Source organism: Chromobacterium sp. Rain0013, assembly GCF_015291765.1.
Taxonomy (GTDB): Bacteria; Pseudomonadota; Gammaproteobacteria; order Burkholderiales; family Chromobacteriaceae; genus Chromobacterium; species Chromobacterium haemolyticum.
Genome location: NZ_CP031514.1, coordinates 902,232 through 1,014,528 on the forward strand (window position 1 = coordinate 902,232; position 112,297 = coordinate 1,014,528).

Sequence of the window (112,297 nt, forward strand, 5' to 3'; positions counted from 1 at the left end):
TCGCCCACGGTGATGGGCATGATGAAGTGGCGGAAGCCGTCGTCGCTGTCGTACTCCGCCGGCTGACCGCTTTTGATCGCCGTCTTGGCCGTGGCCGGCAGGCCGGCGTCCGCCTTGCCGTTCAACGCCGGATCGCGGCCGGCCAGTTGAACGCCGCTGTTGGAATACAAGCTCATGAAGCCGCTCTGGTAAGGCTTGACCTTGGCCGCCAGCTCCTGCAAATGACCAAGCGCGATATCGCAACCGGCCACGCCCAGCACCTTGCCGTTGACCAGAAGGGGAAAGGAAATGGTGCCCATCAGGATCTTGATGTCCGGGTCCACGTAAGGCTCGGTCAACATCGGCTTGCCGGTCTTGCGCGGCTCGGTGTAGTAGGCGCTGTCGTCCACCCCCTCGCCGCCCCACACCACGTCTATCTTGCCGCTCTTGCGATACCAGTAGACGCCGCTGCGCCCGGTCTTGTCGTTATGCTCCTTGCCGGCCAGCTCCGCATCGCGGCCGTCCAGCGCGTTGGGCTCCCAGATGGCCCAGTAGCCGACCGCGTCCGGGTTATTGGGCAATTGGCCCTTCACGATGTCGGATAGCAGTTGGCGGGCGTTGGGCGGCAGATTGTGTTTGACCGCCACTGCGGATTCGGCCACGACCTGGGCCGAATCGTAAGTCTTGCCCAGCAAGCGCTGCACCTGGCCGGCCTCGCTTTCGGCCAGCAGCTTGGCGTTGTCCAGCACCGCTTTCTCCGCGTTTTGATAACTCGCGTAGATATTGACGCCGGCCAGCACGCAAAAACCGATCAGGATCAGCAGGCCGGAACTGGCCAGAATCTTGCCCTTGATGGTGGTGATCATGGTTGTCCCCATCGCTTCATATGTGTTCTTCCCCAAAAGCCATTGCGAGCGGACGCCGGCTCCCGGCCCGGTTATTATGGTGTGGGCCCGCCGGCGGCGTCGGTTTCCAACGGCATACCGCCTTTGTATTAAATAGCTTCCGCGGGGTAAAGGGAAATTTTGTAATCGGCGGGCCGCAGCCTGGCGCGCCGCGACGATATGGGGAGAGTTGAACAGTGCCGACGGAAGCACACGCCCGCCCGGAACGCGCGGAGCGTCAGGCGGAGGCTCCGCGGAGGCTAGCCCTGGCGCGGCTGGAACAAGTGGAGGCGCAGCACGGCGTGCGCATCCTTTACGCGGCCGAAGGCGGCAGCCGCTGCTGGGGCTACAACGCGCCGGACAGCGATTACGACGTGCGCTTCGTCTACCTGCAAGCGGCGGAGTGGTACGAGGCCGGCGGCCAGCGCGACGTGATCGAACTGCCGCTGGCCGACGGCTTGGACATCAGCGGCTGGGAGCTGCGCAAGGCGTTGCGGCTGACTCTGGGCGGCAACGCCGCGTTGCTGGAGTGGCTGGCCTCGCCGCAGGTCTACCGCCAGCACCCGGCGGCTTGTCGGCTTTTGCGAAATCTGGGCCAAGAGCATTTCGCCGGCGATGCCGCCTACTGGCATTATCTGTCGGCGGCGCGCAAGAACTATCGCGGCCGCAAGCGCGAACAGCAACTGCGGCTGAAAAAATACTTGTACGTGCTGCGGCCGCTGCTGGCGGCGCAATGGCTGCTGCGCTGGCGCAGCATGCCGCCGCTGCGGCTGGGAGAACTGGCCGACCAGACTTTGGATGACACCCGGTTGCGTGACGAGTTGGCCGGTTTGTTGGCTTTGAAGTCCGCCGGCGGCGCGCCCGAGTACGGCCCGGCCACGCCGGGCCTGCACGATTATATTGAGCGGGAAATGAGGGCTTACGAAGCCGCGGCGCGACCGAACCGCCACAGCGACTGGGCGCGGGCGGACGCTTTACTGGAGCAAGTACGTTTGGCTTGCGGCGCTTGAATCGGCATAGGCCTTGGCTTTCGGCGCCGTGTCTCCGACGCGCAGCAGACTTTGAATAGGTTCTAAAGGCCGTGATGGGGGGCCGCGTCAGACTGCGGCCCGCCCTACAAAAGAGAGTGGAGTGGATAGTCCCCCATGCGCCTGCCAAATGGCTAATTAGATCAGCAGACGCCAATCCCGTGTGCGGCAACGTGGCGATTGTTGCCGAGCGGGTGGAGGGAGGCAAGGTTTGCGCCGCATTTGGCGGTGGTGGATGATTTTTCCTTGCCATTCAATTGTTTCCCTCACCTGCTTTAAAAGCCCTGTGGCGGGCCCTGCGGCATCATAGGCCCATGACCCGCATATCCGACATCTCCTCCTTGCACTGGCAGCCGGCCTTGCAGGCCCGCGATCAGGCATCCCCCGCTGACATCGTCGAGAACCTCGACGACATCCATCAGGCCTTGCGCATCATCCTGGGCACGCCCAAGGGCAGCGATCCGCTGCGGCCGGAGTTTGGCAGCGATTTGTTCCGTTACCTGGACTACCCGGTAGACCGCGCCCGGCCGCATGTGGTGCGCGAGGCGGTGGAGGCGATTAGCCACCCCTTGTACGGCGAACCGCGCGTCGCCGTGGCGCGGGTGCTCTACAGCGTAGGCGGCAACGGCGACGCGCGGCTCACCGTGCAGTGGCGTCTGGCCGACGGCGTGATCCGCGAAACGGAGCTGCGGCTATGAGCGGGACGGCGCCCAATATCCTGGCCAATGACGAGCGTTTCGGCCACCTGGCACAACTCACTACCCGTTTGGGCGACGCCGATTTGAGCACGCTGCTGGTCTACCTGGTGGATCAGGTGGATGCCGGCTGGCTGCCGGCGCTGGCCGAGCAGTTCCACGTCGCCGGCGACGAAGGCTGGCGGCTGAGCCAGGGTGAGCGCCAGCAGCGCGAGCTGATCAAGCAGTCCATCCATCTGCACCGCAGCAAGGGCACGCGCTGGTCTTTGCAGCAGGTGCTGGCCACGCTGGCGCTGTCTGGTCAGATCAGCGAATGGTTCGAATACGCCGGAAAACCTTATCACTTCAAGATCCGGATCGATCTGGCCGCGCGCGGCATCGACGCCGCCACGCTAACGGCGCTGGAGGCGATGATCAACGAATACAAGAACGCCCGCTCAGTGCTGGAACGGCTGGCACTGGTGCTGAGCAACCGCAGCGCTGTGCCAATGTTGGCGCTGGCCACTCAGGTGGGCGAACTGGCCACAGTTTATCCGTTTCAGCCCGAATCACTTCAACAGCGCGCCAGTTTGAACGCGGCGCTGGCGCATGCCAGCGTGGAGACGGTCACGCTTTATCCCGCAGCATGAGCCCCTTAGAACCTTTCCCAGGAGCAATCGATGGCCAATGAGTTTTTCACGCTTCTCACCGCCAGCGGCAAGGCCAAGCTGGCGGCGGCGCAAGCAAACGGCGCGCCGCTGCAGATCAGCCAGATGGCGGTGGGCGACGGCGACAACGGCGGGTATTACACGCCCAGCGAGAGCCAGACCGCGCTCAAACATGAAACCTGGCGCGGCGCGCTCAACCACTTGGCGGTGGATCCGAACAACCCCAACTGGGTGGTGGCGGAAGCGGTGTTGCCGGATACCGTGGGCGGCTTTTACATCCGCGAGGTGGGTCTGTTCGATAGCCGCGGCGATCTGATCGCCATCGGCAAATTCCCGGAGAGCTACAAGCCGCTGCTGGCGGCCGGTTCCAACAAGCAGCTTTATGTCCGGATGATTCTGGAAGTGTCCAACACCGCGGCGGTGACGCTGCTGGTGGACCCCAGCGTGGTATTGGCGACGCGCTCTGCGGTGGATCAGCGCATCGCAGAGGAGCTGGCGAAGCGGGATGCCAAGCCGCGTGATTTCCACCCTCTGCAAACCTTTCCGACTCAGGCCTACCGACGCAATGTGCTGATCAATGGAGGTTTCGACGTGTGGCAGCGCGGTGCCAGTCAGACAGTGGGCGGTTATGGCTCGGTGGACCGTTGGCTTCTGGATTTGGGCGGCGGCCCGCTTTGCGGCGCGACCTTGTCGCGGATGGCGGCCAGTATCGCCGAGACCGAAACCTTGGGAGCGACGACGAACTTCATGCGTCTGACGCTGAGCAAGCCGCCGGCCAGCAAGGCCAACGAGTACTGCCAGGTGTGTCAGCCGGTGGAAAACCTGCGGCGTTTCACCGGCAAGCGTATGACGCTGAGCTTCTGGGCCAAGGCGGATCAGCCGCGCAAGATGGTGGCCTATGTTGAACAGTGGTTGAAGAGGCCGCCAGCCGCATCCGACAAGATCAGGGCGCTGGAGGCAAGCCCGGTGGAGTTGACGACCCGTTGGCAACGCTTTGTCTTCTCTTTTTCCTCTCCTAGCTTGCAGGGGCGCGAACCGGGGAACGAGGCCTCTCTGGCAGTTTTTCTTGGTGTGTCGTACAGCGATGCCTACCCGGCCCTGAATGCGATGACCGGCGCGCAAACCGGCATTTTCGATATTGCCCAGGTGCAGTTGGAGGAGAGCCCAGTGGCGACGCCGTTCGAATACCGCGGCTTTGGCGAGGAGTTGACTTTGTGTCAGCGGTATTTTGAGAAAAGCTATCCGTTAAATGACTTTCCCGCTAAAAACTATGGGGCCGATTCCGCTTTCGCGCCGGCTATCTTTAGCAAGATGTTTCATTTGAATGTCGGCAATTTGGGTGACAAGCAAATTAATATGACTATCCCGTTTATGGTAGAGAAACGGATTGAGCCGGCTATTGTGATTTATGACGGTTTAGGTGCGGTTGATAGAATGACTACGAGTAATGGAAATGGCGTGATTCCGGCGGTTAAGTCCAGTTCTACCAGGTTTGTAAATGTGATTCCCCCAGTTAGTCCAAGTATTAATTGGATTGCCTGTCATTGGGTGGCGGATGCTGAGGTTTAATTAATCGATAGGGGGGGTGAAAGTGAATGCCATGTATCGTTTAACCAAACAGTCGGATGGAGTGATTCGAGTTGTCGATGGGGCCTATATCCCTAAAGGTCACCGCTGGTGGGATGAGTATGAACTCTGGCTGCAGCAAGGCAATCAACCGACACCGCAATTTTCACTGGCGGAGTTGCAAGAACAGTTGCTGCGAGAGATTGATGCCGCTGCAGATACCACCCGCAGCGTAACCTTGGGCAGTGAGCCTAACCTAGCCGAATACCAGCGCGCCGCCGCCGAGGCGCAGGCGTTCAAGGACGCCGGCTACAAGGGCGAGGCGCCGCCGGCGGTGCGTTCCTGGGCCGAGGCCAAGGGCTGGGACGGCCAGCAGGCGGCGGACAGCATTCTGGCCAAGGCGGCGGCCTGCGAACAGGCGTTGTACGCAATCCGCGACGCGCGACTGAAGGGCAAGGAAGCGGTGCGTCAGGCCTCGGACGAGATGGCAGCGCGCACGGCTACCGACGAGGCGGTGTCCCAACTGCGGCAACTGGCTGCGGGCGACTTTGCCGCCGCTGCGCCGGAGGCCGAAGCCGGCCGCGCCGGCGGTCTGTTCAAGTTCTTTTCCAAACGGCTTTAAAAGCCGGCCGGCGGCATGATGGCGGATCATGTCGTCATCCGCTTTCTCTTCTGCGCCCCGCGACGGCCGCGCCAGGCCGCCGCGCTCCATTCAAGGACGTTCTCCCATGACCCCAGACTTGCCCAAGTTCATCGATGACGACCCGCATCTCGTCACCGCCGAGCTGATCGACGCCTACCAGAAAATGAGCGGCAAGACGCTCTACCCCGGCCAGGTGGAGCGTTTGCTGATTGATCTGATCGCCTATCGCGAAAGCGTGGTTCGAGCCGCCTTCAACGATGCCGGCCGCCAAAACCTGGTGGCTTTTGCCCGCGCGCCGATGCTGGACTACTTGGGCGAGCTGGTCGGCGTCAGCCGGCTGGCGGCCCAGCACGCGCGCTGTACGGTGCGCATTGCTTTCGCCCAGCCGCTGGCGCTGGCGCAGGTGATCCCGGCGCAGACCCTGGTGGCCGGCGGCGGCGTGCAGTTCCAGACCCTGGCCAGCCAGATCGCGCCGGCAGGCAGCACCAGTATTGACCTGCCTGTCAGCGCGACGGAGGCGGGGGCCGCGGGCAATGGCTTCGTGCCGGGCCAGATCAACACTTTGGTGGATGAACTGGAGGTGGACGCCAGCGTGGTCAATATCGATACCAGCGCCGGCGGCGCCGACGCCGAGGACGACGAGCGCTTGCGCGCGCGCATCCGACTGGCGCCGGAGTCCTTCAGCGTGGCCGGCAGCGCCGCCTCCTATCGCCACCACGCGTTGCGCGCGCATCAGGACATCGCCGATGTGGCGGTGATCAGCGCCAGTCTGCAACAGCAGAACGGCGAACTGAAAAGCGCCAACCAAGTGCCGCCCGGCGTGGTGCGCTTGTACCCGCTGACCAAGACCGGCATGCCGCCGGACAGCCTGCTCAGCGTGGTGGCCGCCGCGTGCAGCGCAGACCGGGTGCGGCCGCTGACGGATCTGGTGGAGGTGCTGGCGCCGGAGGATTACGGCTACCGGGTACGCGCGCGGCTGACGCCGTATCGCGATGTCGATCCTAAAACCGTGCAGCAGCAGGCGCAGGCGGCTGTCGGCGCCTTCGTGCAGGCGCAGGCGGAGCGGCTGGGCCGCGACATCGTGCCGTCGCAGCTGATCGCTACCCTATCGGTGCCCGGCGTTTACCAAGTGACCCTGCTGGAGCCGGCCGCCACCCAAGTGGTGCCGCCGCAGGGCTGGTCGCACTGTACCGACATCCAACTGGAAATGACGGGAGGCCAGGATGGCTGATGTGACCCCTAATCTGCTGGCGCGCGACGCGCGTTTCGGTCCGCTGGCCCGGCTGAGCGAACGGCTGGGCGATATCGATCCAGGCGGCCTGTTGGTTTATCTAGTGGACGCGGCCAAGCCGGAGCTGCTGCCCCTGCTCGCCGAGCAATTCCATATTGACGGCGACGAAGGTTGGCTGCTGACCCAGAGCGAACAGCAACGCCGAGATCTGATCAAGCAGAGCATAGAACTGCATCGCCACAAGGGCACGCCCTGGGCATTGCGCGAAGTGTTCCGCATCCTCGGCGTGACGGTGGAACTGGAGGAGTGGTGGCAGCGTCAGCCGCCGGCCGCGCCCTACACCTTCGAGCTGACCGCTTGGGCGAACGACAATTTGCTGCCCGGCCAGGCCTTGCTCAACCCCGATCTCTATCGCCGCTTGCGGCGCATGGTGGAACTGGCCAAGCCGGCGCGCAGCACCTACCGCTTCAAATTGGGCGCGCGTTTCAACGGCCGCTTGGGCTTGGCATCGGCCGCTCAGGCGCGTGCGTTGATCCGCCGTAGCGCCGAAGCCGCGCCGATGCGGCTGGCGCCACAGCAGCCGCTGGTCCTTTCATCCGCCGCGCAAATTTATAGCGTGGTTCACGTCACCATGGAGGCATCGTTGTGAGCACCCCCTTAGCACCTCTTATCACCGCGGCCGGCCTGGCCGCAATCTGGCGCGCCAGCAATGACGGCGTGTCCGCGCAGATCACCCACATCGCCTTGGGCGACGGTGCTTACGCGCCGACGCAGGGCCAGACCGCCTTGCGCAGCGAACAGGCGCGCTACCCCATCGCCGGTGGTGAACGGCTGGGCAATACCCAGATCCACCTGACCGCCATCGCCGACGACGTCAAGGCGTTCTGGGTGCGCGAGATCGGTTTCATCCTGGCGGACGGCACCTTGCTGGCGGTCTGGTCCGACCCGAAGGCGGCGCTGGCCTACAAGGCCGCCGATGTGCAACTGCTGCTGGCCTATGACCTGGCCTTGAACGCGTTGCCGCCGGACAGCGTCACCATCCAGTCCAGCGGCGCCGGCCTCAATCTGAGCCTGGCCAGCGAACTGGCGGAACTGGCGGCGGCCCAGATCGGCGAAGCCAACCGCGGCTTGGGGCGAGATGAGCGCATCCGCGCGCAGGAAGGGCGTTTGCAGGCGCTGGAGCCGCAAGTAGCCACCTTGCAAAACCGCAGCCAAGCGCTGGAACAGGAGCATGCCGCCGATAAACGCTCCGGCCTGGAGCTGGCCACCGCCAATGCCGCGGCCATCGTCAGCATGCAGCATTTGTTCGTCAAACAACGTCTGGGCGCTTGAGCGCAGGGGCTGCGTCGCAGCCCCATTTCCCCTGGCCGACATGGCCGTCCCCGCAGTCACTCCTGTATTTCCCGCGCCGCTTCCGGCACTTCCCCATTTCTATGTGTTTCCGTTTCCAGGCTGAGGCCTGGGGACGCCTTGCTTTGAATGGCCGTCAAGGCCATGTATCGCGGTAAGACCTTAAGGAGAGTGTTATGAGTTTGGAGAGCAATATCGCCGAGTTGGTGAAGTCTGCCAATGGTTTGACCGATGCCGTTCATGGAAAGATCGGTGAAATCGACCAGAGTGTGACTAAGAAAATAAACGAATTGGAGACATGGCGTATCAGCGCCCAAGGTGGCTATCCCGCATTCAATCTGCTTAATAACGCCCGCTTGGATAAACTGAATGAAGATGGAACCCCTAAAGGGTTTTCTATATGGAACTCGGAGTGTACGGTCCAGTTATCCGTTATCGAGGAAAGTAAAAGCGTGTGGTGGCAGGTGCCAGGTCGGGTATTACGAATTGTGTGTGAGCCCAAGCCCGAGGCAGCACGCCCCTATTTCAGTCTTTGGCCTGGTGAGAGGGGGGCAATGCCGAGCAATGCACAGCCTATCAAAGCGACCAGAGGCTTCGAATATCGGGTGGTATCGTTGGCCGGTGGGGCGGAGGCATATTGTGGTTGGGAGTCGGGCAGAACGGAGCTTGATTTGACTCAAAAAGACTGGACGCCAGTGCGGTTGACCACGCAAGGTATGCAAACCACAGTGCTGTTTTCGGCATATTTTTTAAATAAACCTATAAATTCTCGCCTAGTGATTGAACTGCGGAATATTTTTGTCAATTTGGGTGATGCTGGGTTTTATAGCTTGGGTTTAAGTGATCTGACAGACTTAACGAACTAAGGAGCAAGCCATGTTGATCGCAACGGAAATGAAATCAGGAATGGAACTGCATGCAGACAGCTACACGCAAACCAATGTCGAAGCATTTGCGGCTTCATTCCAAGATGGGCCAATAGAGATCGAACTATCGGATGCTGCCAGGTCGGAGTGTGCCAGAGTACAGTGTGCGGCTCATATTGAGAAGTATTATCCGATCTTCAAACAGTTGAATTTGCTGCGTGATGGCGATGATGAAGAAAAAAAACAGATGAGTGCATTCATCAATGCCTGCCAAGCATGGAGCAATCAGGCATCTGGTACTCGCGCCGAGTTGGAAAAAATCAAGCCATGATATTAAGCCAGGCGTGCCTGGCACGGCATGCCGAGCTAAGTAAATGGCTTGGCTAAGTCAGAATGAACCGCGCTTCCACATCATGGAGCGCGGTTTTCGATTTTTTTGCTAAAGCGGTTTAAAAGCCCTTGCTTTCCATAACTGACACAATGTCTCCATGTCAGCGCTGAAGCCGTTCACGCCGGAAGGGCGGTGAACGAACACATGGTTGAATTTAATTCAATCCACTCTGTGATGAACCATTGGAGAGCATGATGAGCTTGGAAAGCAATATCGCGGAACTGGTAAAAGCGTCGAACGCGCTGACCGGCACAGTAAACGGAAAGATTGCCGATATCGACCGACGCGTCGACGTCAAGATTCAGCAAATGGAGGACTGGCGCAAGGAAAACACCCCGGAACGCCGCATCGTCATCGATTTCACCATCGGCGGCAGCAAGGATTTCTTCTACCCGGTATGGTGGCGCTTGCGCTCCGCAGGGGAGGATGGTACGCATCAAGTGTCCATTGTCCGAAATTATGCGTGGAACGGTGCGGAGAATGAGCGGCCACTGAACGTGAGCACCGTGCATCAGGCTGGATTATTGCTGGAAATGGAAGGAAGCGATGTAGCTTGGGGCGGGGATGCCAAGTTCCTCGAAGTCAAGCGCTTCAGCGAAACGTATAATCCGACGGTATCGCATGTTTCCCATGCGATGTATTGCAAGCAATATCGGATAGATGTGAATAAGCCTCCGTATAACGGCATTGCCGATGGCACTTTTGCTGGGTGCAATATGGTGCTCAGTGGTGCATATCTACGTGGTGGTGGTTTGAATTATCGCGTGATTTCCAATCTGCCGCTGGATTTCGGTTTTCATGATGGGAAAGGGGAGGAGAGGGAATTGGGGCGTTATGAGCATGTCAACACCTTCTGGTTGGCCAGCCCGATTGCACTGACCAACCGCGTCGCGCCGCCGCAGACCCTGAACGCCTTTGTCGATGTGCCGACCGCTTAACTCCAGGAGACTCCGATGCTGATGATTGCCAAACTGCCTAACGGCATGATTAATGTTCCCGCCGACCAACTGACCGAACTGGGTATCGACACGACTACTGCGGGTCGTTTGATTCGCGAAGCTAAGCTGGCGCTATTGCGCGCAGAGCGCGACCGCCTGCTGGCGGCGTCCGACAAAACCCAGTTGCCGGACGCGCCGTACAGCGCCGAGCAACGCTCGGCCTGGCAGGCCTATCGCAAACAACTGCGGGATATGCCTGAGTCGGTGGCAGACCTTGACCATGTGTCGTGGCCCGCCCTCCCGGCCTGATTCCACCCGTCGTTAACCAATAAAAAACCCCGCCAAGGCGGGGTTTGTCGTTTGCTGCCGCGGATCAAGACTTGGCCGGTGTTTCCCAGCCGCCGCCCAGCGCCTTGTACAGGCCCACCACCGCGTTGAGTTGGTCCAGCTTGGCGCTGACCAGGCCCAGTTCCGCCTGAAAGCTGTTGCGTTGCGCGTCCAGCACGTCCAGATAGCTGGCGTAGCCGTTGTCGTAACGCAGGTTCGCCAGACGCAGCGATTTGTTCAAGGCCTGGAACTGCGTGGTCTGCGCCGCCTGGATGTCGCGCGCCGCGCTGTAGCCGGACAAGGCGTCCAGCGCGTCCTTGAACGCGCTCTGCACCGTCTTCTGGTATTGCGCCAGCGCCTGCTTCTGCCGCGCATTGGCCGCGTCCACCGCGTAGCCGGTCTGGCCGAAATTGAACACCGGCGCCGCCAGGTTGCCGACGAAGCTCCAGGTCCGCGTCGGTCCGGTGAACAGCGTGTCCAGCGACAGGCTTTGCGAACCCAGCGCTCCGCTCAGGCTGATGCTGGGGAAGTAAGCCGCGCGCGCCACGCCGATGCGGGCGTTGGCGGCGATCAATTGCTGCTCGCTGGCGGCGATGTCCGGCCGACGCTCCAGCAAGCTGGAGGACAGGCCCGCCGGCACTTCCGGCGGCGCGGACAGCGCATCCAGGCTTTGGCCGCGCTGGATGCCGCCGGCCACCAGCTGCTTGGGCGAGTAGCCGAGCAGCACGCCCAGCGCGCTTTCGGTCTGCGCCAGCGCGCTGGCGATCTGCGGCACCTTGGCGCGGGCGGAAGCCGCTTCGGCCTCGGCCTGCTGCTGGTCCAGCTCGGAGATCAAACCGCCCTTGAAACGCTTGGTTTGCAGCTTCAGCGATTCCTCGCGGCTTTGCAGCGTACGCTTGGCAATGTCCAGCTGGGCGTCGTAGGCGCGAAGCTGGAAATAGGTCTGCGCGGTTTGCGCGGCGATCGCTAGCTTCGAACTGTCGCGGGCGAAGCGGCTGGCGGCGAAGTCCGCGCGCGCCGCCTCGTTGCCGCGGCGCAGCTTGCCCCACAGGTCCAGTTCCCAGGACGCGGTGAGGTTGGCGTTGCGCACGTCGCTGACCAGCGGCGCGCCCGGCGTGGTTGTCGCCGTGGAGGTGCGGCCGCGCTGATAGCCGGCGTTGGCGTTCAACGCCGGCAGCAACTGGGCGCGGGCGATGCCGGCCTGGGCCGCGGCTTCGTCGACGCGGGCGGCTGCGGCGGCCAGGTCCTGGTTATGCTCCAGGGCCTCTGCGATCAGCTGGTCCAGCACCGGATCGTTGAACTGTTTCCACCAGTCCATGGCGATGGCCGGACTCTGGGCCTGGGCGCTGTCCGGCAGCTCCAGTTTGGGGCGGCTGTAGTCGGGGCCGACCGCGCAAGCGGTCAGCGCCAGCGCCACCAATGAGGGAATCAGGGCGCGTTTAAGCATCGGCCTTGTCTCCTGCCTCGGCCGCGGGCTGAGGCTGTTTCGGTTTGCTGAACTTCATGATGAGCATGAAGAACATCGGGATGAAGAAGGTGGCGATGAAGGTGGCGGCCAACATGCCGCCCACCACGCCGGTGCCGATCGAGTGGCGGCTGGCGGAGCCGGCGCCGCTGGAGATGGCCAGAGGCATACAACCCAGCACGAAGGCCAGCGAAGTCATCACGATTGGACGGAAACGCAGCTTGGCGGCGGCGATGGCGGCGTCTACCACGCTCAGTCCTTCTTCTTCCATTTGCTGGACGGCGAACTCCACGATCAGGATCGCGTTCTTGGCCGATAGGCCGATCAGCGTCACCAGCGCCACTTGGAAGTAGACGTCGTTGGCGAGACCGCGCAGCCAGTTGGCCATCAGCGCGCCGAACATGGCGAAGGGCACAGCCATCAGCACGCTGATAGGCAGGCTCCAGCGCTCATACTGCGCCGCCAGGATCAGGAACACCATGATCATGCCGAAGCCGAACACCACGGCGGACGAGCCGCTGGTGGATTTTTCCTGGAAGGCGGAACCGGTCCACGCCAGGGTGTAGCCGTCCGGCAGGGTTTCCTTGGCCACGGCCTCCAGCACGTTCAGAGCCTCGCCGGAACTGAAACCTGGCGCGGGGCCGCCCACCAGCTTGGCCGCCGGGAAGATGTTGAAGCGTTCCAAGCTTTCCGGGCCGGTGGTGTGCTTGATGGTGACCAGCGCCGTCAGCGGGATCATATTGCCGTCCTGCGAACGCACGTAGATGTTGCGCAGGTCTTCAACCCGGGTGCGGAAGTCCGCCTCCGATTGCAGCTGCACGCGGAAGGTGCGGCCGAATTTGTTGAAGTCGTTGACGTACAGTGCGCCGAAGGTGCTCTGCATGGTGTCGAACACGGTGTTGACCGGCACGCCCAGAGACTTGGCCTTGGCCCGGTCCAGCTTGACGTAGATCTGCGGCACGCTGGCGGAGAAGGTGGTTTGCACCCCTTTCAGCTCCGGACGTTTGGCGGCCGCTGCCACCAGTTTCTTGGTGACCTCGCCCAGTTCCACGGAACTGGCGCCGCCGCGGCTTTGCACATAGGCCTCGAAACCGCCGGTGTTGGACATGCCGGAGATCGGCGGCGGGTTGAAGGCCAACACGATGCCGTCGGTAATGCCCATCATGCCTTTGGCGAAGGTGTCGCCCACCACCGCCTGCGACGACAGGTTGGGCGCTTTGCGCTCACCCCACGGCTTCAGGGTGATGAAGGACACGCCGGCGTTGGTCTTGTTGCCGCCGGTGAGGATGTCGAAGCCGGCGAAGCTCATCACGTCCTTGACCGCCGGGTTCTTGCTGGTCATTGCGTCCAGCTTGGTCATGGTGGCCGAGGTGCGCTGCATCGACGCGCCATCCGGGAGGAAGGCGGCGGCGATGATGTAGCCCTGATCCTCGTCCGGCGCCAGGCTGGACGGGATCATGCGGAACAGGCCAACGCAGATGGCGATCAGGCCGGCGAACAGCAGGATGCCCACCGCGCTGCGCTTGATCAGGAACACCACGCCGCGGGAATAACCCTGGGTCAGGCGGTCGAACCAGTTGTTGAACCAGACGAAGAAGCGGGCCGGATGCTGATGGCCTTCTTTCAACAGCAGCGCGCACAGCGCCGGGGTCAGGGTTAGGGCCACCAGGCCGGAAATCGACACCGACACCGCGATGGTGATGGCGAACTGTTTGTACATCTGGCCTGCGATGCCGCCGAGGAAGGCGACCGGGATGAATACCGAGCACAGCACCAATACGATGGCCACCAGCGCGCCGGATACCTCATCCATCGCCTTGAAGCTGGCTTGCAGCGGCGACAGTTTTTCCTGCGTCATCAGACGTTCGACGTTTTCCAGCACCACGATGGCGTCGTCCACCACGATGCCGATGGCCAGTACCAGGCCGAACAGCGTCAGGGTATTGATGGTGAAGCCGAAGGCGTACATGCCGGCGAAAGTGCCGATGATGGAGACGGGCACCGCCAGGCAGGGAATCAAGGTTGCGCGCCAGTTCTGCAAGAACAGGAACACCACCAGGAATACCAGCACCATGGCTTCGGCCAGTGTGGAGTACACCTCCTTGATCGACACTTCCACGAACTTGGTGGTGTCGTAGGGGATGGCGTAGTTCAGACCTTTGGGGAAGCTCACAGCCAGCTTCTGCATGGTCTGTTCCACGGCTTGCGCGGTAGCCAACTGGTTGGCGCCCGGCGCCAGGAAGATGCCGATCGGGATGGTGGGCCGGCCGTTGTGCGTGCCGGTGAAGTCATAGGACAAGGCGCCCAATTCCACGCGCGCCACGTCCTTCAGCCGCACGGCGGAACCATCCGAGTTGGAGCGCAAGATGATGTTCTCGAACTCTTCCGGCTCGGACAGGCGGCCCTGGGTGGTCACGGTGTAGGTGAAGTCTTGCTTGCCTTTGACCGGCTCTGCGCCCACCTTGCCGGCGGCGAACTGCGCGTTCTGCTCGCGGATGGCGGCGGCCACGTCGCTGGGCGTCAGCTTGAGCTGGGCCAGGCGATCGGGTTTCAGCCAGACGCGCATCGAGTAGTCCTGGCCGGCGAAGTTGATCACGTCGCCCACGCCCGGAACCCGCTTCAGCTCGTCCACCACGTTCAACAGCGCATAGTTGCTGATGAACAGGGTGTCGTAGGTCTTGTCCGGAGAGAACAGCGAAATCACCTGCAGGAAGGCCGAGGATTTCTTGGTCACGTTGACGCCCTGCCGGCGCACTTCTTCCGGCAGTTGCGACAGCACCGATTGCACGCGGTTGTTGACGTTGATGGTGGCCTGGTCGGCGTCGGTGCCGATCTTGAAGGTCACGCTCAACGACAGCTTGCCGCTAGAGGAACTGGTGGACTGCACGTAGAGCATGTCGTCCACGCCGTTGATCGCCTGTTCCAGCGGCGAAGCGACGGTGTTGGCGATCACCTCGGCGGAGGCGCCCGGGTAGCTCGCGCTCACCGAGATCATCGGCGGCACGATTTCCGGGTACTGCTCAATGGGCAATGCCTTGAGGGCGGCCAAGCCGGCCAGTGTGATCACGATGGAGATCACGCTGGCGAAGATGGGCCGCCTGATGAAAAAGGCGGAAAACATGGATGGTTACCCCTTTGCCTTATTGTTTGGGCGCGGCGGCGGGCGCGCTGGCGTCGGCCTTGAACGGATGCGGTTTCACGTCCGCGCCCGGGCGCAGTTTGATGATGTTGTCCACCACCACCTTGTCGCCGGCTTTCAGGCCGCTTTCCACCAGCACGTTGAGGCCCACATCCTGGGACACGGTGATGGGGCGCGGCTGTACCTTGTTGTCGGCGCCGACGACCCACACCATCTTGCCCTGCTGCGAGGTCAGCACCGCGCGCTGCGGCACGGCGATGGCGTTGCTGCGCTTGGCGCCTTGCAGGATCACGCGCACGAACTGGCCGGGCAGGATGCCGCCGTCCGGATTGGCGAAAGTGGCGCGCGAGCGGATGGTGCCGGTGCTGGCGTCAACCAAGCTGTCGGTAAAGTTCAAGCGGCCGCTTTTGCCATAGGTGGAGCCGTCGGTCAGCTTCAGCTGCACGTTGAAGTGGCCGTTGGCGGCCAGCTTCAATTGGCCGGAATCCTGCATCTTGCGCAGATTCATCATGTCGTTGTCGGACATGCTGAAGTTGACGTAGATCGGGTCCAGCTGGGACACCTTGGTCAGCAGGCTGCCGTCGGCGGTGGTGGACACCAGGCTGCCTTCGGAGCGGGTTTCCTGGCTGGTCATGCCGGAAATCGGCGCGGTGACGCGGGCGTAGCCAAGATTGATCTTGGCCTGCTGCACCTGAGCCTGGGCGGCTGCGACGGACGCCTTGGCGGCCTCGTAAGCGCTGACCGCGTCATCGCGGTCCTTCTGGCTGACTGCGTTCTCCTTGAACAGCGGGGTGATGCGGTCGTAATCCTGTTTGGTGCGCACCAACTGAGCCTGTTGCACTTGCAGATTGCCCTGGGCTTGGTCCAGCGCCGCCTTCAACGGCTCCGGATCAATCTGGAACAGCAAGTCGCCTTGTTTCACCGGCTTGCCTTCGGTGTAGGCGCGCTTGAGCAGAATGCCGCCCACACGGGCGCGTACTTCCACTTCGCGCGAACCGGCGGCCTGGCCGACGAATTCGAAAGAGACGGGCACATCGCTAGGCGCGATCTCGAGCACGCCCACCGGCATCGGCGGCATGGCGCCGGCATGCTTGTCGTTTTTTTGACCGCAGGCCATCAGGCTGGCGGCCAAGGCAGTGAGCAACAGCCATTGCCCGCCTTTCTGGGCGAAGGTGTTTCCTTGCATCTTCATGGGATGTCCTCAGGAATGTGGAGATATGAGTGTTATAAGTAAAAGGTACTGCAATTTTTCTTTGATAGTGGAAATTGATCGATATTGGATCGCGACATTTTACATACATGCGTGTACGTATGTAAAATGCTTCCAGCGACGCATTGTGTTATGGTGCGGGCTTCCGACAGACTCCTTGATCAGCGATACGTTCAACATGGCACGCAAAACCCGGGAAGAAGCCGAACAAACGCGGCATTTGCTGCTGGATACGGCGGAGCAGCTCTTTAGCGAGAAGGGTGTCTCCAAAACGACACTGGCCGACATCGCCAGCGCGGCAGGATTGACGCGCGGCGCTGTGTATTGGCATTTCCAGAACAAGCTGGACTTGTACCGGGCAATGCTGGACAGGATGAGCGGACAGTTTGATGACATCTGTGAGCACTTGTTGAGAACGGCACACTCGAGTCCGGCACTGGCCTTGTGGAACCATAGCCACCGGCTGCTGACCATGATTGGGGATAACCCACAGGTTCGTCGTATTTTACTCATTCTGTTTATGCGGAGCGAGCATGTCGGCGAACTGGCCCCCATTCACGACGAGTGTGTTGCGCATATGCAAGAAACCCGCGAGCAGTTGACCCTGGTGGTGCAAATGGCGGTGGATGCCGGCCAGACCTTGCCGTACGTGAATCCGGAAACGGTGGCCGAGGTGTTGCAATCGATGCACCACGGCCTGATCAACCGTTGGCTGGCGGACGGCAGCCAGACCAATTTGGGCGAGAATGCCACGCAACTGTTGCAGTATGTCTATCGCGGCATTTTCTTGCCGGAAGTGATGGAAGAACTCTCCCCTCAAACGTAGCCCAGCGCTATAATTGACCTTTTTTGTCAAACCATTAGCGTCGTTGGCGGCTTACGCCGCGCGGCGTTGTCGGTGTTACCTCTCTCATGCCCCAGGCTATTGAAATTCAGGCGGTGAGCAAGCGCTATGGCCAGCTGCAGGCGCTGGACCAGGTGGGCTTCACCGTCGCCCCCGGCGAATTCTTCGCCCTGCTCGGTCCCAACGGCGCCGGCAAGACCACGTTGATTTCCGCGATGGCCGGCTTGTCGCGGCCGGACAGCGGTTCCATCCGCATCATGGGGCACGATGTGGTCGGCGATTTCCGCGCCGCGCGCAAGGCGCTTGGCGTGGTGCCGCAGGAACTGGTGTTCGATCCCTTCTTGTCGGTGCGCGAAACATTGCGTTTTCAGTCCGGCTACTTCGGCTTGGGCCGCAACGACGACTGGATAGACGAACTGCTGTTCAAGCTGGGCCTGGCGGACAAGGCGCACAGCAATATGCGCGCGCTGTCCGGCGGCATGAAGCGCCGGGTGATGGTGGCCCAGGCCTTGGTGCACCGCCCGCCGGTCATTGTGCTGGACGAACCCACCGCCGGCGTGGACGTTGAACTGCGCCAGAGCCTGTGGGTGTTTGTGCAGGAACTGAACCGCGCCGGCCACACTATCGTGCTGACCACCCATTACTTGGAAGAAGCCGAGGCTTTGTGCTCGCGCATCGCCATGTTGAAGAAAGGCCGGCTGGTGGCGCTGGAGAGCAAAGACAAGCTGCTGGCGCACAGCGCGCGTCGCGAAGTGGCGCTGCTGTTGTCCGGCGAGTTGCCGACGGCGCTGTTGCCTCTGAAGCTGCGCGACGAAGACCGCCGCGTGGTGTTGCAGCTGGAGCATCTGGGCCAGCTGGAGTCCGTGCTGGCCGCGCTGCGCGAAGCGGCGGTGGAAGTGCGCGAACTGAACGTGGTGGAAACGGATCTGGAAAGCGTGTTCGTCAAGATGATGAATGGAGGGCCGCAGCCATGACCGGCTTCATGACCCTCTTCAAAAAAGAACTGGTTCGCTTCTGGAAAGTGGCGTTCCAGACCGTGGCTGCGCCGGTGTTGACCGCGCTGATGTATCAGTTGATCTTCGCCCATGTGCTGTCGCGCCATGTCGAGGCTTACCCTGGCATCAGCTACACCGCCTTTCTGATTCCGGGCCTGGCGATGATGTCGATGGCGCAAAACGCCTTCGCCAACAGCTCCAGCAGTCTGATCCAGTCCAAGATCACCGGCAATATTGTGTTCCTGCTGCTGCCGCCGCTGACCGCGGTGGAGTTTTTCGGCGCCTATCTGCTGGCCTCCGTCGTGCGTGGCCTGGCCGTGGGCGCCGGGGTCTTGCTGATCACCGGTTGGTTCGGCCTGCCGCTGCCGGCACAGCCGTTGTGGGCCTTGGTCTTCGCTGTGCTGGGCTGCGGCGTGCTGGGCGCGCTGGGCATCCTGGCCGGCATCTGGGCGGAAAAATTCGATCAGCTGGCCGCTTTCCAGAACTTTCTGATCATGCCGCTGACTTTCCTATCGGGCGTGTTCTATTCGATCAACAGCCTGCCTCCGTTCTGGTACGCCGCGTCTCATCTGAACCCGGTGTTCTACATGATAGACGGCTTCCGCTACGGCTTCTTCGGCCAGGCCGACGTCAGCCCCTGGCTATCGGCCGGGGTGGTGGGCGGCAGCTTCGCCGTCTTGTCGGGCCTGACGCTATGGCTGATCAAATCTGGCTATAAACTGCGCCATTAAGGCGTATCCACGGGATTTCTCATGATTACTCCGCAACAAGTCAAAGAATACATCGAGGCCGGTTTGGCCTGTACCCACCTGGAAGTGGAGGGCGACGGCCACCACTTCTACGCCACCATCGTGTCGGCGGCTTTCGAGGGCAAGCGCCTGATCGATCGCCACCGCCTGGTCAAGGAGGTGATCGCCACCCGCCTGGCCAGCAATGAAATTCACGCTCTGTCCATCGTCAAGGCCGCCACGCCGGACGAATGGCAAAAACTGCAAGGCTGATCCGTCATGGATAAACTGAAAATCATCGGCAACGGTCCGCTTAACGGCGAGATCCGCGTTTCCGGCGCCAAGAACGCCGCCCTGCCCATCCTGTGCGCCAGCCTGCTGACCGGCGACACCATGCGTTTCACCAATGTGCCGATGTTGCGCGATATCGCCACCACCCAGAAGCTGTTGCAGGGAATGGGGGTGCGGGTGATGACCGATAATGTGCACGAGATGGAAATCACCGCCGGTCATCTGGACAGCCTGGTGGCGCCGTACGATCTGGTGAAGACCATGCGCGCGTCCATTTTGGTGCTGGGCCCGACGCTGGCGCGCTTCGGCGAGGCCACGGTGTCCCTGCCGGGCGGCTGCGCCATTGGCAGCCGGCCGGTGGACCAGCACATCAAGGGCCTGGTGGCGATGGGCGCCGAGGTCAGCATCGAGCACGGCTACGTCAAGGCCAAGGCCCGCCGCCTGCGCGGCGCCCGCATCATCATGGACATGGTGACCGTGGGCGGTACCGAGAACCTGCTGATGGCGGCGACGCTGGCCGAAGGCACCACGGTGCTGGAAAACGCCGCGCGCGAGCCGGAAGTGACCGACCTGGCCAACTGTCTGGTGGCGATGGGCGCCAAGATCAGCGGCATCGGCACCGACCGGCTGGTGATCGAGGGCGTGGAGCGTTTGCACGGCGCAGATTACGCGGTGATGCCGGACCGGATCGAGGCGGGCACCTTCCTGGTGGCCGGCGCGATGACGCGCGGCCACATTGTGCTGCGCAACGCCGCGCCCAAGAGCATGGAAGCGGTGCTGGACAAGCTGGCGGAAACCGGCGCGGTGGTGGAGTGCGGCGACGACTGGATCTCGCTGGACATGAAGCGCCGTCCGCAGGCGGTGAACTTCCGCACCTTGCCTTACCCGGCTTTCCCCACCGACATGCAGGCGCAGTTGATGACGCTGAATTGCGTGGCCGAGGGCGCAGGCGTGGTGACCGAAACCATTTTCGAGAACCGCTTCATGCACGTGCCGGAGCTGAACCGCATGGGCGCCAACATTGAGGTGGAAGGCAATACCGCCATCATCAAAGGCGTGGAGAAGCTGTCCGGCGCCACGGTGATGGCCACGGATCTGCGCGCGTCGGCCAGCCTGGTGATCGCCGGCCTGGTGGCCGAGGGCGAAACCATTGTTGACCGCATCTACCACCTGGATCGCGGCTACGAGTACATCGAGAAGAAGCTGGGTGCGGTAGGCGCGCTGATCGAACGCATCAGCTAAGCGCCTGTTTACGATCTGCTGCGCGTCGTCGAGCGTTGCACGGTGAGTACGCCTTTGAAATGCTCATGTACCGTATGTACATTCCGCCTTCTCAGCCGTTTTCGCCTTGCTCCGCTCTAACTCGCGGGATCGTAGACAGGCTCTAAGCGATAAGCTTGCTTTTGCAATGAAAAACGCCACGGCTGGAGCCGTGGCGTTTTGCTTTGCGGAGCGGGCGTTACGCTTTCTTGACGAATTCGGACTTGAGGCTCATCGCGCCGATGCCGTCGATTTTGCAATCGATGTCGTGATCGCCGTCGACCAGGCGGATGTTCTTCACCTTGGTGCCTACTTTCACCACCAGCGAGGAGCCTTTGACTTTCAGGTCCTTGATCACGGTGACGCTGTCGCCGTCTTGCAGCACATTGCCGTTGGCGTCCTTGATCACGCGGGTTTCTTCGGCGGGGGCGGCTTGCTCGCTCCATTCGTGCGCGCACTCCGGGCAGACATACATCGCGCCATCCTGATAGGTGTATTCGGAGTTGCATTGCGGACAGGCTGGCAGATTGCTCATGGCGTTTCCTGTTGAGAAGTGAAAAAGAACGCTGCCGGCTCGTTGAGACGGCCGGCAGCGGAGGGTGCGGATTTACTGCGCGGCGGAGGCCGCGGCCTTGGCGTTGGGAGCGGCCGTAGCCGGCGCCGAGCTGTCCTGCTTGCCGGCCGGGGAGTCAACCAGCTCGTCAAGGTTGAAATTGTCGGTGGCCTGGGTCGGGTTGGGCAGGCCCAGCTGCTGTGCGCGCAGCTGCATATAAGCGTCGCGGGTATAAGTGTACGGGTCCAGCGCCGCGGTGTTGAGCATGGCTTCCACGCCCAGGTAGCGGGCGCGGGTATTCACGCCGTACAGGCCGTAAAAGCCCACCGCTTGCCAAGTGGTGTCGTAAAACATCTTTTCTGGACCGGGGCCGGCCAGCGAGACGGTCAGGCCGGTGCCGTCGCGCACGGTGGACGGGCCGAAGAAGGGCAGCACCAGATAGTTGCTGTCGTGCCATCCCCAGGCGGCGAAGGTGTCGCCCAGCGTGGTCTTGTTGTTCTTCAGGCCGGCCTGGCTGGCGATGTCGATCAGGCCGAACAGGCCGAAGCCGGTGTTCATCGCCACCCGCATCACGTCGTTCAGCGCTTTTTCCGGCTCGGCGCGCAAGGCATTGGACAGCGCGCTGTAGACATCCTTGAGGTTGTCGAAGAAATTGCTGACGCCAGTGCGCACCGGCGACGGCGTGATGGCCTTGTAGCCTTCGGCCACGGGCTTGATCACGTAGCGGTCCGCGGTATCGTTGACCTGGTACATGGCGCGGTTGTACGGCTCGAAGCGGTCGTAAGGCACCGTTGGGTTGCTGGCGCAGCCGGCTAGCAGCAGCGATAGCGCCAGGCCGGTCAGCGCGGGTTTCAGGGACGACATAAATCCTCTCCGCATATCATTCCACCGCTGGGGCGGACAGCAATTCCGCCAGCGAGTAAAGGTCGAGCAGGGCGCTGAGCCCGCTTGGCCAGTTTTCCAGGGACAGGGCGTGACCGGCGGCATCGGCGGCGCGACGCGCGCCGAGCAGCAGAGCCAAGGCGGCGGAGTCGGCTCCGGCTATGCCGGACAAGTCCAGGCGCAACGGCGCTTCACCGGCGAGTTTGGCCAGCGGCGCGGCCAGCGGGCCGCAGCTATCCATGTTCAGCCGGCCGCTGAGCCGCGCCTGACCGGGGGCGGTGCGCTCCAACATCAGCCGTTGCCCTTATTTGCGGGCGCCGCGGCCACCGGAGCGGCGTTCTTGTTCTGCAGCAGCTTGATCAGACCGTCCACGCCGTTTTTGCGCACTTCTTCATTGAAGGAATTGCGATAGACGGTGACCAGGCTGGCGCCTTCCACGCTCACGTTATAGATCTTCCAGCCTTGCGGGCCCTTGTTCAGTGAGTAGTCCACCGCTACTGGGTTGGCGTTGCCCGGCAGGCTGACCGTGGTTTTCACCGTGGCGTCGCGGTCGCCGTTGCTCATCAACGGATTGGGCTTGACGTCGACCTGAGCGGTTTTGAAACGGGTCATGGTGGCGGAATAGGTGCGCACCAGCAGGGTCTGGAACTGCTGAGTCAGTTGGGCGCGCTGTTCGGCGCTGGCCTGACGCCAGCCCAGGCCCACGGCCAGCGCGGTCATGCGCGGGAAGTCGAACATCGGCACCGCTACCGCTTCCGCCTGCTGGCGGATTTGCTTGGTGTTCTTGCCGTTGTCCTGTTTCAGCACTTCCAGCACCTGGCGGGATGCGTCTTTGATTACATCGGTGGGGGCGTCGCCGGCGGCTTGGGCCATAGCGGACAGGCCGAACAGCAGACAGCAGAATGCGAGCAGTTTTTTCATCGTTTTTCCAATCGATTGCGAGTAAGCCGGCGGCGCGGACGGCTCGCCGGCCGGCAGTTTGTTGCGGGGTGCCCCGTCTTTGTGCCGCGCTATTTGTCAGCGCTCTTGTTGCTATCGGTAAAGCCCGTCATGAACTTACCGATCAATTGTTCCAGCACCATGGCGGAGGAGGTGATGGTGATGGTGCCGCCCGGGGCCAGATTGGTTTCCGAACCGCCCTGCAGCATGCCGATATATTGTTCGCCCAGCAGGCCGGCGGTCAGAATGGACGCGCTGGCGTCGTCGCTGATCTGATAGGCCTTGTCAATATTCAGAGTCACGCGGGCGCGATAAGTTTTCGGGTTGAGCCGGATGTCGGCCACGCGTCCGATCACTACACCGGCTTCCTTGACCGGCGCTTTGACCTTCAGTCCGCCGACATTGTCGAAGTCGGCGTACAGCACATAGGTCTGGTTGGCGCTTTGCGGGACCAGGTTGGCCACTTTCAGCGACAGGAAGGTGACGGCGGCAATGCCCAGCGCCACGAAAATGCCTACCCACAAGTCAATAGTAGAGCGTTTCATTCGGGTTTTTCCTAGAACATGAAGGCGGTCAGGATGAAATCCAGCGCCAGGATGACCAATGCGGAGGTGACGACAGTCCGGGTGGTGGCGGCGGACACGCCGCTGGCCGTCGGAGTGGCGTCGTAGCCTTCGAACACGGCGATCAGGGTGACGGCGACGCCGAAGCACAGGCTCTTGATCAGTCCGTTGACCACGTCGAAATGCAGGTCGACGTTGGCCTGCATCTGCGACCAGAACGTGCCGACATCCAGGCCTATCATCACCACGCCCACCAGGTAGCCGCCAAAAATGCCGACCACGTTGAACAGCGCGGCCAGGATGGGCATGGAGATGACGCCGGCCCAGAAGCGGGGCGCCACCACGCGAGCGATGGGATCGACCGCCATCACGCTCATCGCGTCCAGTTGCTCGGTGGTTTTCATCAGGCCGATTTCGGCCGTCATCGCGCTGCCGGCGCGGCTGGCGAACAATAGCGCGGCCAGCACCGGGCCCAGCTCGCGCAGCAGCGCTAGCGCCACCACCGCGCCCAGCGCGTCGGCGGAGCCGAACTTGGCGAGGGTGCTGTAGCCTTGCAGGCCCAGCACCATGCCGACGAAGAGGCCGGACACCAGGATGATGATCAAGGACATCACGCCGGCGAAATAGACCTCGCGTATGGTCAGCTGCGGCCGCAGCAGGCTCTGGCCGCTGCCCCGCAGGATGGCCACGAGGAAGCGGCAGGCGAAGCCCAGCCGCCAGACGGCGTTGATGGTGAGGTGGCCGAGCTTGCGCAGGGGCGAGGCGATCAAATCAAGCATGGCGGCCTCCGTTGAGTCCCAGATCTTCGGCGAGAGAGCGCTCCGCCGGGTAGGCGTAATGCACCGGACCGTCGGCCTCGCCCCAGATGAACTGGTGAACCCATGGCGAATCCGAGTTGCGCACTTGGTCCGGCGTGCCTTGGGCGACGATCTCGCCGCCGGCGACGAAGAGCACGTGATCCACGATCTCCAGCGATTTGTGCACGTCGTGGGTGACCATCACCGCGGTGGTGCCCAGCGCGTTGTTGAGTTTTTTGATCAGGTGGGCGATCACGCCCAGCGAGATCGGATCCAGTCCGGTGAAAGGCTCGTCGTACAGCATTAGCTGGGGATCCAGCGCGATGGCGCGGGCCAGCGCCACCCGGCGCGCCATGCCGCCGGACAGCTCGGCCGGCATCAGCTGCTGGGTGCCGCGCAAGCCAACGGCTTCCAGCTTCATGGTCACCAGGTCGCGGATCATGCTGTCCGGCAGCTTGGTGTGCTCACGAATGGGGAAGGCGACGTTGTCGAACACCGACAGATCGGTGAAGAGCGCGCCGAACTGGAACAGCATGCCCATGCGGCGGCGGTGTTGATAAAGCTCGGCGGAGCTCATCTTGGCGACGCTCTTGCCGTCAACCAGCACTTCGCCGCTTTGCGGACGGTTCTGGCCCGAGATCAGCCGCAGCAGCGTGGTCTTGCCACTGCCGCTGCCGCCCATGACGGCCACCAGCTTTCCGCGCGGAATAGCAAGGTTGAGGTTTTTCAGAATGGGCCGCTCGCCATAGGCGAAGCTGACGTTTCTGAATTCAATGAAATTGTCAGAAGACACAAAGTTTCCAGATAGCATGCGTGAAGCCGCGGACGGCTTCGGTTGAAACGGCGGACCCGGAGCGGTGCGATGGCGGGCCGTTCAGGCAAAGCGGCTCTTGAAGCCCGTCATTCCCGCGCCGACCTTGCATTGCGCCTTGGAGTGAGAGGTGCTTGGAGAGCGGCCGCTTTTTTGCCGATTCTTTTCGAACTGGAGATTTTATAGACTTGTCGTGGACTAGCCAAATTTCAACAGCATTTAAGATGCAAATATGCTGCATTGCAATGCGGCTGGCGGCGCGATGGAGGGAAAAGGAGCGGGCAGCGGGCGAGCCGACTGCCCGCCCGCGCCGGCGGATGGAGGGGGCTTACACGCCGCGCAGCAGCTCGTTGATGCTGGTTTTGCTGCGAGTCTGAGCGTCCACTTTCTTAACGATCACCGCGCAGTAAAGGCTGTGGCTGCCATCCTTGCTGGGCAGGTTGCCGGATACCACCACCGAGCCCGGCGGCACGCGACCGTAGCTGATCTCACCGGTTTCGCGGTCGTAGATCTTGGTGGACTGGCCGATGTAGACGCCCATGGAGATCACCGAGCCTTCGCCGACGATCACGCCTTCGACGATTTCCGAACGCGCACCGATGAAGCAGTTGTCCTCGATGATGGTGGGGTTGGCCTGCAGCGGCTCCAGCACGCCGCCGATGCCGACACCGCCGGACAGGTGTACGTTCTTGCCGATCTGGGCGCAGGAGCCGACGGTGGCCCAGGTGTCCACCATCGCGCCTTCGTCGACGTAGGCGCCGATGTTGACGTAGGAGGGCATCAGCACGGTGTTCTTGGCGATGAAGCTGCCCTTGCGCGCCACCGCGCCCGGCACCACGCGGAAACCGGCTTCCTGGAAGCGGGCCGGCGTCCAGTCGGCGAACTTGGTGTCGACTTTGTCGAAGTAGCGGTTGACGCCATCGTCGGAGAGTTCATTGTCGCGAATGCGGAAGGACAGCAGCACCGCCTTCTTCACCCACTGGTTCACCACCCAGTCGGCCCCCTGTTTTTCCGCCACGCGCAGGCGGCCCGCGTCCAGTTCGGCGATCACCTGGCCGATGGCGGCCTTGAGTTCGGCGGAGACGGTGGCGGGCGTGATCTCGGCGCGCTTCTCAAACGCTTCTTCGATCAGGGTCTGGATCGGATGCATGGTGTTCAGTCCTTTGGCAATGTGGATGGAAGTCGTCATTCAATTCGCTTTCAAGCGGCCGCGCCGGTGGCGGGCCGCGTAGATTCAGGGCGTCTGGCGCTGTTTGCGTTCGGCGAAGGCGACGATGCGCTCGACGCCGGCCACGCACTCTTCCAGCGTGGCCACCAGCGCGACGCGGACATAGCCGGCGCCGGGGTTGACGCCGTGGGCCTCGCGCGCCAGGTAGCTGCCCGGCAGCACGGTGACGTGTTCTTCGGCGAACAACGCCTTGGCGAAGTCTACATCATTCCCGTCCGGCACCTTGGCCCACAGGTAGAAGCTGGCGTCCGGGCGGCGCACCTCCAGCCCCATCGCCAGCCGCGGGGTGACCGCGTCGAACTTGGCGATGTATTGAGCCCGGTTGGACTCCACGTGATCCTCGTCGTTCCAGGCCGCCACGCTGGCCGCCTGTATCGCCAGGCTCATCGCGCTGCCGTGGTAGGTGCGGTAGAGCAGGAATTTCGCCAGGAGCGCCGCGTCGCCGGCGACGAAGCCGGAGCGCATGCCGGGGACGTTGGAGCGCTTGGACAGGCTGGTGAACATGACCAGCCGTTCAAAGCCGCGGCCCAGCTTGCGCGCCGCTTCCAGCCCTCCCAGCGGCGGGCGGCCGAAGTGGATTTCGGAATAGCACTCGTCGCTGGCGATGACGAAGCCGTAGCGATCCGACAACTGGAACAAGGTTTCCCAATCGGCCAGCGACATCACCGCGCCGGTGGGATTACCCGGGCTGCACACGATCACCAGCTGGGTACGCCGCCACACTGTTTCCGGCACCTGGCTCCAGTCCGGCTGGAAGCGCTGTTCGGCCAGGCAGTTGACATAGTAGGGTTCGGCCCCGGCCAACAGTGCCGCGCCTTCGTAAATCTGGTAAAAAGGATTCGGGGATATCACTACCGGCGCCGGCTCAACGCTTGCGTCGATCACTGTCTGCACAAAAGCAAACAAGGCTTCACGGCTGCCGTTGACCGGCAGTATCTCGCTTTGCGCATCCAGGTTCAGATCGTAACGTCGCCGCATCCAGGCCGCGCAGGCCTGGCGCAGCGCTTCGCTGCCCAGCGTGGCCGGGTATTGCGACAAGCCGCCCAGATTGTCGATCAGCGCCTGTTCCACCAGCGCCGGCGTCGGGTGCTTGGGCTCGCCTATCGACAAGTTGATGTGCGCCTTGTCCGCGGGCGGCGTTGCGCCGGCGAGCAGCGCGCGCAGGCGTTGAAACGGGTAGGGCTGCAATTGGGCCAGGCGAGGGTTCACGGGTATCTCCAGAAAAGCGGGCGCAAGCAAACGAACAGCGAACATCTTAAGAACAGCAATGACACCTGTAAAACAAAAGTTTCTGGCCACCACCGGCATTCTGACCACTGCGCTGGTGTGGGGGCTGATGTGGTATCCGTTCCGTAGCCTCAATCAAAGCGGCGTCAGCGTGGCGATGACCTCGCTGGTGGTGTACCTGGTGGCGATCTCCTTGGGCGTGATCACCTTTTTCGACGTCTATCGCCGCCAGTTCCGGCTACAGCCGGTGTTGCTGGTGCTGACCGCGGTGTTTGGCTGGTGCAACTACAGCTATACCTGGGCGGTGTCCGAGGGGCAGGTGATGCGGGTCTTGCTCTTGTTCTACCTGTCGCCGCTGTGGACGGTGTTCCTGTCGCGGCTGATCCTGAAGGAGCGTTTGACCCGCAGCGGCTGGCTGGTGGTGGCCTTGTCGCTGCTTGGCTGCTTCATCTTCATTTATCGGCCCGGCTTGTTCGCCGGCGAACTGCCGCTCAGCCATCGCTATGAATGGCTGGCTCTGTCCGGCGGCATGGCCTTTGCGCTGGGCAATGTGATCAGCCGAGGCGCTCAGTCCATCCCGGTGCCGGTCAAGTCGGCGTCGATCTGGTTTGGCGTGGCGTCCATCGGCGCGATCAAACTGGCGCTGGCCGGGCAGTTGGGCGGCATTCTGCAGATACCGCCGCAAAGTTGGCTGGTATTGGGCATTCTGGGCGTGACCCTGTTGTGCACCAGCGTGATATCGCAGCACGGGGTGTCCATTCTGCCGGCAACGCAGACGATGACGCTGATGCTGATGGAGCTGTTGTTCGCGGCGGCGTCGGCCTATCTGCTGGCCGGAGAGGCGATGACGCCGCGCGAATGGGCGGGCGGCGCCTTGATCGCCAGCGCCAGCTTGTTGTCTGGACGCATGACTAGAAAGCCGGGGACGGCGCAACTGAAACAGGAGACGGCATGATTACGATCCGACCGATGAACGACGGTGATTTCGAGCGTTTCTGGCCCGTGTTCCACGCGGTGGTGGCGGCTAGGGAGACCTATGCCTTCGATCCTGAGATGACGTGGGAGCAGGCGCGAGAGCTGTGGCTGCGGCTGCCCTTGCACACACTGGTGGCGGAGGAAGACGGCGCGCTGCTGGGCTCGTATTTCCTCAAGCCCAACGCCGCCGGCCCGGGCGGCCATGTCTGCAACTGCGGTTATATGGTGGCCGAGGAGGCGCGCGGCAAAGGCGTGGCGCGGCTGATGTGCGAGCATTCTCAGAAATTGGCGCGGGACAGCGGCTTTCTGGCGATGCAGTTCAATTCGGTCGTGGCCAGCAACGAAGTGGCGGTGGCTCTGTGGCGCAAGCTGGGTTTTGAGCCGGTGGGCCGTTTGCCGCGCGCTTATCGTCACGCGCGGCTGGGGCTGGTGGACTGTCTGGTCATGTACAAGTGGCTGGGAGACGCCGCGCCGGAGATGCCGGAGCCGGCACCGTTGATTGGCCGCAAGAACATTGAGGCGACCGTGTCGCGGCGCAAGGCCGGCCGCTAGAACCTGTTCAAAGCCTGCTTCGCGTCGGTAATACGGCGTTGAAACCGTTTTCGCCTTGTCTTGCCCTTGCTCACGGATCGTAAGCAGGTTCTAAACCGCCGTCGGTTCAATAATGCGGCGGAATCTCGTCGCGCAAGCTGAGGCCGGACGCGCTATCGTCCGGCTGAGCTTGGCGGAATTGCTGGTAGAGCAGGCGCATTTGCTGTTGCAGCAGTTCCATGTCTTTTTGCTGACGCGCCACGGTGGCGTTCAGCGCGTCCAATAGTTCGTCCTGGAAGGCGAGCTTCACTTCCATTTCGGCCAGGCGGGCATCGATTTGATCATCCATGCCGGCCATTCTACAACACCATCGCCGCAATCCAGCCGGCTGCCAGCACCGGCAGGTTGTAGTGCAGGAAGGTGGGCAGCACGGTGTCGCGGATATGGTCGTGCTGGCCGTCCACGTTCAGGCCTGAAGTCGGTCCCAGCGTGGAGTCCGAAGCCGGCGAGCCGGCATCGCCCAACGCGCCGGCGGTGCCGATGATGGCCACCGTGGCCAGCGGCGAGAAGCCCAAGTGCATGCACAGTGGAACATAGATGGCGGTGAGAATGGGTACGGTGGAAAAGGAAGAGCCTATGCCCAGGGTCACCACCAGGCCAACCAGCAGCATGGCGAAGGCGGCCACGCCCTGATTGCCGGCGAACAGGCCGGCGCTGGCGGTCACCAGCGCGCTTACCTGGCCGGTGGCCTTCAGCACCTCGGCGAAGCCTTGGGCGGTGATCATGGTGAAACCTATCATCGCCATCATCTTCATGCCTTCGTTGAACAGACCGTCCGCGTCCTTCCATTTCACCACGCCGGTGGCGAGGAATAGCAGAAAGCCCGCCAGCGCGCCCATGATCATCGAATCAGTGTACAGCTGCACCGCGAAGGCCAGCATGATCGCCAGCAAGGCGGTGGCCAGCGACTTGCGGCTGACCTTGGCGCGGGTGCGTTCGACGTTTTCTATCTTGCCCAGGGCGTACTGGCGCGGCTTGCGGTAGCTGACCAGCACTGCCCACAGCAGGCCGGCCACCATGCCCAGCGCCGGAATCGCCATCGCGTGCATCACATTGAGGCCGCGCACGTCCATGCCGGATTTGGCGATGTTGCCGAGCAGGATCTGCTTCAGAAAGATGTCGCCGAAGCCCACGGGAAACACCATGTAGGGCGTGACCAGGCCGAAGGTGATCACGCAGGCGACCAGGCGGCGGTCCAGATGCAGCCGCGCCATCACATAGAGCAGCGGCGGCACTAGCAAGGGAATGAAGGCGATGTGGATGGGCACCAGGTTCTGGCTGGCGACGCTGACCAGTGCCAGCAACAGGATCAGCGCCCATTTCAAGCGGCTCTGGCCGCTATCGCGCTCCAGCCGCTTGACCGCCAGATCCGCCATGGCGTGCGGCAGGCCGGATTTGGCGATGGCCAGCGCGAAGGCGCCCAGCAGGGCGTAGGACAAGGCTACCGAGGCGCCGCCGGTGATGCCGTTATTGAAGGCTTCCAGGGTGCGGGACAGGGACAGGCCGCCGCTGAGGCCGCCGATCAAGGCGCCGAGCAGCAGGCTGATGACGACGTGGGTGCGCAACAGCGCCAGCCCGAGCATGACGATGACGGCCAGAAGAACTGCGTTCATTTGTATATACAGATCAATAGGTTGGGCGGAGGTGCCGAGGGCGCGCAGCGTAGCGGGTTTCGGTTTTTCTGTCGATAGTCTTGCTTGAAACTAAGGATGGGGCGACAGGGTTGGGCGCCGGCCGCCGCTGTAACGAGAGAGCCTTGCTTTGCGCCGAAATTTCAAAGACTTGCCGGTTTATCGCCCAAGGAAGAGGCGTGGCGGGGGCGTTGCGGCATTTATATACTTGTTGGAAATAAAAAACTAATTTTATATATCTTTACTGCGCTATTACGCCGGCTTAGAGTGGGGGCATGTCAAGGCGCGTCCCGCGCCGCGCTGAGAGGAGGTGGCCGATGAACGCCCTGTTGATAGGCGCGGACAGCCTGGGGAACATTCCGGCGGTTCTGCAAAGCTACGATATCCGGATCGCTCGCCATATTTGCGGGCGCAACGTCGCGCATCAGCGCAAGGCGCCGTTGCCGGGCAAGCCGGATCTATTGATCCTGCTCACCGATTTCCTGGGGCACAATGTGATGCGCAATTACCGGGACAGCGCTTACGCGCTGGGCATCCCTGTGGTGGCCTGCCGACGTTCCGCCACCGCGGTTGAGCGGCGTTTGCAACATGAGGGCTGGAGGAAGCTGTCATGATTTTCTCAGGCAATGAAAACTGGCTGGCCAGCTTGGCGCGCGCAGAGGACTCCGCGCTGCCTTTGCGCGACGATACGGTGACGGTGGAGTGGGCCGGGCTAACGCCGCCGCCCTTGCCGCCGACGGCGGCGCAACCGTCGCAGCCGGCTTGATCCGGCTGTGAGCCGGTTCTTATTCGCGGTGGTAGGGGTGGTTGTTGAGAATGGAGTAGGCGCGATATATCTGCTCGGCCAGCATCACCCGCACCATCCCGTGCGGCAGCGTCATCGCCGATAGTTGCAGCAGCACGTCGGCGCGCTGCTTCAATTCCGCCGCCAGGCCGTCGGCGCCGCCGATGATGAAGGCCACGTCGTCGCCGCCGGCCATCCATTCCTTCAGGCCTTCGGCCAACCGCACCGACGTCCAGTTCTTGCCGCGCTCGTCCATCACCACCAGCCTTGCGCGCGGAGGAATGGCGGCGAGCAAGCGTTCGTGCTCGGCGGCGATGCCTTTTTCGGCGGTGACGCCGCCGCCCCGTTTCTCCGGTTTGATTTCCTTCAGTTCCAGCGTGATGTCGCGGCCAAAGCGCTTGGCGTAATCGCCGTAAGCCTCGTCGACCCAACGCGGCATCTTGGTGCCGACGGCGAGAATAGTGATTTTCATCGTGAGTGAGCCAGGGGAGTAAACGCAAACGGGGACTTGCGTCCCCGTTTCGATGAGCGGCTTAGAACCTGTTTACGATCTGCCACGCGTTGGCGGTACGGCGTTGAAACCGCCCTCGAAATGCTCATGTACCACTTGACCATTCCGCTTTCTCAGCCGTTTTCGCCTTGTCTCGCTCTTGCTCGCGAGATCGTAAACACGTTCTTAGCGCAGCCGGATCAGGTGGCCGACCACGGACGGCCGCCGGCCGGCAGGAAGCTGGGCTTCTGGCCGCCCCACAACGCTTCGATGTCGTAGTAGTCGCGCACGGCGGGCAGCATCACGTGCACGACCACGTCGCCAGCGTCCACCAGCACCCATTCGCCGCTTTCATGGCCTTCGCTGCCGACGATGTCCACGCCGGCTTCCTTCAGCTTGACGTGCACGCTGTTGGCCAGCGCCTTGACCTGGCGGTTGGAGTCGCCGGTGGCCACGATCATGCATTGGAACAGCGAGGTCAGCTTGCTGGTGTCCAGTTCGATGATGTCCTTGCCCTTGACGTCTTCCAGGGCTTCGATCGCCAGCTTGGCAATGTCTTGCACTTCCATAATGTCCTTTTCCTATGCGGGGTTCGCGTTGGCCGGGGCCGGCGCGAAGCTGCCGCAAAATGACGGGCGGGGCCGGCGCGCGAAGCGCGGCCGGCAGGCCTGCCGTATTGCTTTATTAAAGTGAATCGCAGCCGGCCGTCTGCTGACGGCCTGGCGGAAAGTGGCCGGACACGGCGGCTACACTGTCTGGTATAGCCGGTGTTGGCGGATATAGGCCAGCACCGCGGGCGGCAGCACATCGTCCACCGCGTCGCCGCGCGCCAGGCGCTGGCGGATGTCGGTGGCCGCGATGTCCACCGGCGGCAAGGCCAAGGGGCGGATTGTACCGGATGCGGTTCGATTTGAAAAATCAGAGACTTGCCGGGCGCGCCACAAGGCTTGCACCGGCGCGGACAGCCGGGCCGGATCGAAGCCGGGGCGCAGGGCCACGGCCAGGTTGGCGAAACGCAACAGTTCGTCCCAGCGCTTCCAGGTGTGCAGCGTGGCAAGCGAGTCGCCGCCGATCAAAAACCATAGTTCGGCGTTCGGACCCAGTTCGGCGCGCAGCTCTTCCAGCGTGTCTATGGTGTAGGCGGCTCCGGGGCGACGCACTTCGCGCTCGTCCACAGTCAGCCTCGGGTGGTTCGCCACCGCAAGCTCCGTCATGGCGAGGCGCTGCGCCGGCGCGGCGCACGGCCCCTGACTGCGATGATAAGGCCGGCCGGCCGGAATCAGCCTGACCTGGTCCAGCGCCAGCTCCGCGGCGAAGGCGTCGGCCATGCGCAGATGGGCGTTGTGGATGGGATCGAAGGTGCCGCCGAACAGGCCCAGGCGCACAGGTTTACTCCTGCGCGTCGTCGTTCTGGTAGCCGTCGACGATGACTTCCAGCCGGCCGGTGGACGGGTGGATCACCATGCCGTGCACCGGTACGTCCTTCGGCATCAAGGGATGGTTGCGGATGGTCTGCACGGTGTGACGCACGCTGTCGGACACGTTGTCGAAGCCTTTCAGCCAACCGTCCAGGTCAATGCCGGCCGCGCGCAGCGTGGCGATGGTGTCTTCCGATACGCCGCGTTCCAGCGCGTGGTCCAGCACGCGCTGCGGGTCGACCGCGCGCATGCCGCAGTCGCGGTGGGCGACCACGCAAATCTCGTCGGCGCGCAGTTCGTACACCGCCATGATCAGGCTGCGCATCACCGATCCCCACGGATGGGTGATCAGCGCGCCGGCGTTCTTGATCAGCTTGGCGTCGCCGTTCTTCAGGCCCATGGCCTTGGGCAGCAGTTCCACCATCCGCGCGTCCATACAGGCCAGGATGGCGAGACCCTTGCCGGGAAACTTGTCGGTCTTGAATTGCTCGTATTCGCGGTTTTCCACGAACTGGCGATTGTGTTCGAGCAGAGCGCTTAATCTATTCATGATGGCAATCTTCTACTGAGAGTCTGTTCATGAGCGTTCTGGAGCACGGACGCAAAAGGATCATGGACAGGCTCTGAAGGTTTGTTTGGTTTGGCGGTTTAGAGAGAATACTCGGTTGCGGGCGCATCCTACCACTGTTGTTCCAGCTGGTCTTGTGTTTTTGCAAACTAGGGATTTCCCTGGTTACGGCAGAGAATTGCGATGAACTCCAGTTAATGGCGGCGAAAGGCGGCAGGCGTGCCGCATCGAGCGGGCTACGTTCACCAACGCGACAGATGGTCCTCGGTCACGCCCAGTAAGTCGCTTACCACATGGACGGCGCCGCTGTCCGGATCCTGGATCTGGCCGTTGAAGCGGCCGATGGGCTGCACATAGCGGCTGGCGGCGATCAGCAGGTTCTTGTCTTCGCGCCGCGCGCCCTCCGGGGCGAAGTTCAGGTCCAGCAAGCCGTTGTCGCTGCGTATGCGCCAGCCTTGCAGCGGGTCGTCCGGTTGGTAATCGAAGCTTACGGGTCCCAGCCGGATCAGCTTGCCTCGCAACCAGGCGGCGTTCTCGGTGTCGCCCATATAGCCTTGCTGCAGATTGAAACCCAGTTCCAGAGAATGCGCACTGGCCCAGCGCCAGCGGGTTTCCCGCGCCAGCAAGCCGTTGGAGTAGTCCAGCGAGGCTACCGCTCCGTCCAGGGAATAGCGCCGGTCTTGGCAGTCGGCGAAGCCGCTGATTCTGAGGCCGCCGCTTTTATGGGTGGAATGGGCCAGCCAGTTGGCCGGCGCAATCACCGCCAGTACCGGCGGCATGTCGGCCAATTGGATATGCGCGGCCACTTTCAACTGAGGGGAGTCCACCGCCAGCTCCAGCCGTTCGCCGTCGCGGCGAAAACTCAGACGGCAGCGGCCGGCCTGGAAGGCGGCGTCGCCGAAGGCGCGGTCTTCTATTTGCGTGGAGAAACCCGGCAGGCCGTTGGCGCTGGCGGCGGCGATGACCTTGCCGCTCTTGCGGTCGAACAGATAGGCGAAGGCGGTGCCTGTCCAGCCGACGTCGACGATGGCGACGCCGATGAAAAAGGCCGGGTGGGCAATGGCCGCGTATTGCCAGCGTTTGTGATGCAGCCTGCGTGTCAGTCGTTGATAGGGCGTGGTTTTCAGCGCGCGCCAGTCCAGCCGGTCAATGATGCCCTGATATACGCCGAAGGCGGGAATACCGCGTTCGTGCACCAGTTGCCTGGGGGCGGGCGGGAGTCGAGTCGAGGGCATGACGTTGGATGGCCGGGCCGGCGCCGCGGCTGGAAATAGGTTCATGGCCTTGAGTCTACAACAGTTTTTCCCGGCGCGATGGTGACTGATAGGCCATGTGGCGGCGCGTGGGCCGTGTGGCGCGGCGGTAACAGTTAGTTGATTTACATTATATTATAAAACATAATGTTTGCGACGCCGGATGCCGGCGGCGGGAGAACGAATATGGATTTGAACATGCTGCGCGCCAATGCCGGCCGCGCCGCCTTGTTGTTGAAGGGCCTGGCCAACGAGGACAGGCTGCTGTTGCTGTGCCAACTGGTGGACGGGGAAAAGTCGGTGTCGGAACTGGAGCGTTTGACCGGCATCCGACAGCCCTCCTTGTCGCAGCAGTTGGGTGTGTTGCGCAATGAAGGCCTGGTGGCGACCCGGCGCGAAGGCAAATGGGTTTATTACAGCGTGGCCAGCGCTGACGCCTTGGCTTTGCTAAACGCCTTGCACGCGCTGTTTTGCTCCGACCGGCCCGAGGGAGAGGCGCGATGACGATGGATTGGGCGGCCTTCACGCCGTGGCCTGCTTTAATGGGCGGGTTATTGATCGGAGGGGCGGCGGGCTGGCTGGTCTTGCTGCATGGCCGCATTGCCGGCATCAGCGGCATGGCGGCCGGCCTGTTGGATGGGCGCGCGGACTGGCGCGCGCGGCTGGTTTTTCTCTTGGGCTTGATGGCGGCGCCGGCCTTGTGGCGTCTGGGCGTTGGGGAATGGCCCGCTGTCAGCGTGGAAGCCGGCGGCGTGCGCTTGTTGGTTGCCGGCTTGTTGGTGGGCATCGGCGCGCGCTTAGGCTCCGGCTGCACCAGCGGCCACGGCGTTTGCGGTCTGGCGCGGCAGTCGCCTCGTTCGCTGGCGGCGACGGCGGCTTTCATGCTTGCCGGTTTCGTTACGGCGGCGGTGCTCGGACATTGGGGTGCATGAAGATGACGGCGGAGTGGAAACGCTTATTGTCTATGGCGGGCGCGGGCCTGTTGTTCGGCCTGGGCTTGTTGTTGTCCGGCATGGGTAATCCAGCCAAGGTATTGGCTTTTCTGGATCTGGGCAGCGCCTGGGATCCCAGCTTGGCGCTGGTGATGGCCGGAGCCGTCGCCATGGCCTGGCCGGCGTTCCGTCTGGCCGAGCGCCGCCCGCGCGCCTTGCTGGGCGAGCCGACGCAATTGCCGGCCAAGACGCCGCTGACGCGCCGCTTAATCGGCGGCAGCCTCTTGTTTGGCGTTGGTTGGGGATTGGCCGGCATCTGTCCGGGACCGGCCTTGCTGTTGGGCGGCATGGCGTTGCCGCAGAGCGCTTGGTTTTTGCCGGCGATGGCGGCCGGCCTGTGGCTGGCCGGACGATGGGAGCGGCGCGGATGAGGTTTGGGCTGCCGGGCTGGCTGCGCGGCTATCGGCGCGCCTATTTGCCGGGGGACCTGGGCGCGGGACTGGTGGTGACCTTGTTGCTGGCGCCGCAAGGTCTGGCTTATGCGCTGGTGGCCGGCTTGCCGGCGCAGGCGGGCCTGTACGCCAGCATCGCCCCCTTGCTGATTTACGCATTGGCCGGGCGCAGCCACGCGCAGTCGGTGGGGCCGATGGCGATGACTTCCTTATTGGTGGCGGCCACGCTGACGCGGTTGGCCGAACCGGGCTCGGGCGATTATCTGGCGCTGGCCATCGGTCTGGCGCTGTTGTCCGGGGCGATGCTGGCGGCGCTTGGCCTGCTGCGGCTGGGTTTTATCGCCGATCTATTGTCCGAGCCGGTGCTGGCGGCCTTCACTTCGGCGTCGGCCTTGCTGATTGTGCTGTCGCAATTGGGCCCCTTGCTGGGCGTGCAGGCCGGCGGCGCATCCTTGCCGCAACTGTTGGCCGGGCTGTGGAAGGCGGTGGACGGACTTAACCCGTTGGCGCTGCTGTTTGGCGCTGCGGCGCTGGCCATGCTGTTGTTGGCGCGTTGGTTGGGCGAGCCGTTGTTGCGCCGCTGCGGCCTGGGCGGGCCGGCGCGGCAGCTTTGGCTGCGTTTGGCGCCGCTGCTGGCGGTGTTGTTGGGCATGGCGCTGGTGGCAGGCCTGGGTCTGCGGTCCGCCTTGCCGGTGGTGGGCGAGATTCCGCCGGGTCTGCCGGCCCCGACTTGGCCGGGCTTGAGTTTGGATCAGTGGTCGCAGTTGGCGCTGCCGGCCTTTTTCATCGCTTTGATCAATTACGTGCAGAGCCTGGCGGTGGCCCAGGCGCTGGCGCAGCGCCGCGGAGATGAAGTGGATCCGGACCGGGAGCTGCTGGCGCTGGGTCTGTGCAATATCGGCGCCGGGCTGTCCGGCGGTTTTCCGGTCACTGGCGGACTCACGCGTTCCATGGTCAACGCGGAGGCCGGCGCCCAGACTCAACTGGCCTCGGTGGTGGCCGCCCTGGGCATCATGCTCTTGGCCAGCTTCGCCGCCGGCGCGCTGGCCATGCTGCCGCTGGCGGTGCTGGCGGCGATGATCATCGCATCGGTCAGCGCCATGATACGTTTCGACAGCCTGAGGCTGGCCTGGCGAATCGACCGCGCCGACGCGGCGGCCTTCGCGCTGACTTTCATTCTGGTGCTGTGGCTGGGAGTGGACTCCGGCATTGTCGCCGGCGTGCTGATGTCGCTGGCCGCCATGTTGTGGCGCAGCAGCCGGCCGCATATCGCCGAGCTGGGCCGGCTGCCGGGCAGCCATCATTTTCGCAACCGGCTGCGCTTTGCCGTCGAGAGCCTGCCCGGCGCGCTGTTTTTGCGCGTGGACGAGAGCCTGTTTTTCGGCAACGCCCGCCAGGTGCGGGGCGAGGTGTTGCGTCGGCTGGCCGCCCAGGCGGGGGCGACACGGCTGGTGTTGATCATGAGCGCGGTCAATCGCGTGGATACCAGCGCCTTGCTGATGCTGGCGCGGCTGGACGCCGAGCTGGCGGCGCGCGGCGTGACGCTGCATCTGGCCGAGATCAAGGGGCCGGTGACGCAGCGCATGGAGAGCGGCGGCCTGCTGGCCGGCTTTGCCGGCCGCGTGCATTTGAGCGCGCAAGCGGCCTGGGAAGCGCTGGCCGCGCCGCGGCGGGGAGGCGGGGAAGCTCATACTCTTTGACAGTTGATGTTGCGTCGCCTCATGCAACTTGGGGCGGATCATGGCTATCATAGCCGGATGACCAAACAGACCTTGCTGGCCGGCGTGCTGGCGCTGAGCTTGTTGCACCCGTCCGTCAGTTATGCCGATTTGCCCGATCTGGGCGAGGTGTCGGACGCCTCGCTAACGCTGGCGGATGAAAGCCGCATTGGCCGGCAGGCCTGGCGCGCGATGTTGGAGGCGGGAGACATCGTCGACGATCAGGAAGTCAACGATTACCTCAACGACATCGGCGGGCGGCTCTCCAGCGGCGTCAAGCTGCCCGGCGTCAGTTTCACCTATTTCTGTGTCAACGACAGCGGCATCAACGCCTTCGCCATGCCCGGCGGCTATATCGGCATCAATATCGGCCTGTTGCTGGCGACCCAGAGCGAAGGCGAACTCGCTTCGGTGCTGGGTCATGAAACCGCCCACGTCGCCCAGCGCCACATTGCGCGGATGAAGGCGGCCAGCAGCGCCACCAGCCCCTTGCTATTGTTGGGCACCATCATCGCCGCGGCGCTGGCGGCCAAGGCCGGCAGCGGCCAGGGCGCGATGGGCGTGGTTTCCGCCGGCATGGGCCTGTCGATTTCCAATCAGCTGGCGTTTTCGCGCGATTTCGAACGCGAAGCCGACCGTGTCGGCATGCAGTATATGAGCCAGGCCGGTTTCGACGTGCGCAGCATGCCGGCCTTTTTCCAGCGGCTGCAGCAGAACGAGCGTTACAGCGACAACGCGGCGCTGGCCTTTCTGCGAACCCACCCGGTGACGCTGGAGCGCATCAGCGAAGCGGAAAACCGCGCCTTGGATTACCCGGTGAAGATGCGCGCGGACAGCATCGACTACCTGCTGGTGCGGGAGAAGCTGCGCGCCGCGACGCTGACGCCGGACGAGGGGCTGCGCCACTACGAGGCGTCGTTGGACCGCGGCCTGTATCTGAACGAGGGCGCGCAGTGGTATGGCTTGGCTCAGGTCAAGCTGCGCCAGCGCGATATCGCCGGCGCGCGTCAGGCGCTGGCCAAGGCGCGGACCAAGCTGCCGGATCACCCGATGCTGAGGGGGCTGGAAGTGGCGATAGAGCGCGAACGCAAGGACTGGCCCGCCGCCCGCAACGCCGTGCGCGCCGCTTTGGCCCGTTTCCCGCAGAGCTTGTCGCTGCAACTGCTGGACATCGACGTCGCCGTCGCCAGCGGGGACAGCCAGGGGGCGCTGAGTCTGATCAAGACTCAGTTGAGCCGCCATCCGGACAACGCGGGCCTGTATCGGCGCCAGGCCAGTTTGTACGCCGACCGCGATCCGTTGCGTTATCACGCGGCGCTGGGCAACGCCTTCTATTATGAACAGCGTTATCAGCCGGCGATGGAGCAATTCCAACTGGCCAGCAAGGCCAAGGGAGACGACTTTTACCTGCGTTCCTCAATCGAAGCGCGCATCCGCGAACTGGATAGGCTGGTCAGGGACGAGAGGAAGAAGTAAGCGCGCAACTGAAACGAATGTTTCAATTTACGACAGCAAATCGCAAAAAAACAACATGGTGCGGCGCAATAACCGCTGTTTTACGCCCCTAAACAAGCGTTAGTACGCTTGACCTATTCCTTTGTGAAAGCGGGAAGACGTACACTTGCTCAAGACACGGCGCTCTTTTCGTAAATGAACATTTTTATTTGCGATTGCGTTCGTTTATAATCTGAAGCTAATAAATTGGTTCGAATCCGAGCCAATTGCAATAACGCGGGGCCGCGCAGTGCTACATACGGCCCCCGATCCACCTTGCTGTGAGGACCAGAGATGGCTGCAACTTTCCCTGACGATATCGATCCGTTGGAAACCCAGGAATGGACTGAAGCGCTGGAGTCGGTGCTGGACGCCGAAGGCCCGGAGCGCGCGCATTACCTGTTGGAGAAACTGGTCGAGCGCACCCGCCGCCGCGGCGCCCATCTGCCGTTTGACGCCACCACCGCATACCAGAACAGCATTCCGCTCGGCAAAGAAGCCAAGTCGCCGGGCAACCACGAGCTGGAGCACCGCATTCGCTCGATCAATCGCTGGAACGCCGCCGCTTTGGTGCTGCGCGCCGGCAAGAAGGACTTGGAACTGGGCGGCCACATCGCCTCCTTCCAATCCTCCGCCACTCTGTACGATGTGGGCTTCAACCACTTCTGGCGCGCTCAGAACGATGAGCAAGACGGCGATCTGATCTACTTCCAGGGCCATATTTCCCCGGGCGTGTACGCACGCGCCTTCATGGAAGGCCGCCTGTCCGCGGAGCAGCTGGACAGCTTCCGTCAGGAAGTGGACGGCAACGGTCTGTCCTCTTACCCGCACCCGTGGCTGATGAAGGACTTCTGGCAGTTCCCGACCGTCTCGATGGGCCTGGGCCCCTTGATGGCCATCTACCAGGCCCGCTTCCTCAAGTATCTGGAAAGCCGCGGTCTGGCCAAGACTCCGGGTCGCAAAGTGTGGTGTTTCTGCGGCGACGGCGAGATGGACGAGCCGGAATCCCTGGGCGCGATTTCGATGGCGTCCCGCGAAGGCCTGGACAACCTGATCTTCGTGATCAACTGCAACCTGCAGCGTCTGGACGGCCCGGTGCGCGGCAACGGCAAGATCATCCAGGAACTGGAAGGCGATTTCCGCGGTTCCGGCTGGAACGTCCTGAAAGTGATCTGGGGCTCGCGTTGGGATCCGCTGCTGGCGATGGACACCAAGGGCTTGCTGAAGAAGCGCATGGACGAGTGCGTGGACGGCGATTACCAGACCTTCAAATCCAAGGACGGCGCTTACGTTCGCGAACACTTCTTCGGCAAATACCCGGAGCTGCGCGAAATGGTCGCCAATATGTCCGACGACGAGATCTGGGCGCTGAACCGCGGCGGCCATGATCCGCACAAGGTGTACGCCGCTTACCACGAGGCGTCCAACAACGCCAACGGCCGTCCGACCGTGATTCTGGCCAAGACCATCAAGGGTTACGGCATGGGCGCGTCCGGCGAAGCCAAGAACATCGCGCACCAGGCCAAGAAAATGGATCTGGATTCGCTGCGCAAATTCCGCGATCGCTTCGGCATTCCGGTGTCCGACGAAGAGCTGCCGAACGTGCCGTACTATCTGCCGGCCGAAGACAGCCCGGAAATGAAGTACATGCGTGAACGCCGCGCAGCGCTGGGCGGCTACCTGCCGGCGCGCAAGCCGGTGACCACCCCGCTGCAAACGCCGGAACTGTCCGTGTTCGACGCGCAGCTGCAAGCGTCCGGCGATCGCGAGTTCTCCACCACGATGGCCTTCGTCCGCATGCTGGGCACCATCATGAAGGACAAGAACATTGGTCAGCGCGTGGTTCCGATCGTGCCGGACGAATCCCGTACCTTCGGCATGGAAGGCATGTTCCGCCAGTACGGCATCTGGTCCACCCAGGGTCAGAACTACGTGCCGCAGGATCATGACCAACTGATGTTCTACAAGGAATCCAAGGACGGCCAGATCCTGCAGGAAGGCATCAACGAGCCGGGCGCGATGGCCGACTGGATCGCCGCGGCGACCAGCTACGCCAACAGCAGCCAGCCGATGATTCCGTTCTACATCTACTACTCGATGTTCGGCTTCCAGCGCATCGGCGATCTGGCCTGGGCCGCCGGCGACATGCGCGCCCGCGGTTTCCTGCTGGGCGGCACCGCCGGCCGCACCACGTTGAACGGCGAGGGCCTGCAGCACGAAGACGGTCACAGCCACATCCAGGCCGGCCTGATTCCGAACTGCATCAGCTACGACCCGACCTTCGCTTATGAGCTGGCGGTGATTGTGCAGGACGGCCTGCGCCGCATGTACGCCGAGCAGGAAGACGTCTTCTACTACCTGACCCTGATGAACGAAAACTACGTTCATCCGGCCATGCCGGCGGGCGCGGAAGAGGGCATCCTGAAGGGCATGTACCTGCTGCAGGACGGCGGCGACGCCAAGGTCAAGGTGCAGCTGATGGGCTCCGGCACCATCCTGCGCGAAGTGATGGCCGCTGCCGACTTGCTGAAGGCTGATTTCGGCATTGGCGCCGACATCTGGAGCGTGACCTCCTTCAACCAGCTGCGCCGCGACGGCATGGAAGCCGAGCGTCACAACCTGCTGAACCCGACCGCCGAAGCGCGCGCCTCCTACGTGGCGCAGCAACTGTCCGGCCGTCAAGGTCCGGTCGTGGCCGCAACCGACTACATCCGCAACTACGCCGATCAGATCCGCGAATACGTTCCGGGCCGTTACGTGGTGCTGGGCACCGACGGCTTCGGCCGCTCCGACAGCCGCGCCAACCTGCGCTCCTTCTTCGAGGTGGATCGCTACCACGTGGCTCTGGCGGCGCTGTCCGCTCTGGCGCGCGACGGCAAGATCGAAGCGTCCAAGGTGGCCGAGGCGATCGCCAAGTACGGCATCAAGACCGACAAGCTGCCTAGCTGGAAAGTGTAATCGCAAAGCGGAAGCCCCGGTTCAGGCCGGGGCCTTCCGCCTTTGCATGGCAAGCGAATCTGTAGCGGATATCCGGCGGCAGGCCCCGAAAGGGGCTTCCGCCTTACGAATGGAAAGCTCATGAGCAATCTGATCGAATTGAAAGTGCCCGACATCGGCGGTCACAGCAATGTAGACATCATCGAAGTATTCATCGTCCCGGGCCAGACCGTGTCCGTGGACGACAGCCTGATCACGCTGGAAACCGACAAGGCCACCATGGAAGTGCCGGCGGAAACCGCGGGTGTGATCAAGGAAGTCAAAGCCGTCGTCGGCGGCAAGATTTCCGAAGGCGACGTGATCGCCATCCTGGAAGTGGGCGCCGCTGCGTCCGCACCGGCCCCGGCGGCCGCAGCCCCGGCTCCCGCAGCCGCGCCTGCAGCGGCTCCGGCTCCAGCGGCAGCCGCAGCCGCAGCCGCAGCGCCCGCGGCCTCCGGCCGCAGTGAAATCCGCGTGCCGGACATTGGCGGTCACAATGGCGTCGACGTGATTGAAGTCACAGTCAAGGTCGGCGATGACATCGCCGTCGACGACAGCCTGATCACGCTGGAAACCGACAAGGCCACCATGGAAGTGCCGGCCTCCGCCGCCGGCCGCGTGGTGGAAGTCAAAGTGAAAGTGGGCGACAAGGTCAGCGAAGGCGATCTGATCGTGGTGGTGGAAGGCGCTGTCGCAGCGGCCTCCGCCCCGGTAGCCGCCGCGCCGGCTCCGGCAGCAGCCCCGGCCGCACCGGCCCCGGCAGCCGCCGCACCCGCCGCACCCGCCGCACCCGCCGTGGCACCGGTCGCCGCGGCCGTGGCCGCCGCCATCGACGAAATCGCCTTCTCCAAGGCCCACGCCGGTCCGTCCGTGCGCCGTCTGGCGCGCGAACTGGGCGTGGATCTGGGCAAGGTCAAGGGCAATGGCCGCAAGGGCCGCATCACGGAAGACGACGTCAAAGCCTTCGTCAAGGGCGTGATGCAGAACCCGGCCTCGCTGGCCCCGGCCGCCGCGCCGGCGGGCTCCGGCGCGGGTCTGGACCTGTTGCCGTGGCCGAAAGTCGATTTCGCCAAGTTCGGCCCGATCGAAACCAAGCCGCTGTCCCGCATCCAGAAGATTTCCGGCGCCAATCTGTCGCGCAACTGGGTGATGATCCCGCACGTAACCTTCAACGATGAGTGCGATATCACCGAGCTGGAAGACTTCCGCAAGACCGTGGGCAAGGAGTGGGAAAAGTCCGGCCTGAAGATCAGCCCGCTGGCCTTCATCATCAAGGCGGCCGCCGAAGCGCTGAAGGCCTTCCCGACCTTCAACAGCTCGCTGGACGGCGACAACCTGGTGCTGAAGCAGTATTACCACATCGGCTTCGCGGCCGACACGCCTAATGGCCTGGTGGTGCCGGTGATCAAGGACGCGGACAAGAAGGGCCTGCGCCAGATCGCTCAGGAACTGACCGACCTGTCCAAGCTAGCCCGCGAAGGCAAGCTCAAGCCCACCGACATGCAGGGCGCGACCTTCACCATCTCCAGCCTGGGCGGCATTGGCGGCACCAGCTTCACGCCTATCGTGAACGCGCCGGAAGTGGCCATCCTCGGCGTCTGCAAGTCGCAGATCAAGCCGGTGTGGAACGGTAAGGAATTCGCGCCGCGCCTGATGTGCCCGCTGTCGCTGTCCTTCGATCACCGCGTGATCGACGGCGCCGCCGCCGCGCGCTTCACCGTGCATCTGGGCAAGCTGCTGTCCGACGTGCGCCGCCTGATTCTGTAATCGCCAGCAGAACGGCCGCTCCGGTCTAGCCGGAGCGCGCCGCTCAAGCGAACGATTCTGCTGAATATCGGCGGAGGCCTCCGGGCTTCCGCCTTACGTTGCGGATGGAAAACCATGAGCAATCTGATTGAACTGAAAGTCCCGGACATCGGCGGCCACAACAACGTGGACGTGATCGAAGTCTTCGTCAAGCCGGGCGACGTGATCGCGAAAGAAGCCAGCCTGATCACGCTGGAAACCGACAAGGCCACGATGGAAGTGCCGGCCGAAGCCGCCGGCACCGTCAAGGAAGTGCGCGTCGCCGTGGGCGGCAAAGTCTCCGAAGGCGATGTGATCGTGATAGTAGAAGCCGCCGGCGCAGCCGCCGCGGCTCCGGCTGAAGTGAAGCCGGTGGAAACCACCGGCGTCGCGTCCGCCACCACCCAGGCCGGCTTCGCGCCGCAGGCCGCTCCGGTCGCCGCCAGCCATAGCGGCGGCGCCGACATCGAATGCGACGTGATGGTGTTGGGCGGCGGTCCCGGCGGTTATTCCGCCGCCTTCCGCGCGGCCGACCTGGGCCTGAAAGTGGTCATCGTCGAGCGCTATTCCACCCTGGGCGGCGTCTGCCTGAACGTGGGCTGCATCCCGTCCAAGGCGCTGCTGCACAATGCGGCGGTGATCGACGAAGTCAGCCATCTGGCCGCCAACGGCATCAAGTTCGGCAAGCCGGAAGTGGACATCGACATGCTGCGCGGCTACAAGGAAAAGGTCATCGCCAAGCTGACCGGCGGCCTCGCCGGCATGGCCAAGGCGCGCAAGGTGGAGATCGTGCGCGGTAACGGCCGTTTCATCGACCCGCACCACATCGAAGTGTCCGCCACCACTGGCAAGGGCCGCGAAGAGAGCGGCGAGAAGAAAATCGTCAAATTCAAGAACGCCATCATCGCCGCCGGTTCCCGCGTGGTGAAGCTGCCGTTCATTCCGGACGATCCGCGCGTGGTGGACTCCACCGGCGCGCTGGAGCTGAAGGGCGTGGCCAACCGCATGCTGATCATCGGCGGCGGCATCATCGGCCTGGAAATGGGCACCGTCTACTCCACGCTGGGCGCGCGCCTGGACGTGGTGGAAATGATGGACGGCCTGATGCAGGGCGCGGACCGCGACCTGGTCAAGGTTTGGCAGAAGTGGAACGCCCATCGTTTCGACAACATCATGCTGAACACCAAGACCGTGGCCGTGGAACCCAAGGACGACGGCGTGTGGGTGACTTTCGAAGGCGATCAAGCCCCGAAAGAACCGCAACGCTACGACCTGGTGCTGTACGCCACCGGCCGCGCGCCCAACGGCAAGCTGATCGGCGCCGAGAACGCCGGCATCGCGGTGACCGATCGCGGCTTCATCCCGGTGGACAAACAGCAGCGCACCAATGTGCCGCACATCTTCGCCATCGGCGACATCGTCGGCCAGCCGATGCTGGCGCACAAGGGCGTGCATGAAGGCCATGTGGCGGCGGAAAACTGCGCCGGCCAGAAGTCCTACTTCGACGCGCGCGTGATCCCGGGCGTGGCTTACACCGATCCCGAAGTGGCTTGGGTCGGCGTCACCGAGGACGAAGCCAAGAAGCAAGGCCTGAAGATCGAGAAGGGCGTGTTCCCGTGGGCCGCCTCCGGCCGCGCCATCGCCAATGGCCGCGACGAGGGCTTCACCAAGCTGATCTTCGACGCGGAAAGCCACCAGATCATCGGCGGCGGCATCGTCGGTCCGCATGCCGGCGACATGATAGGCGAAGTGTGCCTGGCCATTGAAATGGGCTGCGACGCCACCGATATCGGCAAGACCATCCACCCGCATCCCACCATGGGCGAGTCCATCGGCATGGCGGCGGAAGTGGCGCACGGCACTTGCACGGATTTGCCGCCGCAGCGCAAGAAGTAAGCGCGGCTCGGCAAGGAAAAGGGCGAACCTCCGGGTTTGCCCTTTTTTTATGCGCCCGACCATTTTGAGCCGGCGCTATAAAAACCGCTGAGGGTAAAACTATTGCCGGCGCGGCCAGTCATACCTCATTGCGCCTAAATGGCGCGTGTGGCCGGCTTGCGATGAGCAAAACGAATGCCTACGCGCCGTTTTATAAATTCAAATTGAATATAAATTAAGCTTTTGGTTTAATAAAACACCGGCCTGTCCGCGCGATTTTGAAGCCGCCCAGCCGCTTCTCGCCAGCCGCCGCAAGTTTCGTTACCATGGCCTCGACACTAAACGAATCGGACCATGCCAAGCTCCCGCCTGCTCATTTCATTGATCTTATTGCTGTCGGCGACGCCCGTCTGGGCCAAGCTGGATTACAGCGTGCGCGTCGACGCGCCTTCCGGCCTGGCCGGCTTGCTGCAAGACAATCTGGAATTGGTCACCAGCCGTCTGGAAGAAGAAATGGACGAAACGCTGCTGGCCGAACTGGTGCGGAGCACCCCGGAGGATGCGCGCAAGCTGCTGGAGACCGAGGGTTACTTCGACGCGCGCGTCAATGTGCGCGAAGAAAGCCCCCGGCAGTACGTGATCGAGGTCAAGCCCGGCCAACCCACGCTGATCGACGACGTCACCATCCGCCTGAACGGGCCGATACGCGACGAAGGCGATTTCCAGCAACGCTTCGCCGCGGTGCTCGAGGCCTGGTCTCTGCCGATGGGCGCGCCTTATCGGCAATCCGACTGGGACGGCAGCAAGCGCGCGGTGATGCGTCTGATCACCGCCGACCGCTTCCCCAGAGCGCAGATCAGCAAAAGCGTGGCGGAAATCGATCCGGCCACCCGCCGCGCGCAGCTGGTGGTGGACATCGACAGCGGGCCGGTGATCCTGTTCGGCGACATCACTGTCAAAGGCATGAAGCGTTATCCGGAAAAGATCGCCACCGGCTTGGCGGATTTCTCCCCCGGCACCGCCTACCGGCTGCAGAAAATTTTTGATTACCAGTCGGCGCTGGAGCAGGCGCCGCATTTCTCCAATGTGGTGGTCAGCGCCGACATGGCCCGTATCGACCCGGAGACCCACCGGGTGCCGGTGGAAGTGGACGTCACCGAAATGCCGCGCCAGAAGCTTGAGCTGGGCTTGATCTACGACTCCGGCGACGGCCCCGGCGTGCGCGTCGGCTACGACCATTACAATATCTTCCGCCGCGGCTACACCGGCTCGCTGGTGACCAACTGGAAGAAAAACCAGCAATCGCTGTCGTTGGGTCTGGGCTTTCCGCGCCAGTCCGACGGCTATTCCCACTCCATCACCAGCGCTTTCAAGACCGACGACGTGCAGGGCCTGAAAACCCGCAGCAGCGATGTGGGCGGCTGGCGTACCCGTACTCGCGGCAATATCGAGGCGCGCCTCGGCCTGCAGTACCTGATGGAAAGCGAGGAGGCCGGCGGCGTGTCTAACAAGGACACCCGCGCCTTGCAGCTGGTCTACGGCTGGACCCAGCGCGCGGTGGACGATCTGATGCGGCCGCGCTCCGGCGTCTTGCTGGACTTTCAGCTTTCCGGCACGGTCGGCAGCGCGCTGTCCTCAACCTCCTATGTGCGCGGCTACGCCCGCACCGTTGCTTACTGGTCGCCGTTCCCCAAGTACGGCACCTTCGTCGGCCGGCTGGAATTGGGCCAAGTGTGGGCCAACGACAAGGATGCGGTGCCGTCCTCCATCCTGTTCCGCGCCGGCGGCGCCAACAGCGTGCGCGGCTACGATTACCAGAGCCTGGGCCTGCCGGGCCCCAACGGCTCGGTGCTGGGCGGCCGCGTGGTGGCCACCGGCAGCCTGGAGTATCAAATCCCGATCAAGCCGGACTGGTATCTGGCCCTGTTCACCGACGCCGGCAACGCCAGCCAGAGCTGGAAGGGCTTCCAGGTGGAGCGCGCCAACGGCGTTGGGGTGCGCTGGATGAGCCCCGTGGCCCCGCTGGCCTTTGACTTCGCCAAGGCGGAGCGCGACGGCAAAATCCGCTGGAACCTCAGCCTGGGCCTGGCCTTCTGACCTGAATGCATTCATGAGCGAAACCGACACCTCCCCCACTCCCGACACCGCCCCGCCGCCGCCGGCCAAGCCCAAGCGCCGTCGTTGGCGCTGGCTGCTGTGGCTGCCCTTGTTGCTGGTCGCGCTGCTGCTGGCCGCCAGCGCCTGGTTGACCGGCAGCCGCGCCGGTTTCGCCTGGCTGATGCAGTCGCTGGGCGGCCTCAGCGGCAACACCGTCAGCGTCAAGCACGCCGAAGGCACGCTGTGGGACGGCTTCAAATTGAGCGAGGTGCGCGTGCGCAGCGCCGGCAGCGACGTGGACATCGAGTCCGTGCAGCTGGACTGGCGGCCTGGTGCCTTGTGGCAGCGCCAATTGTGGGTGCGGCAATTGGCCGTGGGGCACGTCAAGGTGGCGGTGAAACCGACGCCGGCCACCCCGCCCAGCGGTGCGCCGGAGTCTCTAGCCTTGCCGCTGGAGATCCGTCTGGACCGGCTGAGCGTGGCCAGCGTGACGCTGGAGCCGGCCAAGCTGCGGCTTTACGGCCTGGAAGCCGGCTACGTCTACGATGGCCGGCGCCACGATCTCAAGCTCAAGCGCCTGGGTTCGCCCTGGGGCGAGGCCGCGGCGGCGCTGCAATTGGCCGATGCCAAGCCCTTCGCGCTGCAGGGCAAGCTCAGCGCCGACGGCGAACTGGACAAGATTCCCTATCAGGCGCGGCTGGCGCTGGGCGGCAATCTGCTGCACCTGAGCTTTGACGGCGAGTTATCCGGCAAAGACTTGGTGGCCGACGTCAAGGGCGGCCTGCTGCCCTTCGCCAGCAATCCCTTCAATAGCTTTACCCGGCTGGACGCGCGCATGGCCGGCATCAATCCGCAAGCCATCCTGCCGGAATGGCCGCGCGCCAAACTCAGTTTGGCGGTGTTTGCGGAGCCGGACGCCGGCCAGCGCGTCAAAGGCGGGCTGACCCTCCTCAACGAGCAGGCCGGCCCCTTGTCCGATCAGCGCTTGCCGCTATCCTTGCTGGTAAGCGAGTTCCGCGCCGACGACAAGGCGCTGGAGCTGTTCAGCACCCACGCCCGGATCGCCGGCGGCGAAATCGGCCTGGCCGGCCAGGTGCAGCCGGACCGGCTCAAGCTGGCGTTGGATATTTCCAAGCTGGGCCTGCGGCAATTGCACGCCGACGCGCCGGACGACAGTCTGGACGGCCGAGTGACGCTGGACGGCCCTCTGAGCGGTCCCAACATCCTGGCACAGCTCAAGGGCAAAACCCTGCAGGCCAAGGCCAATGTCGGTTTTGCGCCGGCGCCGCACCCGGCGCTGCTGATCCGGCAGGCGGAATTGACCGCCGGTGTGGGCAGCCTGGCTCTATCCGGCCAATTGGGGCTGGATGGCAAGCAGTTGTTCGATTTCAACGGCAAGCTCAATCGCGCAGATCCGTCCAAGCTCAAGCCCGGCTTGCCTAGCGGCGACCTCAACGCCAGTCTGCAGGCCAAGGGCCAACTGGCCAGCCCGCTGAATGTGGCGGCCAAGCTGCAATTCTCCCCCAGCAAGCTGTCCGGCGCGCCGCTAAGCGGCGCCGCCGACCTGCAACTGCAGGGCGAACGCCTGAAATCGCTCAGTGCCGACCTGAGGCTGGCGCAGAACCGGCTGCAGGCCAACGGCGCTTACGGCGCCGCCGGCGACAAGCTAAAACTCTTGATCGACGCGCCCAACCTCGGTCTGATCGGCCCCGGCTTCTCCGGCGTGGTCAAGGGGCAGGGAGAACTGGCTGGCACGCCCAAGGCACCGTTGATCAGCGCCAATCTGCAAGCCGACCGTCTGAAGCTGCCGGGCAATATCGCCGTGCAGAGCATGCAATTCAGCGGCAACGTCAAAGCCGACCAGAACAGCCCGTTCCAGCTCAAACTGGATGTGGCCGCGCTGCAGGCCGGCGGTTTCCGCGCCGAGCAATTGCGCGCCAGCGCCAACGGCACCCGTGCGCGCCACGCTCTGCAGTTGGACGGACGTTTCCGTCTGGCCGATCACCCCTACGCGCTGCAACTGGCGGCTAGCGGCGGCTTGCGCGGCGAGGCCGGGCCTTGGGCCGGCACCTTGAGCAAGCTGGAGTTGAGCGGTCGTCCCGGCCTCAGCCTGCTGGCGCCGGTGGCGCTGGAGCTGGGCGAGCAGATCAAGGTGGGCAACGCCCGCTTGGCCGCGCTGGGCGGCAGCATTACCCTGGCGGAACTCAACCGCGGGGCCAACGGAGCGCTCAGCACCCGCGGCTCCGCGCGCGGCTTGAGGCTGGCGGAGCTGGGCCCCTTGCTCAGCCTGCCGGTGAAGCAGGATCTGAGCTTCGACTCCGACTGGAATCTGAATCTGGCGGCCAACGCCAAGGGCCAATTCGTGCTGCGCCGCGCCGGCGGCGATGTGCAATTGCCGGGAGACAAGGGCAAGGACGTGGCGCTGGGCTTGAAGACCGCGGTCGCCACCCTGACGTTGGACGGCGGCCGCGCCTTGTTCGATCTGAATTTGGACAGCCGCTACGCCCAGCTGCAAGGCAAGGGTTCCGTGCCGTGGAACGGCGGCGCCATCGACGCCAAAACCCCGCTCAACGCCACCGTCAGCGCTAGCGTGCCCTCGCTGGCGACGCTGGCCAGCTTCGCCGGCCCTTCTTTGGAACTGGGCGGTCAGATCGGCGCCAATCTGGCGCTGACCGGCGCGCTGAGCCTGCCGATGGCGCAAGGGACGATACGCGGCGACAAATTATTGCTGGCCGACCGCCGCACCGGCATCCGCCTGGGCGACGGCAGCCTGCTGGCGCGGCTGGACGGCCGCAAGCTGGTGTTGGAGCGCTTGCGTTTCGCCGGCGGCGAAGGCGAGGTGGCGGCCAGCGGAGCGCTGGATCTCAGCGGCGACACCCCGGATGCGCGGGTGGCGGTGGAGTTGCGCAAGTTTGGCGTGTTCGACCGTCCCAACCGCCGGCTGGTGGTGTCCGGCCGCACGGAACTGGCGATGGTGGCCGGCAAATTGTCGCTGACCGGCCATATCCGCGCGGATCAGGGCCGCATCGGCCTGCCCAAGTTCGGCGCGCCCAGCCTGAGCGACGACGTGATGGTCAAGGGCCGGCCCGGGCCGGAGCCGTCGGCCTTCGCCAGCATGCCGCTGACAGTGGCGCTGGATCTGGACCTGGGAGATCACTTCCGCTTCTCCGGCCAGGGCTTGAACGTGGACTTGACCGGCTCGGTGCGCGTGAGCGCCAATCCGGGCGAAGCGCCGGGCGCCAAGGGTCAGGTGCGTGTGGTCAAGGGCCGTTACAAGGCTTACGGACAGGACCTGGACATCGAATACGGCGCGATCACCTTCAACGGCCCGCTGGATAATCCGCTGCTCAATGTGCGCGCCAAGCGCCGCCTGTCGCCGGTGGGCGCCGGCGTGGAAGTCAGCGGTTCGGTGTCGGTGCCCAAGGTGCGTCTGATCGCGGACGAGCCGATGTCGGAAAAGGACAAGCTGGCCTGGCTGGTGTTGGGCCGGGCGGCGAGCGGCGAGCGCGACGACAACGATCTGGCGGCCTCCGCCGGCATGATGTTGGCCGGTTCGCTCAACGACCAGATCGGCCTGTTCGATGACTTGGGCGTGTCCAGCCGCAAGGAAAAAACCTTGGCCAACGGCACGGTGAGCCCGGCGGAGCAGGTGGTGACGGTGGGCCGTCAGCTGACCCGCGAACTGTATTTGGGCTACGAGTACGGCGTAACCAGCGCGAACCAGGCGGTGAAGCTGGCCTATCAACTGAGCAAGGGCTGGTCGATGGTGCTGCGGGCGGGTACCGACGCCTCGGTAGAGTCGCGTTACACCTTGCGCTTTGATTGAGCGAGGCAATCGCCGGTCAACGCCGTACCGACGAATCTTCGCGGCTTTGAACGGGTTCTAAAACCGCAGCGTCAGCATGCGCGCCAGCGCCCGGTCCTCTGGCCGGGCCGAGCCCATGCGTTGGCGCAGCGTCTGCCGCAGACAGTCGATGAAGCCGCGCGCGGCATAACCGTGAGCCTGCCCTTGCAGGCTGATCACGCCGATGACGATCTCTTCCATGTCTTCCCGCAGCGACAAGGCCTGGACCTTGCCGGCGAACTCCGGACACAGCAACAAGGGTTCCGGCCCATAGCTGAGCATGCCGGCCTGAACCAGGCCGGCCAGCAGCGCCATCGACTGCGCGCAGATCAGCCGTTCCGGCGCGATAGCCAGGCCGTGGCGGGTGAACAACTGGTCCAGCACGTGGCGGTAGCTGGCCGGGCTGTAATTGACCACCCAATCCTGCTCCAGCAGCGCGGACAAGGAATGTGCGCGCAGCGCAGGATGCCCGTTGCGGGCGAACACTCAGCCGCCGTGGCTGAACAGCGGCTGGCAATGGAATTCCTGCGCTAGCGGCTCGAACAGCGGGCCGATGGCGAAATCCATCTGGCCGTCGCGCAAGCGCGGCAGCGCCACCGCCAGCAAGCCTTCGAACAGTTCCAGCCGGATTTCCGGCAGACGTTGGCGAAAGCGCAACACCACTTCCGGCAATAGCGTGGGCACCAGCCAGGGCGTGACGCCTATGCATAGCCGGGCGTCGCGTTGGCCGCGCAGCGCTTCCATTTCGCCGTGGGCGCGTTCCAGTTGCATCGCCACCTGGCGGGCATGGATCAGCAGCGCCTGACCCGCCTCGGTCAGCCGCGCGCCGCTGGCGTGACGCTGCAACAGGGGCAGCCGCTGTTCTTGCTCCAGCTCGCGCAGCGTCTTGCTGACCGCGGCCTGGGACAGATCCAACATGCGCGCGGCGGCGCGAATGCCGCCGCCGTCGGCCAGCGCGATCAGCGCTTGCAGTTGCTGCAGTTTCATCTTTTCTCCAAGTGGACAACCAGAAGTGTTCTCGACCACTTTCTCAAGTCTATTCACCTGTTAACTATTGCCGCTAGTCTGTGATCGCTGTTTCGGCGCCGTGTCCAACGCCGCCAAGACAGTGTGCGACAAGAGGCTCATAGACACCATAAGGAGACAAGGCCATGAACGCTCACATTCTGCCCGGCATCCGCGATATCGCTCCGGCGATGACAGAACTGCGCCACAAGATACATGCCCACCCGGAGTTGGGTTTCGAGGAGGTGGAAACCCGCCGCCACGTGATCCGCTGTCTGCGCGAATGGGGCTACGAGATCCACGAAGGATTGGGCGTCACCGGCGTGGTCGGCACCCTGCGCCGCGGCGAGGGGCCGCGCATAGGCCTGCGCGCGGACATGGACGCGCTGCCGATTCAGGAAAGCACCGGCTTGCCCTGGGCCAGCCGCGTGGAGGGAAAAATGCACGCCTGCGGCCATGACGGTCATACCGCGATGCTGCTGGCCGCCGCTTGCGAGCTGGCGCGGCGGGACAGTTTTAGCGGCACCGTGCATCTCTTTTTCCAGCCCGCGGAGGAAGGGCATGGCGGCTCCGGCGCCAAGCGCATGCTGGACGACGGCCTGTTCCGCTTGTTCCCCTGCGACGCCATCTTCGCCATGCACAATATGCCGGGCTTTCCAGTGGGACAATTAGGTTTCCGGTCCGGTCCGTTCATGGCCTCCACCGACACCGCGGTGATTCGCATCCACGCCACCGGCGGCCACGGCGCGATGCCGCACACGGCGGTGGACCCCATCGTGGTGGCGGCTTCGCTGGTGATGGCCTTGCAAAGCGTGGTGGCGCGCAATGTGCCGCCGCTGGACATGGCCGTGGTGACGGTGGGGGCCATCTTGGCTGGGGAGGCGCCGAACGTGATTCCTGAGCGCGCGGAAATGCGTTTGAGCATCCGCGCCTTGCGGCCGGAGGTACGCGCTTTGCTGCGCCAGCGGATCGAAGCGTTGGCCGAAGCGCAGGCCGCCGGTTTCGGCGCGCGCGCCGAAGTGGATTATCAATACGGCTATCCGGTGTTGATCAACGACGAGGCGGCCACCGCGCTGGCGCGGCAGGTGGCGTTGGACTGGTTGGGCGAGGACGGGGTGGCGGCGGAGATGCCGCCGCTGACCGGCAGCGAGGATTTCGCCTTCTGGCTGGAACGGGTGCCGGGCTGTTATCTGATCATCGGCAACGGCGATGGAGAGGGCGGCTGCATGGTGCATAACCCCGGCTACGACTTCAACGACCAGGCTTTGCCGGTGGGCGCCAGCTACTGGGTCAAGCTGGTGGAGCGTTATCTGGGCGGCGAGGCCGGGGGCGGGCAATGACGGCGGCGCAATGGGCGGCAGCGCGGCCGGCCGCGCCCAGCCGCCGCGCGATCATCGCCATCACCGTGGGCAATGCGTTGGAGTTCTACGATTTCATCGTCTACAGCGCGCTGGCCACCTTGATGGGGCGCTTGTTTTTTCCGTTCAGCGACGAGCCGCTGCTGCAACTCATGCTGTCGTTCGCCGTGTTCGGCACCGGCTTCGTCAGCCGGCCGATAGGCGGCATCGTCATCGGCCTGTACGCGGACCGCAAGGGGCGCAAGCCGGCCTTGCGGCTCAGCCTGTGGTTGATGGCGATAGGCTCGCTGTTGTTCGTGGTGGCGCCCACCTATGCGCAGGCCGGCTTGCTTGGGCCGGCGCTAGTGGTGCTGGGGCGGCTGGTGCAGGGCTTCGCCGTCGGCGGCCAGGTGGGCGCGGCCACCTCCATGTTGATGGAGTACGCCGATGATAAGTCGCGCGGCTATTACTGTAGCTGGCAGTTGTTCAGCCAGGGGCTGGGGGTGTTGGCCGGCACGCTGACGGTGAGCTTGCTTAGCGGGATGTTGTCCGCGGCGGCGATGGATGCCTGGGGTTGGCGTCTGGTTTTCGCCATCGGCGTGCTGGCGATCCCGGTAGGCGAGTACATTCGCCACCAGCTGGACGAGACTGCGTCGTCGGCGATCGCGCCCCGGGCAACGGTGGAGCCGGCCGGCCCTTTGTTGCGGCGGCATTGGCGGCAACTGCTGGCCGGGGTGTTGTTGACCATAGGCGGCACGGCCCCTACCTTCATCGTCGGCCATTATCTGGCCAACCACGCGGTGACGGTGCTGGGCATGCCCTTGGCGGTGGCGATCTGGGCCGCGTCGACCGCGGCATTGCTGCAAGTGCTGTTGTCGGTGCCGGCCGGGCGGTGGAGCGACCGCATCGGCCGGCGCAAGTCCATTCTGTGGCCGCGCTTGCTGCTGTTGCTGTTGATCTATCCGGGTTTCATGTTGGTCAACGCGGCCTCGAGCTGGCCGGTGCTGCTCTTGGTAGTGGCGATATTGACCTTGCCGCTGGTGTATACCTCGGTGCCCAGTATCGCCTTGCTGCCGGAACTGTTTCCACGTCGCATCCGCGCCAGCGGCATGTCCATTGTTTATTGCGTGGGGGTGATGATCTTCGGCGGTTTTGCGCAGTTCTTCGCCGCCGGTCTGATCAAGTTGACCGGAGATCCTAATGCGCCGGCCTTGTACGCGGGGCTATGCATGTTGGTATCGCTGATTGGGCTGGCGATGGTGCCGGAAACGGCGAACCGGCCGCTGGACTGAGAGACGACGCGTCCGGTCCGGCGTGCGCCGGGCCGGACTCATAACCGGTTCAAAGCCTGCTGCGCTTCGTGAAGCGTTGCACGGTGAGTACAAGCTCAACATGCTCATGTACCCCTCGGCCATTCCGCTTTTTCGCTCGTTTTCGCCTTGTCTCGCCCTTGCTCGCGAGGCTTTGAACAGGGTTCTCAGACCGATAGCCGCTGCCGCAAGGCGTCCATGCGCTGTTCCATCGCTTCGGCGGACAGCGGCGCGCCCAGCAGATAGCCCTGCATCGCCGAGCAGCCGAGTTTGCCCAGGTAGATTTGCTGCTGCGGGTGTTCGACGCCCTCGGCCAGCGTGTCCATGCCCAGGGCGTTGGCCAGGTGAACGATGGCGGAGACGATGGCCGCGTTTTCTTCATCCTGCGGCAGATCGATGATGAAGGAGCGGTCTATTTTGATGGTGTCCGGCGCGAAGCGCTTCAGATAGGCCAGGCTGGAGTAGCCGGTGCCGAAATCGTCTATCGACAAGCGCACGCCCATTGCTTTGATCACCGCCAATTGGCGCGCGGCGAAGTCCGCGTCCTCCATCAGCGTGCTTTCGGTGACTTCGATTTCAAGGCAGTAGCCGGGCAGGCCGCTGCTTTGCAGCGCATCGCGCACGTCGTCGACGAAGTCCGGCCGCGTCAGTTGCCGCGCCGAGACGTTCACCGCCATGCGCACCGGGCGCAAGCCGCTGTCGTACCATTGCGCCGCCTGGCGGCAAGCTTCGCCCAGCACCCAGCGTCCCAGCGGCACCACTAGGCCGGTGTCCTCTGCGATGGGAATGAAGCGAGAGGGCATGATCAAGCCGTGTTCCGGATCGCGCCAGCGCACCAGCGCCTCGCAGCCGAGCAGGCGCTCGCCGCTCATATTGAACTGCGGCTGATAAACCAGATAGAGCTCGCCATGTTCGATGGCGCGGCGCAGCCGGGTTTCCAGATGCAGCCGTTCGGCCACTTCCACGTTCATTTCCCGGGTGTAGAAGCGGAAGGTGCTGCGGCCGTGCGCCTTGGCGTGATACATGGCGAGATCGGCGTTCATCAGCAGATTCTGCAGGTCGCGGCCGTCGTCCGGCATCAGGCTGATGCCTATGCTGCAACTGACGTTGAGCTGGTGGGCGCCGATGTCGAAGGGGCGTTGCATCGCGGCCAGCACGCGTTCGGCCACTTGAGCGGCCTCGCCGGGCTGATCGATGGACGGCAGGATGAGCACGAACTCGTCGCCGCCGGTGCGGCCGACGGTGTCCAGCGCGCCCACCGCGGCGCTTAGGCGGCCGGCCGCCTGTTTCAACAGCTCATCGCCCAAACCGTGGCCCAGGGTGTCGTTGATGTTCTTGAAGTGATCCAGATCGACGAACAGCACCGCCAGCTGGCCCTGACGCAACTCTGCCTGGCGGATCGCCTGCTGCAGCCGGTCGTTGATCAGCACGCGGTTGGGCAGGTCGGTCAGCGCGTCGTACTCGGCCAGGTGCTGGACCCGCGCCTCTTGCTCCTTGCGTTCGGAGATGTCGGTGAACAGCGCCACGTAATGGCTGATTTCGCCCTGTTCGTTTTGCAGCACGCTGATGTTCAGCCATTCCGGGAAGATGTCGCCGTTCTTGCGGCGGTTCCAGATCTCGCCGGACCATTGGCCGCGCTGGGTCAGTTGCTGCCACATGTTTTCGAAGAAGGCCGGTTCGTGGCGTCCGGAGGCGAGCAGGGCTGGAGTCTGACCCAGGGCCTCGCTCTCTTCGTAGCCGGTGATCGCGCAGAAGGCGCGGTTGACCGCCAGGATACGGTTGTCCGGGTCGGTGACCAGGATGGCCTCGTTGCTGGATTCGAACACCTTGGCGGCCAGCCGCAGTTGGCGGTCGGTCTGGCGGCGAGCGGTGATGTCGCGGCCGGTGGCGCACAGATAGTCTTCGCCTTGGTAGTTGAGCGGGCTGACGGTGACTTCCAGCCATTGCTCTTCGCCGCAGCATTGCAGGCGGGTGTCGAAGGTGTGAGGCAGGGCGTCCGTGGCCGGGCGGAACAGCGCGCGAGTCAGCGTCGCGGCGTCGCAACCGCAATCCAGCCGTTGACGCGCCGCTTGGTTGCAGTAAACGATGTCGCCGGCGGCGTTGCGCAGCGCGATCAGATCGGTGGCGTTGTCCACCATGAAGTGGCTGAGGCGCAGGTCGCGCGAGCGCTGCTCCAGCGAGAGGTGGCTTTGCTGCAGGTCCTGGCGGTAGCGCTGCACCAGCGCGTTGAGCCAGCGCAGGAAGCACCAGCAGAAGGCCGCGGCGACCAACAGGGCGGCCAGGGTCAGCAGCAAGGTGGCGACGATGCGTTCGCGCAGGCTGAGCTCGAGTTCCTGTCTCGCCCGCTGGCTGCTGTCCTCGATGGACTGCACGCGCAGACTGGTGACCAGGGTCCAGTCCCAGCCGGGCAGCTGGCGCGCATAGGACAGATAGCGCTCGCCCTGCGGCGCGTCCAGGCTGCTGATCAGGTATTCCATGAAGCCGCCTTGCTTGCCGCGGCGGATCAGTTCGGCAATGCGGCCGCGGTCGGCGCCGGGCAGGGCGGAGTAGTGCTTGCCGTTCATCGTCGGATTGGACGGGTCCAGCAGGATCACGCCGTGGCGGTCTATGATCATGAAATCGCCGCTGTCGTGGCCGAAGCGCATCCGCGCCAGCATCTCCAGGCCTTGCTTCTGCATATCGGTTTCGACGTTGTTCAGATACTCGCCGCTGCCTATCAGCCAGTTGTAAGGTCCGAAACGGCGGGCGTAGGCGACTTTCTCGCTCATCTCGCTGCGGCCCGGCTGGTACCAGCGGTAAGAGCTGAAGCCGCGCTGTTGGGGGTTGTCCACGGACTCGATCAGCGCGCGCATGATGTAGCGGCCTTGATCGTCGCGGTTGGCCAGCAGCGAGCCGCCTTCCAACTGCGGCGCGGTGGGCAGCAGCACGCAGCGCCCGTCCAGGCCGTCGATGAAGAAGTAACCGCGGCCGTCGAAATAGCGCAGCGGCCGCAGCGCTTCCGCGATCAGCCGCTGCACTTGATGCGGGGGCCGGCGCAGGCGCTCCTGGCGCCAGACGGCGTCGGCCAGGTTCCACGCCTGGTCCACTTGTTCGCGCAGTCTTTGCTTCAGGGTGTCGTTGGTGCGTTCGCGCAGCGCGGACAAGGTTTGCGCGGCGTGATCGGCATAGGAGCGCAGGTAGTCGCGCGCGCGCGCGTAAGCGTCCTGACGTATGGTGTGCTGGCGAGTCTGGAAGTCATTCCAACTGCTCAGCAGGAAGTAGCTGGACAAGGTCAGCGCCAGCATGAACACAATAGCGAGCGTGCCAAACAATTGCAGACGGGACAGCTTGGCCTGATTCAGCTCCATGTTTTTGTCGTTATCGCTCGGTGGACCCGCCAGTATAAGGGATTATCGCGTTTGTCATGGCAAAATGTCGGGCCGGCCGGGGCGGAATCGGGTAGAATGGCGGCCGGAAGTTGGCCAGACAGTCGCCGCGCGAATTCGCAAGAAGGAGCGGGGAGGAAAGTCCGGGCTCCATAGAGCAGGATGCCGGTTAACGGCCGGACGCCGTGAGGCGATGGAAAGTGGCGCAGAGAGCTGAACCGCCGATGGCCGGAAGAAGCGCCCGCAAGGGCGTGGATTCTTTATTTCGCCGCGCAAGCGGCGGGACGGATCAGGCAAGGGTGAAAAGGTGTACTGGCCGGGCGAGAGCCCGGTCGGACAGGTAGGGTGTGGTGCCCTATTCTGCGGTAAGAGCGCACCGCGGACGTGGTAACACGGACGGCAGGCAAAACCCCATCCGGAGCAAGACCAAATAGGGGGAATTGACGTTGCTCGCGTATATCCCCGGGTAGGTCGCTTGAGCCTGTCGGTAACGGCAGGCCTAGAGGAATGACTGTCCAACGACAAGACCCGGCTTATCGGCCAACTTCCACCTCATCCCCGCGATCCCATGGCTTGCCGCTATGGGGTTTGCTCAAAAAATAAGCAAAAAAAATCCACGTCCCTGGGAAAAAGCTTTACAATACCGGCCCTTCAGTCAGTTATCCCAGAGTTTCGCACGCATGCGCATTGGTTCGTACACATTGAAAAACCGGCTGATCGTGGCGCCCATGGCCGGAGTGACGGATAGACCGTTCCGCATGCTGTGCAAGCAGTTGGGCGCCGGCATGGCGGTATCGGAAATGATCACCTCCAACAAGGCGCTGTGGACCACGGCCAAGACCTTGCGCCGCGCGGATCACACCGGCGAGGTGGAGCCGATCTCGGTGCAGATCGCGGGTTCCGATCCGGCGCAAATGGCCGAGGCGGCGCGGCTCAACGTGGAGCGCGGCGCGCAGATCATCGACATCAATATGGGCTGTCCGGCCAAAAAAGTGTGCAATGTGGCCGCCGGTTCGGCGCTGCTGCGCGACGAGGCGCTGGTGGGCCGCATCCTGGAGGCGGTGGTCAAGGCGGTGGATGTGCCGGTGACCCTGAAGACGCGGACCGGCTGGAGCCCCGAGCACCGCAACGCCTTGAGAGTGGCCAGGCTGGCGGAGGATTGCGGCATTGCCGCGCTGGCCTTGCACGGCCGCACCCGCGAGGACATGTATCGCGGCGCGGCCGAGTACGACACGATACGCGAGGTGAAGCGGCAGATCCGGATTCCGTTGATCGCCAACGGCGACATCGATACCCCGCAGAAAGCACAGTGGGTGCTGGAACATACCGGCGCCGATGCCATCATGATAGGACGGGCGGCCCAGGGGCGCCCGTGGATTTTCCGCGAAATTCAGCATTTTCTGGAGAGCGGCGAATGCCTGCCGCCGCCGAAGGTGAGCGAGATCCGTCAGCTCTTGCTGGGGCATCTGGATGAGCTATACCAGTTTTACGGCGAATACTCGGGCTGCCGCATCGCCCGCAAGCACATCGCCTGGTACACCAAGGGGCTGCAGGGCGGAAATGCGTTCCGCCAGCAGATGTACCAACTCGAGTCCACGGCGGAACAGCGCTTGGCCGTGGCGGCTTATTTCGACCGTTTGGCGGGGGACTCCGAACGGCTGGTGTATTTGGATGGCGCTGGGGAAGCGTTGGACCACGACTCGGAGACGGTGGTGGATGGCTAATTCCAATCAGACTTGGACAGAATAATAACCATGCAGAACAATGACCATATCTCGCAGTCGGTGCGGCTGGCGATGGAACAGTATTTCAGAGACCTGGATGGCGAGAACCCCTCCGCCATCTACGACATGGTGTTGGCTTGCGTGGAAAAGCCATTGCTCGAGGTGGTGCTGATACATACCCAGGGCAATCAGACCCGGGCGGCGGAGTTGCTGGGATTGAACCGCAACACCCTGCGCAAAAAGATGAAGTCTTATGATTTGATATGAAGACAAACCGGCCATACCGAACAGGGTGGCCGGTTTTTTTTGTGTTTCTTTTTAGTTAACGCGGTAGAGAACCATGAGCAAAATCGAACGCGCGCTGATCAGCGTCTCCGACAAGAGCGGCATTCTGGAATTCGCCCAGGCCCTGGCCTCCCAAGGCGTGCATATCCTGTCCACCGGCGGCACCGCCAAACTGCTGGCCGACGCAGGCGTGCCGGTGACCGAGGTGTCCGACTACACCGGCTTCCCGGAAATGCTGGACGGCCGGGTCAAGACCTTGCATCCGAAAGTGCACGGCGGCATTCTGGGCCGCCGCGATCTGCCGGAACACGTGGCCAAGATGGCCGAGCACGATATCGGCAACATCGATCTGGTTTGCGTCAACCTCTACCCGTTTGAAGCCACCATCGCCAATCCGGACTGCGAGTTGGAAGACGCGATCGAGAACATCGACATCGGCGGGCCGACCATGGTGCGTTCCGCCGCCAAGAACTGGGCGCACGTGGCCATCGTCACCGACGCCGCCGACTATGCGGCATTGGCCGAGGAAATGCGCGCCAACGGCGGCGCGCTGTCCAAGGCCACTCGCTTTGAGTTGGCCAAGAAGGCCTTCACTCACACCGCCGCCTACGACGGCGCCATTTCCAACTATCTGACCAGCCTGGCCGACGGCGCGCTGGCGGGCAAACCGGAACGTGTGGCCTTCCCCAAACGCCTCAACGCTCAGTTCGTCAAAGTTCAGGACATGCGTTACGGAGAGAACCCGCACCAAGCGGCCGCTTTCTACCGTGACTTGGACCCGGCCGCCGGCTCCATCGCCAATTATCGCCAGCTGCAAGGCAAGGAACTGTCCTACAACAATATCGCCGACGCCGACGCCGCCTGGGAGGCGGTGAAGACCTTCGACGATACCGCCTGCGTCATCGTCAAGCACGCCAACCCCTGCGGCGTGGCGGTGGCGGGCGACACGCTGAGCGCTTACCGGCTGGCCTTCGCCACCGATACCACCAGCGCTTTCGGCGGCATCATCGCCTTCAACCGCCCGGTGGACGCCGCCACGGTGGAAGCGGTAACCGGTCAGTTCCTGGAGGTGTTGATCGCGCCGGCTTTCACCGAGGAAGCCAAGGCCGTCATCGCCGCCAAGAAGAATGTGCGCGTGCTGGAAATTCCGCTGGAAGCCGGCTCCAACCGCTTCGAGCTGAAGCGGGTGGGCGGCGGCGTGCTGGTGCAGACGCCGGACATCCGCAATGTGGGCCTGGACGAATTGCGTGTGGTGACCCAACGTCAACCGACGCCGCAGGAACTGTCCGACCTGCTATTCGCCTGGCGCGTGGCGAAATATGTGAAGTCGAATGCAATTGTTTTCTGTAAAAATGGTCAGACTGCCGGTATCGGCGCTGGTCAGATGAGCCGCGTGGACTCCACCCGCATCGCGGCGCGCAAGGCGGCAGACGCCGGCTTGAGCCTGCAGGGCGCGGTGGCGTCGTCCGACGCCTTCTTCCCGTTCCGCGACGGTATCGACGTCATCGCCGAACAGGGGATCAAGGCTATCATCCAGCCGGGCGGTTCGATGCGCGACGAGGAGGTCTTCGCCGCCGCCGACGAGCACGGCATCGCGATGGTGCTGACGGGAGTGCGCCACTTCCGCCACTGAGTTTTTCCGATTAACCGGAGGAGGCCGGCATGCCGGCTTCTTTGCATGGATTTGTTGTTTTTCTGATGAGAGCAATTGCCTGTTGGCTGGGGGCCGGCTTGTTGGCGTCCTGCAGCCTGGCGGCGCGGGCCGAAGAGCCGGCCGCCGAATCGCAAGGTTTCTGGCAGCGGAGCCGCGCCAATATCGAGGCGGCCTGGCGTTCCGACCAGTACGAGCTGTACGTGCCGGCGGTGACGTGGCACAACCGCGCCTTCTACGATAGAGAGAAGATCAAGCAGTTTAACGAACGGCCGTGGGGTTTGGGCCTGGGGCGTTATCGCTACGACGCCGACGGCGATTGGCACGCGGTGTACGCGATGGCCTTCCTTGATTCGCATAAGGACGTGGAGCCCTTCGTGGGCTACGCCTTCCAGAAAGTGTGGCGTCCGCTGGAAGGCTGGCGCTTGGGCGCGGGCTTTACCGCCGGCGTCACCGCGCGCTCGGACTACAGTTACGCGCCGTTGCCGGCGGTGCTGCCGCTGGTGTCGGTGGAATACCGCCGGCTGGCCTTGCAGGCCACTTATATTCCCGGCGGGCACAACAACGGCAATGTCCTGTTTGCCTGGTTGCGTTGGCAATTGTGATCGAATGAGAAATCCGGCGCGCCGAGGCGCGCCGCAAAAACGAGTGGAGCATCGCACATGAAAGTACTGGTAATCGGCTCCGGCGGGCGCGAGCACGCGCTGGCCTGGCGCATCGCCAAGTCGCGCCGGGTGTCCAAGGTCTTTGTCGCGCCCGGCAACGCCGGCACCGCGCTGGACCCCAATCTGACCAACGTCGATCTTGGCAGCGTGGCGGAGTGGGTGGCTTTCGCCAAACAGGAGAAAATCGAGCTGACCGTGGTGGGCCCGGAAGCGCCGCTGGCGGCCGGCGTGGTGGATGCCTTCCGCGCCGAGGGGCTGCGGATATTCGGCCCCACTCAATACTGCGCGCAGTTGGAGAGCTCCAAGGATTTCGCCAAGGCCTTCATGAAGCGCCACGGCATCCCCACCGCCGCTTATGAAACCTTCAGCGACGCCGCCGCCGCCCATGCTTATGTCGATTCCAAGGGCGCGCCCATCGTGATCAAGGCCGACGGCCTGGCCGCAGGCAAGGGGGTGGTGGTGGCGTTGACGCTGGACGAGGCGCATGCCGCCATCGACGACATGCTGGTGGGCAACAAGATGGGCAGCGCCGGGGCGCGGGTGGTGATAGAGGACTTCCTGCAAGGCGAGGAGGCCAGCTTCATCGTGATGGTGGACGGCGACCACGTGCTGCCCATGGCCACCAGCCAGGACCACAAGCGGCTGCTGGACAACGATCAGGGCCCGAATACCGGCGGCATGGGCGCGTACAGCCCGGCGCCGGTGGTGACGCCAGCGGTGCACAACCGGGTGATGCGCGAAATCATCCTGCCCACAGTGCTGGGCATGAAGAAGGACGGCCACAGCTATACCGGCTTTCTCTATGCAGGCCTGATGATAGACGCCCAAGGCAATCCTTATACCATCGAGTTCAATTGCCGCTTCGGCGATCCTGAAACTCAACCCATCATGGCGCGGCTGAAGTCGGATTTCACCGTGCTGCTGGAAGCCGGCGTCAACGGACGTCTGAACCAGGTAGAGGCGGAATGGGACCGGCGCGTGGCGCTGGGCGTGGTGCTGGCGGCCGAAGGCTATCCGGAAGCGCCGCGCAAGGGCGATCTGATCAGCGGCCTTCCGCCGGAGAGCGAGGACGGCATGGTGTTCCACGCCGGCGTCAGCCTGGACGCGGACAAGCAACTGCGCAGCAACGGCGGCCGAGTGCTGTGCGCGGTGGGCCTGGGCGACAGCGTCAAGATGGCGCAGGGCAAGGCTTACGCGTTGGCTGACCAGATTCAGTTCGCAGGCAAGCAGTTGCGCCGGGACATAGGTGCGCGCGCGATTGGCCGCAAGCACTGAGAGCCCGTTCAAAGTCTCGCTCTAGCTCGCGAGATCGTGAACAGATTCTGAGCCCCGTCGTTTGAAGTAAAAACAGCGCCGTTCGCGGCGCTGTTTGCATTTCCGGGCTTGGGTCCGGCTCAGCCTAATTCGGCCAGGCGCAGGCTAGGCGCGGCGCCGTCCTTAGGCGATAGTTGGGGTTCTTCGTCCAGCGGCCAGGCGATGTTCAGCTCCGGGTCGTTCCAGACGATGGCGCGCTCCAGGTCCTTAAACCAGTAATCCGTGGTCTTGTACAGGAATTCGGCGTTGTCCGACAGAGTGAGGAAGCCGTGGGCGAAGCCCGGCGGCACCCATAACTGACGCTTGTTGGCGGCGGACAGGCGCACGCCCACCCATTGACCGAAGCTGGCCGAGTCGCGGCGGATGTCGACGGCGACATCGAAGACCTCGCCTTCAACCACCCGGACCAGTTTGCCTTGAGCGTGCGGCGCTAATTGGTAGTGCAGGCCTCGTAGCACGCCTTTGGCCGAACGGCTGTGATTGTCCTGAACGAAGTGGACTGAGCGGCCGACGGCAGCTTCGAAGCGCTGCTGATTGAAGCTTTCGAAGAAGAAGCCGCGCTCGTCGCCGAACACGGCGGGCTCGATGATTTTGACGTCGGGAATAGTGGTGTCGATGATGTTCATGCGCTGCTCGTCGGTATCAATAGACTGGCTGATCCAGCATCGCCAGCAGATAACGGCCGTAGCCGGTTTTCTGCAGCGGCTTGGCTAGTTGGCGCACCTGTTCGTCGCCTATCCAGCCGGAGCGGTAAGCCACCTCTTCCGGGCAGGCCACTTTCAGGCCCTGACGGCTTTCAATGGTGGCGATGAATTGGCTGGCTTCCAGCATCGATTCATGGGTGCCGGTGTCCAGCCAGGCGTAGCCGCGGCCCATGGTTTGCACCGATAGCTGTCCCTGTTGCAAATAGACGTTGTTGACGTCGGTGATCTCCAGCTCGCCGCGAGGGGAGGGTTTGATGGACTTGGCGATGTCGACTACCTGCTCGTCGTAGAAGTACAGGCCGGTCACCGCGTAATTGGATTTGGGCTGCGTCGGCTTTTCCTCAATGGACAGTGCCTTGCCGTCGGCGTCGAAGGCCACCACGCCGTAGCGCTCCGGGTCGTTGACGCGATAGGCGAACACGCTGGCGCCGCTGCGTTTGGCGTTGGCGTCTTGCAGCAAGGCGGAAAAGTCGTGACCGTAATAGATGTTGTCGCCCAGCACCAAGGCGGACGGCGCGCCGGCCAGGAAATCCTCGCCGATGATGAAGGCCTGGGCCAGGCCGTCCGGGCTGGGCTGCACCGCGTATTGCAGTCGGATGCCCCATTGGCTGCCGTCGCCCAGCAACTGCTCGAAGCGCGGCGTGTCCTGCGGAGTGGAGATGATCAGGATCTCGTGGATGCCGGCCAGCATCAGCGTGGTCAGCGGATAGTAGATCATCGGTTTGTCGTAGATGGGCAGCAATTGCTTGCTGACCGAAATGGTGGCCGGATAGAGCCGGGTGCCGGAGCCGCCGGCCAGGATGATGCCTTTGCGTGCCAGAGTCATTGGATGTCTTTCTGTTGCGGTTGGGCGGCCAGTTCGGCCAGCACTTGCTCGACGCCGCTTTCCCAGCGTGGCAGCGTGAGGCCGAAGGTCCGCTGCAGCTTGGCGCAGTCGAGCCGGGAGTTGGCGGGGCGGGGCGCCGGCAATGGGTAGTCGGCGGTGGCGATGGGTGTGATTTCGGCGGGCGACAGCCGCAGCGGGAAGCCGAGTTTTTCCGCCTCGGCGACTAGGAAGCGGGCGTAGCCGTGCCAGCTGGTTTCACCCTGCGCCGCCAGATGGTAGCTGCCGTAGGCGAAATCGGCCGGCTTGCGCAGATAGTCGCGCAGCAGCGCCGCGGTCACGTTGGCGATCAGCGCGGTGGAGGTGGGCGCGCCGATCTGATCGGCGACCACCCGCAAGTTGTCGCGCTCCTGGGCCAGCCGCAGAATGGTTTTGAGGAAATTGCCGCCGTGGGCGCCGAACACCCAACTGGTGCGGAGGATCAAATGCCGAGGCGCGGCGGCGCGCACCGCCTCCTCGCCCTCCCATTTGCTTTGGCCGTAGACCGAGCGCGGCCGTGCCGGGTCATCCTCGCGCCAAGGCCGTTCGCCGGCGCCGTCGAACACGTAGTCGGTGGAGTAATGCAGCAGCAGCGCTTGTCGCCTCGCCGCCCATTGCGCCAGCAACGCCGGCGCGGCGGCGTTGACCGAGCGGGCCTGCTCCACTTCGCTTTCTGCGCGGTCCACTGCGGTGTAAGCGGCGGGGTTGACGATGATGTCGGGCTGGTGGCGCTCCAGTGCCTGGAGGGTGCTGTCGGTCTGGCTCAGGTCCAGTTCGGTCCGGTTCAACGCGACGATATTGCCCAGCGGCGCCAGCGCGGTCCGCAGCTGATGACCGAGCTGGCCGTTGACTCCGGTCAGCAATATGGTGGGTTCGCGCTCAGCCATAGTGCCGGTTCACCCAGTCGCGATAGGCGCCGCTGCTGACGTTGGCCACCCAGTCTTGATGTTGCAGATACCAGGCCACGGTTTTGCGGATGCCGCTATCGAAGGTTTCTTGAGGTTTCCAGCCCAAGTCGCGCTCCAGCTTGCGCGCGTCTATCGCGTAGCGGCGGTCATGGCCGGGCCGGTCGGCGACGAAGGCGATCTGATCGGCATAGCGGCGAGCCGGGTCGGCGTGCGGCGCCAGTTCGTCCAACAGCGCGCAGATGGTCTTCACCACGTCCAGATTGGTTTTTTCGTTCCAGCCGCCGACGTTATAGGTTTCGCCAGGCACGCCGGCTTCCAGCACGCGGCGGATGGCGGAGCAATGGTCTTTGACGTAGAGCCAGTCGCGCACCTGACTGCCGTCGCCATAGATGGGCAGCGGCTTGCCGGCCAGCGCGTTGAGAATGACCAGAGGAATCAACTTTTCCGGGAAATGATAAGGGCCGTAATTATTGCTGCAATTGGTGGTCAGCACCGGCAGGCCGTAGGTGTGGTGCCACGCGCGGATCAGGTGGTCGGACGCGGCCTTGGAAGCTGAGTAGGGGCTGTTGGGCTCATAACGGTGGCGTTCGGAGAATGGCGCGTCGTCGGGCCCCAGCGTGCCGTAGACCTCGTCGGTGGATACGTGCAGCAGGCGGAAGCCCCGTTGCTCCTCGGCGGGCAGCTGATTCCAGTAACCGCGCACGCTTTCCAGCAGATTGAAGGTGCCCACCACATTGGTCTGGATGAAGTCGCCCGGCCCGTGGATGGAGCGGTCGACGTGGCTTTCCGCGGCGAAATTGATCACTGCTCGCGGCTGGTGCTCGGCCAGCAGGGCGCTGACCAGAGCGTGGTCGCCGATGTCTCCGCGCACGAAAACGTGGCGCGTGTCCTGTTCAAGCGTTTTCAGCGTGTCGAGATTGCCGGCGTAGGTCAGCGCGTCGAGGTTGATGATGCGCTCATCGCTCTGCGCCAGCCAGTCCAGCACGAAATTGCCGCCGATGAAGCCGGCGCCGCCGGTTACCAAAATGCTCATAACGTTCGTTCTTTCAATGGCCTGAATCAAGAAATGGGGTCATTGCCGCCTCACGAAGGTAGGACGGCAAGAGGGTGGCAAAAATATTCAATACGCTGCTTATGGACTTCAATGAATGATATCGACAGCTTGGCTAGGTTCCAACTGCTTAAAAATATCGGTGCAGACCGGGGGAGGGGAAGAGGCGGATTTATAGCATTTTTGCAGCTGTCGTCGAAAATTCGACATTGGCTTAATGCGGCTTCTCCTAGATTTGGAAGCGACAGATGAAGGCCGGCCTGCTGCTGGCCGGAGACTGAGTCTGATGTCGAGGAGAATAGATGATGACCGACAATCACATCGCGCCGGCGGCAGCGCTGGAAGCAGGAAGCTGGCGGCGCAGGATGATGCATTTCCTGCGTCATGAGCGCCGCTGTTGGTGCCGGCTGGCGTACTGGTTGAAGCAGTTCGGCGCGGAACAGCCGTCCTGGCGCTGCTACGCCTGGCGACCGGCGCCGGAGGATATCGACGACCGGGCATCGAAGCGCTAGGTCACCGCCGCGGACAGCGGTACAATGCGGCTTTACTTTCGCATCGCCGTCCATCATGAAGTTCACGCCAGGCCGGGTGCGGCCCTTGCCCCGTCTGCCCGGCCGCGCCCTGCAACAGCAGGCCCGCGCGGCCTTGAAGCAAGGCGAGGTCATCGCCTATTCCACTGAGTCCTGCTACGGCTTAGGCTGCAATCCGTTGGATGTGCGCGCCATCCGCAAAATTCTGGCGATCAAGGCCAGGCCCAATCACAAAGGGCTGATCGTGATCGCGGCCGACGTGTCCCAGATCCGCCACCTGATCCGTCCTTTGACCGCCGCCCAATACGCGGAACTGGCGCGCTATTGGCCCGGTCCATATACTTTTTTGCTGCCGGCTTCGCGTCGAGTGCCGCCGGCCTTGCGCGGCAAACACGACAAGATCGCCGTGCGCGTCACAGCGCATGGGGAGGCTGCGGCCTTGTGCCGCACCTTGGGTTCCGCGCTGGTGTCCACTTCGGCCAACCGCGCCGGCCAGCAGTCGTTGAAGAGCGCGCGCGCCTGTCGCGAGGCGTTCCGCCAACGGGTGTTGACCCTGCCGGGGCGTATCGGCAAGCGGCGCAAACCGTCCACCATCATTGATTTGGAAACAGGCCGCGTATTGCGCTGAGCCTGGCGATTACAAGAGGAGTTGCCGTGCAACAGATTTCCTTCCTGAGCCTGATCCTGGACGCCAGCCTGATGGTGCAACTGGTGATGGCCGGTCTGGCCTTGATGTCGGTGCTGTCCTGGGCCCTGATCTTCAACAAGATCTCGGTGCTGCGCGCGGCGCGGCGCAATAGCGACGAGTTCGAGCGCAATTTCTGGAGCGGCGCGGATCTGAACCGCCTGTACGAAGACGCCAGCCGCCGCAGCGACACCGTGGGCATGGAGCGCATCTTTCAGTCCGGCTTCGCCGAGTTTTTGAAGCTTCGCGGCCGCAACGGCACCGAGCTGTCGGACATCATGGCCGGCTCGCGCCGCGCGATGAAGGCGGCGGCGCAGCGCGAGCTGGACGCCCTGGACAGCCATACCTCCTTCCTCGCCACAGTGGGCTCGGTTAGCCCCTATATCGGCCTGTTCGGCACGGTGTGGGGCATCATGCATGCCTTCATCGGCCTGGGCAACGCTGGTCAGGCCACCTTGTCCACCGTGGCGCCGGGCATCGCCGAGGCGTTGGTGGCCACGGCCATCGGCCTGTTCGCGGCCATTCCGGCGGTGGTGGCCTACAACCGCTTCGCCACCGACGTTGATCGGCTGGCCACCCGTTTCGACAGCTATATGGAAGAGTTTTCCAACATTTTGCAGCGCCTGGCCACACGCTAAGTCAGGCCGCGTCCGCGGCAAAATTGGGCTTGCCACGGACATTCCCATACGGCATGGTATTCGGTTCCACTTTCTTGAGCCGCACCATGCCGTTTTCGCGCATTCCCCCGCTGACCCTAGCCGCTTTCTTCGCCCTGTACGTGATCTGGGGCTCCACTTACCTGGGCATACGCATAGGAGTGGAATCCTGGCCGCCGATGATGATGGCCGGCTTGCGCTTTTCCTTGGCCGGTTGGCTGATGCTGGCTTATTTGTGCGTGCGCAAATACCCGATGCCTAACGCGCGCGAACTGGGCGGCGCCGCCTTGCTGGGCGTATTGATGCCGGCAGTGGGCAACGGCCTGGTCACGGTGGCGGAGAAAGATGTGTCCTCCGGCGTGGCCGCATTGGTGATCGCCACCGTTCCCCTGTTCACCTTGCTGTTCGCGCGCATGTTCGGCCAGAAGGCGCGCAAGGTGGAGTGGGCCGGCATCGGCCTGGGGGTGTGCGGCATGGTGCTGTTGAACATGGGGGCCAATCTGAAGGCTAGCCCCAGCGGCGCGGCCTTGCTGTTGCTGGCTTCCGCCGGCTGGGCGCTGGGTTCGGCCTGGAGCCGCCATTTGGCTCAGCCAAAGGGACCAATGGGCAGCGCCTGGATGATGATCTTCGGCGGTGCGGCTTTGCTGCTGGCCAGCCAGATCTACGGCGAGAAACTGCTGGCGACGCCGTCACTGTCCGGCTGGCTGGCTCTGCTCTACCTGGCGGTATTTGGCTCCATCATCGCTTACAGCGCCTATCTGCACCTGCTGAAGACCGTGTCGCCGGCCGCCGCCACCAGCTACGCCTACGTCAACCCGGTGATCGCGGTTCTGCTGGGGGTGGTCTTTCTTGGCGAGCACATTGGCCTGCACGAGATGTTGGCGATGAGCGTGATTGTGGCGGCTGTGGTGTTGATCAGCTGGCGGCGCTAGCAGCGCTTGCATGTCCGCCGCGCTTCGTGAGACGTGGCGTGGCGAGCACCGCTTCGACTGCATGCACCGCCGGCACATTGCGCTTTCTCAGCGGTTTTCGCCTTGTCTCGCTCTTGCTCGCGAGATCGTGAACACGTTCTTAGCCAGCCAGCAGCGACATGCGCCGTAACAGGCGGCGTCCGTTGCGCTGATGCTGGATTACCGCGCCGATATGGGCGCTCAGCAGCAGGGCCAGCAGAACATTGCTGACGAAGTGCAGCTTGGCCAGCGCGCGCGTGGCCGCGCCTGGCTCCAGGCTGGGTTGCAGAGTGAGCAGGCCGAACAAGTCGACCGGCCGTTCCATCATCAGCCAGCCGCTGGCCAGCGACAGGCTGCTCAGCAGATAGAGCAGCGCGTGCGCGCGGCGCGCCAGCCGGTGTTTGGCCGGCGGGATGCCGGTGGGCGGCGGCATGCGGAAGCTGGCGCGGTAGACAATGCGCAGCAGGAAGACGGGTATTAGCAGGGTGGTCAGCGCGACGTTGAACGGCGGAATCGCCGCGGCGACGGCGGGCGGCAGCGCGCCGGAGGCGAGAGCGAAGCCGCTGATCATCGCCCACAGGATCACGACGGCGCAAATCCAGTGCAGCCAGGCTGCGAGGGGCGGGTAGGTCTGGGTCGAGGTTTCCATCGGAACCGGCTTTCTAGCGAATCCCGGCAGGCGACGCGCGGCAGCTATCCTGCCTGCGTTGCGGGCATGGGATGGCCGCCATCCAAAGAATGGCCTGCGACAGGAGAGGTGGGGGAAGCCGGCCTGCCCAGAGGGGGAAGGCCGGCGGTTCAGCGCGTCAGGCTCTTAGAACCTGTTTACGATCTGCTGCGCGTTGGCGGGACTGTTAGACAAGGGCGTTGGAAACGTCTTCGAAATGCTCATGTACCACTTGACCATTCCGCTTTCTCAGCCGTTTTCGCCTTGTCTCGCCTTAGCTCGCGAGATCGTAAACCCGTTCTTGGCCCGCGCGCCGAGCGGTACGGCTTAAGCCGGCGCCCACAAGGCGGGTTGGGTGGACGGGGTCCAGCCCGCGCCGGCCCAGGCGGTGTGCGGCTGCAGGCAGCGGTACTTCTTGCCCTGATAGCTTACGATCTGGCCAGCGGTGTAGGACAGGCCTTCTTTCCAGGTGTCGCCCACCGGCGGCGGGTTGATGCCGCCGTCGCCCTTCTTCAGGTCGATCTGGTAGGTGTAGCCCTTGTAGCTGTCGTTCAGATACACGCGGTTGGCGGTGGCGCTATGTTCCGGGGTGATGCTTACCGTGCGTTGCTTCTGATTCATCACGCCGATGCGAATCGCCTTGGAAGTTGCGTTCACTTTCACGCCCAGCTCATACGGCCAGTTGGTCATTTGCCCGCTGACGGCGTCCAGTTTGACCGGGATGGTTTCGGCGTCGCGGCCGCTGGCGTCGAACACGCGCAAGGTGGCGGTGCTGTTGTTCGGCAGGTTTTCATAAGCGGTCACCTTGCCGATTTCCTTCCACGGATTGGTCACCGGCGGCGGTTCCGGCGGGTTGGTGCCGTCGCCGAAGATCACGTCAGAGCACGAGTAGAAGGCTTCTTCGCTGTCCGCGCGCTTCCAGACATTGAAAATGATGTGCGGGCCGCTCTTGCCGGCCGGCAGCTTGGCCACCATGTGGTAGCGCTTGTTGGCGTCCAGCGGCGGATTGCCGGTCACGGTGTGGAAGGGCTGCGGATCCAGGTCAGACCACTTCAGCGGCTTGGTTTGATCCCAGCCGTTCTTGGTGACGTAGAACTTGAAGTACTTGGTCGAGTGCGGCGCGGTGGCGTGGTAAACGAACTCGTAGTTGCCGCTGGCGTCCGGCACCAGCTTGGTTTTCGGCCAGTCGGTGCGGCCCAGGTTGAAGCCCTTGAACTTGTCTTGGCCGCCGGCGCAGAGTTTGCCGTCCGGCACCACCGCGGCGTGGTTGTCGCCCTGAGGATTTTGGTTGATGCCGTTCCAGTCGTACATGGCCTGGGTGCCGCCCACGCGGCGGGCTTCCTGGCATGCGGCGGATTTCGGCGATTCCGCGCCCTCTTTGAAGCAGTTGTAAGTGCGGTTGATCGGCACTTCCATGGTGCCGTGGGCCCAGAGCGGCGCGCTGAGGCAGGCCAGGGCGAGGGCGGCGGGAAGGCGCAGTTGTGGTTTCATTCTGACTCCTTTGAGCTACGAGTGGTATGCAAGCGCCCAGCAGTTCGCCGGGCAGTCCAATCATCATATGAATGACATATGATTTAAAATAAGACGACTATTTTTAATCTAAGTTTGGCAAAAGGTACTATTGCCATGCTTACTGTGTGGTCTTGCATCTGCTTGATTCTTGCAAAAAACGCTCATTCCCTGACCTGTCCCGCGGGTCAATGCGCAGTGATCCTGCAATTTTCCCAGCCAAATCATTTGTTTGTCGTTTTGCTGCCATGCAGCAAGCGCACAAGAATGCGAACAAATAAAATGGTATTGACGTGGTATTAATGTGGTATTAACGTTCGCGGTAAGCCGTAAGGCCGGAATCGACACGCGCCAGCGCGGAAGATGCCAGCCGGGGAGACAGGTTATACACTGGGGTTTTCAGACCACTTGCAGACAACCCATGGAAAATCGCTGGCTTGCATTGAAACCGGATGAAACCCTGACCACGCCGCTGTATCTGCAGCTGTCGCGGAAACTGGCCGACGCCATCAACGCCGGTTGGTGGCAGGCGGACGAGGCGCTGCCGTCGGAGCGCACGTTTTCGGAAGAACTGGGCATTTCGCGCGTCACCGCGCGCAAGGCGATGGATGTGCTGCTGGAGCAGGGCCTGATTCGCCGGCGCCAGGGCTCGGGCACCTTCATCACGCCAAGACTGGAGCAGCCCTTGTCGAGGCTGACCGGCTTTACCGAACAATTGCGCCAACGCGGCTTCGTGCCGTCGTCGGTGTGGCTGGAGCGCGGCGTGTTCGCGCCCAGCAATGAAGAAGTGATCAAGCTGGGACTGTCGCCCACCTCGCAGGTGTCGCGGCTGAAGCGTCAGCGCCTGGCCGACGGGGTGGTGATGGCGATAGAGATGACGACGCTGCCGGTGGCTTATCTGCCGGAGCCGCAGCAAGTGGGCACCTCGCTGTACGCCCACCTGGACGCCAGCGGCCACTCGGTGGTGCGCGCGTTGCAGCATATCCGCGCGGTGAACGCCTCCGGCGACATCGCCACGTTGGCCGGCATCCGCCCCGGAGAGGCGATGCTGTTGATTACCCGCATCGGCTTCAACGCTGAGAACATCGCGATTGAATTGACCGATACCTATTGCCGTAACGACTACTACGATTTTGTTGCCGAACTGAGACGATGACCCAACACCGAGTGCTGCAAGGACGCATCCTGACCGAATCCGGCTGGATGGACGGCGAATTGAAACTGGCTGCCGATGGCCGCATCGAGTCTATAGACGCGCGCTTGGCCTCCGGGCGCGCGGTGGAGCGCTATCTGCTGCCGGGCTTCATCGATCTTCACGTCCACGGCGGCGGCGGCGTCGACATCATGGAGGGCGGCCGCGCCGCCGAGCGCGTGGCCAGGCTGCACGCCCGCTTCGGCACCACCTCCTTGCTGGCCACCACCATGACCGCGCCGCCGATCGACATTGAGCAGGTGCTGCGCGCGCTCGGTTCCTCCTGTCGCGAACGCCAGCCCGGCGGCGCCCGCATTCTGGGCGTGCATCTGGAAGGTCCTTACATCAACCCCGGCAAACTGGGCGCTCAGCCCGACGACGCCTGCCGCGCGGCGATGGAGCAGGTGGACTGGTATCGTTCGCTGGCGCCGGTGTCGCTGATCACGCTGGCGCCGGAAATCGCCGGCCACATGGACATCATCCGCCAACTGGCGGAGCAGGGCGTCAAGGTGCAACTGGGCCACACTCTGGGCAGTTACGAAGACGGCGTGCAGGCCCTGGAGCAGGGCGCGTCCGGTTTCACCCATCTGTTCAACGCGATGAGCGGGCTGCACCACCGCGAGCCCGGCATGGTGGGCGCGGCGCTGGCCCACGCCGAATACGCGGAACTGATCCCGGATCTGCTCCACGTCCATCCGGGCGCGATCCGCGCCGCTCTGCGCTCGATTCCGCGCCTGTACTGCGTCACGGACTCCACCGCCGCCGCCGGCATGCCGGACGGCGAATACAAGTTGGGTTCGCACTCGGTGACCAAATGCATGGGCGGCGTGCGTCTGGCCGACGGCACTCTGGCAGGCAGCACGCTGACCATGGACCAGGCGCTGCGCAACCTGGTGTCCATCGGCCTGCCGCTGGCGGATGCTTCGCACAGGCTGTCGCTTTACCCGGCCGACTATCTAGGCCTGGCCGACCGCGGCCGACTCGCCGCCGGCGCCTGGGCCGACATTGTGGCGATGGATGCGGATTTGAATTTGCAGCAAGTCTACGTAGAGGGAGAACAAATTGGCCTCGTTGATGCTTGAAGAAGCGCTGTACGCCGCCGAGGCGGTGGCCGCGCAACACATGTACGCCGATGAAGCGCTGGCCGCGCTGGGACGCGCGCTGGCGGTGGAGCGCCCCAGCCTGGCGCTGACCGTCGCACGCGGCAGTTCCGATCACGCCGCCAATTACTTCGCCTATCTGGCGATGCAACGGCTGGGCGTGCCGGTGGTGTCCCTGCCGATGTCGCTGGTGACGCTGCACCGCGCGCCGCTGGCGGTGAAAGGCCAACTGGCGGTGGCTTTGTCCCAGTCCGGCCAGAGCCCGGACCTGATCGACACCATGAAGGCGCTGGGCACCGCCGGGGCGCGCACCGCGGCCTTGGTCAACAAGCATCAATCGCCGCTGGCCGCCGCCTGCGAATGGGTAGTGCCCTTGTGCGCCGGCGACGAAAAAAGCGTGGCCGCCACCAAGAGTTACATCACCTCCTTGTCCGCGGTGGCGCGCCTGGTGGCCCACTGGCAGGCAGACGACGCCCTGTTGGCCGCGCTGGCCAACCTGCCGCAGCGTTTGACCGAAGCCACGCGCCAGGACTGGACGCTGGCGGTGGACGCTTTGCGCGACGCCGAACGCATCATGGTGGTGGGCCGCGGGTTGGGCTTCGCCGTGGCGTTGGAAGCCGCGCTCAAATTCAAGGAAACCTGCGCGATTCAGGCCGAGGCCTTCTCCGGGGCCGAGATCAAGCACGGTCCGATGGCTTTGATCGACGACGGCTATCCCTTGCTGATCTTCGCGCCGCGCGGGCCGGAGCAACAAGGCTTGATCGATCTGGCCGAGGAAATGCGCGGCCGCGGCGCCAAGGTGTTGCTGGCTGCGCCGGAAAATATCGTCAGCCGGGATCTGACCCTGGCGTTAGCCGACGACGAAGCGTTGGATCCTTTGCTGGCGATTCAGAGCTTCTATCTAATGGCGGCGCGCTTGTCCGAGGCGCGCGGCCTGAATCCGGACGTGCCGCGTCATCTGTCCAAGGTGACTTGCACGCGCTGAGTCCGGCAACGCTTGAAACCGCGCCCTGATCGGCCATCGAATCGGGGCGCGTCGCGAACGGCGCCCAGCTGAACCGGCGCCGGCCGCGGAGACGATACATAAGTAAGAATGGAGACGCTCCCCCCATGTCCGCTACGCTCGAACTCCTGGCCCCGTTTGACGGGCCGTCCGTGCCGCTGAGCCGTGCGCCCGATCCGGTATTCGCCGGTTTGATGATGGGCGACGGCCTGGCGATCGAGCCGATGTCCGGCACCCTGCTGGCGCCCTGTGACGGCGTGGTGGCGCAATTGGCGCGCACCGGCCACGCCTTGACCTTGCGCGCGGCCAACGGCGCGGAAGTGCTGATCCACATCGGCATCGATACCGTCAAGCTGGAGGGCGAGGGCTTCAAGCCGTTGATCAAGGCCGGCGACGCAGTCAGTCAGGGCCAGCCCCTGATCGAAGTGGACCTGGACGCAGTGGCGCGGCGCGCGCCGTCCTTGCTGACCATGGTGGTGATCGCCAACGGCGAGGCTTACGCATTGGAAAGCCGGGCCGAGGGCTGGCAGCAGGCCGGGCAAAGCGTGTTTCTGACACTGTCCGGCGGCGCGGCCGTAGACGATCTTCCCAGCGCCAGTGGCGCGGAAAGCCGCGGTCAGGCCACGGTGCGCCACGCCGGCGGCCTGCACGCGCGGCCGGCGGCGCTGGTGCAGAACGCGGCGCGTCAATACCGTTCCAGCGTACGGGTGGAATTCAACGGTCAGGCCGCCAATGCCCGCAGCGTAGTGGCGTTGATGGGGCTGGGGGTGGCCGAGGACGACGATGTGGCGGTGTTGGCGCAGGGCGAGGACGCCGCTGCGGCCGCCGCGGCGGTGATCGCCGCGCTGCAAACCCGCACAGAGTCCGGCCATGGCGCGCCCGCGCCCTTGGCCAGCACCTCGACGCGTTCGCTGCCGGCCGGCTGGATAGGCGGCGTTTGCGCGGCGCCGGGCCTGGCCATCGGCCAGGTGGTGCGCCTCGACGCCTTCGAACCGCAAGTGGCGGAGTTCGCGGTCAATGCGGACAGCGAGCGCGATCAGCTGAACCACGCGCTGACCGAGGTCAGCGCCGGCATCGCCGCCGCCATCGACGACGCGCTGCGGCGCGGCCAAACCTCGCAGAGCGACATTTTCTCCGCCCATCTGGCGCTGGTGGACGATCCGGAATTACGGGGTGTGGCGGAACGAGACATCGCCGCCGGCCACAGCGCCGGCTACGCCTTCCGCCAAGCGGTGCGGGCGCAGTGCCGGGTATTGTCCAGCCTGGGCAGCCCCTTGCTGGCCGAACGGGTGGCCGATCTCAAAGACATTGAACGTCAGGTGCTGAAAGCCTTGTTGGGCGATGCGCAGAGCGAGCCTGAATTGTATCCGGCCTCCATCCTGGTGGCCGAAGATCTGGCGCCCTCCGAACTGACCCGGCTGCCGCGAGAGCGGGTGGCCGGCATACTGTCCGCCGCCGGCGGCGCCACCGGTCATGTGGCCATTCTGGCGCGCGCGCTAGGCATTCCGGCCCTGGTGGCTTGCGGGCCGCAGGTGTTGCGTCTGGACGCCGGCAGCGAAGTGCTGCTGGATGCGAGCCAAGGCGGCTGTGATCCGGCGCCGGCCGCCGCCTCGCTAGCCGCCGCCAGGCAGGCGATGGCGGAGCGAGAGCGCCGCCGCGCCGATATGCGGGCCGACGCCGACGGCGCCGCGGTGACACTGGATGGCGTGCGCGTTGAAGTCGCCGCCAATATCGCCAACGAAGAGGACGCGCGCGAAGCGGTGCGCCACGGCGCCGACAGCGTGGGTCTGTTGCGCACCGAGTTCCTGTTCATTGATCGTCGGGACGCGCCGGACCGCTACGAGCAGGCCAACGCCTATCAGGCGGTGCTGGACGAATTGCAGGGCCGCGTCGCCATCATCCGCACGCTGGACGTGGGCGGAGACAAGGAAGTGCCCTATCTGACCTTGCCGCCGGAACCTAACCCGGCGCTGGGCCTGCGCGGCATCCGCACCGGCTTCGCCCATCCGGAGATGCTGGATGAACAACTGCGCGCGCTGCTGATGTTGCGCCCGTTATCCCTGCTGCGCATCTTGGTGCCGATGATCGCCGACGTTGGCGAACTGCGGCGTTTGCGTCGGCGCATAGACTCGCTGGCCGAGGAAATGGGGCTGAGCGAACGGCCGCAGCTGGGCGTGATGGTGGAAGTGCCGTCCGCCGCCCTGCTGGCCGACCAACTCGCCGCCGAGGCGGACTTCTTGTCCATCGGCACCAATGATCTGACTCAATACACGCTGGCGATGGACCGTTGCAACGCCTCGCTGGCGGCCAGCCTGGACGCAATGCATCCAGCGCTGCTGCGGCTGATAGAACGCACGGTGGCCGGCGCCAGCCTGCACGGCAAATGGGTGGGCGTGTGCGGCGCCTTGGCGTCGGACCCGCTGGCCACGCCGGTGCTGATCGGCCTCGGCGTGGCCGAACTATCGGTCAGCCCTGGCCTGGTGCCGGAGATCAAGGCCAGGGTGAGGGCGCTGGATCAGCAGGCTTGCCTCAAGCGCGTCGAGCAGCTGTTGAGGCTGGATTCCGCCGCCGAAGTGCGCGCGCAAGCCGCCGAATGGTGGCCGGAGGCCTGACTGGTCCGGCGCGCAAGGCCGTTCAAGGTTTTTGAGGTGATTTTGAAGTAATCGCATGCCGCGGGGACACGCGGCAGCGAGCGGCACAGACACACAAGAAGGTAGCAGCCTGGAGCGCCATGCCCCCATCGGCGTCCATACACTGGGAGACGAGACGTGAGTACCTCTGACAATAAATTCGCTGGCATTCAGCAGCTGGGCCGAGCCCTGATGCTGCCGATCGCCGTTTTGCCCGTGGCCGGCCTGCTGCTGCGCCTGGGCCAGCCGGACCTGCTCAACATCAAGATGATGGCTCAGGCAGGCGACGCCATCTTCGGCAATCTGGCGTTGATCTTCGCCATCGGCGTGGCCGTGGGCTTCGCCAAAGACAACAACGGCACCTCCGGCCTGGCCGGCGCCATTGGCTATCTGGTGATCACCGCGGTACTCAAGGTGATAGACGAGAAGCTCAATATGGGCGTGCTGTCCGGCATTCTGTCCGGCCTGGTGGCCGGCGCGCTGTACAACCGTTACAAGGACATCAAGCTGCCCAGCTACCTGGCCTTCTTTGGCGGCAAGCGTTTTGTGCCCATTGTCACCGGCTTCTCCATGCTGCTGCTGGGCGCGGTGCTGGGCTATGTCTGGATGCCGGTGCAGGTCGGCATCGATAGCGTTGGGCGCTGGCTGATCGGCGCCGGCGAGATCGGCGTCTTCGTCTACGGCGTGCTCAACCGCGTGCTCATCGTCACCGGCCTGCACCACATTCTCAACACCATCGTCTGGTTCCAGGTGGGCGATTTCGCCGCCGCCGCCGGCAAGGTGGTGCACGGGGACCTGACCCGCTTCTTCGCCGGCGACAAGACGGCCGGCATGTTCATGTCCGGCTTCTTCCCGGTGATGATGTTCGGCCTGCCGGCCGCCTGCCTGGCGATGTACCGCACCGCCAAGCCGGAGAACAAGCAAGCCGTCGGCGGTCTGCTGTTCTCGATGGCGCTGACCGCGATGCTGACCGGCGTCACCGAGCCGGTGGAGTTCGCCTTCATGTTCCTGGCGCCGGCGCTGTACGCCATCCACGCGGTGTTGACCGGCCTGGCCATGGCCTTGATGCACGCGCTCAACATCAAGCTGGGTTTCGGCTTCTCCGCCGGTCTGTTCGACTACATGCTGAACTTCGGCTTGTCCACCAACCCCTTGCTGTTGGTCCCGGTGGGCATCGGCTACTTCGCGCTCTACTACGTGTTGTTCGTGTTCTTCATCAAGAAATTCGATCTGAAGACCCCTGGCCGCGAAGACGCGATGGTGACTGTGGCGGCGGTGGCGGCCGGCAGTGAACGCGCGCGCGCCTTTATCGCCGCGCTGGGCGGCGCCGCCAACCTGAAATCGGTGGATGCCTGCACCACCCGTTTGCGCTTGCAAGTGGCCAGCAACGACAAAGTGAGCGAGGCCGCGCTGAAGGCGTTGGGCTCGCGCGGCCTGATCAAGCCGGCCGCCGGCAGCGTGCAAGTCGTGCTGGGGCCGGAGGCGGATCTGATTGCCGACGAAATCCGCGTTGCGCTGGGCGCCGCTGAAACCGCGGCCGCCGTTCAAACGAGCGAGGCGGCGCCGGCGCGGGCCTTGGGCGAAGTGGTGGGCATTGATCGCGAACGCTGGCTGACGGCGCTGGGCGGGGCGGACAATGTGCGCAAGGTGGAAGCCGTGGCCGGCAGCCGCTTGCGGGTGGAAGTGGCCGACGCGGCCCTGGTTGATCAGGCGGCTTTGCAGCAGTTGGGCGCCAGCGGCGTTACCGCCTTTTCCGGCACGCTATTGCATATAGTATTGAATAGCGACGCCGGCGATTACGCCGCCGTATTGCAGGGCTGAGGCGCTGCTCGATGCCGGGCGACGGCCGGCGGAATTTGACGCACGGCAAGTTTGGTCGGAATTTCCGCACTGGCGATGTTGGTAATTCGCCCACTACTTATGTAGCGAGTTGATTACAAGCCGAATCAGGCGGACAGTGGTGGCGCAGGGCACGGGAAGATGACCTTGCGCCATTTCAACTTGGAGGATGCATCATGACGTTGCGAGTTGCTATCAATGGTTACGGCCGCATCGGCCGCATGATTGTGCGTGCATGGCAAGAGCGCTATGCCGATCAGGACATCGAGATTGTCGCCATCAACGATCTGGCCTCGCCGGAGCTGCATGAACACCTGACCCGCTACGACAGCGTGCACGGCCCGTTCGCCGCGTCCGTGGCGTTGGACGGCGACCACTTGGTGGTCAACGGCAAGAAGATCAAGCTGCTGGCCATCCGCAACCCGGCCGAGCTGCCGTGGAAAGAATTGAACGTGGACGTGGTGATGGAATGCACTGGTTTGTTCACCACTCGCGAAAAAGCCGGCGCCCACCTGCAGGCGGGCGCTAAAAAAGTGCTGATCTCCGCCCCGGGCGGCGAAGGCGTGGACGCCACCGTGGTGTACGGCGTCAACCATCAGCAGTTGAGCAGCGCGATGACCATCGTGTCCAACGCCTCCTGCACCACCAACTGTCTGGCTCCGATGGTGCAGCCCTTGATCGACACCATCGGCATCGAGCGCGGCCTGATGACCACGGTGCACGCCTACACCAACGACCAAGTGTTGCTGGACACCGATCACAAGGATCTGCGTCGCGCCCGTTCCGCCGCCGTGTCCATGATCCCGACCAAAACCGGCGCCGCCGCCGCGGTGGGCCTGGTGTTGCCTCAGTTGAAAGGCAAGCTGGACGGTTTCGCCGTGCGCGTGCCGGTGAGCAATGTCTCGCTGGTGGATCTGACCTTCACCGCCGGCCGAGACACCACCAAGGAAGAAGTGAACCAGCTGATCAGCGACGCCGCCAAGGGGCCGCTCAAGGGCGTGCTTGGCGTGAACACGCTGCCGCTGGTGTCCTGCGACTTCCTGCATAACCCGGCGTCCAGCACCTTCGACGCCACGCTGACCCGCGTCATCGGCGGCCGCGAAGTCAAAGTGTTGGCCTGGTACGACAATGAGTGGGGCTTCTCCAACCGCATGATCGATACGGCAGTGGCCTGGCAGGCCGCCAAGTAAGCGCCGACAGGCGTTCCGCTCTTTTAAACGGACAGGCTCGCCTGTCCGTTTTTCATTGTCAGGCCCAAAGCCGCGCCGGATTATTCGTCCTGTTGCAAATCCGGCAGCCGCGGCGGCACTGGAACCTCGATCACGATCGAAGTCTTGGTGTCGCCAAACTGCATCAGCCGCGCGATCAGCGCCTGCAGGGTGGGCATATTGTCCACTACCACCTTCATCATCAGTCCGCTGGTGCCGGTCACCGACATGCATTCGATGATCTCCGGCATGGTGCGGATTTCCTCTATCACCGCGAAGTACTCCAGGTGTTTGACCGTCAGTTCTATCATGCAGCAGATGGGCATGCCCACCTTGTTGGGATCGATGGTGGCGCGGTAGCCGGTGATCACGCCGCCGCGCTCCAATTTGCTCACCCGGTCCGCCACCGCCGGCGGCGACAGATTCACCCTTCGGGCCAGCTCCGCGAAGCTGATGCGGGCGTTTTCGTGCAGCGCGGCGATTATTTTTCTATCAAATTTATCCATGTTTCGATTATAAGGAGATATGACGAAACAAACATATAAAATAAGGTAAAATGGCTTAAAATCCAATCAAACATCTAATCAAAACGCCTGTTTGCTACGTAAAATGCTGGCCGTATCAGGGTTGGCCGCACTGTCCCGCGGCTCGCCTGTCCAGATCCGTTGCGGATGAGAATTGTCCCAAAACGCTCTCATTTGAAACTGTCCTGGTGATCTCTTTGTCCCTGGTCTCTAGTCAGATCAAATCTGTATTGACGACGACCATTCCGGGCCTGTTCACAGCAACAGGCCCGTTTTTTTTTTGGTTTCAGCGGCGTCTACGGCTGGCGCGTTAAAATAATCTGCGCCAAAGTGGGAAAGTTTGACGAAATGTCATATTTTTGTAATCACCCGTTTTTATCCTTGCCACACACTCAAACGGGAATGGATCAACCATGCCAGCCAATATCTTGCTTGTTGAAGACGAACCGGCAATCCAGGAGCTGATTGCCTTCAACCTGGCGCAGGCCGGCCACCATGTGCTGCGAGCCAGCACCGCCGAAGCGGCGCTGACGCTAGTGCGCAACGCGTTGCCGGATCTGGTGTTGCTGGACTGGATGCTGCCGGGCGCCAGCGGCGTGGACATCGCCAAGCGCTTGCGCGCGGACGAGCGTACTCGCCACGTGCCCATCATCATGTTGACCGCGCGCTCGGACGAGCAGGACAAGATCACCGGCCTGGAAACCGGCGCGGACGACTACATCACCAAGCCGTTCTCGCCGCGAGAATTGCTGGCGCGCATCAAAGCGGTGCTGCGCCGTCGCGCGCCGCAGATGACCGACGACGCAGTGGACGTGCAAGGCCTGCGGCTGGATCCGGTCACCCACCGCGTCACCGGCAACGGCGGCGTCATCGATCTGGGCCCCACCGAATTCCGCCTGCTGCACTTCTTCATGACCCATCCCGAGCGCGTGCATTCGCGCTCCCAGCTATTGGACCAGGTGTGGGGAGACCATGTGTTCGTGGAAGAGCGCACCGTGGACGTGCACATCCGTCGGCTGCGCAGCGCGTTGGAGGGCACCGGCCACGACGCGCTGATCCAGACCGTGCGCGGCACCGGTTACCGCTTCTCCACCCAGCAGTGAGGCCTGATGCCTGAATTTCTGAAACGCACGCTGGCCTCGCTGCTGGCGACCGCCGTCATTGGCCTGGGCTTCTGGCTGGGATCGTCGGCGGAAGACGGACTGATCGCGGTGGCCATCTGCCTGGGCGGCTGGCTGGCCTTCAATCTCTACCATGTCGCGTTGTTGTTGCGCTGGCTGCAGCGGCCGACCCCGGAGCGGGTGCCGGACGGTTTCGGCGTCTGGCACACCATCTTCATGACCCTGTACCGCACCACCCGCACCCAGAGCCAGAGCCAGAAAAAGCTCACCCACGCGCTGGAGCGTTTCATCAACGCCGGCGAGGCGATGCCGGACGGGGTGGTGGTGCTGGACGAGCATGACCGCATCGAATGGATCAACCCGATGGCGGTGGAGCATCTGGGTTTGGACCGCAAGCGGGATGTCGGCAATCAGATCCTCAACCTGATTCGCCAGCCGGCCTTTCACGCCTATATGAACGAGGCGCGCTTCAGCCAACCGCTGGTGCTCAATTTCGTGCAGCCGCGCGAACTGGTGATCTCGCTGCAGATGGTCCCTTTCGATTCCACCCGCAAATTGCTGCTGACCCGCGACATCACCCAGCTGGAACGGGTGCAAACCGTGCACAAGGATTTCGTCGCCAACGTCTCGCACGAGCTGCGCACGCCGCTGACCGTGGTGGGCGGCTTTCTGGAGACGCTGGGCGATCTGCCGCAGGTGGACGACGCCACCTTCCGCCAGTTTCTGCCGATGATGCTAGAGCAATCGCGGCGCATGCAAAGCCTGGTTGAAGACCTGTTGACCCTGTCCAAGCTGGAGAACAGCCCCAAGGCGACGGTATCGGAAAAAGTGGACATGCAGGACATGTTGGACACGCTGATGGTGGAAGCCGAAGGCCTGTCCCACGGCCGCCATCAGGTCAAGCTGGACCGGCACAGCGACGCCTGGCTGTGGGGCAGTCCGCAAGAGCTGCATTCGGCCTTTGGCAATCTGGTATCCAATGCGGTGCGCTACACGCCGGAAGGCGGCTGCATCACACTGAGCTGGAGGGAAGAGGGCGAGCAGCTGCGCTTCTCCGTGGCGGATACTGGCATCGGTATTCCGCGCGAGCATATTCCGCGGTTGACGGAGCGCTTCTACCGGGTGGACCGCGGCCGTTCGCGCGGCAGCGGCGGCACTGGTCTTGGGCTCGCCATCGTCAAGCACGTGCTGGCCCGCCATCACGCCCGGCTGGAGATCAAAAGCGAGCCGGACAAGGGCAGCGTGTTCTCCGCGGTGTTCCCGCGCGACCGCCGCAGCGGCTCGCAAGCGGCTTGAGCGCCGCGCCGCTGGGGCCGCATGCGGCGTATTCTTGCAAGCTTGGGCCGGCGCTCTTGGCGCGCCGCTCCAAGCGGGTTAGGATGTCCGTTTCAGCCCGCCGATTTTAGAACCTGTTCAAAGTCTGCCGCGCTTCGGCGATACGACGTTGAAATCCGCTTCGAAATGCTCATGTACCGTATGTGCATTCCGCTTCCTCGGCTGTTTTCGTCTTGTCTCGCCCCAGTGCGCGAGACTCTGAACAGGCTCTATGGCGCGGCGGCCACCGGCCGGCTCGGCGATGCCGGGCCCGTCCCGACTTTATTCTGGATCGTTCCACCATGAATCGACTGCAATCCATCCGTCCGTTCGGCCAGCGCGTCTGGCTGGACAATCTGTCCCGCGAACTGATCGCCTCAGGCGAACTGGCGCGCCTGCTGGCCGACGACGGCATCGCCGGCGTGACGTCCAATCCGGCGATCTTCTACAAGGCGATCAGCGGCGACGCCAGCTATCAGGCCGATCTGGCCCGCCTGAAGGCGGACGCCGGCCTATCCGCCGAGGCGCGCTACGAAGCGCTGGTGGTGCCGGACATCCAGGCCGCCTGCGACTTGCTGCGCGGCCAATACGACGCCAGCCAGGGCAACGACGGCTATGTCAGCCTGGAAGTGTCGCCGGAGTTGTCCAACGACGAGGCTGGGACTCTCGCCGCGGCGCGGCGCTTGTGGGCGGAAATCGCCCGGCCCAACGCCATGATCAAGATTCCGGCCACCGCCGCCGGCATCCGCGCCTTTCAGGCGCTGACCCGCGAAGGCGTCAACGTCAACATCACCCTGCTGTTCTCGCTGCCGCAAGTGGAAGCGGTGTGGGACGCCTACATCGCCGGCTTGTCCGCCCGTCACGCCGACGGCAAGGACGTGTCCGGTGTCAAGGCGGTGGCCAGCTTCTTCCTGTCCCGAGTCGACAGCCTGCTGGACCCGCAAGTGGCGGAGGCCCACAAGGGCAAAGTGGCCATCGCGCTGTCCAAGGCTGCTTACGCTCGCTATCTCGAGCGCTTCCACGGCGCCGAGTTCGCCGCGTTGAAAGCCGCCGGCGCCCGTCCGCAATACCTGCTGTGGGCGTCCACAGGCACCAAGAACGCCGCCTACTCAGACGTGCTTTACGTGGAGAGCCTGATTGGCGATGAAACCGTCAATACCGTGCCGGACGGCACGCTGGCGGCCTTCCGCGACCACGGCCAGGCGGCGTTGACGCTGCCGGAAGGCATGGACGAGGCGCAGACCCTGTTGCACGCGGTGGGCGCGGCTGGCGTGGATCTGGCCGCCGCCGGCGAGAAGCTGCAGCAGGATGGCTTGAAGCTGTTCGAGGACGCGTTCGAGCAGTTGCTGAAGCTGACCGCCTGAGATCGTAAACAGGTTCTGAGAACCGGATTACGATCTGCTGCGCGTCGGCGATACGGCGTTAAAAGCGGCTTCAAAATGCTCGTGTACCGTGTGTACACTCCGCTTTTTCAGCCGTTTTCGCCTTGTCTCGCTCTTGCTCGCGAGATCGTAAACAGGTTCTGAGTGCGCAAAGATAAAAAGGCTGACCGCGCTGGTCAGCCTTTTTTTTGCGTTTGCGGCCGGGCGGCGGCAGCCGTTCAGGCGGCTTGCTGAATCCGGCGCGCCGCCATGCGCTGTCCGGCGGCGCTCATCTCCTCGGCGCTGATGGCGGAGGCGGCGGTGGGAAACAGCCAGCTTTCCTCGGCGGCGGCGTGTTCGCGGTACTGGCGAGCGAACTCCTCCAACTCGTTGCGGCTGATGCTGTGAATCTTGCCGTCGCGCAGCGCCAGAAGATCGTCGCGAATGGCGTTCCAGCAGGAATGCAGATAGCCGTGTTCTGCGCTCAGTTGCTCCAGCCGGGAGGCGGCGGTGGGCACCCGCTCCAGAATCAGCGGGAACAATTCGTCCTCCTCGTCGCTGTGATGAGCGGGGCCGGCCAGATCGAAGTAGCGGACCAAGCCGTCTATCGTGTTGCGCGCGGCCTCGTCGACGCCGTGCTGCTCAATGTAAGAAGGCAGTTGATCCAGTTGGTCGCAGAAGCGGCGAATCTTGTCGTGGCAGGCCTGCAGCATTTCCAGCGGCTGTTCGAAGCTGGGCGCGGCGGCGCTGCTCAAGGTGTCCAGGGTCAGCATCGGCGTTCTCCTGTAGTGGGTGACGGGCTGCATTCTGCGGCATGGCGCGGGCGGCGGCCATGATCCGGCTCAAGGCAACGTGCGCCGGCGGCTCCGCGGGAGCGGTAGAATGCCGAGGTTTGGTTGCCCCGGTTGTTCTTGATACCCCGCTGCCGGGCAGAAAACAAGAGAGATATTGGACTGTTCCGATGACTAGAATGTTGCGCGCGTCAGCGCCGCGCCGCAGGAGGTTGGATGCAAGCCCCGTTTGAAGTGAAACGCCTGGATTTGAGCGACGCGGCGTTGGCCGCTCGCGCCTTGAGCCTGCAGTTGGCCGCCCACCGTTTGGAGGCGGAATGGCTGTCTTATCCGCACCTGCCGGTGATGTGGACCGACCTTGCCGCTGCGCAGGCCTGCGCCGACGCGGTTTGGGGCGCGTTCGAGGGCGAGAGCCTGCGCGGGGTGCTGGTGGCTTCGCGCCGCGAGGATGGCGGGCTGCATATCGAAAGAGTCGTGGTGGATCCGCAACAGTTGCGCGCCGGCTGGGGCTACCGCTTGCTGAACCGGGCGCTGGTGGGCGAGAGCGAGGTCAGCGTTGATACCGCCGAGGTCAATATCGCCGCGTTGTCTTTGTATCGCAAGGCCGGCTTCGTCGCCGAGCAGCGCTGGTCCACGCCGGACGGCTTGATGCTGTGGCGTCTGAATTATCAGCCGGCCTCGCCGCCGGCTTTCCAGCTATTGGAGGACGGCTGGCTGGACGGCGCGCGCTGGATACCGTCGCCCAATCACGACGAACGCGGCGAGGACATGGCGCCGGAACTGCTGGTGATCCACAACATCAGCCTCCCTCCGTATCGCTACGGCGGGTTGGGCGTGGAGCAGTTGTTCCAGAATAGGCTGAACCCGGACGAGCACCCGTTCTACGCCGAAATCCAGCATTTGCGCGTGTCTTCCCATTTCTTCATCCGCCGTTCCGGCGAGCTGCAGCAGTTTGTGCCTGTGACGCGGCGCGCTTGGCATGCCGGCGTGTCCAATTGGCGAGGGCGCGAACGCTGCAACGATTTTTCCATTGGAGTGGAGCTGGAAGGCTGCGATTTCGAGCCGTTCAGCGAGGCGCAATACCAGACGCTGCAAGCCTTGGCGCTGGAATTGCGGCGCAGGCTGCCGCTTAGCGCCATCATCGGTCACGAGCACATCGCGCCGGGGCGCAAGACGGATCCCGGACCGTTTTTCGATTGGGCGAGGGCGGAGGCCGACAGCGGTCTGTCGCGTTAGAGTCAAGCCAGCCGCGAAAAAGCCGGACGGGCAAGGCCGGTCCGGCTTGTGAGCGAGGCGAGGAGGCTTCGCGTCGGTTCAAAGTCTGGCGAGCTAGAGCTCGACTTGCGCGCCCAGCTCCACCACCCGGTTGGTGGGCACCTGGAAGAAGTCGGTGGCGCGCATCGCGTTCTTGCTCATCCACACAAACAGCTTTTCGCGCAGGCGCGACATGCCCGGACGCTCGGTGGACACGATGGTCTCGCGCGACAGGAAGAAGGAGGTGTCCATCAACTCGAAAGCCAGACCCTGGGCAGTGCAATCTTCCAGCACCTGCAGTACGTTTGGATCTTCCTTGAAGCCGTAGCGAGCCACCACGCGCCAGAACGAGGCCGACATCTGCACGATTTCCAGCCGTTCCTCCGCGGCTACATAGGGCACGTCCTCGGTGCGCACCGTCATCAACACCACGCGCTCATGCAGCACCTTGTTGTGCTTGAGGTTGTGCAGCAGCGCGTGCGGCACGCCGTGCAGGGTGCTGGTCAGGAACACCGCGGTGCCCTGCACCCGCGTCGGCGGGTAGGCTTCCAGGTTTTCGATGAAGCTGTCCAGCGGCAGCGCCTGGTCGCGCAGGCGGGTGAACAGCAACTCGCGGCCCTGCTTCCAGGTGCTCATCAGCGTGAAGATCACCATGCCCAGCACCAGCGGCAACCAGCCGCCGTCGGCCACTTTGTGGATGTTGGCGCTAAAGAAGCCCAGATCTATGGTCGCGAACATCAGGGTAACGCCCAGCGCCAGCGGCAGGGGCCAGCGCCAGTTGACCCTGGCCACCACGAAGAACAGGCAAGTGGTGATCAGCATGGTGCCGGTGACGGCGATGCCGTAGGCGGCGGCCAGGCTGGACGAGGTCTTGAAGGTCAGCACCACCACCATCACCGCGATCAACAAAGCCCAGTTGATGAAGGGCATGTAGATCTGGCCGATCTCTTTTTCCGAGGTGTGTTGCACCTCCAGCCGCGGGCAGTAGCCCAGCTGGATGGCTTGGCGGGTCAGCGAGTAGGCGCCGGAAATCACCGCTTGCGACGCGATCACCGTCGCCAGCGTCGCCATGACGATCAAGGGCAGCAGCGCCCAATCCGGCGCCAGCAGGAAGAAGGGGTTTTTGATGGCGGCCGGGTTTTGCATCAGCAGCGCGCCCTGGCCGAAATAATTCAGGGCCAGGCCAGGCAGCACCAGGCTGAACCAGGCGCGGCGGATCGGCGAGCTGCCGAAATGGCCCATGTCGGCGTATAGCGCCTCGGCGCCGGTCAGCGCCAGCACCACCGAGCCCAGGGTCAGGAAGGAGCCCCAGCCGTTGTGGCCGATGAAGTGCAGCGCGTGATAGGGATTGAGCGCCTGCAGCACCTGCGGAGCTTGCACGATCTGATGCAGGCCCAGCAGGCCCAGAACGGAAAACCAGATCAGCATGATGGGGCCGAACAGCAGGCCGACGCTGGCGGTGCCGAAGCGCTGAAGCAGGAAGAGGCCGGTCAGCACGCCGATGGCCATCGGCAGCACATAGCTTTCCATCGCCGGCGAAATCAGCTCCATGCCTTCCGCCGCGGACAAGACCGACACCGCCGGGGTGATGATGGCGTCGCCGTAGAACAGCGCCGCGCCGAACAAGCCCAGCAGAACGATCTTCCAACGCGCGGCGTGGGTGGTGTAATGGCGGGCCAGCGCCATCAGCGCCATGATGCCGCCTTCGCCGCGGTTGTCGGCGCGAAGCACGAAAGCCACGTATTTGATGGAAACCACGAAAATCAGCGACCAGAAGATCAGCGACAAAATGCCGAAGATGTTTTCAGGCGTGGTGGGGATGCCCTGGCCGGTGAAGCATTCGCGCAGGGTATACAGCGGGCTGGTGCCGATGTCGCCGTATACCACGCCCAAGGCGGCCAGGGTCAGGCCTGCCATGGCCTGTTTGTTGTGATCCTGCATATGCATCCAATGGAATTGTTCGTCACCGTATATTGCTGCACAGCAATATCGATGGTTCTTGAGCGCGCAGATTACTCCAGAGGTCAGGGTAAGCCAAGCAAAGGCCGCGCAAGAGCCGAGATGTGTTCTCGTAAAACGACAGAATCCGGGCTGTCCGCTTGCGCGGCGGCCGCATCTGGAGTAGCCGACGGGTGGCGGGGCACGCATCTTTATAGCGCAAAACGGCGATGCCGGCGCAAGGCTTGGCCGCGAGGCGCGGCAAACGCTACAATCAAGCCCTCATTACACCGTATTACCAAGGACGCATCATGCGCGCATCGCAGTTTTTCATTTCCACCCTGAAGGAAGCCCCCGCCGACGCGGACATCGCCAGCCAGAAGCTGATGATGCGCGCCGGCTTCATCCGCAAAGTGGCCGCCGGCATTTACTCCTGGATGCCGATGGGCCTGCGCAGCGTGCGCAAGGTGGAAAACATCGTGCGCGAAGAGATGAACCGCGCGGGCGCGATTGAAGTCAGCCTGCCGGTGGTGCAGCCGGCCGGCTTGTGGCAGGAAACCGGCCGCTGGGACAAAATGGGCGAGGAGCTGCTGCGCTTCAAGGACCGTCACGAGCGCGACTTCGCCTTGCAGCCCACCGCGGAGGAGTTGATCACCGACATCGCCCGCAACGAGCTGCGCAGCTACCGCGCGCTGCCCAAGAATTTCTTCCAGATCCAAACCAAGTTCCGCGACGAGCGCCGCCCGCGCTTCGGCGTGATGCGCGGCCGCGAGTTCACCATGAAGGACGCTTACTCCTTCGATCGCAGCGCGGAAGCCGCCGGCGTCAGCTACGACAATATGTATGCCGCTTACTGCCGCATCTTCGACCGCTTGGGCCTGAGCTACCGCGCCGTTGCCGCCGACACCGGCGCGATCGGCGGCGACCGTTCGCATGAATTCCAGGTGATCGCCGACACCGGCGAGGACGCCATCGTCTATTGTCCGGACTCCGACTACGCCGCCAACATCGAACTGGCCGAAGCCGTGGCGCCGGCCGGCGAGCGCGCGGCCGCCGGCGCGGCCATGACCAAGGTGCATACGCCCAAGGTCAAGACCATCGCCGACTTGGTGGACTTCCTGAAGGTCGACATCAAGCAAACCGTCAAAGCGGTTGTGGTGGACGGCGACGACGATCAGCCTGTGCTGCTGCTGGTGCGCGGCGATCATGAGCTAAACGAGGTCAAGGCCGAGAAAATCGCCGGCATCAAGGCGCCGCTGACCTTCGCCGCCCCCGGCGCGATCAAGGCCGCCTTCGGCGCTAATCCGGGTTCGCTGGGTCCGGTGGGCTTCAAGGGCCGCGTCATAGCCGACCGCACCGTCGCCAAGATGGCCGACATGATTACCGGCGCCAACGAGGATGACCAGCACTATACCGGCGTCAACTTCGGCCGCGATTGCGCGGAGCCGGAAGTGATGGATATCCGCAATGTGGTGGCCGGCGACGCCTCGCCGGACGGCAAGGGCGAGCTGGCGATCCAGCGCGGCATCGAAGTGGGCCATGTCTTCTATTTGGGCACCAAGTATTCGGAAGCGATGAACGCCACCTTCCTGGACGAGGACGGCAAACCCAAACCGTTCGAAATGGGCTGCTACGGCATCGGCGTCACCCGCATCCTGGGCGCGGCCATCGAGCAGAACTTCGACGACAAGGGCATGATCTGGCCGGACGCCATCGCGCCGTTCACCGTGGTGATCTGCCCGGTGGGCTATGACCGCTCCGCCGAGGTGAAGGCCGCCGCCGACGCTTTGTACCAAGGCCTGCTGGCCAAGGGCGTGGACGTGATTCTGGACGACCGCGGCGAACGTCCGGGCGCGATGTTCGCCGATTGGGAGCTGATCGGCGCGCCGCATCGCGTCACCATTGGCGACCGCGGCCTGAAGGAAGGCAAGGTCGAGTACCAGCACCGTCGCGACACGGAGGCCAGCGCCCTGGCCGCGGATGCTATGCTGGAACAAGTGCTAGCCAAACTGGGGCTGTGACCGTCTTATGATCCGATCCGGCATCGTCGTATTGTTGGCCGCGCTGGCAGCGATGCCGGCGTGGGCCGGCGCGCAGAAGGAAGAGGCATTGGCCGCCAACGTCGCTTCCACCATGCGCCGTTCGGTGTCCGACGCCAACGCGCCGCGGCTGGTGTTCGACGACCAGCGCGAAGCCGACGCCTGGCTGGGTGAAATGTCCAGCCGGCTGGCCAAGCGGATTCCGGATAAATGGACGCGGGAGCGCCTGCTCACCGCCATCCATTACGAGGCCACCCGGGCCGGCCTGGACCCGCAACTGGTGCTGGGCCTGATCCAGGTGGAAAGCGGCTTCAACAAGTACGCGATCTCCGGCGCCGGCGCGCGCGGGCTGATGCAGGTGATGCCGTTCTGGGTGCGCAGCATAGGAAACGCGCAGCACAACCTGTTCGATCTCACCACCAATCTGCGCTACGGCTGCACCATTCTGCGTTACTACCTGGATATCGAGCGCGGCAATCTGTTTCGCGCGCTGGGCCGTTACAACGGCAGTCTGGGCCGGGCTGAATATCCCAACCTGGTGATGGGGGCCTGGAAAGGCCGCTGGCATTGGGTGGCGCCGCTGCCGGTGAAAACGGCGGCAGCGGGCGCGGCACCGCCACTGGTGCGCTGAAGCGCGGTTGTAAAAAAACCGGCTCTGGAATCCAGGCCGGTTTTTTTTGTCCGCTCAGCGCGGCAAGCTACAGGAGGGCGCGTGCATCTCAATCCTCCTGGGTCTGCAGCATTTTCTTCAGCAAGCGCGCCAGCGTGGCGCGTTCTTCCGCATCCAGCATCTCGATCAGTTCGGCCTCGGCCGACAGATGATTGCCGACGGCGTCCTCGATCACCTCGAAGCCCTTGGGCGTTAGCGTCACGATCACGCCGCGGCGGTCGGCCGGATCCGGCGAACGGGTCACCAAGCCGGCTTCTTCCAGCCGGTTGATGCGGTTGGTCAGCGCGCCGGAGGAGATCAGCACCATGCCCTGCAGTTGGTTGGGGGACAGCTGGAACGGTTCGCCGCCGCGGCGCAGCGCGGCGAGCACGTCGAACTCGCCGACATTCAGATTGTGGCGCGCCAAATCGTGCAGCACGCGGCGGGTGACGAAGTACTCCATCCGCACAATGCGGCCGACCACTTCGGTGGAGGACGGGTCCAAGTCCGGGCGAACCTCGCGCCACAGGGCGACGATACGGTCAATCTGGTCTGGTGCTTGTTGCATCACTGACGGTTCCTGATGTGTGGGTGACAACTGGATGACTACCGGGCGCAGAGATTAGCACGGCTTGAAGTTAGTTTATCTTCATGTGAAAGAATAGTCCTCAGTCATCACTCGCACCAGCGGGAATCACGCTTACTGACGCATGCCGACCGCCAGCCGGTTGAAGGCGTTCATCAGGGCGATGGCGAAGCTCAGATCCGCCACTTGCTCCGGACTGAAGTGTTCCTGCAAGGGCAGGTAATGCTGGTTCGGAGCCTGAGTGGCGGCGATGTCGGTCAACGATTCCGCCCATTCCAGCGCCGCGCGCTCGCGGGCGCTGTACAGCTCGCTGACGCGCCAGCCGGCCAGGGAGTCGATGCGCTCATCGCTTTCCCCCCTGGCGCGCAGGGCCGACGCATGCATTTTCAGGCAAAAGGCGCAGCCGTTGATCTGGGAGACGCGCAGATAAACCAGCTCAATCAAAGGCAGGCCCAGGCTGCTGTGTTGCAAGCTGGACTTGACGCTGGCCAGCCCCTGGTAGGCGGCGGGAGACAGTTGGGTGTAGGGCAGGCGCAGAGACATGGCAATTCCTTTCAAGAGGGAGATCATCACAGCGGAGAGCTGCAAGGCCAGTCTAGGCAAGAATCATTTATGTAAATAGAATTAAAATATCGAATTCAAATTCCAAAAATGAAATCATGCTGGATGATCTGCAGTTATTCGTGAGCATTGTCGATGCCGGCAGCTTGAATGCCGCCGCTCGGCGGCTGGGCGTGCCCACCGCCACCCTGTCGCGTCGCTTGCAGGCGCTGGAGCGTGAGCTGGGCTGTCGTCTATTGCACCGCAGCGCGCGGAGGATGGAGCTGACGGCGGAAGGCGGGCAATACTACGAACAATGCCGGCCCTTACTGCAATCCCTGAGCCAGGCCACCGCGTCGCTGGCGGACTCGCTGCATCAGGTTAAGGGTGTGCTGCGGGTGCTGTCGCCGCTGAGCCTGGGCAACGATGTCCTGGTGCCGGTATGGCGGCGGATACTGAAGGATTACCCGGACTTGCGCCTGGAACTGCATCTGAACAACGCTATCGACGATTTGCTCAGCGGCATGGCGGATGTGGCTTTGAGGGTGGGGGAGCAGCCGGACTCCAGTTTGAACCAGCGGAGACTAGGTTGGGTGCGCACCCTGCTGGTGGCCGCGCCGGCCTATCTGGCGACACAAGGCGAACCGCGGACGCCGGAGGATCTGGCGCGTCACGCTTTGCTGGTGGCTGAGCCGTTTGAGCGCTGGCATTTGCAGCGGCGGGACGACGGCGCGGCCTGGGAGTTGCCGCAGCCGCGGCTGCGGGTCAACGATATGCTGCTGCCGCGTCGCTTGGCGGAGGCTGGAATGGGCATTGCCGTCTGCCCCCATAGCCTATGTCATCGCCAGCTGGCGGAAGGCAGTTTGCGGCAGGTCTTGGCCGGCTGGGAAATGCCGGCTAAACCGGTTTACGCGGTGTGGCCGCAACGGCGCTATCCTCCGGCGCGGGTGCGCGTCTTGCTGGATGTTTTGGCGGAGTTTGCCGAGACAGAGCCTTTGCTGTCCCGGCCCGCCGGGATTTAGGGATCAGCCCGGCGTGGGTTCGCCGCGCCGTTTCTTGCCCGGGTGGGGCGGCTTGGGCAGCACGACCTGGCGGGTGCCCGCCAGCCTGTCGTGCAGGAATAGCTTGTCGCGGTCGTAGAACTTTGCCAGGAAGGGAATCAGGCACCAGCTCAGCGCTAGCCACAGAGCCTGCGGCTGGTGGCCGTAGGCCTTGGCCCAGCCGAGATAGGATACCGCCGGCATGCCGACGAACAAGACCAGGCCGATCACGTAGCGCGCCGCCGCCTGTTTCCAGACGATGCCGCCGCCATGAGCGTTGACCAGTTTGATGCGCCAGGTTTTCATTGCCACGGTTTGACCGCCGCGCACCCAGCAGTAGCCGAAATAAGCAAACAGGGCAAGGACCAGGACCGTTTTGAGCAGAGTCTTGAACAGCGTGCCTTGGCCTATCAGCATCTGCAGCGGCGTCAGCACCGCGGTAACGGTGAGCAAGAGCGCGGCGACCAGGAGCAATTCATAGAACAAGCTGGCCAGGCTGCGTTTCAGTGTGGGCGGGGTCAGGGCGGTGGCGTCAGCGGGAGGCATCTTGGGCTTCATGTTGTTGCCGCAGGCGCTGGATGGCCTGCCGGCGTTGTTCGGGCGGCATCTGTTGCAACGCCTTCCAGTTGGCGCGGATCTCGTCCCGCTGCTGCTGGTTCAGTTCGGACCAGGCTTTCAGCTTTTGCTGCACGCGTTGGCGCTGTGCCTCCGGCAACTGTTGGAATTGCGGCACGATGGCCAGCAGGTTTTGTTTTTTATATGGAGCGTAGCGGTCCCACTCCGTGGCCAGCGGCGCCAGAACCTGCTGCTGTTCCGCGCTCAATTGCGCCCAGCGGGGGTTGGCAGGCGGGCTGGCCTTGGTCGCCGGCGCCAGCAGTCCGCTTAGGCACAGGGCGAGCAAGAGGCGGCGGCCGCTATTCATGCAAGCCTCGGCTGAAGTGGGGCTCCAGCAGGGCTTCGAACGGCAGATCCTGCGCCAGCACCGCGGCGTCCACCGCTTCTTCTTCCAGCTGCAAATCTTCCGCCAGCATCATGCCGGCGCCGGTCAACAGCGCGAAGCCCAAAGCCAAGCCGCCGCGGCGGAGCGCCAGCACGTGACGCTGCCCCCATAGGCCCAGCCGCTCGCGTTGCGTAACGGCTCCTGGGGAACTGGCCTCGAAGCGGACCAGCGCGCGCTCGCGCGCCTGGCGCAGCCTGCGTTCCAGCGCGGGGTCGAGATCGGCGCTGGCGTGGTCCAGCACGCGCGATACATGGCCGGGCAGGGGATTGGAAGGTTTCATAGCGTCACTCCCTTTTGCGCGAGGATGGCCGCCAGCGTGTGATTGGCGCGCGAGCAATGGGTTTTCACGCTGCCTTCCGAGCAGCCCATCACGCGCGCGGTGGCGGCAACATCCAGACCTTCCCAATAACGCAGCAGAAACGCCTCGCGTTGACGGGCCGGCAACAGTTGCAGCGAGGACTCGATCAGCACGGCGGTTTCCTTGCGCGCGCACCATTGTTCGGGATTGCTGTGCGCCTCGTCCGCGGCGACGTCCAGCGTTTCAAGCGGATCGAGGCTATCGTCTTCCTCCCGGGTGGGGATCAACGAGGACAGCAGCGTGCTGACGAAACGGCGAGCCTTGCTGCGGCGGTAGAAGTCGCGGATGGTGTTTTGCAGGATGCGCTGGAAGATCAGCGGCAGTTCCGCCGCCGGGGCGTGCGGATAGCGATCCGCCAGTTTCATCATCGAGTCCTGCACGATATCCAATGCGCTGTCTTCATTCTGGACCGCATACCACGCCTGCTTGAAAGCGCGTTTCTCCGCCGACTCCAGAAAGTCGGCCATTTCCTCGCGGCTAGCCATCGGATGAGAGTTTGAGTAGATGCCAACAGAAGATGGTAGCAGAGCGCCGCCGATTCGGCCAAGCCTGATTTTTTTCCTGAATTTACCGAGGCTTAGGGGCATATTGCACCTGCACAAAAGCACTTGACCGGTTTCAAAGCAATACGATAAGGTCGTCCGATACGGGATGAAACTAACGCAAAGACAAAGAGGCGATATGCAGATATCGGGCGCGGAAGCGGTTGTCCGCTGCCTGCAGGAAGAAGGTGTCGAGTTTGTTTTCGGCTACCCCGGCGGCGCGGTGCTGGAAATTTACGATGCCATTTTCCGGCAGGACAAATTCAAACATGTGCTGGTGAGGCATGAGCAGGCGGCGGTGCATGCCGCCGACGCCTACTCCCGTTCCAGCGACAAGGTGGGCGTGGCCCTGGTCACTTCCGGGCCCGGCGCGACCAATGCCGTGACCGGCATTGCCACCGCCTATATGGACTCCATCCCCATGGTGGTGCTGTCCGGCCAGGTGCCGTCCCCGGCCATCGGCCTGGACGCATTTCAGGAAGTGGACATGGTGGGCATTACCCGCCCGTGCGTGAAGCACAACTTCCTGGTCAAGGATGTGAACGAGATCGCCGCCACCATCAAGAAGGCGTTCTACATCGCCAAGAGCGGCCGTCCCGGCCCGGTGGTGGTGGACATCCCCAAGGACATCACTCAGCAGCGCACGGATTTCCAATACCCGGAAAGCGTGCATATCCGCTCCTATGTGCCGGCTACTCGCGGCCACCCGGGGCAGATCAAGAAAGCGGTGAACCTGCTGTTGGAAGCCAAACGCCCCTTTGTTTACGTGGGCGGCGGCGCGGTGCAGGGCAATGCCGCCGGCGAAGTCACCGAACTGGTCAAATCGCTGGGTCTGCCGTGTACCAACACCCTGATGGGCCTGGGCGCCTATCCGGGGTCCGATCCGCAGTTCCTCGGCATGCTGGGCATGCACGGCACCTATGAAGCCAATATGGCGATGCAGTACTGCGATGTGTTGGTGGCCATAGGCGCGCGTTTTGACGACCGCGTGATCAGCGTGCCGTCGCATTTCCTCAGCCAGCCCAAGAAGATCATCCACATCGACGTGGATCCGTCCTCCATCTCCAAGCGGGTGAAGGCGGACATCCCCATCGTCGGCGACGTCAAGCATGTGCTGAAAGACATGCTGGACCTCCTTAAGCAATCCGGCCAGAAGCCGGACGCTCAAGCCCTGGCCGGCTGGTGGAAGCAGATCGGAGAATGGCGCAGCCACAACAGTTTGCTGTACACACCGTCCAGCGAGCTGATCAAGCCGCAGTTCGTGGTGGAGAAGCTGTACGAAATCACCGGCGGCAAGGCTATCGTCACTTCCGATGTGGGCCAGCACCAGATGTGGGCGGCGCAGTACTACAAGTTCGACAATCCCAAACAGTGGCTGAACTCCGGCGGCCTCGGCACCATGGGCTTCGGCCTGCCGGCCGCGATGGGCGCGCAACTGGCCAATCCGGACGCCACCGTCGCCTGCATCACCGGCGAAGGCTCGATCCAGATGAATATTCAGGAACTGTCCACCTGCAAGCAATACCATACCCCGGTGAAGGTAGTGGCCTTGAATAACCGCTACCTGGGCATGGTGCGCCAGTGGCAGCAGTTCTTCTACGGCACGCGCTATTCCGAATCCTATATGGACGCGCTGCCGGACTTCGTCAAAATCGCCGAGGCTTACGGTCATATCGGCTTCAAGGTGGAAGACCCCGCCGACGTGGAGCCGGTATTGAAGGAGGCGTTCAGCCAGAAGCTGAAGGAGCGCCTGGTATTCCTGGATTTCCGTACCGACCAGTCCGAGAACGTGTTCCCGATGGTGCAGAACGGCAAGGGTCTGGACCAGATGGACCTGCCCGCGCACATGAGCGAGGTGCAGAGCGTGCCTTTCGAGAACAACCGTGACTACGGCAATATGTGTTGAGGCCAGCCGGTATGCGACATATCCTATCCATTCTTCTGGAAAACGAAGCGGGCGCATTGTCCCGCGTGGTGGGCCTGTTTTCGGCCCGTGCCTACAACATTGATTCGCTGACAGTGTCCACGACCGAGGACCCGACGCTGTCGCGCATGACTATCGTCACTCACGGTTCCGACGAAGTCATCGAGCAGATCACCAAGCAGCTCAACAAGCTGATCGAGGTGGTCAAGGTGATAGACCTCAATGAATCCGAACACATCGAGCGCGAGCTGATGCTGATCAAGGTCCGCGCCACTGGCAAGGACCGCGAGGAGATGAAGCGCATGGCCGACATCTTCCGCGGACGCATCATCGACGTGACGGAAAAGACTTACACCATCGAGCTGACCGGTACGAGCGAAAAGCTCGGCGCCTTCATCGAGGCGGTGGACCGCACAGTGATCCTGGAAACGGTCCGTACCGGCGCATCCGGCATTGGTCGGGGTGAGCGGGTTCTGAAAATCTGAAGCAGGCGGGCGCCGGCCGGAGGCCGGACCGCCCAAACAAACGATATCAAGGATTGCAAATGAAAGTTTTCTACGACAAAGACGCTGACCTCTCCATCATCAAGGGCAAGAAAGTCGCCATCATCGGCTACGGTTCCCAGGGCCACGCCCATGCGCAGAACCTGAAAGACTCCGGCGTGGACGTCGTGGTGGGCCTGCGCAAGGACGGCGCTTCCTGGAAGAAGGCGGAAGCGGCCGGGCACAAGGTCAAGGAAGTGGCCGAGGCGGTGAAGAAAGCCGACGTGGTGATGATTCTGCTGCCGGACGAGTCGCAGCCGGACGTCTACAGCAAGGACATCGCGCCCAACCTGAAGAAGGGCGCGGCGCTGGCCTTCGCTCACGGTTTCAATATCCATTACAACCAGATCGTGCCGCCGGCTGACGTCGACGTGATCATGGTGGCGCCGAAAGGCCCGGGCCACACCGTGCGCTCCGAATACCTGAAGGGCGGCGGCGTGCCGACCCTGATCGCGGTTTATCAGGACAAATCCGGCAAGGCCCGCGACGTGGCGTTGTCCTATGCGGCGGCCAACGGCGGCACCAAGGGCGGCGTGATCGAGACCAATTTCCGCGAGGAAACCGAGACCGACCTGTTTGGCGAGCAGGCCGTGCTGTGTGGTGGCGCGGTGGAACTGGTCAAGGCCGGTTTCGAAACGCTGGTGGAAGCCGGCTACGCGCCGGAAATGGCCTACTTCGAGTGCTTGCACGAGCTGAAGCTGATTGTCGACCTGATGTACGAGGGCGGCATCGCCAATATGAACTACTCGATCTCCAATAATGCGGAGTACGGCGAGTATGTGACCGGCCCGGAAGTGGTGACTTCCGCCACCAAGGACGCGATGAAGAAGGCGCTGTACCGCATCCAGTCCGGCGAATACGCCAAGATGTTCATCCTGGAAGGGAAGACCAACTATCCGAGCATGACCGCGCGTCGCCGTCTGACCGCCGATCACCCGATCGAGAAAGTCGGCGCCGAACTGCGCGCGATGATGCCGTGGATCGCCAAGAACAAGCTGGTGGACCAGTCCAAGAACTGATCTGTCGGTTTGATCTGGCGGCATGGAAAAGCCGGGCGTCGCGCCCGGCTTTTTTCATGCTGTCTCCACATCCGGCTCAGTGGCTGGGAAAAGCCGGCGTTGCGCCGGATTGCCAAACGGCGGTGATCAGGCTCTGCAAGTTGAACATGCTGCTGTAGAAGCTGCCCGGCATCTGCTGATTGGCTTGTGCGGTGTTGAAGCCGGTTTGCAACTCGGACATGAAGGCGCGAAAGCCGTCCTGAAGCTGGCGCTGGGCCATTGCCTGCTCAGCCAGCTGCTGTTTGTCGGGGTGGGGAATCAGCGGATAGGTAGCGGGAATCCAGGGGTTGGACCCCAGGCGCAGCAGGTCGAGGATCAGGTTGAATTTCAAAAAGTGGCTTTGCGACGGGTCGAAGTCGCTGGGATCGTAAGCCGTTGGACTCTCCGCCGGGGCTTGATCGCATGGAGGGATTTCCTCGGTGGAGCGGTTGCCTTCACCTTGCTTGACGATGGCCTGCATCGCCGCCAGTGCTTGGTCCAGGGTGTTGATGGTCTGGCTGAAGCCGTGGCCTTGTTGGTTTTTCTGCGTGTAGTCTGTGAAATTGGCCTGCTGTTTGGTATTGGCGGCGGCGCCGACATAGAGGTCTTTCCACTGCAAGGGTACGGCAATTTCCAGCGCCTGATACAGCTCGCCTATCGAGTTGTATCGTGTTTGTTTGTTCCAGTCCGGTTTGCCGGGGGGGGGCGGGTAGCTCGATCACACAGAACAGCTTCAGCTGGTTGATGTCCAGCGGCCCTAGTTTGACTTGGTAGCCCGCGTATTTCGGCGGCACATCGGGTTTGAGGAAGGGGATGCCCTCAGCCGCTTCATAGGTGGGGAAGGGGTATTGGGGCGAATAGCCCAGCGCATTGCACAGGTTGGAAATCAGTTCCAAGTGCAGCATTTCCTGGATTACCACGCTTTCGATCAGTTTGGCGGTGGTGGGATAAGCCTGCTGATTGCCGGAGTTCAAGCCCTGAATCGAATACAGGGTGGTCAGGTAGAGCGGAATGGTCCACAGCTCCACATCCACTGCGGCCTGCAGGTTGTCGTAAAGCTCTTGCTTGCTCCAGGTTGCCGGATTGTGGATGGTTTTGCGCAAAACATCGGTGATATGCATCGTTGCCTTCTCCGTAGGATGAATGCCGGTTCGGCGCTGAATGCCGAGGGCATCTTGTCATTTTTGGATAGGCAATCGATGATTCCTACGCGATAGTTATTTTTACGTAGGAAAGGGTTTGGGCGGACAAAAATAAAACGCGGCGTCGAGCCGCGTTTTTTATGGGGAGGGCGAGCTCGGTTCAGTCCGCCATTGCCTCGCCCATGCGCACCGCGCCGGCGGCTTGCCAGGCGGAGTTGAAGCTCAGCGGGCCTTGAGGGAACAGCAAGACCACGGTGGAACCCAGCAGGAAGCGACCCATCTCCTCCCCCTTGGCCAGGCGGATGTCTTGATCGCTGTAATCCCAGTGGCGGATTTGCCCCGGCCGAGGAGGGTTGATCACGCCGTGCCAGACGGTGGCCATGCTGCCGACGATGGTGGCGCCCACCAGCACCAGAGCGAAGGGCTGGCCGTCTTGTCCCTCGAACAGGCAGACCACGCGCTCATTGCGAGCGAACAAGCGGTCCACGCCGCGGGCGGTGGCCGGGTTGACCGAATACAGCTCGCCCGGCACATAGCTCATCCGCAGCAGGCGTCCGGCGCAAGGCATATGGATGCGATGGTAATCGCGCGGGCTCAGGTAGATGGTGGCGAAATGGCCGTCGTCGAAACGGCGCGCCCACTCGGCGTCGCCGGCCAGCAGCGCTTGGGCCGAGTAGCTGCGGCCCTTGGCCTGGAAGATCTGTCCCTGTTCTACGCGGCCGAACTGGCTGATAGCGCCGTCCACCGGGCAGACCAGTCGTTCGCTCGCCAGCGGGCGGGCGTCGGCGCGCAAGGCGCGAGTGAAGAAGGCGTTGAAACTGGCGTAGGCCGCGGGGTCGCTGGCGGCGGCTTCGCTCATGTCCACTTTATAGCGGGCAATGAAGCGACGGATGATCCATTGCGTCAGGCTGCCGCCTTCCCAGTTGGCGATGCAGCCCGCGAACCGGGTCATGGCCAGCTTGGGCATCAGATGTTGCAACAGCACGAACAGGCGTTCGGACACTGGTTTGTCCTCGATCAATCAGACTAAACAAAAGATTATAACCGATCTATCGGTGTCTGATCGCCTGTTCATCGCTTAAACAATAATCAGTTTTCGAATGAAAATGGACATAATGTCCGATTTGTGGCGCTTGGACATGGCGTGTGACGTTTTAATCACAGATTTCAACATGCAGATTTGACTTTATGTCTTGGTTGCCGGTAGGCTGAATCAAAATTTGCTGCGGGAGCACATGATGCAATTGGACATTGAACGCTTGATTGCGGATTTCGGCGGGCCGGGACAGCTGGCCGAAGATCTGAATCGCTTGTTCGCCGATGAGCCGGTGACTCGGGCGGCGATATACAAATGGAGAGAACGCGGCAGCCTGCCATTGGCCCAGCTCAACAAGCTGGCGGTGATGGCGGCCAGCCAGGGTAAACGCTTCGATTTCAACGATTATTTGATCGGCGTCGGGACAGGCGCGGAAATTGCAATGCAGGGACCAGGGAGAAACAGCCAGATGGGCAATCGTCTGTATATATTCGACACCACCTTGCGCGACGGCGAGCAATCGCCGGGCGCATCGATGACCAAGGAAGAAAAGATCCGGATTGCCCGCCAGCTGGAACGTCTGGGCGTGGATATCATCGAGGCGGGTTTCGCCGCCGCCAGCCCGGGCGACGCCGACGCCATCCACGCCATCGCGGAAGTGATCAAGGATTCCACCGTCTGTAGCCTGGCCCGCGCCAACGAGCGCGACGTCCGCGCCGCGGGCGAAGCGATCAAGCCGGCGGCGCGCGGCCGCATCCACACCTTCATCGCCACCAGCCCCATCCATATGGAGAAGAAGCTGCGCATGAGTCCGGACGAAGTGGTGGCGGCGGCGGTGGCGGCGGTGAAGATCGCCCGCGAATACACCGACGACGTGGAATTTTCCGCCGAAGACGCGCTGCGCTCGGACATCAATTTCCTGGCGCGCATCTTCGGCGAAGTGATCAAGGCCGGCGCCACCACGTTGAACGTGCCGGACACCGTCGGCTATGCGGTGCCCTTCATCACCGAAGCCTTCTTCCGCGAACTGATCGCTAAAACGCCGGGCGGCGACACGGTGATCTGGTCCGCCCATTGCCATAACGATCTGGGCATGGCGGTGGCCAATAGCCTGGCCGCGGTGCTGGGCGGCGCGCGCCAGGTGGAATGCACCATCAACGGCCTGGGAGAGCGCGCCGGCAATGCCAGCCTGGAAGAGGTGGTGATGGCGGTGCGCACACGCAAGGATATCTTCGCGCTGGAAACCGGCATCGACGCCACCCAGATCGTGCCGGCATCCAAGCTGGTGTCCACGGTGACCGGCTACCCTGTACAGCCCAACAAGGCCATTGTCGGCGCCAACGCCTTCGCCCACGAGTCCGGCATCCATCAGGACGGCGTGCTCAAACATCGCGAAACTTACGAGATCATGTCCGCCGAATCGGTGGGCTGGAGCACCAACCGCCTGACTCTGGGCAAGTTGTCCGGCCGCAACGCCTTCAAGACCAAGTTGATCGAACTGGGCATTGTGCTGGACAGCGAGGAAGCGCTGAACGCCGCCTTTGCGCGTTTTAAAGAGTTGGCGGACCGCAAGCGCGAGATTTTCGACGAAGACCTGCACGCGCTGGTGTCGGATGAATTCAGCACTGGCCGCGAAGAGGATTACAAGCTGGTGTCCTTGAAAATCGCCACCGAAACCGGCGAAGCGCCGGTGGCCTCCATCGTGTTTCTGGCCCACGGCGAAGAGCGTCGCGCCCAGTCCAGCGGTTCCGGCCCGGTGGATGCCGCCTTCAAGGCGATTGAAAGCGTGGCCGCCAGCGGCGCGGAGTTGGAGCTGTACTCGGTGAACGCCATCACCAAGGGCACTGAATCCCAGGGCGAGGTGACGGTACGCCTGGCGCGCGACGGCCGCATCGTCAGCGGCCAGGGCGCGGATACCGACATTATCGTGTCTTCGGCCAAGGCCTACCTGTCCGCGTTGAACAAATTGATGAACCAGGAGCAAAAGCTGAACGCGCAAGCGCTGGTATGAGGTTTTCCGGCCGAGGCGGTCAGCGCGACGCGTCGTCGACAAGGTTTTCCATCCCGTCCTTGTCGGCGCGCAGTCAGCGCTAGACCGCCCGGCCCAGGGAGTTCACTTTATCGAGTGTGAAGTCCATAAGGCCCACAAGGCCGCCCCATTTGGCCCCGGCTCACAAGGCCGCGCGGCGGACTGCCGACCCATGAGGTCGGCGTCGTTGCGCGGCAGAGCCGGGGTTTTTTGCGTTTTACGAGTGGACGGGCCGGCGCTAGACTGCCAACTCTCTACTATCCACTACGGAAAGCGTCCATGTCCGCAGCCTACTTCATCACCGGCACCGACACCGAAATCGGCAAGACCCATGTCGCCGTGCAATTGATCCGTCAATGGCAGGCCGAAGGCAAGCGCGTGCTGGCGATGAAGCCGGTGGCCTCCGGCTGCGAACTGCTGGCCGACGGCAGCTGGTGGAACGATGATGTGGCGAGGCTGACCACGGCCACCGGGCAGTCTGATCTGGATCTGATGAATCCTTATCGATTCTTGCCACCGGTGTCGCCGCATATCGCCGCGAGCGAGGCCGGCGTGGAGATCCGGCTGGACGTGATCGTCGACCATTACCAGCAATTGGCCGCCTGCGCCGACGTGGTGGTGGTGGAGGCGGCGGGCGGCTGGCTGGCCCCGCTGTCGGACCGACTGTTCATGGCCGATATGGCCAAAGCCCTTCAATTGCCGGTGATTCTGGTGGTGGGGATGCGGCTGGGCTGCATCAACCACGCCCTGCTGACCGCGCGCGCGGTACTGGACGCCGGCCTGCCGCTAGCCGGCTGGGTGGCCAATCGAGTGGTGCCGCAACAACAGGCTTACGAGCAGAACCTGGAAACCCTGCAAAGGCACATGCCGGCACCGTTATTGCTGGAAGTGCCCTATCTGGCGGGCGAATCCAACTGAGCCGCCGCGCTCGGAGCGGGGCGGATCGGGGGTTGCATACGTAATATTTTATTGCGTTGCCGCAAGACATTTTCTTGTTTTCCTTGACCTTTTTTTCTAGCATGCCATTAACCGGTCATGAAAATAGACCGGACCAGTCAGCACCACTTCATGTCAGTTGAGGATTTCTAGGGGGGCTCCATGTCCTGTATGCGCATCCTTTGCTGTTGGCTGCCGATATCCTGCGCGTCAGCGGCCGAGTTGAATCTGCAAGCCCCCGTCACTCCCATTGCCCGCCAGCAATATGATCTGCACACCATGCTGCTGGTGATTACCTGCGTTATTTTCGCGCTGGTGTTCCTGGTGATGATGTACGCCATCGTTCGCCATCGCAAAGCCGCCGGCCATCAGGCCAAGCACTTCCATGAAAACACCACGGTGGAAATCATCTGGACGGTGATCCCGCTGCTGATCCTGATTGGCATGGCCTGGCCGGCGACCAAGGCGGTGCTATCGCAGAAGAGCACGCGCGGCGAGGACATGACGGTCAAGGTCACCGGCTACCAATGGAAGTGGCGCTACGACTACCTGGACGATAATTTTGGCTTCATGAGCCATTTGTCCACGCCGCGCGAGGCCATCGCCAACACGGCGGCCAAACCCGTCAACTACCTGCTGGAAGTGGACGAGCCGCTGGTGGTGCCTACCGGAAAGAAAGTGCGGCTGCTATTGACCGCCAACGACGTGATCCACTCCTGGTGGGTGCCGCAATTGGGCGTCAAGCAGGATGCGATCCCCGGTTTTCTGCGCGATAGCTGGTTCCGCATAGACAAACCCGGCACGTATCGCGGCCAATGTTCCGAGTTGTGCGGCAAGGACCACGGCTACATGCCCATCGTGGTGGAGGCCAAGACGCCGGATGACTACGCCAAGTGGCTTGAAGCCAAGAAAAAGCAGATGGCGGCGGCGGCGGACGATCCCAACAAAGTGTGGACGCTGGCCGATCTGAAAGCCCGCGGCGAAAAAGTCTATGCCCAAAACTGCGTCGCCTGTCACCAGGCCAACGGCAAGGGCTTGCCCGGCGCTTTCCCGGCGCTGGACGGTTCCAGGATAGCCACCGCCGACAAGCCGGCGCACATCCACATCGTCTTGTTCGGCAGCCAGAAAAACCCGGCGATGCAAGCCTGGGGCAAGCAGCTGTCCGATACCGACATAGCCGCGGTGATCACCTATGAGCGCAACGCCTGGGGCAATCACACCGGCGAATTGGTGCAGCCCAAAGAGATCAAGGCGGCCCGCGGCGCCACCGGCTGAGCCCGGGACCGGCGGCGAACCCATGCAAGGAGAGCGATATGGCAATTGTCGATGACGCCGGCCATGCCGGGCACGCGCCGGGGCATCATGAGCGCCCGAGTGGGATCATGCGCTGGCTGGCCGCCACCAACCACAAGGACATCGGCTCGATGTATCTGTGGTTCTCCTTCATCATGTTTCTGTCCGGCGGAGTGATGGCGCTGTGCATCCGCGCAGAGCTGTTTCAGCCCGGTCTGCAGTTTTTCCAGCCTGAGCTGTTCAATCAGTTCACAACCTTGCACGGCCTGATCATGGTGTTCGGCGCCATCATGCCGGCCTTCACCGGCCTGGCCAACTGGATGCTGCCGCTGATGATAGGGGCGCCGGACATGGCCTTCGCCCGGATGAACAACTGGAGCTTCTGGCTGCTGCCGCCGGCGGCGCTGCTGCTTTTGCTCTCGTTTATTGTACCCGGTGGGGCGGCGGCGGCCGGCTGGACGCTGTACGCGCCCTTGTCCACCCAGATGGGCATGGGCATGGATATGACCATTTTCGCCATCCACATCATGGGCGTCAGCTCCATCATGGGCTCGATCAACATCATCGTGACCATTCTCAACCTGCGCGCGCCGGGCATGACCATGATGAGGATGCCCATGTTCGCCTGGGCTTCGCTGATCACCGCCTACCTGATCATCGCGGTAATGCCGGTGCTGGCGGGCGTGGTCACCATGGTGTTGACCGATCGCCACTTCGGCACTCATTTCTTCAACGCCGCCGGCGGCGGCGACCCCATTCTCTATCAGCACGTGTTCTGGTTCTTCGGCCACCCCGAGGTCTACATCATGGCGTTGCCGGCTTTCGGCATCGTCAGCCAGGTGATCCCCACTTTCGCCCGCAAGCCCTTGTTTGGCTACGCCTCCATGGTCTACGCCACCTCCAGCATCGGCGTCCTGTCCTTCATGGTATGGGCGCACCATATGTTCGCCACCGGCATGCCGGCCACCGCCCAACTGTTCTTCATGTACGCGACCATGCTGATCGCCGTGCCCACCGGGGTCAAAGTCTTCAACTGGGTGGCCACCATGTGGGAGGGAAGCATGAGCTTCGAAACGCCCATGCTGTTCGCCATCGGCTTCATTCTGCTGTTCACCATCGGCGGTTTGTCCGGCGTCACCCTCAGCGTGGCGGCGGTGGATATCCAACTGCACGCCAGCTACTACGTGGTCGCTCATTTCCATTACGTGCTGGTGGCCGGGGCGTTGTTCAGCCTGTTCTCCGCCATCTATTACTGGTTCCCCAAGATGACGGGCAAGATGTACCACGAGGGTCTGGGCAAGCTGCACTTCTGGTGGTCCTTGCTGTGGTTCAACGTCACCTTCTTTCCCATGCATTTCCTCGGCCTCGCCGGCATGCCGCGGCGGATTCCCGACTACGCGCTGCAATTCACCGAATTCAACCAGCTGGCCAGCATCGGCGCTTTCATGTTCGGCTTCGGCCAATTGATCTTCCTGTTCAACATTTTGCGCTCGCTGCGCCACGGCAAGCCCGCGCCGCAGCATCCGTGGGAAGGCGCCAACACGCTGGAGTGGGCGATTCCGACTCCGGCTCCCTACCACAGCTTCGCCGAGGCGCCGCAGTTGGAAGTGATCGAGAACGGCGTGGTGGTGTCCAGCACCGGCGGCAAGCATCACTGAGAACGATGCCATGGAAGCCGCCGCCAAGCAGGGACGCAGCAATCGCCAACTGATGAAGAAGCTGGCGGTGGTGGCCTTGCTGATGTTCGTTTTCGCCTGGGGGTTGATCCCGCTGTACAAGGTCGTGTGCGAAGTCACGGGTCTTAACGATGTGGTCAAGGCGGACAGCCTGGATGATGCGGCGAGCGGCGGCGCGTCGGCCCACGAGGTGGAGATGACTTTCGACGCCACGGTCCAGGCCGGCCTGCCGTGGCAGGTGCGACCGCTGCAAACCCGGCTCAAGGTGAAGCCCGGCCAGTTTGTGCAGGTGGAGTACGAAATCACCAACGCCAGCGGCCAGCGGGTGGTGGGGCAGGCGATTCCGCGTTATCTGCCCGCCGCCGCCGGCGAGTACGTCAAGAAGCTGGAGTGCTTCTGTTTCCGTCAGCAGGCTTTCGCGCCGGGGGAAACCAGACGCTTTCCAGTGGTGTTCGTTGTCGACAAGCGTTTGCCGGCCTCAATAGACAGCATCACGCTGGCCTATACCGTGTTTGACGTGCCGGGCAATACGGGAGCGGGCTCATGAGAGCGTGGCAAGGAGTGCAGGCGGTGTTGTCCGCCTTTTTCGGCGTGCGCCGCAAAGCGGACGCGCGCGAGGACAGCAAGCTGTCGCCGTTGCAGTTGATACTGACCGCGCTGTTTCTGGCGGCCACGTTTATTGGAGTGTTGCTATTGGTGGTGCGGCTGGCCACGTCCTAATCAGGTTGCAGGGAGCATGCAATGACGACAGCGAACGAACGGGAACAGACGCATTACTTCGTGCCGCAGCCATCGCGCTGGCCGGCGGTGGGCGCGGTGGCGCTGTTCTGCTTGGGACTGGGCGCGGCCTTTGCCGTCAACGGCCAGCCCTTGGGCAAGCTGTCGCTGGGCGTGGGCGCGCTGATCCTGATTTATATGTTGTTCGGCTGGTTTGGCGACGTGATTCGAGAAAGCCGGCACGGCGATTACCAGGGCAAGGAGGATATGTCCTTCCGCTGGGGCATGGGTTGGTTCATCTTCTCCGAGGTGATGTTCTTCGGCGCCTTCTTCGGCGCCTTGTACTGGGTGCGGGTGGTGTCGGTGCCCACCTTGGGCGAGATGGACTACAAGATCTTGTACCCGGATTTCGAAGCGTCCTGGCCCTTGCTCACGGGGCCGGGCATCACCAAGCCCTATCAAGCGATGAGCGCTTGGGGGCTGCCGGCGCTGAATACCTTGATCCTGCTCAGCTCCGGCGCGATGGTGACCTGGGCGCATTGGGCGCTGCTGCAAGGCCGGCGCGCGCAATTGAAGCTGGGCCTGCTGCTGACCGTGTTGCTGGGAACCCTGTTCCTGTGTTTGCAGATGTATGAATACGGCCACGCGATGAGCGAGTTGAACCTGAGCCTAGCCTCCGGCGCTTACGGCATGACTTTCTTCATGCTGACCGGTTTTCACGGCATGCACGTTCTGTTGGGCACTATTATTCTGGCGGTGGTGTGGCTGAGGGTGATGCGCGGACATTTCGATGGCCAGCACCACTTTGCCTTTGAAGCGGCGGCCTGGTACTGGCACTTCGTCGACGTGGTGTGGTTGTTGCTGTTCGTCTTCGTCTACTGGCTGTGAGCGGCGCGGCCAGACCAAAGGTCAGGGGCGGGGTGGGGACGTGGGCGGGTGGCTCGGCTAAGCTTGATGTGGGCGCCACCAGCCGAACAGCGCGCCCAGTAGCAGCAGCAGAAACAGGCCGATGGACAGGCCGATGCGTAAAGTGAGGGAGCGAACCAGACGTTGAGAGCCTTGATCGGATTTCAGCAGGCCGGTCAGGCCCCAGAACAGGGCAAGCACGATGCAGGCGAGCAAGAACAGGATGACAAGTTTCATTGCGGAATCCCCCGGTCGACGTCGATCTTCAGCTTTGAAGTCTAGCGGCAAACGGCTGGTTTGGCTGTGTTTATTGGCCATGGCGGTGTTGCCTTTCTTCCTGGCCGCCTGGCAATGGCAGCGCGCGCAGGAAAAGACCGAACTGTTGCGCTCGTTGACCAGCGCCATCGGAGTGCCGCCGGTCAGCCTGATTTACCGGGAGGCCAGCCCTCAGCCGGAGTTCAGCCGGGTGGCCTTGCCGGGCGCTCATCCCGCCGGGCCGGTTTTGCAACTGGAAAACAGCTATCTGGGCGAGGTCAAGGGCCGACGCATGCTACAGCCGTGGCGGCTGGAGGACGGCGCGATGGCCTTGGTGGACTTGGGCTGGCTGGCCGACGGCGTGCCGCTGCCCGATATCGATTCGCAAGCCTTGACCTTGCGCGGTCACTGGATGCCCTTGCCGCGCCACTTTGTGTTGCCAGGCGCGGTGGCCGGCGTTGAGGGCCGCGTCGACGCCATCGACATGGCCGCGTTGCGTCAGCGTTATCCCGGCCATTGGCATCAAGGCGTGGTGGTGCTGGAGCATTCGCCGGATCCGTTGCGGCATTGGCCGGTCCTGCCGGAATTCATGCCGGAGCGCCATTACGCCTATGCGGCGCAATGGCTGCTGTTGGGCCTGCTCTTGCTGCTGTCCTTGCATACGTTGAGGAGACGTTCCCATGAGCCGCGTCGATGAGCTGTCCCAGCAGGCGTCGCCCGCAGAGCCGTCCCGCCGCCGCGGCCGGTTCAAGCTGCTGTTAATGGCGGCCATCTGCCTGGCGCCGGTGCTCGCCTCATGGGCCGCTTACCGGCTGATGCCGCCGCAGGGCGGCAAGAGCTACGGTCAACTGCTGCCGACGCGCCCGTTCGCCTTGATCGGCGCACAGGGGTGGCCGCGAGGCAAGTGGGTGCTGGCGGCCAGGATAGAGCCCGGCTGCCAGACGCGCTGCCAGCAGCGCTTTTTCGCGATGCGCCAGATTCAGCGGGCTCAGGGCGAGGCCGCCGGCCGTCTGACCCGGCTGGGCTGGCAAGAGGAGGCCGCGCATGAGGAGGTGGACGCCACTCACATCGTGCAGTCCGCGCAGGCCGGCGTTGACGACGGCGGCTACTACCTCGTGGACCCGCTGGGCAACCAGGTGCTGTTTTATCCCGACGCCGCTGACCCCAAGAAAGTGATCCAGGAAATAGGCCGCGTGCTGAAAACCAATAACGGCATAGGTTGAGTCCATTTGGCCGC

At 63.3% G+C, this 112,297-nt stretch carries 105 protein-coding genes, 1 other RNA gene and 3 pseudogenes (1 of these 109 running past the window's edge); 69 read left to right on the forward strand and 40 right to left on the reverse strand.

The genetic code is table 11. From position 1 onward, the window contains the following. A protein-coding gene (locus tag DXT74_RS04235; protein ID WP_181248020.1) for a methyl-accepting chemotaxis protein crosses the window boundary here: on the reverse strand, positions 1-845 show its beginning. 1,138 nt of this gene lie to the left of the window's left edge; only the first 845 of its 1,983 coding nucleotides appear in the window; its start codon is at positions 843-845; its stop codon lies beyond the left edge, outside the window. A gap of 215 nt (positions 846-1,060) precedes the next feature. Here DXT74_RS04235 and DXT74_RS04240 point away from each other — a divergent pair, with 215 nt between their 5' ends. From DXT74_RS04240 to DXT74_RS04295, 12 genes are all read left to right on the forward strand, one after another. Continuing rightward, entirely contained in the window at positions 1,061-1,873 is an 813-nt protein-coding gene (locus DXT74_RS04240) for a nucleotidyltransferase domain-containing protein (protein ID WP_194427394.1), read from the forward strand. A 332-nt stretch (positions 1,874-2,205) separates the two neighbouring features. Beyond that, entirely contained in the window at positions 2,206-2,589 is a 384-nt protein-coding gene (locus DXT74_RS04245) for a GPW/gp25 family protein (protein WP_043589406.1), read from the forward strand. Further along, on the forward strand, positions 2,586-3,215 hold the full coding sequence (locus tag DXT74_RS04250; protein WP_043639442.1) for a phage tail protein I: 630 nt from the start codon (positions 2,586-2,588) through the stop codon (positions 3,213-3,215). Before DXT74_RS04245 ends, DXT74_RS04250 begins: the two co-directional genes overlap by 4 nt. Before the next feature lie 30 nt (positions 3,216-3,245). Continuing rightward, positions 3,246-4,802, forward strand: coding sequence for a phage tail protein (locus DXT74_RS04255; RefSeq protein ID WP_194427395.1), 1,557 nt, complete (start codon positions 3,246-3,248; stop codon positions 4,800-4,802). Between the two features lie 31 nt (positions 4,803-4,833). Continuing rightward, complete coding sequence (locus DXT74_RS04260; RefSeq protein WP_194427396.1) at positions 4,834-5,421, forward strand: phage tail protein; 588 nt, start codon at positions 4,834-4,836, stop codon at positions 5,419-5,421. Between the two features lie 106 nt (positions 5,422-5,527). After that, positions 5,528-6,673: a baseplate J/gp47 family protein gene (locus DXT74_RS04265; protein WP_194427397.1), complete on the forward strand. Its 1,146-nt coding sequence runs from the start codon at positions 5,528-5,530 to the stop codon at positions 6,671-6,673. Continuing rightward, positions 6,666-7,322: a phage tail protein I gene (locus DXT74_RS04270; RefSeq protein ID WP_194427398.1), complete on the forward strand. Its 657-nt coding sequence runs from the start codon at positions 6,666-6,668 to the stop codon at positions 7,320-7,322. The genes DXT74_RS04265 and DXT74_RS04270 overlap by 8 nt, the downstream gene beginning before the upstream one ends. Then, on the forward strand, positions 7,319-8,005 hold the full coding sequence (locus tag DXT74_RS04275; protein WP_043589411.1) for a phage tail protein: 687 nt from the start codon (positions 7,319-7,321) through the stop codon (positions 8,003-8,005). Before DXT74_RS04270 ends, DXT74_RS04275 begins: the two co-directional genes overlap by 4 nt. Positions 8,006-8,199: 194 nt before the next feature. Continuing rightward, entirely contained in the window at positions 8,200-8,889 is a 690-nt protein-coding gene (locus DXT74_RS04280; protein ID WP_043589414.1) for a hypothetical protein, read from the forward strand. 10 nt (positions 8,890-8,899) lie between these two features. Then, positions 8,900-9,220: a hypothetical protein gene (locus DXT74_RS04285; RefSeq protein ID WP_196783823.1), complete on the forward strand. Its 321-nt coding sequence runs from the start codon at positions 8,900-8,902 to the stop codon at positions 9,218-9,220. Positions 9,221-9,474: 254 nt separating this feature from the next. Then, entirely contained in the window at positions 9,475-10,218 is a 744-nt protein-coding gene (locus tag DXT74_RS04290) for a hypothetical protein (protein WP_043589418.1), read from the forward strand. 15 nt (positions 10,219-10,233) lie between these two features. Then, the gene (locus DXT74_RS04295) at positions 10,234-10,527 is read left to right on the forward strand and encodes a tail fiber assembly protein (protein ID WP_052051868.1); all 294 of its coding nucleotides are present in this window, start codon (positions 10,234-10,236) and stop codon (positions 10,525-10,527) included. Between the two features lie 64 nt (positions 10,528-10,591). Here DXT74_RS04295 and DXT74_RS04300 read toward each other — a convergent pair whose 3' ends face one another. Genes DXT74_RS04300 through DXT74_RS04310 form a run of 3 tightly spaced genes read right to left on the reverse strand, consistent with a single transcriptional unit; the run spans position 10,592 to position 16,341 of the window. Continuing rightward, the gene (locus DXT74_RS04300) at positions 10,592-11,992 is read right to left on the reverse strand and encodes an efflux transporter outer membrane subunit (RefSeq protein WP_043589420.1); all 1,401 of its coding nucleotides are present in this window, start codon (positions 11,990-11,992) and stop codon (positions 10,592-10,594) included. Continuing rightward, positions 11,985-15,131 carry an efflux RND transporter permease subunit gene (locus DXT74_RS04305; RefSeq protein ID WP_114155273.1) on the reverse strand — a complete coding sequence of 1,049 codons (3,147 nt, stop codon included), beginning with the start codon at positions 15,129-15,131 and terminating at the stop codon, positions 11,985-11,987. Before DXT74_RS04305 ends, DXT74_RS04300 begins: the two co-directional genes overlap by 8 nt. Before the next feature lie 19 nt (positions 15,132-15,150). Next, positions 15,151-16,341 (reverse strand): efflux RND transporter periplasmic adaptor subunit, encoded by a 1,191-nt coding sequence (locus tag DXT74_RS04310; protein WP_231138268.1) that lies wholly within the window; start codon positions 16,339-16,341, stop codon positions 15,151-15,153. A 196-nt stretch (positions 16,342-16,537) separates the two neighbouring features. On the opposite strand from DXT74_RS04310, the gene DXT74_RS04315 reads away from it, so the two are divergent. The 5 genes from DXT74_RS04315 to murA all read left to right on the forward strand — a co-directional run bounded on the left by DXT74_RS04315 (position 16,538) and on the right by murA (position 20,459). After that, complete coding sequence (locus tag DXT74_RS04315) at positions 16,538-17,185, forward strand: TetR family transcriptional regulator (RefSeq protein ID WP_043636878.1); 648 nt, start codon at positions 16,538-16,540, stop codon at positions 17,183-17,185. Positions 17,186-17,271: 86 nt separating this feature from the next. Further along, entirely contained in the window at positions 17,272-18,177 is a 906-nt protein-coding gene (locus tag DXT74_RS04320) for an ABC transporter ATP-binding protein (protein ID WP_043636715.1), read from the forward strand. Further along, positions 18,174-18,929 carry an ABC transporter permease gene (locus DXT74_RS04325; protein ID WP_019103820.1) on the forward strand — a complete coding sequence of 252 codons (756 nt, stop codon included), beginning with the start codon at positions 18,174-18,176 and terminating at the stop codon, positions 18,927-18,929. Before DXT74_RS04320 ends, DXT74_RS04325 begins: the two co-directional genes overlap by 4 nt. A gap of 21 nt (positions 18,930-18,950) precedes the next feature. Beyond that, positions 18,951-19,199, forward strand: coding sequence for a BolA family protein (locus DXT74_RS04330; protein ID WP_019103821.1), 249 nt, complete (start codon positions 18,951-18,953; stop codon positions 19,197-19,199). Between the two features lie 6 nt (positions 19,200-19,205). Further along, positions 19,206-20,459 (forward strand): UDP-N-acetylglucosamine 1-carboxyvinyltransferase, encoded by a 1,254-nt coding sequence (murA, locus tag DXT74_RS04335; protein ID WP_043636718.1) that lies wholly within the window; start codon positions 19,206-19,208, stop codon positions 20,457-20,459. A 217-nt stretch (positions 20,460-20,676) separates the two neighbouring features. On the opposite strand, the gene DXT74_RS04340 is transcribed toward murA, so the two are convergent. From DXT74_RS04340 to dapC, 9 genes are all read right to left on the reverse strand, one after another. Further along, positions 20,677-21,012, reverse strand: a complete 336-nt coding sequence (locus tag DXT74_RS04340; protein WP_194427399.1) for a zinc ribbon domain-containing protein YjdM — start codon at positions 21,010-21,012, stop codon at positions 20,677-20,679. A 72-nt stretch (positions 21,013-21,084) separates the two neighbouring features. After that, the gene (locus tag DXT74_RS04345) at positions 21,085-21,894 is read right to left on the reverse strand and encodes a VacJ family lipoprotein (RefSeq protein ID WP_114152167.1); all 810 of its coding nucleotides are present in this window, start codon (positions 21,892-21,894) and stop codon (positions 21,085-21,087) included. A 16-nt stretch (positions 21,895-21,910) separates the two neighbouring features. Continuing rightward, positions 21,911-22,204: an STAS domain-containing protein gene (locus DXT74_RS04350; protein ID WP_194427400.1), complete on the reverse strand. Its 294-nt coding sequence runs from the start codon at positions 22,202-22,204 to the stop codon at positions 21,911-21,913. Continuing rightward, the gene (locus tag DXT74_RS04355; RefSeq protein ID WP_194427401.1) at positions 22,204-22,833 is read right to left on the reverse strand and encodes a phospholipid-binding protein MlaC; all 630 of its coding nucleotides are present in this window, start codon (positions 22,831-22,833) and stop codon (positions 22,204-22,206) included. The genes DXT74_RS04350 and DXT74_RS04355 overlap by 1 nt, the downstream gene beginning before the upstream one ends. A gap of 89 nt (positions 22,834-22,922) precedes the next feature. Continuing rightward, complete coding sequence (gene mlaD / locus DXT74_RS04360; RefSeq protein WP_019103827.1) at positions 22,923-23,396, reverse strand: outer membrane lipid asymmetry maintenance protein MlaD; 474 nt, start codon at positions 23,394-23,396, stop codon at positions 22,923-22,925. An 11-nt stretch (positions 23,397-23,407) separates the two neighbouring features. Next, a complete protein-coding gene (mlaE, locus tag DXT74_RS04365) occupies positions 23,408-24,193 on the reverse strand; it encodes a lipid asymmetry maintenance ABC transporter permease subunit MlaE (protein ID WP_043636729.1) in 786 nt (261 codons plus the stop codon). Then, the gene (locus tag DXT74_RS04370; protein ID WP_043636732.1) at positions 24,186-25,004 is read right to left on the reverse strand and encodes an ABC transporter ATP-binding protein; all 819 of its coding nucleotides are present in this window, start codon (positions 25,002-25,004) and stop codon (positions 24,186-24,188) included. The genes mlaE and DXT74_RS04370 overlap by 8 nt, the downstream gene beginning before the upstream one ends. A 346-nt stretch (positions 25,005-25,350) precedes the next feature. Next, positions 25,351-26,172: a 2,3,4,5-tetrahydropyridine-2,6-dicarboxylate N-succinyltransferase gene (dapD, locus tag DXT74_RS04375; protein WP_039754722.1), complete on the reverse strand. Its 822-nt coding sequence runs from the start codon at positions 26,170-26,172 to the stop codon at positions 25,351-25,353. Positions 26,173-26,256: 84 nt separating this feature from the next. Next, a complete protein-coding gene (dapC, locus tag DXT74_RS04380) occupies positions 26,257-27,459 on the reverse strand; it encodes a succinyldiaminopimelate transaminase (protein WP_194427402.1) in 1,203 nt (400 codons plus the stop codon). A gap of 58 nt (positions 27,460-27,517) precedes the next feature. Here dapC and DXT74_RS04385 point away from each other — a divergent pair, with 58 nt between their 5' ends. Together DXT74_RS04385 and DXT74_RS04390 are read left to right on the forward strand one after the other, a co-directional pair. Then, a complete protein-coding gene (locus tag DXT74_RS04385; protein WP_043636735.1) occupies positions 27,518-28,432 on the forward strand; it encodes a DMT family transporter in 915 nt (304 codons plus the stop codon). Next, positions 28,429-29,004: a GNAT family N-acetyltransferase gene (locus DXT74_RS04390; RefSeq protein WP_043636738.1), complete on the forward strand. Its 576-nt coding sequence runs from the start codon at positions 28,429-28,431 to the stop codon at positions 29,002-29,004. Before DXT74_RS04385 ends, DXT74_RS04390 begins: the two co-directional genes overlap by 4 nt. A 106-nt stretch (positions 29,005-29,110) precedes the next feature. Here the strand turns inward: DXT74_RS04390 and DXT74_RS04395 are convergent, their stop codons facing one another. Next, positions 29,111-29,332 (reverse strand): SlyX family protein, encoded by a 222-nt coding sequence (locus DXT74_RS04395; RefSeq protein ID WP_043636884.1) that lies wholly within the window; start codon positions 29,330-29,332, stop codon positions 29,111-29,113. Between the two features lie 10 nt (positions 29,333-29,342). Beyond that, on the reverse strand, positions 29,343-30,656 hold the full coding sequence (locus DXT74_RS04400; RefSeq protein ID WP_043636740.1) for a Na+/H+ antiporter family protein: 1,314 nt from the start codon (positions 30,654-30,656) through the stop codon (positions 29,343-29,345). Between the two features lie 335 nt (positions 30,657-30,991). Between DXT74_RS04400 and DXT74_RS04405 the strand changes: the two genes are divergently transcribed. Both DXT74_RS04405 and DXT74_RS04410 read left to right on the forward strand, forming a co-directional pair. Continuing rightward, on the forward strand, positions 30,992-31,288 hold the full coding sequence (locus tag DXT74_RS04405; RefSeq protein ID WP_043636742.1) for a DUF2325 domain-containing protein: 297 nt from the start codon (positions 30,992-30,994) through the stop codon (positions 31,286-31,288). Then, entirely contained in the window at positions 31,285-31,440 is a 156-nt protein-coding gene (locus tag DXT74_RS04410) for a hypothetical protein (RefSeq protein ID WP_019101315.1), read from the forward strand. The genes DXT74_RS04405 and DXT74_RS04410 overlap by 4 nt, the downstream gene beginning before the upstream one ends. A 19-nt stretch (positions 31,441-31,459) precedes the next feature. Here DXT74_RS04410 and rlmH read toward each other — a convergent pair whose 3' ends face one another. The 5 genes from rlmH to DXT74_RS04435 form a co-directional block, all read right to left on the reverse strand. Next, positions 31,460-31,930, reverse strand: coding sequence for a 23S rRNA (pseudouridine(1915)-N(3))-methyltransferase RlmH (rlmH, locus tag DXT74_RS04415; protein WP_019101316.1), 471 nt, complete (start codon positions 31,928-31,930; stop codon positions 31,460-31,462). A 218-nt stretch (positions 31,931-32,148) separates the two neighbouring features. Next, positions 32,149-32,517: a ribosome silencing factor gene (gene rsfS, locus DXT74_RS04420; RefSeq protein ID WP_019101317.1), complete on the reverse strand. Its 369-nt coding sequence runs from the start codon at positions 32,515-32,517 to the stop codon at positions 32,149-32,151. A gap of 177 nt (positions 32,518-32,694) precedes the next feature. Then, positions 32,695-33,333, reverse strand: a complete 639-nt coding sequence (nadD, locus tag DXT74_RS04425) for a nicotinate-nucleotide adenylyltransferase (protein ID WP_196783825.1) — start codon at positions 33,331-33,333, stop codon at positions 32,695-32,697. A 4-nt stretch (positions 33,334-33,337) separates the two neighbouring features. Continuing rightward, a complete protein-coding gene (locus DXT74_RS04430; protein ID WP_043636746.1) occupies positions 33,338-33,916 on the reverse strand; it encodes a carbonic anhydrase in 579 nt (192 codons plus the stop codon). Positions 33,917-34,176: 260 nt separating this feature from the next. Continuing rightward, positions 34,177-35,214, reverse strand: a complete 1,038-nt coding sequence (locus DXT74_RS04435) for a DUF2804 domain-containing protein (protein ID WP_231138269.1) — start codon at positions 35,212-35,214, stop codon at positions 34,177-34,179. Between the two features lie 159 nt (positions 35,215-35,373). On the opposite strand from DXT74_RS04435, the gene DXT74_RS04440 reads away from it, so the two are divergent. The 10 genes from DXT74_RS04440 to DXT74_RS04485 all read left to right on the forward strand — a co-directional run bounded on the left by DXT74_RS04440 (position 35,374) and on the right by DXT74_RS04485 (position 52,342). Continuing rightward, positions 35,374-35,691 carry a helix-turn-helix transcriptional regulator gene (locus DXT74_RS04440; protein ID WP_043636749.1) on the forward strand — a complete coding sequence of 106 codons (318 nt, stop codon included), beginning with the start codon at positions 35,374-35,376 and terminating at the stop codon, positions 35,689-35,691. Beyond that, positions 35,688-36,119, forward strand: coding sequence for a YeeE/YedE family protein (locus DXT74_RS04445; protein WP_194427403.1), 432 nt, complete (start codon positions 35,688-35,690; stop codon positions 36,117-36,119). The genes DXT74_RS04440 and DXT74_RS04445 overlap by 4 nt, the downstream gene beginning before the upstream one ends. Continuing rightward, positions 36,116-36,550: a DUF6691 family protein gene (locus tag DXT74_RS04450; protein WP_231138270.1), complete on the forward strand. Its 435-nt coding sequence runs from the start codon at positions 36,116-36,118 to the stop codon at positions 36,548-36,550. Before DXT74_RS04445 ends, DXT74_RS04450 begins: the two co-directional genes overlap by 4 nt. Then, positions 36,547-38,271 carry a SulP family inorganic anion transporter gene (locus tag DXT74_RS04455; RefSeq protein ID WP_194427404.1) on the forward strand — a complete coding sequence of 575 codons (1,725 nt, stop codon included), beginning with the start codon at positions 36,547-36,549 and terminating at the stop codon, positions 38,269-38,271. Before DXT74_RS04450 ends, DXT74_RS04455 begins: the two co-directional genes overlap by 4 nt. A gap of 57 nt (positions 38,272-38,328) precedes the next feature. Then, positions 38,329-39,765 carry a M48 family metalloprotease gene (locus DXT74_RS04460; RefSeq protein ID WP_043636758.1) on the forward strand — a complete coding sequence of 479 codons (1,437 nt, stop codon included), beginning with the start codon at positions 38,329-38,331 and terminating at the stop codon, positions 39,763-39,765. Between the two features lie 312 nt (positions 39,766-40,077). After that, complete coding sequence (aceE, locus tag DXT74_RS04465; protein ID WP_043589451.1) at positions 40,078-42,741, forward strand: pyruvate dehydrogenase (acetyl-transferring), homodimeric type; 2,664 nt, start codon at positions 40,078-40,080, stop codon at positions 42,739-42,741. Between the two features lie 120 nt (positions 42,742-42,861). Then, a complete protein-coding gene (gene aceF, locus DXT74_RS04470) occupies positions 42,862-44,526 on the forward strand; it encodes a dihydrolipoyllysine-residue acetyltransferase (RefSeq protein WP_194427405.1) in 1,665 nt (554 codons plus the stop codon). 114 nt (positions 44,527-44,640) lie between these two features. Then, positions 44,641-46,440, forward strand: a complete 1,800-nt coding sequence (lpdA, locus tag DXT74_RS04475) for a dihydrolipoyl dehydrogenase (RefSeq protein ID WP_081554409.1) — start codon at positions 44,641-44,643, stop codon at positions 46,438-46,440. A 333-nt stretch (positions 46,441-46,773) separates the two neighbouring features. Continuing rightward, a complete protein-coding gene (locus DXT74_RS04480) occupies positions 46,774-48,516 on the forward strand; it encodes an autotransporter assembly complex family protein (RefSeq protein ID WP_194427406.1) in 1,743 nt (580 codons plus the stop codon). 13 nt (positions 48,517-48,529) lie between these two features. Next, positions 48,530-52,342 carry a translocation/assembly module TamB domain-containing protein gene (locus DXT74_RS04485; RefSeq protein WP_043636769.1) on the forward strand — a complete coding sequence of 1,271 codons (3,813 nt, stop codon included), beginning with the start codon at positions 48,530-48,532 and terminating at the stop codon, positions 52,340-52,342. Between the two features lie 57 nt (positions 52,343-52,399). Here the strand turns inward: DXT74_RS04485 and DXT74_RS04490 are convergent. After that, positions 52,400-53,347 (reverse strand): annotated as a pseudogene (locus DXT74_RS04490) (LysR family transcriptional regulator). 164 nt (positions 53,348-53,511) lie between these two features. Here DXT74_RS04490 and DXT74_RS04495 point away from each other — a divergent pair. Continuing rightward, positions 53,512-54,705, forward strand: coding sequence for a M20 aminoacylase family protein (locus DXT74_RS04495; protein WP_043636775.1), 1,194 nt, complete (start codon positions 53,512-53,514; stop codon positions 54,703-54,705). Further along, positions 54,702-55,994, forward strand: coding sequence for an MFS transporter (locus DXT74_RS04500; RefSeq protein WP_043636778.1), 1,293 nt, complete (start codon positions 54,702-54,704; stop codon positions 55,992-55,994). The genes DXT74_RS04495 and DXT74_RS04500 overlap by 4 nt, the downstream gene beginning before the upstream one ends. A gap of 185 nt (positions 55,995-56,179) precedes the next feature. Here the strand turns inward: DXT74_RS04500 and DXT74_RS04505 are convergent, their stop codons facing one another. Next, entirely contained in the window at positions 56,180-59,359 is a 3,180-nt protein-coding gene (locus DXT74_RS04505; protein WP_194427407.1) for an EAL domain-containing protein, read from the reverse strand. A gap of 106 nt (positions 59,360-59,465) precedes the next feature. Between DXT74_RS04505 and rnpB the strand changes: the two genes are divergently transcribed. The 6 genes from rnpB to purD all read left to right on the forward strand — a co-directional run bounded on the left by rnpB (position 59,466) and on the right by purD (position 64,977). Beyond that, positions 59,466-59,929: RNase P RNA component class A (rnpB, locus tag DXT74_RS04510), an RNA gene on the forward strand. Positions 59,930-60,057: 128 nt separating this feature from the next. Further along, on the forward strand, positions 60,058-61,101 hold the full coding sequence (gene dusB / locus DXT74_RS04515) for a tRNA dihydrouridine synthase DusB (protein ID WP_043589466.1): 1,044 nt from the start codon (positions 60,058-60,060) through the stop codon (positions 61,099-61,101). Between the two features lie 30 nt (positions 61,102-61,131). Continuing rightward, positions 61,132-61,368, forward strand: coding sequence for a DNA-binding transcriptional regulator Fis (gene fis, locus DXT74_RS04520; RefSeq protein WP_019100932.1), 237 nt, complete (start codon positions 61,132-61,134; stop codon positions 61,366-61,368). Positions 61,369-61,441: 73 nt separating this feature from the next. Beyond that, on the forward strand, positions 61,442-63,019 hold the full coding sequence (gene purH / locus DXT74_RS04525; RefSeq protein ID WP_043589467.1) for a bifunctional phosphoribosylaminoimidazolecarboxamide formyltransferase/IMP cyclohydrolase: 1,578 nt from the start codon (positions 61,442-61,444) through the stop codon (positions 63,017-63,019). A 65-nt stretch (positions 63,020-63,084) separates the two neighbouring features. Continuing rightward, positions 63,085-63,642 (forward strand): lipid IV(A) palmitoyltransferase PagP, encoded by a 558-nt coding sequence (pagP, locus tag DXT74_RS04530; protein WP_081554590.1) that lies wholly within the window; start codon positions 63,085-63,087, stop codon positions 63,640-63,642. A 57-nt stretch (positions 63,643-63,699) separates the two neighbouring features. After that, positions 63,700-64,977, forward strand: coding sequence for a phosphoribosylamine--glycine ligase (purD, locus tag DXT74_RS04535; protein ID WP_194427408.1), 1,278 nt, complete (start codon positions 63,700-63,702; stop codon positions 64,975-64,977). Between the two features lie 119 nt (positions 64,978-65,096). On the opposite strand, the gene rfbC is transcribed toward purD, so the two are convergent. From rfbC to rfbB, 4 genes are read right to left on the reverse strand one after another with little or no spacing between them, the layout of a single operon-like run. Then, the gene (rfbC, locus tag DXT74_RS04540; protein ID WP_194427409.1) at positions 65,097-65,642 is read right to left on the reverse strand and encodes a dTDP-4-dehydrorhamnose 3,5-epimerase; all 546 of its coding nucleotides are present in this window, start codon (positions 65,640-65,642) and stop codon (positions 65,097-65,099) included. Positions 65,643-65,658: 16 nt separating this feature from the next. Beyond that, entirely contained in the window at positions 65,659-66,546 is an 888-nt protein-coding gene (gene rfbA, locus DXT74_RS04545) for a glucose-1-phosphate thymidylyltransferase RfbA (protein ID WP_043636786.1), read from the reverse strand. Beyond that, positions 66,543-67,469, reverse strand: a complete 927-nt coding sequence (gene rfbD, locus DXT74_RS04550; RefSeq protein ID WP_194427410.1) for a dTDP-4-dehydrorhamnose reductase — start codon at positions 67,467-67,469, stop codon at positions 66,543-66,545. The genes rfbA and rfbD overlap by 4 nt, the downstream gene beginning before the upstream one ends. Further along, a complete protein-coding gene (gene rfbB / locus DXT74_RS04555) occupies positions 67,462-68,541 on the reverse strand; it encodes a dTDP-glucose 4,6-dehydratase (protein WP_370551754.1) in 1,080 nt (359 codons plus the stop codon). The genes rfbD and rfbB overlap by 8 nt, the downstream gene beginning before the upstream one ends. 302 nt (positions 68,542-68,843) lie before the next feature. Here rfbB and DXT74_RS04560 point away from each other — a divergent pair, with 302 nt between their 5' ends. The 4 genes from DXT74_RS04560 to yedA all read left to right on the forward strand — a co-directional run bounded on the left by DXT74_RS04560 (position 68,844) and on the right by yedA (position 71,344). After that, positions 68,844-69,053 carry a hypothetical protein gene (locus tag DXT74_RS04560; protein ID WP_194427411.1) on the forward strand — a complete coding sequence of 70 codons (210 nt, stop codon included), beginning with the start codon at positions 68,844-68,846 and terminating at the stop codon, positions 69,051-69,053. A 55-nt stretch (positions 69,054-69,108) separates the two neighbouring features. Continuing rightward, a complete protein-coding gene (locus tag DXT74_RS04565) occupies positions 69,109-69,699 on the forward strand; it encodes an L-threonylcarbamoyladenylate synthase (RefSeq protein WP_081554421.1) in 591 nt (196 codons plus the stop codon). A gap of 35 nt (positions 69,700-69,734) precedes the next feature. After that, on the forward strand, positions 69,735-70,394 hold the full coding sequence (gene tolQ / locus DXT74_RS04570; RefSeq protein WP_370551755.1) for a protein TolQ: 660 nt from the start codon (positions 69,735-69,737) through the stop codon (positions 70,392-70,394). 86 nt (positions 70,395-70,480) lie between these two features. Further along, a complete protein-coding gene (gene yedA, locus DXT74_RS04575; RefSeq protein WP_114152148.1) occupies positions 70,481-71,344 on the forward strand; it encodes a drug/metabolite exporter YedA in 864 nt (287 codons plus the stop codon). A gap of 139 nt (positions 71,345-71,483) precedes the next feature. On the opposite strand, the gene DXT74_RS04580 is transcribed toward yedA, so the two are convergent. Both DXT74_RS04580 and DXT74_RS04585 read right to left on the reverse strand, forming a co-directional pair. Next, positions 71,484-72,011, reverse strand: coding sequence for a cytochrome b/b6 domain-containing protein (locus DXT74_RS04580; protein WP_114152147.1), 528 nt, complete (start codon positions 72,009-72,011; stop codon positions 71,484-71,486). A 345-nt stretch (positions 72,012-72,356) separates the two neighbouring features. Continuing rightward, positions 72,357-73,520: a lytic polysaccharide monooxygenase gene (locus DXT74_RS04585; protein ID WP_194427412.1), complete on the reverse strand. Its 1,164-nt coding sequence runs from the start codon at positions 73,518-73,520 to the stop codon at positions 72,357-72,359. 439 nt (positions 73,521-73,959) lie between these two features. On the opposite strand from DXT74_RS04585, the gene DXT74_RS04590 reads away from it, so the two are divergent. From DXT74_RS04590 to gap, 6 genes are all read left to right on the forward strand, one after another. Then, positions 73,960-74,694, forward strand: a complete 735-nt coding sequence (locus tag DXT74_RS04590) for a GntR family transcriptional regulator (protein WP_019101073.1) — start codon at positions 73,960-73,962, stop codon at positions 74,692-74,694. Next, positions 74,691-75,812, forward strand: a complete 1,122-nt coding sequence (gene nagA, locus DXT74_RS04595) for an N-acetylglucosamine-6-phosphate deacetylase (protein WP_194427413.1) — start codon at positions 74,691-74,693, stop codon at positions 75,810-75,812. The genes DXT74_RS04590 and nagA overlap by 4 nt, the downstream gene beginning before the upstream one ends. Further along, positions 75,793-76,815 (forward strand): SIS domain-containing protein, encoded by a 1,023-nt coding sequence (locus DXT74_RS04600; RefSeq protein ID WP_231138271.1) that lies wholly within the window; start codon positions 75,793-75,795, stop codon positions 76,813-76,815. Before nagA ends, DXT74_RS04600 begins: the two co-directional genes overlap by 20 nt. Positions 76,816-76,940: 125 nt before the next feature. Further along, positions 76,941-79,445 carry a phosphoenolpyruvate--protein phosphotransferase gene (gene ptsP, locus DXT74_RS04605; RefSeq protein ID WP_194427414.1) on the forward strand — a complete coding sequence of 835 codons (2,505 nt, stop codon included), beginning with the start codon at positions 76,941-76,943 and terminating at the stop codon, positions 79,443-79,445. A 156-nt stretch (positions 79,446-79,601) separates the two neighbouring features. Beyond that, a complete protein-coding gene (gene nagE / locus DXT74_RS04610) occupies positions 79,602-81,284 on the forward strand; it encodes an N-acetylglucosamine-specific PTS transporter subunit IIBC (protein ID WP_043589508.1) in 1,683 nt (560 codons plus the stop codon). Between the two features lie 194 nt (positions 81,285-81,478). Beyond that, positions 81,479-82,492 carry a type I glyceraldehyde-3-phosphate dehydrogenase gene (gene gap, locus DXT74_RS04615; protein WP_019100281.1) on the forward strand — a complete coding sequence of 338 codons (1,014 nt, stop codon included), beginning with the start codon at positions 81,479-81,481 and terminating at the stop codon, positions 82,490-82,492. An 80-nt stretch (positions 82,493-82,572) separates the two neighbouring features. Here the strand turns inward: gap and DXT74_RS04620 are convergent, their stop codons facing one another. After that, positions 82,573-83,016: an Lrp/AsnC family transcriptional regulator gene (locus tag DXT74_RS04620; protein ID WP_019100282.1), complete on the reverse strand. Its 444-nt coding sequence runs from the start codon at positions 83,014-83,016 to the stop codon at positions 82,573-82,575. 431 nt (positions 83,017-83,447) lie between these two features. Here DXT74_RS04620 and phoB point away from each other — a divergent pair, with 431 nt between their 5' ends. The 3 genes from phoB to tal all read left to right on the forward strand — a co-directional run bounded on the left by phoB (position 83,448) and on the right by tal (position 86,833). Beyond that, positions 83,448-84,137, forward strand: a complete 690-nt coding sequence (gene phoB, locus DXT74_RS04625; RefSeq protein ID WP_019101332.1) for a phosphate regulon transcriptional regulator PhoB — start codon at positions 83,448-83,450, stop codon at positions 84,135-84,137. Between the two features lie 6 nt (positions 84,138-84,143). Continuing rightward, entirely contained in the window at positions 84,144-85,451 is a 1,308-nt protein-coding gene (gene phoR / locus DXT74_RS04630) for a phosphate regulon sensor histidine kinase PhoR (protein WP_019101331.1), read from the forward strand. 320 nt (positions 85,452-85,771) lie between these two features. Further along, positions 85,772-86,833 carry a transaldolase gene (gene tal, locus DXT74_RS04635; protein WP_043636812.1) on the forward strand — a complete coding sequence of 354 codons (1,062 nt, stop codon included), beginning with the start codon at positions 85,772-85,774 and terminating at the stop codon, positions 86,831-86,833. 236 nt (positions 86,834-87,069) lie between these two features. Here tal and DXT74_RS04640 read toward each other — a convergent pair whose 3' ends face one another. Then, positions 87,070-87,603, reverse strand: coding sequence for a hemerythrin domain-containing protein (locus tag DXT74_RS04640; protein ID WP_081554424.1), 534 nt, complete (start codon positions 87,601-87,603; stop codon positions 87,070-87,072). 363 nt (positions 87,604-87,966) lie between these two features. Between DXT74_RS04640 and DXT74_RS22785 the strand changes: the two are divergent. Further along, positions 87,967-88,263: pseudogene (locus DXT74_RS22785) on the forward strand (GNAT family N-acetyltransferase); the annotation flags it as partial. 6 nt (positions 88,264-88,269) lie between these two features. Next, complete coding sequence (gene ampD / locus DXT74_RS22790) at positions 88,270-88,857, forward strand: 1,6-anhydro-N-acetylmuramyl-L-alanine amidase AmpD (RefSeq protein WP_231138327.1); 588 nt, start codon at positions 88,270-88,272, stop codon at positions 88,855-88,857. A 93-nt stretch (positions 88,858-88,950) separates the two neighbouring features. Here the strand turns inward: ampD and kup are convergent, their stop codons facing one another. Beyond that, the gene (gene kup / locus DXT74_RS04650; protein ID WP_043589962.1) at positions 88,951-90,816 is read right to left on the reverse strand and encodes a low affinity potassium transporter Kup; all 1,866 of its coding nucleotides are present in this window, start codon (positions 90,814-90,816) and stop codon (positions 88,951-88,953) included. 308 nt (positions 90,817-91,124) lie between these two features. Here kup and DXT74_RS04655 point away from each other — a divergent pair, with 308 nt between their 5' ends. Next, complete coding sequence (locus DXT74_RS04655; RefSeq protein WP_043589963.1) at positions 91,125-92,834, forward strand: proline--tRNA ligase; 1,710 nt, start codon at positions 91,125-91,127, stop codon at positions 92,832-92,834. A gap of 7 nt (positions 92,835-92,841) precedes the next feature. Then, on the forward strand, positions 92,842-93,483 hold the full coding sequence (locus DXT74_RS04660) for a lytic transglycosylase domain-containing protein (protein ID WP_043589513.1): 642 nt from the start codon (positions 92,842-92,844) through the stop codon (positions 93,481-93,483). An 88-nt stretch (positions 93,484-93,571) separates the two neighbouring features. Here DXT74_RS04660 and DXT74_RS04665 read toward each other — a convergent pair whose 3' ends face one another. After that, the gene (locus DXT74_RS04665; protein ID WP_043589515.1) at positions 93,572-94,069 is read right to left on the reverse strand and encodes a MarR family winged helix-turn-helix transcriptional regulator; all 498 of its coding nucleotides are present in this window, start codon (positions 94,067-94,069) and stop codon (positions 93,572-93,574) included. 132 nt (positions 94,070-94,201) lie between these two features. Continuing rightward, positions 94,202-94,630, reverse strand: a complete 429-nt coding sequence (locus DXT74_RS04670) for a carboxymuconolactone decarboxylase family protein (RefSeq protein ID WP_114152142.1) — start codon at positions 94,628-94,630, stop codon at positions 94,202-94,204. 116 nt (positions 94,631-94,746) lie between these two features. Between DXT74_RS04670 and DXT74_RS04675 the strand changes: the two genes are divergently transcribed. Next, positions 94,747-95,649 carry a LysR family transcriptional regulator gene (locus tag DXT74_RS04675; RefSeq protein WP_194427416.1) on the forward strand — a complete coding sequence of 301 codons (903 nt, stop codon included), beginning with the start codon at positions 94,747-94,749 and terminating at the stop codon, positions 95,647-95,649. 3 nt (positions 95,650-95,652) lie between these two features. Here DXT74_RS04675 and DXT74_RS04680 read toward each other — a convergent pair whose 3' ends face one another. Genes DXT74_RS04680 through DXT74_RS04695 form a run of 4 tightly spaced genes read right to left on the reverse strand, consistent with a single transcriptional unit; the run spans position 95,653 to position 97,510 of the window. Beyond that, positions 95,653-96,213, reverse strand: a complete 561-nt coding sequence (locus DXT74_RS04680) for an RDD family protein (RefSeq protein ID WP_052370488.1) — start codon at positions 96,211-96,213, stop codon at positions 95,653-95,655. Continuing rightward, entirely contained in the window at positions 96,200-96,589 is a 390-nt protein-coding gene (locus DXT74_RS04685; RefSeq protein WP_194427417.1) for a DUF3106 domain-containing protein, read from the reverse strand. The genes DXT74_RS04680 and DXT74_RS04685 overlap by 14 nt, the downstream gene beginning before the upstream one ends. Beyond that, the gene (locus DXT74_RS04690; RefSeq protein ID WP_043589523.1) at positions 96,582-96,947 is read right to left on the reverse strand and encodes a DUF3619 family protein; all 366 of its coding nucleotides are present in this window, start codon (positions 96,945-96,947) and stop codon (positions 96,582-96,584) included. The genes DXT74_RS04685 and DXT74_RS04690 overlap by 8 nt, the downstream gene beginning before the upstream one ends. Beyond that, entirely contained in the window at positions 96,944-97,510 is a 567-nt protein-coding gene (locus tag DXT74_RS04695) for an RNA polymerase sigma factor (protein WP_019102164.1), read from the reverse strand. The genes DXT74_RS04690 and DXT74_RS04695 overlap by 4 nt, the downstream gene beginning before the upstream one ends. Positions 97,511-97,706: 196 nt before the next feature. On the opposite strand from DXT74_RS04695, the gene ilvB reads away from it, so the two are divergent. The 3 genes from ilvB to ilvC are packed head-to-tail and all read left to right on the forward strand — an operon-like array spanning position 97,707 to position 101,052. After that, entirely contained in the window at positions 97,707-99,473 is a 1,767-nt protein-coding gene (gene ilvB, locus DXT74_RS04700; protein WP_194427418.1) for a biosynthetic-type acetolactate synthase large subunit, read from the forward strand. Positions 99,474-99,484: 11 nt separating this feature from the next. Further along, on the forward strand, positions 99,485-99,976 hold the full coding sequence (gene ilvN / locus DXT74_RS04705) for an acetolactate synthase small subunit (protein ID WP_019101853.1): 492 nt from the start codon (positions 99,485-99,487) through the stop codon (positions 99,974-99,976). A 59-nt stretch (positions 99,977-100,035) separates the two neighbouring features. Further along, complete coding sequence (gene ilvC / locus DXT74_RS04710; protein ID WP_043589528.1) at positions 100,036-101,052, forward strand: ketol-acid reductoisomerase; 1,017 nt, start codon at positions 100,036-100,038, stop codon at positions 101,050-101,052. Positions 101,053-101,128: 76 nt separating this feature from the next. Here ilvC and DXT74_RS22795 read toward each other — a convergent pair. Beyond that, a pseudogene (locus DXT74_RS22795) lies at positions 101,129-102,191 on the reverse strand (ferritin-like domain-containing protein). A gap of 181 nt (positions 102,192-102,372) precedes the next feature. Continuing rightward, positions 102,373-103,215 carry an archaetidylserine decarboxylase gene (gene asd, locus DXT74_RS04725; protein WP_043636836.1) on the reverse strand — a complete coding sequence of 281 codons (843 nt, stop codon included), beginning with the start codon at positions 103,213-103,215 and terminating at the stop codon, positions 102,373-102,375. A gap of 235 nt (positions 103,216-103,450) precedes the next feature. Here asd and DXT74_RS04730 point away from each other — a divergent pair, with 235 nt between their 5' ends. The 7 genes from DXT74_RS04730 to DXT74_RS04760 all read left to right on the forward strand — a co-directional run bounded on the left by DXT74_RS04730 (position 103,451) and on the right by DXT74_RS04760 (position 110,787). After that, positions 103,451-105,259 (forward strand): 2-isopropylmalate synthase, encoded by a 1,809-nt coding sequence (locus DXT74_RS04730; protein ID WP_039755701.1) that lies wholly within the window; start codon positions 103,451-103,453, stop codon positions 105,257-105,259. A gap of 297 nt (positions 105,260-105,556) precedes the next feature. Next, positions 105,557-106,195: a dethiobiotin synthase gene (bioD, locus tag DXT74_RS04735; RefSeq protein WP_043589532.1), complete on the forward strand. Its 639-nt coding sequence runs from the start codon at positions 105,557-105,559 to the stop codon at positions 106,193-106,195. A gap of 189 nt (positions 106,196-106,384) precedes the next feature. Beyond that, positions 106,385-107,488 carry a cytochrome c oxidase subunit II gene (coxB, locus tag DXT74_RS04740; protein ID WP_341860350.1) on the forward strand — a complete coding sequence of 368 codons (1,104 nt, stop codon included), beginning with the start codon at positions 106,385-106,387 and terminating at the stop codon, positions 107,486-107,488. A gap of 38 nt (positions 107,489-107,526) precedes the next feature. Further along, positions 107,527-109,164: a cytochrome c oxidase subunit I gene (gene ctaD / locus DXT74_RS04745; protein ID WP_043636843.1), complete on the forward strand. Its 1,638-nt coding sequence runs from the start codon at positions 107,527-107,529 to the stop codon at positions 109,162-109,164. Between the two features lie 10 nt (positions 109,165-109,174). Beyond that, entirely contained in the window at positions 109,175-109,729 is a 555-nt protein-coding gene (locus tag DXT74_RS04750; protein WP_043636846.1) for a cytochrome c oxidase assembly protein, read from the forward strand. Next, entirely contained in the window at positions 109,726-109,902 is a 177-nt protein-coding gene (locus DXT74_RS04755) for a DUF2970 domain-containing protein (RefSeq protein ID WP_081554436.1), read from the forward strand. Before DXT74_RS04750 ends, DXT74_RS04755 begins: the two co-directional genes overlap by 4 nt. Positions 109,903-109,923: 21 nt before the next feature. Continuing rightward, complete coding sequence (locus tag DXT74_RS04760) at positions 109,924-110,787, forward strand: cytochrome c oxidase subunit 3 (RefSeq protein WP_043636849.1); 864 nt, start codon at positions 109,924-109,926, stop codon at positions 110,785-110,787. 57 nt (positions 110,788-110,844) lie between these two features. Here DXT74_RS04760 and DXT74_RS04765 read toward each other — a convergent pair whose 3' ends face one another. Continuing rightward, positions 110,845-111,123 (reverse strand): DUF2909 domain-containing protein, encoded by a 279-nt coding sequence (locus DXT74_RS04765; RefSeq protein WP_231138273.1) that lies wholly within the window; start codon positions 111,121-111,123, stop codon positions 110,845-110,847. Here DXT74_RS04765 and DXT74_RS04770 point away from each other — a divergent pair. Further along, entirely contained in the window at positions 111,122-111,757 is a 636-nt protein-coding gene (locus DXT74_RS04770; protein ID WP_081554594.1) for an SURF1 family protein, read from the forward strand. The genes DXT74_RS04765 and DXT74_RS04770 overlap by 2 nt on opposite strands. Further along, on the forward strand, positions 111,741-112,283 hold the full coding sequence (locus tag DXT74_RS04775; protein WP_043636852.1) for a hypothetical protein: 543 nt from the start codon (positions 111,741-111,743) through the stop codon (positions 112,281-112,283). The genes DXT74_RS04770 and DXT74_RS04775 overlap by 17 nt, the downstream gene beginning before the upstream one ends. The last annotated feature ends 14 nt before the right edge of the window (positions 112,284-112,297 follow it).

Coding starts and splice junctions, on each gene's coding strand:
- DXT74_RS04245 (WP_043589406.1), top strand. CDS start 2,206: ATGACCCGCATATCCGACATCTCCTCCTTGCACTGGCAGCCGGCCTTG.
- DXT74_RS04250 (WP_043639442.1), top strand. CDS start 2,586: ATGAGCGGGACGGCGCCCAATATCCTGGCCAATGACGAGCGTTTCGGC.
- DXT74_RS04255 (WP_194427395.1), top strand. CDS start 3,246: ATGGCCAATGAGTTTTTCACGCTTCTCACCGCCAGCGGCAAGGCCAAG.
- DXT74_RS04260 (WP_194427396.1), top strand. CDS start 4,834: ATGTATCGTTTAACCAAACAGTCGGATGGAGTGATTCGAGTTGTCGAT.
- DXT74_RS04265 (WP_194427397.1), top strand. CDS start 5,528: ATGACCCCAGACTTGCCCAAGTTCATCGATGACGACCCGCATCTCGTC.
- DXT74_RS04270 (WP_194427398.1), top strand. CDS start 6,666: ATGGCTGATGTGACCCCTAATCTGCTGGCGCGCGACGCGCGTTTCGGT.
- DXT74_RS04280 (WP_043589414.1), top strand. CDS start 8,200: ATGAGTTTGGAGAGCAATATCGCCGAGTTGGTGAAGTCTGCCAATGGT.
- DXT74_RS04285 (WP_196783823.1), top strand. CDS start 8,900: ATGTTGATCGCAACGGAAATGAAATCAGGAATGGAACTGCATGCAGAC.
- DXT74_RS04290 (WP_043589418.1), top strand. CDS start 9,475: ATGAGCTTGGAAAGCAATATCGCGGAACTGGTAAAAGCGTCGAACGCG.
- DXT74_RS04295 (WP_052051868.1), top strand. CDS start 10,234: ATGCTGATGATTGCCAAACTGCCTAACGGCATGATTAATGTTCCCGCC.
- DXT74_RS04300 (WP_043589420.1), bottom strand. CDS start 11,992: ATGCTTAAACGCGCCCTGATTCCCTCATTGGTGGCGCTGGCGCTGACC.
- DXT74_RS04305 (WP_114155273.1), bottom strand. CDS start 15,131: ATGTTTTCCGCCTTTTTCATCAGGCGGCCCATCTTCGCCAGCGTGATC.
- DXT74_RS04310 (WP_231138268.1), bottom strand. CDS start 16,341: ATGAAGATGCAAGGAAACACCTTCGCCCAGAAAGGCGGGCAATGGCTG.
- DXT74_RS04315 (WP_043636878.1), top strand. CDS start 16,538: ATGGCACGCAAAACCCGGGAAGAAGCCGAACAAACGCGGCATTTGCTG.
- DXT74_RS04320 (WP_043636715.1), top strand. CDS start 17,272: ATGCCCCAGGCTATTGAAATTCAGGCGGTGAGCAAGCGCTATGGCCAG.
- DXT74_RS04325 (WP_019103820.1), top strand. CDS start 18,174: ATGACCGGCTTCATGACCCTCTTCAAAAAAGAACTGGTTCGCTTCTGG.
- DXT74_RS04330 (WP_019103821.1), top strand. CDS start 18,951: ATGATTACTCCGCAACAAGTCAAAGAATACATCGAGGCCGGTTTGGCC.
- murA (WP_043636718.1), top strand. CDS start 19,206: ATGGATAAACTGAAAATCATCGGCAACGGTCCGCTTAACGGCGAGATC.
- DXT74_RS04340 (WP_194427399.1), bottom strand. CDS start 21,012: ATGAGCAATCTGCCAGCCTGTCCGCAATGCAACTCCGAATACACCTAT.
- DXT74_RS04345 (WP_114152167.1), bottom strand. CDS start 21,894: ATGTCGTCCCTGAAACCCGCGCTGACCGGCCTGGCGCTATCGCTGCTG.
- DXT74_RS04350 (WP_194427400.1), bottom strand. CDS start 22,204: ATGTTGGAGCGCACCGCCCCCGGTCAGGCGCGGCTCAGCGGCCGGCTG.
- DXT74_RS04355 (WP_194427401.1), bottom strand. CDS start 22,833: ATGAAAAAACTGCTCGCATTCTGCTGTCTGCTGTTCGGCCTGTCCGCT.
- mlaD (WP_019103827.1), bottom strand. CDS start 23,396: ATGAAACGCTCTACTATTGACTTGTGGGTAGGCATTTTCGTGGCGCTG.
- mlaE (WP_043636729.1), bottom strand. CDS start 24,193: ATGCTTGATTTGATCGCCTCGCCCCTGCGCAAGCTCGGCCACCTCACC.
- dapD (WP_039754722.1), bottom strand. CDS start 26,172: ATGCATCCGATCCAGACCCTGATCGAAGAAGCGTTTGAGAAGCGCGCC.
- DXT74_RS04385 (WP_043636735.1), top strand. CDS start 27,518: ATGACACCTGTAAAACAAAAGTTTCTGGCCACCACCGGCATTCTGACC.
- DXT74_RS04390 (WP_043636738.1), top strand. CDS start 28,429: ATGATTACGATCCGACCGATGAACGACGGTGATTTCGAGCGTTTCTGG.
- DXT74_RS04395 (WP_043636884.1), bottom strand. CDS start 29,332: ATGGATGATCAAATCGATGCCCGCCTGGCCGAAATGGAAGTGAAGCTC.
- DXT74_RS04400 (WP_043636740.1), bottom strand. CDS start 30,656: ATGAACGCAGTTCTTCTGGCCGTCATCGTCATGCTCGGGCTGGCGCTG.
- DXT74_RS04405 (WP_043636742.1), top strand. CDS start 30,992: ATGAACGCCCTGTTGATAGGCGCGGACAGCCTGGGGAACATTCCGGCG.
- DXT74_RS04410 (WP_019101315.1), top strand. CDS start 31,285: ATGATTTTCTCAGGCAATGAAAACTGGCTGGCCAGCTTGGCGCGCGCA.
- rlmH (WP_019101316.1), bottom strand. CDS start 31,930: ATGAAAATCACTATTCTCGCCGTCGGCACCAAGATGCCGCGTTGGGTC.
- rsfS (WP_019101317.1), bottom strand. CDS start 32,517: ATGGAAGTGCAAGACATTGCCAAGCTGGCGATCGAAGCCCTGGAAGAC.
- DXT74_RS04430 (WP_043636746.1), bottom strand. CDS start 33,916: ATGAATAGATTAAGCGCTCTGCTCGAACACAATCGCCAGTTCGTGGAA.
- DXT74_RS04435 (WP_231138269.1), bottom strand. CDS start 35,214: ATGAACCTATTTCCAGCCGCGGCGCCGGCCCGGCCATCCAACGTCATG.
- DXT74_RS04440 (WP_043636749.1), top strand. CDS start 35,374: ATGGATTTGAACATGCTGCGCGCCAATGCCGGCCGCGCCGCCTTGTTG.
- DXT74_RS04445 (WP_194427403.1), top strand. CDS start 35,688: ATGACGATGGATTGGGCGGCCTTCACGCCGTGGCCTGCTTTAATGGGC.
- DXT74_RS04450 (WP_231138270.1), top strand. CDS start 36,116: ATGAAGATGACGGCGGAGTGGAAACGCTTATTGTCTATGGCGGGCGCG.
- DXT74_RS04455 (WP_194427404.1), top strand. CDS start 36,547: ATGAGGTTTGGGCTGCCGGGCTGGCTGCGCGGCTATCGGCGCGCCTAT.
- DXT74_RS04460 (WP_043636758.1), top strand. CDS start 38,329: ATGACCAAACAGACCTTGCTGGCCGGCGTGCTGGCGCTGAGCTTGTTG.
- aceE (WP_043589451.1), top strand. CDS start 40,078: ATGGCTGCAACTTTCCCTGACGATATCGATCCGTTGGAAACCCAGGAA.
- aceF (WP_194427405.1), top strand. CDS start 42,862: ATGAGCAATCTGATCGAATTGAAAGTGCCCGACATCGGCGGTCACAGC.
- lpdA (WP_081554409.1), top strand. CDS start 44,641: ATGAGCAATCTGATTGAACTGAAAGTCCCGGACATCGGCGGCCACAAC.
- DXT74_RS04480 (WP_194427406.1), top strand. CDS start 46,774: ATGCCAAGCTCCCGCCTGCTCATTTCATTGATCTTATTGCTGTCGGCG.
- DXT74_RS04485 (WP_043636769.1), top strand. CDS start 48,530: ATGAGCGAAACCGACACCTCCCCCACTCCCGACACCGCCCCGCCGCCG.
- DXT74_RS04495 (WP_043636775.1), top strand. CDS start 53,512: ATGAACGCTCACATTCTGCCCGGCATCCGCGATATCGCTCCGGCGATG.
- DXT74_RS04500 (WP_043636778.1), top strand. CDS start 54,702: ATGACGGCGGCGCAATGGGCGGCAGCGCGGCCGGCCGCGCCCAGCCGC.
- DXT74_RS04505 (WP_194427407.1), bottom strand. CDS start 59,359: ATGGAGCTGAATCAGGCCAAGCTGTCCCGTCTGCAATTGTTTGGCACG.
- dusB (WP_043589466.1), top strand. CDS start 60,058: ATGCGCATTGGTTCGTACACATTGAAAAACCGGCTGATCGTGGCGCCC.
- fis (WP_019100932.1), top strand. CDS start 61,132: ATGCAGAACAATGACCATATCTCGCAGTCGGTGCGGCTGGCGATGGAA.
- purH (WP_043589467.1), top strand. CDS start 61,442: ATGAGCAAAATCGAACGCGCGCTGATCAGCGTCTCCGACAAGAGCGGC.
- pagP (WP_081554590.1), top strand. CDS start 63,085: ATGAGAGCAATTGCCTGTTGGCTGGGGGCCGGCTTGTTGGCGTCCTGC.
- purD (WP_194427408.1), top strand. CDS start 63,700: ATGAAAGTACTGGTAATCGGCTCCGGCGGGCGCGAGCACGCGCTGGCC.
- rfbC (WP_194427409.1), bottom strand. CDS start 65,642: ATGAACATCATCGACACCACTATTCCCGACGTCAAAATCATCGAGCCC.
- rfbA (WP_043636786.1), bottom strand. CDS start 66,546: ATGACTCTGGCACGCAAAGGCATCATCCTGGCCGGCGGCTCCGGCACC.
- rfbD (WP_194427410.1), bottom strand. CDS start 67,469: ATGGCTGAGCGCGAACCCACCATATTGCTGACCGGAGTCAACGGCCAG.
- DXT74_RS04560 (WP_194427411.1), top strand. CDS start 68,844: ATGATGACCGACAATCACATCGCGCCGGCGGCAGCGCTGGAAGCAGGA.
- DXT74_RS04565 (WP_081554421.1), top strand. CDS start 69,109: ATGAAGTTCACGCCAGGCCGGGTGCGGCCCTTGCCCCGTCTGCCCGGC.
- yedA (WP_114152148.1), top strand. CDS start 70,481: ATGCCGTTTTCGCGCATTCCCCCGCTGACCCTAGCCGCTTTCTTCGCC.
- DXT74_RS04580 (WP_114152147.1), bottom strand. CDS start 72,011: ATGGAAACCTCGACCCAGACCTACCCGCCCCTCGCAGCCTGGCTGCAC.
- DXT74_RS04585 (WP_194427412.1), bottom strand. CDS start 73,520: ATGAAACCACAACTGCGCCTTCCCGCCGCCCTCGCCCTGGCCTGCCTC.
- DXT74_RS04590 (WP_019101073.1), top strand. CDS start 73,960: ATGGAAAATCGCTGGCTTGCATTGAAACCGGATGAAACCCTGACCACG.
- nagA (WP_194427413.1), top strand. CDS start 74,691: ATGACCCAACACCGAGTGCTGCAAGGACGCATCCTGACCGAATCCGGC.
- ptsP (WP_194427414.1), top strand. CDS start 76,941: ATGTCCGCTACGCTCGAACTCCTGGCCCCGTTTGACGGGCCGTCCGTG.
- gap (WP_019100281.1), top strand. CDS start 81,479: ATGACGTTGCGAGTTGCTATCAATGGTTACGGCCGCATCGGCCGCATG.
- DXT74_RS04620 (WP_019100282.1), bottom strand. CDS start 83,016: ATGGATAAATTTGATAGAAAAATAATCGCCGCGCTGCACGAAAACGCC.
- phoB (WP_019101332.1), top strand. CDS start 83,448: ATGCCAGCCAATATCTTGCTTGTTGAAGACGAACCGGCAATCCAGGAG.
- phoR (WP_019101331.1), top strand. CDS start 84,144: ATGCCTGAATTTCTGAAACGCACGCTGGCCTCGCTGCTGGCGACCGCC.
- tal (WP_043636812.1), top strand. CDS start 85,772: ATGAATCGACTGCAATCCATCCGTCCGTTCGGCCAGCGCGTCTGGCTG.
- DXT74_RS04640 (WP_081554424.1), bottom strand. CDS start 87,603: ATGCTGACCCTGGACACCTTGAGCAGCGCCGCCGCGCCCAGCTTCGAA.
- ampD (WP_231138327.1), top strand. CDS start 88,270: ATGCTGTGGCGTCTGAATTATCAGCCGGCCTCGCCGCCGGCTTTCCAG.
- kup (WP_043589962.1), bottom strand. CDS start 90,816: ATGCAGGATCACAACAAACAGGCCATGGCAGGCCTGACCCTGGCCGCC.
- DXT74_RS04655 (WP_043589963.1), top strand. CDS start 91,125: ATGCGCGCATCGCAGTTTTTCATTTCCACCCTGAAGGAAGCCCCCGCC.
- DXT74_RS04660 (WP_043589513.1), top strand. CDS start 92,842: ATGATCCGATCCGGCATCGTCGTATTGTTGGCCGCGCTGGCAGCGATG.
- DXT74_RS04665 (WP_043589515.1), bottom strand. CDS start 94,069: ATGCAACAAGCACCAGACCAGATTGACCGTATCGTCGCCCTGTGGCGC.
- DXT74_RS04670 (WP_114152142.1), bottom strand. CDS start 94,630: ATGTCTCTGCGCCTGCCCTACACCCAACTGTCTCCCGCCGCCTACCAG.
- DXT74_RS04675 (WP_194427416.1), top strand. CDS start 94,747: ATGCTGGATGATCTGCAGTTATTCGTGAGCATTGTCGATGCCGGCAGC.
- DXT74_RS04680 (WP_052370488.1), bottom strand. CDS start 96,213: ATGCCTCCCGCTGACGCCACCGCCCTGACCCCGCCCACACTGAAACGC.
- DXT74_RS04685 (WP_194427417.1), bottom strand. CDS start 96,589: ATGAATAGCGGCCGCCGCCTCTTGCTCGCCCTGTGCCTAAGCGGACTG.
- DXT74_RS04690 (WP_043589523.1), bottom strand. CDS start 96,947: ATGAAACCTTCCAATCCCCTGCCCGGCCATGTATCGCGCGTGCTGGAC.
- DXT74_RS04695 (WP_019102164.1), bottom strand. CDS start 97,510: ATGGCTAGCCGCGAGGAAATGGCCGACTTTCTGGAGTCGGCGGAGAAA.
- ilvB (WP_194427418.1), top strand. CDS start 97,707: ATGCAGATATCGGGCGCGGAAGCGGTTGTCCGCTGCCTGCAGGAAGAA.
- ilvN (WP_019101853.1), top strand. CDS start 99,485: ATGCGACATATCCTATCCATTCTTCTGGAAAACGAAGCGGGCGCATTG.
- ilvC (WP_043589528.1), top strand. CDS start 100,036: ATGAAAGTTTTCTACGACAAAGACGCTGACCTCTCCATCATCAAGGGC.
- DXT74_RS04730 (WP_039755701.1), top strand. CDS start 103,451: ATGCAATTGGACATTGAACGCTTGATTGCGGATTTCGGCGGGCCGGGA.
- bioD (WP_043589532.1), top strand. CDS start 105,557: ATGTCCGCAGCCTACTTCATCACCGGCACCGACACCGAAATCGGCAAG.
- coxB (WP_341860350.1), top strand. CDS start 106,385: ATGCGCATCCTTTGCTGTTGGCTGCCGATATCCTGCGCGTCAGCGGCC.
- ctaD (WP_043636843.1), top strand. CDS start 107,527: ATGGCAATTGTCGATGACGCCGGCCATGCCGGGCACGCGCCGGGGCAT.
- DXT74_RS04750 (WP_043636846.1), top strand. CDS start 109,175: ATGGAAGCCGCCGCCAAGCAGGGACGCAGCAATCGCCAACTGATGAAG.
- DXT74_RS04755 (WP_081554436.1), top strand. CDS start 109,726: ATGAGAGCGTGGCAAGGAGTGCAGGCGGTGTTGTCCGCCTTTTTCGGC.
- DXT74_RS04760 (WP_043636849.1), top strand. CDS start 109,924: ATGACGACAGCGAACGAACGGGAACAGACGCATTACTTCGTGCCGCAG.
- DXT74_RS04770 (WP_081554594.1), top strand. CDS start 111,122: ATGGCGGTGTTGCCTTTCTTCCTGGCCGCCTGGCAATGGCAGCGCGCG.
- DXT74_RS04765 (WP_231138273.1), bottom strand. CDS start 111,123: ATGGCCAATAAACACAGCCAAACCAGCCGTTTGCCGCTAGACTTCAAA.
- DXT74_RS04775 (WP_043636852.1), top strand. CDS start 111,741: ATGAGCCGCGTCGATGAGCTGTCCCAGCAGGCGTCGCCCGCAGAGCCG.